Raw genomic sequence first — 115343 nt, forward strand, 5'->3', positions numbered from 1 at the left:
GGCGGTGAGACGGGCGGACGCGCGCCCAACCCAGGTGCCTGCGTCCAGTCCGGTGCGGGAGGCGTTGCCCAGGCTGCCGAGGGCGGCCCACGAAGCGGGGGCGAGCTCGTCCGCCAGGGAATAATCGGAAGGAGCGAGCAAAATGGTACCCATGTCGGTGCCTTCGGCGGTATTGACGCCGAGGCCGGTTGAGGCGTCCCCGTGGGGGTCGAGGTCGATGATGAGGGTGCGGAGTCCGCTGGCCTGAGCGGCAGAGGCCAGCCCCAGCACGACCGATGTTTTGCCTACGCCGCCCTTTAGGCTGCTAATACTTACCACGCTGCTCATTGCCACGAAAGCCTCTCGAATTCGGCGGATACACACTGACCTTCTATGCTACCCAACAGGGCAGGGGCCTACCGCTAGGTGCTAGGGAAAGTCAGGGAAGCTCACAGCTCACACCCTATCGCGTGTAGTCATGCTCACAATAAAATCTTTTCGTTACGTCCCGCATCACAAAAAATGAGACAAAACCAGGTGCTTTAGGAAGTCTAAAGATATATTTGAGGTGTTCACACACGAACTGTGGCTTAGCCTCACCGCACCCTGCTGTGCTGGGTGGGGCGGAACGGAAGAAAATGTTTTCAAAGATTCTGGTCGCTAACCGCGGCGAAATCGCAATCCGCGCTTACCGCGCGGCCTACGAGCTCGGCGCTAAGACCGTCGGCGTCTTCCCCTACGAAGACCGCCACTCCATTCACCGTCAGCAGGCTGATGAGGCCTACCCGATTGGTGAAGAGGGCCATCCCGTCCGTGCCTACCTCGATGTTGAGGAGATTATTCGCGTCGCCAAAGAAGCCGGCGCTGATGCTATCTACCCGGGTTACGGCTTCCTCTCGGAGAATCCTGATCTAGCACGCGCTGCCGCGGACGCCGGTATCACCTTCATCGGCCCCCCGCCGGAGGTTCTGGAACTGGCCGGTAACAAGGTTGAGGCGCTGAAGGCAGCTAAGCGGGCCGGTATTCCGGTACTCAAGTCCACCGAGCCCAGCTCCGACGTTGAGAAGCTGCTGGCAGAGGCCGAAGAAATCGGTTTCCCCATCTTCGTCAAGGCAGTTGCCGGTGGTGGCGGCCGCGGTATGCGCCGCGTTGAGAAGCGTGAAGACCTGCGCCCCGCTATGGAAGCGGCTATGCGCGAGGCCGACACCGCCTTCGGTGACCCCACTGTCTTCCTTGAGCAGGCAGTGCTGCGCCCCCGCCACATTGAGGTGCAGATCCTGGCCGACGGTGAGGGCAACATCGTTCACCTCTTTGAGCGTGACTGCTCCCTGCAGCGCCGCCACCAGAAGGTCGTTGAGATTGCCCCCGCCCCCAATCTTGATGAAGAAATCCGTCAGGCCCTCTTCCGCGACGCGGTCAAGTTCGCTAAGGAACTGGGCTACGTGAATGCCGGTACCGTGGAGTTCCTGGTCGATACCGCCGGTGAGCGCGCTGGCCAGCACGTCTTTATCGAGATGAACCCCCGTATCCAGGTTGAGCACACCGTGACCGAAGAGGTCACCGACGTTGACCTGGTACAGTCCCAGATGCGCATTGCTGCCGGTGAGACCCTGGAAGACCTGGGCATCCGCCAGGAAGACCTGCGCGTGCGCGGCTTTGCCCTGCAGTCCCGCATCACTACCGAAGACCCGGCGAACGGCTTCCGCCCCGACGTTGGTAAGGTTACCTACTACCGCTCAGCCGGTGGCTCTGGCATCCGCCTGGACGGCGGTACCGTCTACACCGGTGCCCAGATTTCACCCCACTTTGACTCCATGCTGGTCAAGCTCACCTGCCGTGGCCGCACCTTCGAGGACGCCGTCCGCCGCGCTTCTCGCGCCCTGGCCGAGTTCCGTATTCGCGGCGTCGCCACCAACATCCCCTTCATCAAGGCGGTACTCGAAGACCCCACCTTCCGTGCTGGTGATGTCTCCACCCCCTTCATCGATGAGCACCCCGAGCTGCTGACCAAGAAGCCTTCAGCCGACCGCGGCACCAAGGCCCTGCAGTACCTGGCAAATGTCACCGTCAATAAGCCCCACGGTGAGCGTATCGAGGGTCTTGACCCCCGCTTGAAGCTACCTGCTTTCCCCGGTGATAAGACCGAAGAGCCCTACCGCTCACCCTTCGACGCTTCTACCCACGAGCCCCCGGCAGGCTGGCGTCAGCGCCTGCTCGAACTGGGCCCCGAAGGGTTCGCCAAGGCTGTACGCGACACCAAGGAAGTGCTGATCACCGACACCACCTTCCGTGACGCCCACCAGTCCCTGCTGGCCACCCGCGTCCGCACCCGCGACCTGCTAGCCGCCGCGCCCGCAGTAGCCCACGTAACCCCCGAGCTCTTCTCCGTAGAAGCCTGGGGCGGTGCAACCTACGACGTCGCCCTGCGCTTCCTCTCCGAGGACCCCTGGGAGCGTCTGGCCCACCTGCGTGCGGCCATGCCCAACCTGCCCATCCAGATGCTGCTGCGCGGCCGCAACACCGTGGGCTACACCCCGTACCCCACCGAGGTCACCGACGCATTCGTCAAGGAAGCCGCCGAGACCGGCGTTGATATCTTCCGTATCTTTGACTCCCTCAACGACGTCTCCCAGATGACCCCGGCTATCAAGGCCGTGCGTGCCACCGGTACCGCAGTTGCCGAGGTCGCTATCTGCTACACCGGCGACATGCTGGACCCTGCAGAGCAGACCTACACCCTGGACTACTACCTGAACCTGGCTGACCAGGTGGTAGAAGCCGGCGCCCACATCCTTGCCATCAAGGACATGGCCGGCCTGCTGCGTCCGGAAGCTGCCCGCCGCCTGGTCACCGCCCTGCGCGAGCGCTTCGACCTGCCCGTGCACCTGCACACCCACGACACCGCAGGTGGTCAGGTCGGCACCCTGCTTGCCGCTGTTGAGGCTGGCGTGGATGTTGTTGACGTGGCTTCAGCCTCCATGGCGGGTACCACCTCCCAGCCGTCCTTCTCAGCCCTGGTTGGAGCCCTCCAGTACACCGACCGCGCTCCCTCCATCACCCTGGAAGCTGCCTGCGCGCTGGAACCCTACTGGGAGGCCGTCCGCACCATCTACAAGCCCTTCGAGATGGGTCTGTCATCGCCTACCGGTCGTGTTTACACCCACGAAATCCCCGGTGGCCAGCTCTCCAACCTGCGCGCTCAGGCAACCGCCCTGGGGCTGGGGGAGCGCTTCGAGGATATCGAAGACATGTACGCAGCTGCTGACCGCATGCTGGGCCATATCGTCAAGGTAACCCCCTCATCGAAGGTGGTTGGCGACCTCGCCCTGCAGCTGGTTGGCATGGGCGTCTCACCCGAGGACTTCGAGAAGGACCCGCAGAAGTTCGATATCCCCGACTCGGTGATTGGCTTCCTCAACGGCGAGCTGGGCACCCCGCCCGCTGGCTGGCCCGAGCCTTTCCGCACCCGGGCCCTGGAAGGCCGTAAGCTCTCCAAGCCCTCGGTCAACGACCTGTCAGCCGAAGACCTGGAAGCCCTGAACGGGGACTCAGCCACCCGCCGCGCCACCCTCAACCGCCTCCTCTTTGCCGGGCCCACCCGAGACTTTGAGAAGGCCCGTGAGGAATTCGGTGACCTGTCGATTCTGCACACCCGCGACTTCCTCTACGGCATGATGTTCAAGCGTGAACACGTGATTTCGCTGGGTAAGGGCGTGCGCCTGATTGCAACCCTGCAGGCTATCTCAGAACCCGACGAAAAGGGCATGCGCGAGGTGATCTGCACCCTGAACGGCCAGCAGCGCACCGTCAACGTCCGCGACACCTCCGTGGAGTCCAACGTGAAGGAAGCTGAGAAGGCCGACGCTTCTAACCCCGGCCACATTGCAGCGCCCTTCGCAGGTGGCGTGTCTATCTCGGTCAAGCCCGGCGACGAAATCTCAGCCGGCGACCAGGTAGCCACCATCGAGGCCATGAAGATGGAAGCCTCCATCACCTCAGCGGTCTCAGGCACCGTCGAGCGCGTTGTCTACAACGAGGTCTCCCAGGTAGCTGGTGGTGACCTGCTGATCGTGGTCAACGTCAAGTAACCCCGTATCAGAAATACCTAAGGGGCGGACGCCCGCACCCGGCTTGCGTAAGCTGGGGCGGGCGTCCGCTCTTTTGCTCCCAGTAGGGACCAGAAAAGTGCCGATTGTATGTGCTGTGCAGAAGGATTTAGGGAGGAAACTGGTCCCTACCTGTAGGCTAGGAAGCATGAACGTAACTCACCTGATGATTATTGGTTTTGGCGCGATTCTGCTGCTAGTCGGGGTGCTTGCTCCGCAGGGCAGCTGGAATATCTATGTGATGATTCTGGGCTTCCTGCACATCGTGGTCGGTAACGTGCTGGTTTTCCGCCAGGTGCAGAAGAACTTCCGCGATAATGCAGAAGCTGCAGCACAGGCACGCAGTGGAGCTGACAGCCGGGAATGAAACCTTAGCCTATCCCGTTGAAAACCACAGACGTACCCCGCACGAAAGGTAGCCCCATGAGCTCACCCCGCCACTACGACCTCATCATTATCGGATCTGGCTCCGGTAACTCCCTGCCCAACGAGGACTACGAGGGCAAGAAGATTGCCATCATCGACGGCGGCCGCTTCGGCGGTACCTGCCTCAACGTGGGCTGTATTCCCACCAAGATGTATGTCTACCCGGCCTCTACCGTTGCCCGTGCCAAGGAGGCTGCCCGTCTGGGCGTAGAGCTAGAGCACAAGCACACGGCCTGGCGGCAGATTCGCGACCGAATTTTCGGCCGCATCGACGCTATTAGTGAGGGTGGTCTGGCCTGGCGGAAGTCCCTTGAGAACGTGGACGTCTACGAGGAATACGCTCAGCTGACCGGCCCCCGGAGCGTGGTTACGGCGTCCGGCCTTGAGCTGACCGCTGACCAGCTGGTGCTGGCTACCGGATCCCGTGTTACCCTGCCCCAGGTCCCCGGTATCGACCTGCCCCAGGTGCACACCTCAGATACCGTCATGCGTATTGATGAGCTACCCGAGCGCGTGGTGGTCATCGGCGGCGGCTTCATCGCAGCCGAGTTTGCTCACGTCTTCTCGGGTCTGGGCGCTCAGGTGACCCAGGCTGTGCGCTCAGACCGTCTGCTCCGCAGCCACGACGATACGATTGCCGAGATCTTTACCCGTGAGGCCGCCCGCCAGTGGGACCTGCGCACCAACCACGCCCTGAAGGCTATCGAACCTGCCGACGACGGGTCTGTGACGGTGGTATTTGAGGACGCCGGTGAGCGGGTTACCGTGCCCGCTGACCTGGTGCTGGTGGCAACGGGCCGCACCCCGAACTCCGATACTCTCGATGCTGCCACCTACTTTGATGTGGATGAGCGGGGCCTGGTGCAGGTGGATGAGTACCAGCGGGTGCTCTCCGGCGGCCAGCCGGTCAAGGGCGTCTGGGCCCTGGGCGATGTGAGCTCACCCTTCCAGCTCAAGCACGTGGCTAACGCCGAGATGCGTACCGTGCAGTGGAATATGGTGCACCCAGACCAGCTGCGGGTCACCGACCACCGCTACGTGCCCGCTGCTGTGTTCACGCACCCGCCCATTGCCGCTGTGGGCCTGACCGAAAGCCAGGCACGGGAGCAGGCTGCTGCTGAAGGGTTTGAGATTACCGTCAAGGAACAGAAGTTCGGCGACGTAGCCTACGGCTGGGCTATGGACGATAGCGAAGGTATCTGCAAGCTCATTGCCCGCAAGGATACCGGCGAGCTACTGGGAGCCCACCTGATTGGTGAAGATTCACCCACCCTGATTCAGCCCCTGATCCAGGCCATGAGCTTTGGCCTGAGTGCCCGCGATATGGCCCGCGGCCAGTACTGGATCCACCCGGCCCTCACCGAGGTCGTGGAAAACGCCCTGCTGGGACTAGAGCTCGACTAGGCTTTCCAATAGAAATAAAAAATCCCCGAGCTGAAATTGGCTCGGGGATTCTTCTCTATGCGGGCAGATAAAGGCGCTACTGCTTATTCATAATGGGAGGTGTAGCAGGCTCACAGCGAAGCTGCTGGCTCGGCGGCTGGCGTGAATCGCCCTTGTGAGCGAAGCGAACCAGGCGAGAGGGTCGGCAGCGAGCGTGAGCCTGCGAAACCGCTTATGAATAAGCTTTATTGAGCCTGCTCTTCGTTGTTCTGATCCTTCGCCCCGGGCAGGGGTGCGACCTGCTGGATCTTATCTGCCAGCTCGTGCAGCTTCTGCCCCTGGGTCTCGGTGAACTCCTGAATCTTCTCAGCCTGCACAGCCTTGAACTGGTCCCATTTCTCGGTCTGCTCGGCACGCAGCTCCTGAACACGCTCAGCGGTGTGAGCGGCGGTCTCGGTCACGGTGGACTTGGTGCGGTTGTACATATCTTCAACATAGGAGTTGAAGTCAGCCAGAACCTGCTTGCGGCGAACCTTCATAGAGGGGGTCAGGTGCCCCTCGGCCTCGGTGAAGTCCTTATCAAGAATACGGAACTCGCGGATAGACTCGGCCTTCGACACAAAGGCGTTGGCGTCATCGATGAACTTCTGGATAGCCTCACGGACGCGGGGATTGGTGGAGGCTTCCTTGAGGGAGAGGGTGCGGGGCAGTCCGATGCGCTCGAGCTCATCGGGCAGGACGTCGGGGTCCAGGGTAATGAGCGCCGAGATGAAGGGCTTCTCGTCGCCCACCAGCATGGCCTGGGAGACGAAGGGGGACTGGCGCAGGCGGTCTTCGGCGGGTACCGGCATGACGTTCTTACCTCCGGCGGTCACAATGATTTCCTTCTTGCGGCCGGTAATAAAGATTTTGCCGTCATCGTCGATACGGGCCAGGTCGCCGGTGCGGAACCAGCCGTCCTCGGTGAAGGCCGCAGCGTTCTCTTCGGGGCTGTCGAGGTAGCCAGAGATCAGGCCGATGCCCTTGAACTCGAGCTCGCCGTCCTCAGCAATGCGGGCAGAGCCACCGGGAATCAGGGTACCCACGTTGCCGATATCAAAGTTACGGATGCGGCCAACGGCCAGGGGCGCGGTGGTCTCGGTCAGGCCGTAGCCCTCAACGACCTCGATGCCCACAGCGTGGTAGAAGTGGCCGTAGTGGGGGGCCAGACGTCCGCCGCCGGATACCGCGAAGCGTACCTTGCCGCCCATGGCGTTGCGCAGCTTGGAGTAGACCAGTTTGTCGTAGAACCTGTGCTGCAGGGTGAGGGTGCGGGTCATCTTGCCCGCAATCTTGGCCTGGGACCACTTGATAGCCACGTCCACTGAGCGCTGGAAGAGCTTGGCGTTGACCTTACCGCCCTTTTCCGCCTTCTTGATAGCTCCCTCGTAGACCTTTTCAAAGACGCGGGGCACAACCAGCAGCATGGTGGGCTGGAAGGACGCCAGGTCGGTGGAGAGGTTCTTGATGTTGGGGGCGTGGCCTACCGTCAGGCCCGCATCGAAGGCCAGCAACTGAATCAGGCGACCCAGCACGTGGGCCAGGGGCAGGAAGAGCAGAGTTGAGTTGGTCTCGTTGGCAATCTCAGGGATGGTGAGCTTGGTATTGGCAGAGAGACGGACGAAGTTACCGTGGGTAATCGGGCAGGCCTTGGGGCGGCCGGTGGTGCCGGAGGTATAGACGATGGTGGCCACGGTATCCAGGTTGGCGGTGGCGCGGCGTTCCTCTACTTCTTCATCCGTAATAGCTGATCCGCCAGCGACCAGGGAGGGAAGTGCAGCCTCCTCTAGCACCCAGACGTCCTTCAGAGCACCCAGGGAGAGTTCTTCATCGGTAAGCTCACGGGCCTGGCTAATGACGTCTGCCAGTTTGCTGTTCTCAACGAAGACAGCCTTGGCACCGGAGTGAGACAGAGCCCAGGCAGCCTGGGCAGGAGATGAGGTCTCATAGACGGGTACAGATACAGCGCCCGCGTACCAGATAGCGAAGTCAATCAGGGTCCACTCGTAGCGGGTGCGGCTAATAATGCCAACGACGTCGCCTGCCCCAATACCTGCGGCCATAAGGCCCTTAGCCAGGTCAATGACCTGACGGCGGAAGTCCTTTGCGGTGACGGGAACCCAGTTGCCGGTTGATTTCTGCACCCGGTAGACCAGAGGATTACGGCTGTCCTGAGCGCGGCGTTCCACCATGTCGGTGATGTTGACTGCCGGATCAACAGTAACAATCTGGGGGGAGTGAATTTCTTTCACGGTGTTACCTTGTCTCTAACGGGCCCCGGCGGCGGGGGAGGGCTAAGGTGCGCAGGCAACGATGCCGGGCACGCGGTTCTTCCTGGTCATTTTACAGCCCGCCCCCGGCTAAAACCCCACTTTTTGCGGGTGTGACGCTCTGAGGGGAATAGCTTCACCTCGTTGGGGAGGGCTTTGTAACTCCTGTTTCTGAGCTGGTCGCCCTCGGGCATACAATATGTAGTGGAAAGCCGCTCGCTGACTGCTCTAGCTACGAGCCCCGTAGATAAGTCCTGCATCAAGGAGAGACACCATGTATATGCAACTGCGCACCGTGCTCAAGCCCTTCTTGCAGCGGGCCTATCACCATGAGGTTGTGGGGGCTGAAAATATCCCGGCAGCAAGCGGCGCTATTCTGGCAAGTAACCACGTGTCTTTTATTGACTCTATTTTCTTGCCCCTTGCGGCACCGCGTCAGGTGTTCTTCTTGGCTAAATCAGATTATTTCACTACGCCAGGTGTTAAGGGGCGTGTGATGAAGTGGTTTTTCACCTCGGTGGGCCAGCTACCTATTGACCGCTCCGGTGGCGCTAAATCAGCTGAATCTCTGGCTGCTGCCGTTGCCGCCCTACGAGAGGGAAAGCTGGTGGGGATCTACCCCGAGGGGACCCGTAGCCCCGATGGACGTCTGTACCGCGCCAAAATTGGTGTGGCCCGCCTAGCTCTAGAGGCCGGCGTCCCCATTATCCCCGTCGCCCAGTTCGGTAACGAGGACGTGCAGGTGCCCGGCTCCAACCGCCTGCGCCTGCGGAAGGACGGCAAACCGATCCGGGTGAAGACCGTCATCGGTGAACCCATCGACGTGACCCCCTATCTGGGGCGGGACGATGAATGGGCCGCCCAGCGGGAACTGGCAGACCTGGTGATTGAGCGGATTAGCCAGATGACCGGACGCCCCATCACCCCGGTCTATGCGGCCGATGTTAAGAAGCTCATGACGGCTGAAAATATCAGCGCGGACGAGGCTACTGCGCGGCTTCTTGAAGCCCGCTCCTAGTGGGGCGCACCTGCCCGGGCACGGGCGCCCGCTCAGACCTATGGCGGGGTCTTGCCCCAGCTAGGAGCTGTATGTCACATCGTGGACATAGCTTTTGAACCCTCCCTACGAACCCCAATACTTTTGAATATAGAGACAGAGCCCTACCTCAAGATAGGCTCTAGCGACCACATACAAAGGAGTCACCCCGTGACCAACTCCGGTGCCGTACCCACCCCGAACGACTTCCCTGAACTCGAAGAGTGGCGCTCCCTGCACATCGATCAGCACCCCCAGTGGGCTGAGCACCCCGACTTCACCGCCGTCATCAACGAACTGAACAGCGTTCCTCCGCTGGTTTTCGCCGGTGAAGTTGACCAGATGCGTGCCGACCTAGCACGCGTTGCAGAAGGTGAAGCCTTCCTGCTCCAGGGCGGCGACTGCGCAGAAACCTTCGCAGGCGCTACCGCCGATAAGATTTCAGGCCGCGTGCGCACCCTGCTGCAGATGGCGGTTGTGCTGACCTACGGTGCGTCTATGCCCGTGGTCAAGATGGGCCGTATGGCAGGTCAGTTCTCCAAGCCCCGCTCATCGAACGATGAGACTCGTGACGGCGTCACCCTGCCCTCCTTCCGCGGTGAAATGGTTAACGGTTTTGACTTCACCGAAGAGTCCCGCGTGCACGACCCCAATCGCATGCTCCAGGGTTACCACACCAGTGCAAGCACCCTTAACCTGATTCGTGCCTTCACCAAGGGCGGTTTTGCTGACCTGCGTTCGGTCCACTCCTGGAACAAGGGCTTTACCTCGAACCCCGCCCATGCCCGCTACGAGTCCATCGCCGGTGAAATCGACCGCGCTATTAAGTTCATGGAAGCCTGCGGCACCGACTTCGGCCCCCTGAAGACCACCGATGTCTACACCGGCCACGAGGCCCTGCTGCTGGACTTCGAACGCGCTATGACCCGCGTTGACTCCCGCACCCACCTGCCCTACGACACCTCCGCCCACTTCCTCTGGATCGGTGAGCGTACCCGCGGCCTGGATGATGCCCACGTCAACTTCCTTTCCAAGGTCCGCAACCCCATCGGCGTCAAGCTCGGCCCCACCACCACTGCTGACGATGCCATGGCCCTGATCGACAAGCTGGACCCCAACCGCGAGCCCGGCCGCCTGACCTTCATCACCCGCATGGGCGCCGGCAAGATCCGCGAAAACCTGCCCGCCATCGTTGAGGGCGTGCAGAAGGAAGGCGCCAAGGTCGTATGGGTCACCGACCCCATGCACGGCAACACCATCTCCGTACCGTCCGGTTACAAGACCCGCCGCTTCGACGACGTCATGAACGAGGTTCAGGGCTTCTTCGAGGTGCACGAGGCTCTCGGTACCTTCCCCGGCGGTATCCACGTAGAGATGACCGGCGACGACGTCGCTGAATGCCTGGGCGGTTCTGACCCCATCGAAGAAGCAGCTTTCGCTGACCGTTACGAGACCCTCTGTGACCCCCGACTGAACCACCAGCAGTCCCTGGAAATCGCTTTCCAGGTTGCTGAGTACCTGGCCCGCCGCTAAGGCTAAGGCCTTTAAGGCACAGAGCAAGCCGCCGTCGCCTTCTCTTGAACACAGGTTTCAAGAATAGGGCCACGGCGGCTTTTCTATGCCCGGGTGTTCCCCTCGGGTTCTGTACTGGCGTGAGGGCCGCCTGCGCTAGAGAATAAGGCTTGCCAGCCACCAGCCCACAAGACCTGCTGCGACAAAGCCCAACAGAACCAGAGCAAGAATCAGGACTATAGAAACCGGGGAGAGGGGCGGGCGCCACCTCTCAGCCGGGGTCCGGCGCTGGGCTTCGGTCCACTGGGCGGGGTCGGCGGGGCGCACCGGCGCCGGTTTCGGTGCGGACGCCGGTGCTGCGTCCGCGCGTACACTGCGGTGGGCGGTAGCCCGCTGCCGGTTATACTCTGCAGAAATTGATAGCTGTTCTACTACCGCCGGGTCTTGGGCGGCGTTGTGCTCAGACAGCTGGGCATCGAGGACGGCCTGGGTTTCGGTCTTGGGCCCAACCCCGGCAAAGTCGGTGGGAGCGTAGACCTCTACGGGGGCGTCCGCTGCTGAGCGCACGGCCTGCTCATGCGCACTGAGGGGGCCTGATGTGCCCGCATCGAGGAGGTCCTCGGCGGCACCGAAGCCGGTGATAGCAGCCTGCCCGCGGTGGATCCGTCCTGATCGTTCTGCGATGTCGGCGACGTCCTCCCAGAGGGCGGTAGTGGGCTGGTCTACCTGATCTAGGCGGTAGCCCTTTTCCTGCTCGCTGGCGCGGGCCTCAATATCGCGCAGGGCCCGGTAGAGTTCGGTGGCGTCCTGGGGGCGGTCGCGGGGGTTGCGGCGGGTGCACCAGCTCACCACACCCGCGATGTCAGAGGAGATGCCCTCAGCCAGGTGGGTGAGCGAGGGAATGTCGGTGTTCATGTTGTGGTAGAGCACCTGCTGGTCGTTATCGGCCCCGGCGAAAGGCATACGGCCGGTGAGCATGCGGTACATCATCACGCCCAGGGCAAAAATATCTGCAGGAGGCCCGACGGGTGAGGCAACGTCGAGAATCTCGGGAGCCACAAAGGAAGGGGTGCCCATGAGCTGGCCGGTGGCGCTCTGGTCAGCCCTGCGCGTCAGACCAAAGTCGGAGAGCTTAACGCCCTCTGTATCGGCCTCTAAGAGAATGTTTGCGGGCTTGATATCGCGGTGGATCAGGTGGTGGGCGTGCACCTCAGACAGGCCCTCAACCGCAGGGATCATGACATCGAGCATCTCGCCCACCGACAGCACCGGGCGCAGCTGCATGAGTTGGGCCAGGGTGCAGCCGTGCACGTATTCCAGCACCAGGAACATGACCTGCTGGCCGTGTACCAGCTCGGTGCCCTCGTCGATGACGCCCACCACGTTCTCGTGCTGAATCTTCTTGAGCGCCGAACCCTCCCTAAAAAACTTCTGTTGCTGGGCAGGGTCGGTAGAGAGGTGGGGGAGTAGCACCTTGAGAGCCACCGGGTTATCTGACCACAGGTCAACCGCATGGTACACCTCGGCCATGCCACCGCGCGCAATCAGGTGGCCCACCTCAAAATGGCCCTTGAATATCACCCCGGTCAGCCAGGGGGCAGCAGAGAAGTCATCAGTCATCCTCACCATTGTACGGGCGGCCCCTGGGAAGAGGCCGAAAACCCGCCTTAGGAGCTCCCGGGCGGGCTTGCCTACCGATTCCCCGGTTTCTGGGGCACAATGGATAGGTGACTGATGAAAAAACTACACCCGAAGTAATTGCTCTGGTTGGCGACTGGCTGACCATCCCCGATATCGCAGAAGCCCTTGATCTCAAGGTCACCCGTGTCCATAACCTGCTGGCTGACGGAACCCTGCTGGCCGTGCGCGACCCCGAAACCGGCGTCCGCAAGGTCCCCGCCCTCTTCATGCGCGAAGACCGCGTGCTTGAGCCCCTCAAAGGCACCCTGAGCGTGCTGGCCGATGCCGGTTTCACTGCAGAAGAAGCTATCGTTTGGCTCTACACTGCTGACGACACCCTGCCCGGCCGTCCTATCGACGCCCTGATTGACGGTCGCAAGACCGAAATCCGCCGCCGCGCCTCGGCCCTGGCCTGGTAAGGCTTTTAAAGATTTAGATAGAGAACAGCAGGCTCACACTCCGGTGTGAGCCTGCTGTTCTATTACCTGATAAATACTGGCGCTGCCCTAGAAGGAGCGGTGCAGAGCCTTGGCCGCTATGGCCCGTAGGGCCTGCTGTACGGACGCTTCGAGATCGAGGGCTTCAAGGGCAGCTAGGGCCTCGTCCCCCTTGGCCTGAATCATCTCTTCGACGGCCTGGAGGGCTCCGGAGTCTCGCATGAGGCGCTGAAGCTCTTCGATGGTTTCTGCCCCCAGGGTAGGGGAACCCAGCGAGCCTTCGAGGAAGGCCCGCTGGTCGGCCTTACTCTTCATGGCCGTAAAGGCCGTGAGGACGGTGCGCTTGCCCTCGCGCAGGTCATCGCCAGCAGGCTTGCCGGTGGTTTCGGGCTCGCCAAAGACCCCCAGTACGTCATCGCGCAGCTGGAAACCCTCGCCCAGGGGTAGGGCAAAGGCTCGGTAGCCGGTGACCAGCTCGGAGGTTTCCCCGTGCTTCAGGCCAAGACCCAGGGCGCCACCCAGGGCAATGGGGTGTTCGCAGGAGTATTTAGCGGACTTGTAGCGAATCACGTTCTTGGCCCGTTCAAGGGCAATTTCTGGCTCTTCTTCGGGCACGACTTCGCCCACAATATCGAGGTACTGGCCGGCCATGACCTCGGTGCGCATCAGGTCAAAGATAAAGCGGGCCTCACTGGCGGCGGTGAGCTCAGGAATGGATGAGAACACCATTTCTGACCACGACAGGCATAAATCGCCGGCCAAGATAGCGCTTGAGACCCCGAAGGATGAGGGGCTGGTCTTATAGCCCAGTTCCCGGTGCATGGCCTCAAAGCGGCGGTGCACACTCGGGGCGCCCCGTCGGGTATCGGAGGCATCTATAATGTCATCGTGAATCAGGGCAGCGGTCTGGAAGAGCTCAATCGCCACACCCGCCCGAACGATGGACTCGGTCACTCCCGCTCCACCTGCCCCGCGGTAGCCCCAGTAGGCTAGCAGCGCCCGAAGGCGCTTACCGCCGGTAGAAAGGGCGCGGACGGACTCCAACAGGGGCAGGGTCTCAACCGAGACGGTCGCCATAAGTTCCTGCTGGGTATCAAAAAAGCGGCCCATTTCGGCTTCGAGAGCCTCAAGGTAGGCTGCGGACTCGTCGGGGCCGGTAGCGGGGGCTGGCTGGGGGGTCATGACGTCCTTGGGTCTGGGGATAGCTCTGCACACCAGTCTAGTAGATAGGGGCCTGCGCCTGGTCAAAACGTACCTGACTGGCTAGGATAAATTAGAACATAGTTTCGATAGATGGGGGCGGGGTTCATGGGCCAGCAGTCTACTCAGGGTGTGCGTGCGGACGCCCCTGCCCGCATCATCATGCACCTCGATATGGACGCCTTCTTTGTCAACGTTGAACTTCTTTCCCAGCCTGCCCTGCGCGGGCGTCCGCTCATCGTTGCCCGCAACTCGCCGCGCTCGGTCGTCCTCTCCGCCTCCTACGAAGCCCGCCGCTACGGGGTGCGCTCAGCCATGCCCCTGGCCCGCGCCCGCCAGCTCTGCCCAGCTGCCCTGCTGCTGGAGCCGTCCGCCCACTACCGCAGCTACTCGGCCCAGGTCATGACTATCTTGGGAGCTATCACCGACCGCCTAGAGCAGGTCAGTGTGGATGAAGCCTTCCTTGACCTCACCGGCGCCGTCCGAGCCCAAGGGAGCCCTATCGATATCGCGCAACAGGCCCGCGACCGCATTAAAACCGAGCTGGGCCTACCGAGCTCCGTAGGGATTTCATCGAGTAAATTCGTTGCCAAGATGGCCTCAGCTGGTTCCAAACCCAACGGTCTCTGGGTGGTCCCACCCCAGCGGGTGCAAGAATTCCTGGACCCCCTGCCGGTGGGCAAGCTCTGGGGCGTCGGAGCTAAAAGCGCCGCCTACCTTGAGGGGCTGGGCATTCATACCGTTGCCCAGCTGCGGGAATACGACCTGCCCTGGCTCCAGGGCCGCTGCGGGCAAGCGGCAGGCCTGCACCTCTATGAACTTGCCCGCGGCATAGACCGCCGCGAGGTCACCCCCGAGCGCATCGAAAAATCAATCGGAGCCGAACATACCTTTACCACTGACCAGACCGATGCCGAAGTGATCGCTGCCGAGCTCTACACCCTCTGCCTGACCGTAGCCCGCAGGCTGCGGGCCGCCGGGCGGCAAACCAGAACCCTCAGCCTCAAAATCCGCTACTCGGACTTCGAAACCCTCACCCGCTCCTGCCCCCTACCCCTTGCAACCGTATCTGGCCGCGTCATGTTCGACGCCGTCATTGCCCACCTCAAACAGTTAGAAGTATTGCAGCCCGATGGCTCATCACACCGGCCGATACGGCTGCTCGGCGTGCGCGCAGAAAAACTTGAAGGGCGGGACGCCGGTGTGCAGATGCAACTCTTCACTCCAGGCTCACCCGGAGCGGCTCACCAGGCTGCCCTGCCGACCCAGGATGCCCTTGCCGAAGAATGGGAAGAGGCCGAAAACGCCATGGACACCATCAACGCCCGCTTCGGTGCCAAGGGTCTCCTGCCCGCTAGCCTGCTCACTCCTGGCAGTCGAAAAGAGCGATGAAATGAGAGGTCATTTTCAGGGAGCGTCTAGGCTGCACCCAAGAGCTACCGGTAAGATGAGTAGACAACCTAACGCGCGCTCGCGTACGGGCTGCTCGCCCCACCTGCGCGTTCAGGCTCACCGCACAAGCTAAGGAGACACCATGGCGCTTTCAGAACGGGAACAGGAACTTCTTGCCCAGCTCGAAAAGCAGCTCAACGAAGACCCCGCCTTCGCGTCAACCATGACCGGCCCCCAGCCCCTGGTGGCTCCCGCTGTTACCTCTTCTCCCCGCAACTTGGTCATTGGTGCCCTCGTTGCCGTTGTTGGCCTGGGCGTTATTATTGCCGGGGTATCCACCAAGATCATTCTTCTCGGCGTTCTTGGCTTCGTGCTAGCCGCCGCCGGAGTCTACTTTGCCACCACCGCCCCCAAGGGCGCGAAAGCTACCGGTGGTGGAGCGTCCGCCCGCCCAGCCACCTCAAAAGCTAAGGGCAATTCCCGCTTCATGCAGAACCTCGAAAATAAGTGGGACGAACGCCAAGGCGGCTCCCGTTTCTAGTCTCCTTCCCACCCCTATAAATCAACCGCCCGGTTTGTGCCGGGCGGTTTTTTTGTATGCCTTCAAAGTTATATACAGAGCGGCGGGCTGACCTCGGGGAAAGAGTTCGAGATGGGCCTCCTGTAGCAGAATCGGTCGCAACCGTCACATTCCGTGTGAAAACACTCAAAAACCCGGTAAAAATTCCGTATTTGGTACATTCGGTGGGGCGTAGTGGAGTAAAGTGGAGGAGATAGAACAACACTGGTGTAGTTTCCCTCTTGCAGGGGGAAGCACAGACGACAGGTAGGGGCGGTGGTGCCATGTTCCTCGGAACCCACACCCCGCGTCTGGACGCCAAGGGGCGCCTGATTCTTCCCGCGAAATTTCGCGAGCAACTAGAAGCAGGTCTAGTGCTCACGCGCGGGCAGGAGCGCTGCCTCTACGTCTTTACCATGACCGAGTTTGAGCGCATCCACGAACAGCTGCGCACAGCTCCACTGTCGTCAAAGCAGGCGCGAGACTACATCCGAGTTTTTCTATCGGGTGCCTCCGACGAGGTACCCGATAAGCAGGGGCGAATCACCATACCTCAAAACCTCAGAGACTACGCTGGGCTAGAAAAAGACCTCACGGTCATCGGCGCAGGCTCACGAGCAGAAATATGGAGCACCGAAGCCTGGGAAGCCTACCTGAAAGAACAGGAAGAAGCCTTCTCCGGCACCGACGATGAGATCCTGCCAGGGCTCATGCTCTAACCCCAAAAGACAGCGGACCACAAAACCACCAACGCGAGGAGCACCCCTTGACTCAGGTAGAGAACCTCTCACCCGGCAAGGACGCCAAAGACAGGCACGTGCCGGTCATGCTTGACCGCTGCCTCGACCTCCTCGCGCCCGCAATTTCCCGCCCCGGCGCCGTCGTCATCGACGGAACCCTGGGCATGGGCGGCCATTCTGAAGCCATGCTTGAGCGCTTCGAAGACCTCACCCTCATCGGTATTGACCGGGACCTCATGGCTCACAAGCTCGCCGGTGAGCGCCTGGCCCGCTTTGGCAACCGCTTCATCCCCGTACACGCCGTGTACGACGAGATTCCCCGCGCTATGGCAGAAGCCGGCGTCACCCAGGTCGACGGCGTGCTCTTTGACCTGGGCGTATCGTCCATGCAGCTCGATGAGCGTGAACGCGGTTTCGCCTACTCCTACGACGCCCCGCTCGATATGCGTATGGACAACACCGAGGAGCTCACCGCCGCTATCGTGGTCAACACCTACGAAGAAGCAGAGCTTCGCCGCATCATCCGCCAGTGGGGTGAAGAAAAATTCGCAGCCCGCATTGCCGCTCGTATCGTAGCGGCCCGCTCCGAGCGTCCTTTTGAAACGACCGGCCAACTGGTCAAAGTAATTCAGCAGGCCGTACCCGTAGCCGCCCAGCGCAAGGGCGGGCACCCCGCCAAGCGCACTTTCCAGGCCCTGCGCATCGAGGTCAACCATGAACTCGATGCCCTAGAACGTGCCATACCCGCGGCACTCGACGCCCTCAACCTGGGCGGACGCTGCGTGGCCATGAGCTACCACAGTCTCGAAGACAAAATTGTTAAACGAGCTTTCACCGCCCGGGCAACTTCTAGCGCCCCCAAGGGTTTTCCCGTTGAGCTTGAAGAACACAAGCCCGAGCTCAAAATCATCACCCGAGGTGCTGAACCCCCCACCGAGCAAGAGATTGAAGAGAACTCGCGGGCGGCGTCCGCAAAACTGAGGGCAGCAGAAAAAATCAAGACACCAAAGGCAACACGATGAGCGCGGAACCCCGTTTCCCCACCTCAACCGACGAGGGCGGGCAGCTGAACAAGCCCCGCCTGTCTGTGGTGCGCGATGAACCCCAAGAAGCAGCCCCCGCCCGCCGTCCTCTCTCACGCTCCCGGGCCCTGCGCGCTACCTCCAACCGCTGGCGCGTCTTCGTGGCCCTGGGTGCCATGCTCGTTGCCCTGCTCACCGTGCTGGTGCTGAGCATCGTCATGGCCTCCCGCCAGTACGACCTGGTTGAGCTACGAGCTCAAGAGCAGGCCCTCATCCAGCAGAATGAGGCCCTGGCCCAGGAAATCGAATTCCACCAGGCCCCCCAGGACCTGGCTATCCGCGCAAGCCAGCTAGGGCTGGTAGCTGCCTCTAGCCAGGCCACCCTTGACCTGCAAACCGGTGAAATTACCGGCACCCCCCTGGCTGCGGTTGAAGGCGAAGCCGCAACAAAGAACCTGATTGCACCCCCTGCCCTGGCCGACACCCAGGCCTACGAAGAGGCCAGCGCCCGGGCTGAGGAGCAGCGTAAGAAGGAAGAAGCCGAAGCCAAGGCCTCAGCAGAAGCATCAGCCAGCGCTGCTGCTTCAGCAAGTGCCCAGGCCTCAGCTCCTGCCAGCGCCTCACCCGCGGCCCAGACCTCAGCCCAGCCGTCCGCTGCGGCGAGCGCAGGCGGTCAATAGTAAGCGCATGATACGGTGCCTGCCCTGGTGGTGGGCACCTGTTCGCCTTATGGGGTAGCGGGGCTAGCGCGCGGCGCGCGGGCCACAGTAAAGAGTGAACCACAGCGGAAGAGAAATAGGGGACGATGAGCGGCACTGAGCAGAACGAACCCGTACAGGGCATCAAACGCACCGTTGGGCGGCGTGGCTTTATCGCGGGTACCCTGGGTATTGCTGGCCTGGGCGTCGTGGGCCTGCGCCTTGCCTGGTTGCAGGGTCTTGATTCGAACGGTCTAGCCGATGCTGCGAAAGCCCAGCGTACCCGTAAGCAGACCATTCCGGCCCTGCGTGGAGAGATTCTCGATATTAACGGCAACGTGCTAGCGCGTAGCGTGCAGCGCTACAATATCACCGTTGATCAGTCTGCCGTGGCTAACTTTAAGCGCTACACCGAGGAAAGCCGTGACCCGGTCGAAGTGACTCCCACCGAGCTAGTGTATGAGCTGGCCGATATTCTTGAAATGAGTGACGCCGATGTGAAGGCGGCGCTCGATGGCGACCTCAAATACAAGATTGTGAAGGAGAACGTTACTCCTGCGATCTATAACAAGGTAGATGCCCTGGGCGCTCCCTATATTTACGGTGAGATTCTCTCTGACCGCAAGTACCCCAACGGCCAGGTAGGTGGCTCGGTGGTGGGCCGCTTTAGCATTATTGAAGAAGCCGTGGACGGTACCAGCGGCGAGACCCGCCAGGTGAATAACTCGGTGGGTATCGAACGCACCATGGGGGAGTACCTGGCCGGTATTGATGGCGAACGCATCTACGAAATTTCAGCCGACGGCATCCGCATCCCTATCGGGGATGAACAAAACACCCCCGCCCAGGACGGCAAGAGTGTGCGCCTGACCATTAACCAGGATGTACAGTACTTTGCCCAGCAGGTGGTCAAGGCCCGCGCTGAGGAGCTGAAAGCCGAGTGGGGAACGGCTATTGTGATGGACGTGCGCGACGGCTCTATCCTGGCCCTAGCGGATTCTTCGACGATGGACCCCGGCGCTGAGCGCTTTGAGCTAGCCGATATGAACCCCCGCGCTATCACCCAGGTTTTTGAGCCGGGCTCTACCGAGAAAATCCTGACCACTGCTGCCGTTTTTGAAGAGGGTATCGCTGAACCTGAGACTGTCTACGATGTGCCTGCTGAACTCGAAATCGATCAGCAGATCATTACTGACTCCTTCGACCACCCTGCCCAGAAGCGCACCGTTGCCGGTATCATCGCTGACTCGATGAATACCGGTACCGTCATGATGGGGAGCAAGCTCACCAAGGAACAGCGCTATAACTGGCTCAAGAAGTTTGGCATGGGAGAATTCACCGGTATTGAGCTAACCGGCGAATCCCAGGGCCTGCTCAGTGACTGGCGGGACTGGGATATCCGCCAGCAGTACACGGTTCTCTTTGGCCAGGGCGTTGCCCAGTCAGCCTTGCAGACCTCTATGATTTTCCAGGCTATAGCCAATAAGGGGGTTATGCTTAAGCCCCGCATTATTGATGCCGTGATCGATACGGACGGTACCGAAGAAGTCCGCGAGGTCGCTGAAGGTACCCGCATGGTGAGTGAAGAAACCGCCCGGAAGACCCTCCAGGTCATGGAAGCTGTCGTGTACCAGGGTCGTGGTGCGAAAGGTGCCCAGATTAACGGCTACAGGGTTGCCGGTAAGACCGGTACCGCACAAAACGTGGGCGAGGGTTCTAGTACCTATGACGGCTGGGCCACCTCGTTTGTGGGGGTCGCCCCCACAGAGAATCCCCGTTTCCTGGTTTCGGTGACCACGCACCGCCCCACAACCACAGCCGAAGCTGTTGGCCTGGCTAACACCACTGCCCAGTTCGCGGAGATTATGGAGAAGACCCTGCACATCTACAACGTGCCGCGTTCCACCACTGAGCCGCAAGAGACCCCTAAGTTCGCTGAGGGCCACGACGAAAACGGCTAAAGTAGACCCTACTAGCACCCGCGCCCGAGGGCGCACCTCAACGATTGACCGCCTATTGGAGGGAAAGCCTGTGACAGAAAACCGAGCACTTGAGGGTAGCGCCCAGACCCTGCGCCCCCGCCAGGTTACCGAGCGCACCTGCGCTGAGGTTGCCGACTGGCTGGCCGAGGTGGGCCTAGAGGCCCAGCTGGTGCAGGCGTCCGCCCGCCCCATCACGGGTATCACCATGGACTCTCGCGAGGTGCAGCCCGGCGACCTCTACGTTGCCCTGGGTGGAGCCAAGGCCCACGGTGCGTCCTTTCTTCCTGCTGCAATCGAGTTGGGGGCGTCCGCCCTGCTGACCGACGAAGCGGGCCTTGAGATTGTGCGCGAGCTGGGTATTCCCGATGACCTGGGTGTAGTCACCACCGACCAGGTGCGAGCTGCTGTCGGCCCGCTCTCTGCTCGCATTTACGCTTCTCAGCCCAGCAGCGGGGGAGCACCCCGCCTTTTTGCGGTGACCGGTACCAACGGCAAGACCACCACCACCTACATGACCAACTCGATCATGCAGGCCCTGGGCCACACCACCGGCCTGATTGGAACCATTGAGATTCTTGCCGGTGGCCAGGCTATTCCCTCTAAGCTCACCACTCCCGAGTCCCCCCACGTGCACTCCCTTATCGCTCTGATGCGTGAGCAGGGTATTACCAGCGCAGCGATGGAGGTGTCATCCCATGCCCTGGATTACCGCCGTGTCGATGGCATCCGATACGACATTGCGGGCTTTACCAACCTCACCCAGGACCACCTAGACCTGCACGGCACCATGGAGAGCTATTTTGACTCCAAGGCCGAGCTCTTCACCCCGGCCCGCACCCGCCGCGCCGTCATTACCGCCGACGACCGCTGGGGCCTTGCTATGGCAGAGCGTGCGGTTCAGGCCCTGGGGGCCCGCGCTGTGGTCCGCCTCTTTACCAACTTCGGTGCCGGCTATGAGCCGGGGGCGGACGCGCTCACCTCCCTTGCTGCCCAGGACTGGGCTCTGGTGCAGGTAGAGCGCTCCGGCATCGGCCACTCCTTCACTCTGCGCCGGGGCGACGGTTTTGAACTGCCCAGTGCCACCTTACTCCCGGCAGACTTCAACGTCTCGAACGCCGCATTAGCCGCCGTGATGGTCTTTGAGAGCGCCCGCGATGGTCTAGAACGTGACCGCATCGTGGAGGCGCTATCGCGCACCGAGACCCTGACACCCGTTGTGCCCGGCCGTATGCAGCTGATTTCCACCGAACCTACCGCCCTGGTGGATTTCGCCCACAACCCCGATGCTCTAAAACGTGCCCTCGAGGCAATTGAGCCTGCTGACGAGGACGGCAAGGTTATTATCGTTTTCGGTGCAACCGGTGAACGCGACCAGACCAAGCGCCCCCTGATGGGCGAAATTGCGGCCACCTACGCCGATATCGTGGTGGTGACCGACGATGACCCCCACGGTGAAGACCCTGCTCCCATTCGTGAGGCCGTTGAGGCCGGTGCCAGCGCGGCCTGTGAAGCCGGTGCCCGAGCCCACCGGGTGCTCAACATTGAGCCCCGTGCGGCAGCAATCGACGAGGCTATCGCCCTGGCTGGCCCCAAGGACTCAATACTGGTGGCGGGTCGCGGGCATGAGGTAGCCCAGGACGTTGCCGGTACCGATATCGAGCTTGACGACCGTGTAGAAACTGCCCGCGCCCTGCAAGCTGCTGGTTTCAGCGTGCTCCCGGCCTACCAGAACCACCAGAAGTAACCTAAGGGTAAACCTATGATTGAACTTTCAGCGCTTGAGATTGAAGAAGCTGTAGCGGGCACCCTCCTGGGGGTAGACCCTGCCGCTGCTCCTGTTCTGACCTGTACTTCTGCCACGACAGATTCCCGCGAGGTCGGTCCCGGCTGCCTTTTTATCGCCAAGCCTGGCGAGGTGACGGACGGCCATCACTTCCTGCCTGCCGCCTTTGAGCAGGGTGCCTCTCTAGCTCTTGTTGAACGTGAGGTTCAGGACGCCGCTGGTCAGGTCTACCCCTCCATTCTGGTGGACGATGTCGTGCTGGCTATGGGCCGTCTGGCCGCCTACATCGTGACCCGCCTGCGCGAGCGTGGGGAGGTCACGGTCGTGGGTATTACCGGCTCAGCGGGTAAGACCACCACCAAGGACCTGCTGGCAGCCATCTTTGGCGCTGAGGGCAAGACTGTAGCCCCCATCGGGTCCTTCAACGGTGAAGTTGGTGTACCGCTGACCGTCTTTAGGGCAGAGGAAGACACCCGTTACCTGGTCATTGAGATGGGCGCTGACCGGGTGGGCAACATCAAGTACCTGACCGATATGATTTCCCCTGACTACGGCATTGTGCTCAAGGTCGGTACCGCCCACGCCGGGGAATTCGGTGGCATCGATAATATCGAAGCAACCAAGGGCGAGATGGCCGAAGGCGTCCGCCTGGGCCTGGGCCTGAACATTGATGACTACCGTGTGCGCCGCATGATCAACCGGGCCTCTACTCCCGTCACCTACTTTGGTGTGGAGGGCCGCGAAGCCGAGCTGACCCACACCAGCAACCCCGGGGTAGCAGAATACCGGATGACGGCGTCCGGCCTCACCACCACCGATGAAGGCAAGCCGGCTTTTACCCTGACCTTCCCCGATGGGCAGAGCTTTGACATTAGCTCCCAGCTCATTGGCGAGCACCACGTCTATAACCTGCTGGCGGCAGCCACCGTGGCCTATCAGGCCGGTATTGCCCCCCAGCGCATTGCAGAGCAACTCAACACTGCCGGGGCTGCCTCCAAGTGGCGTATGCAGCGCACCGACCGTCCCGATGGCGTCACCGTTATCAACGACGCCTACAACGCCAACCCCGAATCCATGACCGCTGCCCTGCAGACCCTAGCCCAGCTGGGCCGTCTGCCCTCAACCAACCGCACCTGGGCCGTCCTCGGTGCCATGCTGGAACTGGGGGACCAGACCCTCACTGAACACGACCGTATCGGTCAGCTAGCCGTACGTCTCAACATCTCCAAACTCATTGCTGTTGGGGATATTGCCAAGCCCATCTACAACACCGCCCACCTTGAAGGTTCCTGGGGCAATGAGGCAACCTGGGTTGCCAGCACCGACGAAGCCTTCGAGCTCCTGCGTGGCGCTCTTGAGCCGGGTGACATTGTCCTTTTCAAGTCCTCCAACGGGGCTGGCCTGGGCCTTCTCGGGCAAAAAGTTGCCGACTATGAGGGCAACCTCACCCATACCGAGCGTGATAGTGGGCAATCACAGCCCTGGTTAAGCGCCGGTGACTTTGTTCAGGCACTAAACTCAGACAGTGGCGCCCAGCCCGATGCTGCCGCCAAGACTACAGATAACTCATAACCGGGAAGGCACAGACACCGCATGATTTCTATCCTGTTGGCTGCCGCTTTCGGCCTGATCATCTCGATCGCCGGAACCCCGCTCTACACCAAATGGTTGGTGAAGCAGCAGTTCGGCCAGTTTATTCGCGAAGACGGCCCCACCTCACACCAGACCAAACGGGGCACCCCCACCATGGGCGGTGTCATGATGATGGCAGCAACCGTCCTCGGTTTCTTCCTGGCCCTGGGCCTCTCAGCCCTGCTCACCGGGACTAGCCTGGCTCCGTCAGCCTCGGTTCTTTTGGCTATGTTCCTCATGCTGGGTATGGCTGGCGTTGGCTTCATCGACGACTTCCAGAAGATTTGGAAGAAGCAGAGTGAGGGCCTGACTCCCAAGGGCAAAATCGTGCTCCAGGGGCTCATCGGTACCCTCTTTGCGGTTGGTGCGCTGCTGATTAAGGACGAGCGGGGCTGGTCACCTGCCTCCTTCAACCTCTCCTTCACCCGTGATATCTCCTGGCTGGATTTGGCCTTTGCCGGGCCTGTGGTGGGTATTATCCTCTTCATTATCTGGGCCAACCTGATTGCCACCGCCACCACTAACGCCGTGAACCTGACCGATGGCCTGGACGGTCTGGCAACCGGTGCAGCCATTATGGTCTTTAGCGGCTACCTACTGATTTCTATGTGGCAGCAGCAGCACCTGTGTGCTCCCGGTTCCCTCGATAATGTCTGCTATGAGGTTCCTGACTCAGGCCAGATGGCTATGCTGGCAGCTTCTCTGATTGGCGCCCTGATTGGCTTCCTCTGGTGGAACACCTCACCGGCTACTATCTTCATGGGCGATACCGGTTCCTTAGGTTTGGGCGGTGCCCTGGCGGCCTTCGCCATCATCACCCGCACCCAGATGCTTCTGCCGATTATCGCAGGCCTCTTCGTGATGATTGCCCTTTCCGTCATTATTCAGGTGGGCTACTTCAAGATGAGCGGGGGCAAGCGCGTCTTCCGCATGGCCCCCCTGCAACATCACTTTGAGCTCAAGGGCTGGACCGAAGTGAACGTAGTAATCCGCTTCTGGATTCTCGCTGGCCTGTTTGTGGCTATCGCATTGGGCATCTTCTACGGTGACTGGCTCCTGAGCAACGGAGGTGTTTTCTAATGCAGGCAACTAATGCCAACCCCGTTTACGGGTATGAACGCCTGGAAGCGCTGACCAGCTGGGAGTCTGACTGGGCCGGTCTGCGCGTGGTCGTAGCCGGTTTGGGAATCTCTGGTTTCTCAGCCGCTGACACCCTGATTGAGCTGGGTGCCCGCGTGGTCGTGGTGGACGGTAACGATAACGAAGTTACTCGTGGTAAGGCCGATACTCTCAAGATTGTGGGTGCGGTCGGTTCGGTGCTGGGCGCCGGAGCCATGGACGCCCTGCCTCTGGTCGAGGGGCAGCCCGCTGACCTTGTGGTCACCTCACCTGGCCTAGCCCCCACCATCGGAATTTTGGCCGATGCTGTAGCCCAGAAGATTCAAATCTGGGGTGACGTTGAGCTGGCCTGGCGTCTGCGTCAGCGCGAAGGACGCAAGGTTGCCCCCTGGCTGGCCATTACCGGAACCAACGGCAAGACCACCACCGTGGGCATGACCGAATCTATCCTGCAGACTGCAGGCTACAAGGCTATCGCCGTGGGCAACGTCGGCACCCCCATCTTGGACGCCCTACGCGACCCCGTTGACTACGACTTCTTCGCCGTTGAGCTCTCAAGCTTCCAGCTGCACTGGACCTACTCCATGTCACCCCTGGCGTCCGTTGTGCTCAACGTGGCAGAAGACCACGTTGACTGGCACGCCGGCTACGATAACTACCTGGCCGATAAGGCCCGTATCTACGAAAACACTCAGTTCGCCTGCATCTTCAACGCTAACTACCCAGAAATTGTGCAGATGGTAGAAGAGGCGGACGTCGTTGAGGGCGCTCGCGCCATCGGCTTTTGGGCAGACACGCCCGGTCTTTCCATGCTGGGGGTCATCGATGGCCTCCTGATCGACCGGGCCTTCCTCGATGATCGCCGCAACCAGGCCCTGGAAGTAGCTGAGGTAGCAGACACCGGCCAGCTTCCGACCAAGCACACCGTCGAGAACGCCCTGGTTGCAGCAGCTCTCACTCGCGCCGCCGGTATTGAACCGGAACAGGTCAAGGCCGGTTTGCAGAACTACGAGCCCGGTGCCCACCGTATCCAGCTGGTAGCCAATACCCACGGGGTGCTCTGGGTCAACGACTCTAAGGCCACCAACCCCCACGCAGCCAACGCTTCTTTGGCCTCCTTCAACCCCGTCATCTGGGTAGCAGGCGGCCTCTCCAAGGGCGTTACCTACGACGAGCTAGTGGCCGAACACAAGGACCGCCTCAAGGCCGTGGTCATGATTGGCACCGACACTGCAGCCCTGGTAACCGCTCTAGCCGAGCAGGCACCTGATGTGCCGGTCTACAAGATCAGTGAAAGCTCTCTACTAGCTGATGCCAGTGACGGCCGGGCGGTGATGAAACTGGCAGTTGCCAAGGCCCACGAGATTTCGGAACAGAACGATACCGTGCTCATGGCCCCTGCCGCAGCCTCAATGGACCAGTTCACCTCCTACGCTGACCGCGGTAATGCCTTTATCGATGCGGTAGCTGACCTGGTCAACCAGATTAATTCCTAAAACCAAAGAAGTGGAGGGCTGGGTAATCAGTAGCTACTGGTTCCCACCCTCCCTCACCTTTAAGCGCACCTACGGCGGGCGTCCGAACACGAGAGAAGAGAAGCGAAAAGACTATGAGCCTGGCAGCAGAACCCCGGTCACCGCAGCGTCCTGGCTTGATTCGGCGTCTGTGGGAGAGATCCCGGAACACCTGGGAGAACGCCCAGGTACGTTTGGGCTCCATGGTGCTGACCGATGTGCCCATCGTGCTGGTAGTGACCGCCACCGTGCTCACCCTCTTTGGCGTGATGATGGTGCTCTCTGCCTCAAGCGTGGAACAGATTTCATCGGGCGCAGGTGCCTTCAGCCAGGCCCGCTCCCAGGGCATGTTCGCGATACTGGGTCTCGTTGCTATGCTGATCGTGGGCTACCTGGTACCGGTCATCTGGTACCGGCGGCCCTGGGTAGTGCACACCCTGCTGGGCCTGGCCGCCCTGTTGCTGATTGCGGTTATTTTTGTGGGAACCACCGTCAACGGCAACCGCAACTGGATCAACATCGCCGGTTTCTCGATTCAGCCCTCGGAGTTTGCTAAGCCCATCATGATTCTCTGGCTGGCCTCGGTCTACTCCCGCCAGGGGCGCATCGACAGGGGAACCCTAGCCCAGACTGCCTATAAGGGCCTGGTACCAGCTCTCTTAGGGTTTGGCCTGATAGTCACCCTGATTCTGGCCGGCCATGACGTGGGTACCGTGCTCATCTATGCTCTCTTCTTCAGCGCGATTTTCATGGCTGCCCGCCCCTCCCGCGGGCTAGTGATGATTAGCGCGGGCCTGGGCACCTTGGCCGCCATCATGATGGTAGCCATCAGCCCCAACCGCATCGAGCGTCTCTTCAACACCTTTGCCTTCTGGCGCGACTGCGTTGAGGCCACCTGCGACCAGGCCAACTCTGGCCTGGCAGCACTCGCTACCGGCGGCTTCTGGGGCGTGGGCCTGGGCCAGTCCCGCCAGAAGTACAACTACCTGCCTGAAGCCCACAACGACTACATTTTCGCGGTGGTCGGTGAAGAACTGGGTCTGATTGGTGCTATCGCTGTGCTGCTGCTCTACGCAGCCCTAATCTACTGCGCTATGCGTATCCTGCTGCGCTCCTCTGACCTCTTTATTCGCTACGCCACCATTGGCATCATCACCTGGATCGCCGGCCAGGCCCTGCTCAACATCGCTATGGTGGTAGGGCTTATGCCCGTCATCGGTGTGCCCCTGCCCTTTATTTCTGCCGGTGGTTCCGCCCTGGTCTCGTCACTGACCGGTATCGGAATTCTTATCGCCTTTGCCCGGCAGACCCCCCTCAACCCGATTGTGGGGGAGCGTACCGGCATCGCCAACAGCAAGATGCAAAAGGACGCCGCCCGCCGCCTTGCTCTGGCCCATATCGCTGAGCGGGAGCAGGCCGTCATCGCCGCAGACCCCGACGGCACAGGCTGGACTCTCGATAAGCTCACCACCCGCCTGGGCGCCCTCGTCGACGGGCGCACCCCGGCCCGCCCGGCGGCGTCCGCCCCTCAACGCGCCCAGGGGAGTGCGCGCACCGTGAGGCCCTCGGCAGCTACGGCGCGTCCGTCCGCCCAGACCGTCCGCCGGTCAAGCCCCCTGTCAGCTGAAGCCAGTGCCGAGGCCGCTATGGCCCGACGCTCTAGCTCGGCCAGCGGCGCCCGCCCCTCTGCCAGCGTGCAACAGGCTCACACCCGCACCACTGCGGCTCAGCCCCAGCACCCTGCCCGCCCGGCTGCGCCCAGCACTGCAGCCAAGCCGCAGACCACCGAGCCACAAGCCCCCACCCCCAAGGAGCAAAAACTGCCCGCTGGCCTGCGCACTATCCGCAAAGCCCGCAAGCTGCCAGAGGAGCACTCAGAGGGGTAAGCTGGCTCACTGCCCCCGCCCTCAAGATGTACCTGTGGCCCAATCCGCGTAAACTAAGGGTCGAAACAGAACACTAAGGGAGTGAAACCTGATGACCCACGCACCCACTGTCGTGCTGGCAGGCGGAGGCACAGCCGGGCATATCAACCCCATGCTGGCTATCGCCCGAGCCCTCCAGGAGCGCGAGCCTGACGTCACTATCATGACCGTCGGCACCGAAAATAGCATGGAGGCCCGGCTTGTACCGGCAGCGGGCTACGACATCAGCTTCATCCCGAAAGTTCCCTTCCCCCGCCGCCCCAACCTTGACGCCATCAAGTTCCCCGGCCGGTTCCGGGCCTCGCTCAAGCAGGCCGAGAAGATTCTGACCGATACCGGGGCGGACGTCCTGGTGGGCGTGGGTGGTTACGTGTGCACCCCCATGTACCTGGCAGCCCGCAAGCTGGGTGTGCCCGTAGTGATTCACGAGGCCAACGCCAAGCCCGGCCTCGCCAACAAGGTGGGCGCGAAGAAGGCTGCCCTGGTAGCTACCGCCTTCCCCGATACCCCCATCGCCGGTGCACGCACCGTGGGTATGCCCATGCGCCAGAACATCGCCGACCTCGACCGCACCTCCGAACAGGGGGCTGCCCGGGAGCGTCTGGGTCTTGACCCGGCGCTGCCCACTCTGGTGGTCACCGGTGGGTCCCTGGGAGCCTTGAGCCTCAACCGGGCAATCGCCGAAATCATCGACGAGATTGGCCCGGCAGGCTACCAGCTACTGCACATCACCGGCCGTGACAAGGCGGTTAAGGACGAGTCCGGCCAGCTCCGCACAGCCCCCGGCTACCAGCAGGTTGAGTTCATTACCTCCATGGAAGATGTCTACGCAGCTGCTGACCTTATGATTGTGCGCTCTGGTGCGGCAACCGTCAGCGAGGTCGCTGCCGTGGGCCTACCGGCTATCTTTGTTCCCCTACCCATCGGCAACGGCGAGCAGGCACTCAATGCCCGCTCCCTGGTGGCTGCCGGGGCAGCCCTGCTGGTTGACGACTCAGATTTCACCGCTAGCTGGTTCCGCCAGAATGTACCGGCCCTGCTAGCAGACACCGATAAACTTACCGACATGGCAGAAAAGTCCTACCGGCACGGCATCCGCGATGCTGCGCAGGTTATGGCAGACGAAGTACTGAAGGCGGCCCGCGCATGAGCACCTCACTAATGGATCTTTCAATCGACCTTCCCGCACCCCTCAACCCTCCCTTCCCCGAGCGTCCGACCCTGGCCGACCTGGGACGGGTGCATTTTGTGGGTATTGGCGGGGCCGGCATGTCGGCTATCGCCCGGCTGATGCTGCGCGCTGGCATGACCGTCAGCGGGTCTGACCAGGCTGAAAGCGCCGCTGTAGATAGCCTGCGAGAGCTGGGTGCCCGGGTATCGGTGCCCCAGGCTGCCGAGAATATCGAGGGCATCGATACCGTGGTGATTTCAACCGCGATTCGCGAAGATAACCCCGAACTCGCTGCTGCCCGGGCCCGCGGCCTGCGCGTGCTGCACCGCTCTGAAGCTCTGGCCGCGACCATGCGCGACTCCAAGGTGATTGCGGTCGCCGGTACCCACGGCAAGACCACCACCTCATCCATGATTTCGGTGATGTTGGACGGCCTGGGACTGGACCCCTCTTTTGCGGTCGGCTCTACCATCGCCGGCTATAACACCAACGCCCACCTGGGGGCGTCCGGGCCGGAGTCCTGGTTCGTGGCTGAAGCCGATGAATCCGACGGCTCTTTTGTGCGCTACCGCCCCGAGATCGCGGTTATTACTAATGCCGAGCCCGACCACCTGGACTTCTACGGCACCAATGAGCGGGTCTTCGAGGCCTTCAACCGCTTTATCGCTTCTATGGCGCCCGGTGGTGTCTTCGTGACCTGCGCTGACGACGCCGGTGCAGCTACCCTTGTGGCTCAGGCTGCGGACGCCGGTGTGCAGGTTGTCACCTATGGTGAGGGGGAGGGTGCTATGGTTCGCCTGACCGGTATCACCTCTGAAGGAACCGACTGCTCTTCAAACCTGGTCTGGGACTTCACCGTAGGCGGCCAGCAGTTCGCGGGGCAGATTACCCTGACCCTGCCGGTACCCGGCATTCATAACCAGCTCAACGCTACGGCGTCCTTTGTCTGTGCCCTGCTGGCAGGTGCCAGCCCCGAAGATGCGGTAAAAGCCCTTGCCCATTTCTCCGGTACCGACCGCCGCTTTACCCTGCGCGGTGAAGCTGCCGGGGTTAAGGTCTTCGATGACTACGCCCATCATCCCACCGAGGTACACCGTGCCCTGGAAACCGGCCGTACGGTCGCTGCCGGGCATAACCTCTACGTGATTTTCCAGCCCCACCTCTTCTCCCGCACCAAGGAGTTCGCTACCGAGTTCGCTGAGTCGCTGTCTCAGGCTGACCGCAGCTATGTACTCGATATCTACCCCGCCCGCGAGAAGCCCATGGAGGGCGTAACCAGCCATCTCATCACCGAGGCCGGTTTCTCCGAGGCGCACTACGCTGAGAGTACCGACCAGGCGATTGACGCTGTTGTAGCCGCCGCCCTGCCCGGCGATATCATCATGACGGTTGGTGCCGGTGACGTGACTGCCCTGGGGCGGGTGCTGGTAGAGAAGCTTTCTGCCCGTGAAGGTGCTGCACTCTAGTGGCCGATGAAAAGAAGCCCCGTATTCGCCTGAATTCCGCTAAGGTGAGCCAGCTACCAGAGGCTGGCGATAACCTGGTGGATATCTCTGAAAACAGTCGTTTCGCCCAGTGGCGCCAGGCCCAGGAAGAGGAGCGTCAGAGCGGCCAGAGCGAGCCTCAGAGTCTGCCTTCTGCTCCCGTGCAGCTGCGCCCCAAGCGTCGGGCAGCCGGTAGCTGGAAGAAGTGGGCCTACGGGGCGGGCGCTCTGGTGCTCGCTACCCTGATTTTTGTGGGGGTTGTTTTCTTCTCGCCCCTGCTGGCTACCCGGACGATTACGGTAGAAGGCGCTTCTTTGCTGGATGAGGCTACTGTGCAGCAACAGCTGAGCCAGCTCCAGGGGGTGCCCATGACCCGCATTAGTGAGTCTGAGGTTGCCTCTCTGATTGGCAACGAGAATGTGCTCTACGGGGTGACCCTGCAGGCGAACCCTCCCCACGAGCTGGTGGTGCAGTTGCATGAGCGGGTGCCCGTGGCTGTGGTGGAGAACGAGGACAGCTTCGTGCTGGTCGACAATGAGGGCATGCAACTGGGCACCGCAGCGTCGGTTGAGGACGCCGGTGTTCCGCTGGTTGCCGGAGGTCTGGATATTCTGGGGTCGGCTGCTTTTAGTACCGTAACCGGTGTGCTGGCGGCTCTGCCGACCTCGATTTTGTCGCAGGTGTCTGAGGCTAAGGCTGATTCGGCATCAACCATTACTTTAGAGATGATTGATGGTACGCAGGTCGTCTGGGGTACTCCGGAAGACAGCGACCTTAAAGCTAAAGTTTTAGTTCAGCTTATGGACTCGGTGGGTAGCCAGCAGGCCGTAGAAACCTACGATGTCTCAAGCCCCCTCGTCCCCACTGTAAAATAGTTTCAACTTCTACCTGAAGTTCCCTCTTGTCCTTGATATTTTCTGAGAAAAATAAGGTCATGGGTGAAACGAGGGCGACATTGCAAGGTGAAGTTGATACTCTTTCATTGATTGAAACAATAGGTTTACTCCAATCTCAACTTTCACTCTAAGGTTGAGTTGGTTTGAAACAAGGCACAAATTAGTAGGGAATCCATGGATACAGCAACTCCCCAGAACTACCTGGCAGTCATTAAGGTCGTCGGTATCGGCGGCGGTGGCGTCAACGCTGTCAACCGCATGATTGAGGTTGGTCTGCGTGGCGTTGAATTCATCGCGATCAACACCGATGCTCAGGCTCTGCTCATGTCTGATGCAGACGTCAAGCTCGACGTGGGTCGCGAACTGACCCGCGGCCTGGGTGCAGGCGCTAACCCCGACGTTGGACGCCAGGCAGCAGAAGACCACGAACAGGAAATCGAAGAGGTACTTAAGGGTGCCGACATGGTCTTCGTGACCGCAGGCGAAGGCGGCGGCACCGGTACCGGTGGCGCTCCCGTTGTTGCCCGCATCGCCCGCTCCCTGGGCGCACTGACCATCGGTGTTGTGACCCGTCCCTTCACCTTCGAAGGCCGTCGCCGCTCCAACCAGGCAGAGACCGGCATCGCCGCCCTGCGCGACGAGGTCGACACCCTGATCGTTATTCCCAACGATCGACTGCTCTCCATCTCAGACCGCAACGTCTCCATGCTCGACGCCTTCAAGTCAGCAGACCAGGTTCTGCTCTCCGGTGTCCAGGGCATCACCGACCTGATCACCACCCCCGGCCTGATCAACCTCGACTTCGCAGACGTCAAGTCCGTCATGCAGGGTGCAGGTTCAGCTCTCATGGGTATCGGCTCAGCCTCCGGTGAAGACCGCGCCGTCAAGGCAGCCGAACTGGCTATCGCCTCACCCCTGCTGGAAGCATCCATCGACGGTGCTCACGGCGTCCTGCTCTCCATCCAGGGTGGTTCAGACCTGGGCCTCTTCGAAATCAACGAAGCTGCCCGCCTGGTGCAGGAAGTTGCCCACCCCGACGCCAACATCATCTTCGGTGCCGTCATCGACGACGCTCTGGGTGACGAGGCTCGCGTGACCGTTATTGCCGCAGGCTTTGACTCGGTCAACCCCGAAACCAACTCCAACAACACCAACCCCGCCGCTAACCAGGCTGCTCGTACCCAGCAGAACTTCGGTGGCGCTTCAGCAGCTCCCGCCGCAGGCGCTGGCTTCGGTTCAGCACCCGCAGCAGGTAACAGCTGGAATAAGGGCGGCAACGACGTTCCCACCAACGCTGGCTTCGATGTTGACCTGCCCCCCGTTGTTGAGGACTCCCAGTCAGCACGTCGTGACACCCTCGATGTGCCCGACTTCCTGAAGTAAAGACTTCAGACCCACACCCTAGACGGAAACAAGCCGTCTAAAGGCCGAGAGGGGGTGAAAGCTAGACTTAGCTTTCACCCCCTTCAGTATTTCCCGCTCTTTTTCGAAAGGTAGGCGAGGCCCATGGTCGACGCTCTTTTCTCGCACCGGCTAGTAACCCTGGCGAATGGTGCCCGGGTCAATGTAGCCTTCACATCGGATGCAGCTGGTAACCTGGGTCTGCACGTGGGCGATGACCTTGACCAGACCCTGGCCCACCGGCAGACCCTTGAAGACGCGCTGCTGGGGGAAGGAGCGTCCTGCGGCTTTACCTACCTCAACCAGGTACACGGCACCGTGGTCTTTGATGCGGACGCCTCAGACCGGCTTAGCGTCGAGACTGAGAAGGGTCTTAGCCCTCAAGAGATTCGTGATACTGCACCGGTCGCCGATGCTGCCGTCTCTTGTGAGGGGCGGCCCCTGGCCATTATGGTGGCTGACTGTATCCCCCTGGTCTTTGTGGGGGAGCACGCCCAAACGGGCCAGCCAGTCTTGGGCGTGGCCCATGCTGGACGGCGGGGCCTGCTCGACGGTGTAATTCAACACCAGGTTGAAGCTATGGCGCAGAACGGTGCCGAGAACATTCAGGCCTGGATTGGCCCCTCGATCTGCGGACGCTGCTACGAGGTTCCCGAGGCGATGCGGCAGGAATCTGCTGTGCTGATTCCGCAGGTGTATTCCAGCACCTCCTGGGGCACTCCCGGCCTTGACCTACCTGCCGGGGCCCGCACCGTCCTCGCCTCCCTGCCGCAGGTAACCCGCGTGCATAGCGACCTTGCGGCCTGTACCTTTGAACATGAGCACCTCTTCTCGCACCGCGGCCATACCCAGAAGCAGGAGCCTGCCGGGCGTATCGCTGGTCTGGTCTGGGTAGAAGCTGGCCCTCTGGCCGCTGAGGTGCCCAGCCCCTCCCACCTGTAACCCAGATGCCCGCTCTAAGGAATGGAAATATGACCCTGACCTACAGCCCCGAACGCCGTGCAGAACTCAGTGACCGTCTAGCTCAGGTGCAGGCCCGCATTCAGGACGCCGCGGAAGATATGAGCGGTGCCCGATCTGCCTCGTCCCCCCTGCCCGAGCTGATTGTGGTCACTAAGTTTTTCCCGGCCTCAGATGCAGCTGCCCTGTACGACGCCGGTGTGCGCGCTGTGGGTGAGAACCGCGACCAAGAGGCCGCTGGCAAGGCCCGTGAGCTGGCCGCCTACACGGGCAGCGATGACCCGCTGCGCTGGTCCTTTATTGGCCAGCTGCAGACCAACAAGGCTAAGTCTGTGGTGCAGTATGCGCACGAGGTGCAGTCGGTTGACCGCCCTCAACTGGCCGATGCCCTCTCTAAGGCCTACAGTAACCGTCTGGCCCGCTATGAGAACGGTGAGGTTGAGGCTCCGGCAGCACTGGCACACGGTGGTCTGCGCTGCCTTATCCAGGTAGGGCTCGATACCACCGTTGAAGCCACCGCCGGGCAGGCTGCCCTGGGTGCGCGCGGGGGAGCAGACCCCACCGAGATTTTGGCCCTTGCCGACCATATTAGCTCCCTGCCGGGCCTTACCCTGGGTGGGCTCATGGCGGTTGCCCCGCTGGGCCAGGACGCTGCAGCCGCCTTTGAGAGGCTGCACGGCTACTCCCAGCAGCTGATGGAACACTACCCTGAGGCAACCACTATCTCGGCGGGTATGAGCCACGACCTGGTTGAGGCAATTCGCTGGGGAGCTACTTCTGTGCGGGTTGGCTCCTCAATCATGGGAGCCCGTCCGGCCCACTAAGGGCAGAGGCCCATAATTCACCGGGAATACTGAGGTTTTCCTTGGGCTTGTCTGCGAGAAAGACAGGCGACTTTTTGGTACCGTAAAAGGTTGATAGCAACAGAGGTTTTAAGCCCCGTCAACCGGCGGAAAGGCTACTCAAAGGGAGGGTAAGAATGGCTCGCACACTACACCAGGCAATGGCCTACCTGGGCCTGGGCCAGGTAGAAGACGAAGCGCAGCGCACAGAGCGGCCCCAGCGCCACCCTGAAACGATCTATGAAGAGACCGTTTTTGAGGCTGATGACCAGTACGATGCCTACCCCGATGAGCTAGCTCCCGCTGAAGGGCGTGCCCATATCTCGTCCACTGCCGACCGTGACGTCCTTCTGGGTATTTCACCCGAGGCCATCCGCAGCCGTCCGGCTCCCGAAGCAACTGCCGGTAGCGTTTCTGTAGCCGAGGCCGACGATCAGCTTCTTGAACAGGTCGAAAGCCCCGGCACCGACTGGGACTTCCCCGGTACCCACCAGCAGGCAACCAACTACACCTCAACCGCCCTGACCCCCTCCTTCACCGAAGAAAGCAGCGAAGAATTGCGCCGTATCACCACCATCCACCCCCGCTCCTACAACGACGCCAAGATTATCGGTGAGTCCTTCCGCGAGAATATCCCCGTGATTATGAACGTCACCGACATGGGCGATACCGACGCCAAGCGTCTCATCGACTTTTCTGCCGGCCTGGCTTTTGCCCTGAACGGTCACATCGAGCGCGTGACCGACAAGGTATTCCTGCTGACCCCCGCTAACCTTGAGGTTCTCGGTGCTGAGGGCACCGAGGTTCCGGTAGCTCTGGACAGCGACGACGTCACCCCCTTCAACCAGGCCTAAACAGCACAGTGGGTTATCTTTTTGCTCTCTTGGCTATCGTCGCCTACCTGCTGATTGTCGTTTTTATGATCCGCCTGGTACTCGACTGGGTGCAGATGTTTGCCCGCTACTGGCGGCCCCGAGGGGTCGTACTGGTGGTTGCTTCATTTGTCTACGCGGTCACCGACCCGCCCATGAATGCTGCCCGCCGCCTGATTAAGCCCATTAACCTGGGTGGTATTTCCTTGGATGTGGGCTTCATGATTCTGTTGATGGCTCTCTGGTTCGCTTATTCCCTGCTAACTAACCTGGCCTACAACCTCTCCGTTTAGAACCTGGTAGGTAAACACCTGCTGCACGTAGGGTGTGCAAGGTGGCTGATGAATCCTGTCAGTCAGCAGGCTGGGGGTTGTCCCCTCAAGTGGTGACGTGACCAGTGGCTCACACTTAACTGGGGTCATAGTGTTGCGCGGTGCCCCTTTGCCAGGTAATTTTGTGTTGTAGTAAATAGGGGACTACCCGAACTTTTAGCGCGCTGAAAGTTCGAGCTTCATGCGCCTGACTCCAGCACATACTGCGCACCGGGAACACTACGGGCCAAAGCATAAAGATTTTTAGAAAATAGAGGTGAATAATCGTGGCACTCACGCCTGAGGAAGTAATCAATAAGCGCTTCCAGCCGACTAAGTTCAAGGAAGGCTACAACCCTGAAGAGGTTGACGATTTCCTTGACGAGATTGTCATTGAACTGCGTCGTCTGAACGCCGAGAATGCTAGCCTCAAGCGCCAGCTTGAAGAGGCAGAGGCGAAGATTTCACTGGCTCCTGCCCAGCAGGGCGGTGCCCTGGCCGAGGCTGAAATTGTGGTTGATTCTCAGCCCGCTGCGGCAACTCCTGCTCCGGCAGCAGCACCTGCCGCCGCTGAGCCCACTCTGTCACCCTCTAGCGCCACCGGCCTGCTGGCTATGGCCCAGAAGGTTCACGATGACTACGTCTTCGAGGGCAAGCGCGAGCGTGAACGCCTGATTACCGAAGGTCGTGACGAAGCCGCCAAGCTTGTTTCTGAAGCTGAGCAGAAGTCGAACCAGGTGCTTGGCGATCTGGAAAAGACCAAGAGCGACCTCGAGGTTTCTGTTGCCAAGCTGCGTTCCTTCGAGAACCAGTACCGCACTTCCCTGCGCGATTACCTGAACAAGCAGCTGACCACCCTCGAAGAGACCCCCGCTCTTGAACCCAAGGCTGAGGGTGCTCCCGCAGCAGCGGCAGCACAGTCCCAGGGCTTCGGCGCGTTTGGCCAGCGTAACGGGGTTTTCAGCAACAACTCCTAGGCTTTCCTAGTGTTTAGGCGGTAGCCTCCATATGCTCAGGCGGCTCCTCGGTAAGAGGGGCCGCCTGAGATGTTTAAGATATCGACCTGTGGTACCGGCTAGGTTCCGAACGCGATAAGCTGGTGTGTGCAGTTTTTGACGTTTGAAGGCAGGGAGTACGGTGGCTAAAACCCAGCAGGAGGGCACTGTTTTGGTGCCGGTTCGTACGATTTCTGGGGTGGCTAAGGCCCTGTTGGCCCTGGCACTGTTTGCCCTGGTATACGGGGCTGACCAGTGGGTCAAGCATCTGGTAGAGATAACCATGACCGTGGGGCAGACCATCACCGTGATCGACGGCTTGCTCTGGTGGCGTTACTACCTGAACCCGGGTGCCGCTTTCTCTATGGGCGAGGGGTCTACCTGGCTGTTCACCCTGATTTCAACGGTGGGTGCCCTGGTGACGCTGACCCTGGTGGTGCGGGCTAAGACCCTGCCCTGGGTTATTCTGCTGGCGACCCTGGCAGGGGGCATTGTGGGCAACCTGCACGACCGCCTCTTCCGTGAGCCTGGATTCGGCATCGGGCACGTGGTCGATTATATTTCTGTACCTAATTTTGCGATTTTTAATATTGCCGATGCAGCAATCTGTGTATCAATGGCGGCGATTGTTGTGCTGACTTTTCTGGGCTACCGCATGGACGGCCAGCGTGAAGTACGAGCCGATAAGGCAAAGAAGAACGAGGTGGGGGTCTAGTGTCTCAGAAGATTGAACTGACATTTGTGGTAGGAGCCGACCAGGCCGGTACCCGGCTTGATGCCCTGCTCGCTGAGCTGAGCGGCCAGTCGCGCACAACGGTGAGTAGCTGGGTTAAGGACGGCGAGGTTCAGCTTCTCGATGCCAAGGGCAGGGGAGTGAAGGCTAAGGCCTCGTCCAAACTGCTTGAGGGAATGACCGTGCAGGCTGCGGGCACTCCGCCGCGTGATCTAACGCAGATTGAGGCTGAGCAGGTTGACGGTTTTTCGATTGTCTACCAGGATGACGACATCGTGGTGGTCGATAAGCCCACCGGTGTTGCCGCCCACCCGTCGATGGGCTGGCACGGCCCTACGGTTGTTGGGGCCCTGAAGCACGCCGGGATTGATATTGCCACCAGCGGTGCTGCTGAGCGTCAGGGGATTGTGCACCGCCTGGACGTCGGAACCTCGGGGCTGATGGTTGTGACCAAGAACGAGCGAGCCTACTCGGTCATGAAGAAGGCCTTCAAGGACCGTACCGTCACCAAGGTCTACCACACCCTAGTGCAGGGGCTACCCGACCCGCTCAAGGGTACTATCGATGCCCCTATTGGCCGCCACCCCGGCAGCGAATGGAAGTTTGCGGTCAACGAGGACGGCAAGCCGGCTATCACCCACTATGAGGTGCTCGAAGCCTTTGGGCCAGCGTCCTTGGTTGAGGTGCACCTTGAAACCGGCCGCACCCACCAGATTCGTGTGCATTTCTCTGCCCTGCGCCACCCCTGCGCGGGCGACCTGACCTACGGGGCCGACCCCACCATGAGCGCGCATCTGGGCCTCACCCGCCAGTGGCTGCATGCCCACCGGCTGGGCTTCACCCACCCCACCAGCGGTGAGCAGGTGGAGTTCGAAAGTCCCTACACCCCTGACCTTCAGTACGCTCTCGATACCCTGCGTGAGGGCAACTTCTAGAGCCCGACGCTAAGGACGCAACCCGCATGGCTAACACCGACTTCACCCACCTGCACGTGCACACCGAGTACTCCATGCTCGATGGTGCTGCCCGTCTAACCGACCTCTTTGAGCACTCGAAGCAGCTGGGCATGAATGCCCTGGCAACCACCGACCACGGCTTCCTCTTTGGTGCCTTCGACTTCTGGAACAAGGCCAATAACGCCGGGGTTAAACCCATTATCGGTGTGGAGGCCTACCTGACCCCGGGTACCGCCCGTCAGGATCGCACCCGCGTGAAATTTGGTGAGGGCGGGCGCGATGACGTCTCCGGTGGTGGTGCTTATACCCATATGACCATGTGGGCAGAGAACACCCAGGGCATGCATAACCTGTTCCGGGCGTCCTCTCTGGCCTCGCTTGAAGGCCACTTCTATAAGCCGCGTATGGACCGGGAGCTACTCCAGACCTACGGTAAGGGTCTGATCGCCACCACCGGCTGCCCCTCGGGTGAGGTGCAGACCCGTCTGCGCCTGGGCCAGTACAAGGAGGCCATGCAGGCAGCCAGCGACTTCCGCGATATCTTCGGCAAGGAAAACTTCTACTGCGAGCTCATGGACCACGGGCTTGATATCGAGAAGAACGTCATGGCCGACCTGCTCAAGCTGGCCAAAGAACTGAACCTCCCCCTGGTTGCCACCAACGACCTGCACTACACCCATGCAGAGGACGCCAAGGCCCACGCCGCGCTGCTGTGCGTGCAGTCAGGCTCCACCCTGCAGGACCCCAAACGCTTCAAGTTCGACGCCGATAACTTCTACCTCAAGTCGCCGGCTGAGATGCACGAGCTCTTCCGCGACTACCCCGAGGCCTGTAACAACACCATGGAAATCGCCGAGCGATGCTCCGTGGAGTTCAATACCAAGGCCAACTACATGCCCAACTTCCCCGTGCCCGAGGGCGAAAACGAGGAATCCTGGTTCGTCAAAGAGGTTGAGCGCGGCCTGCACTATCGCTTCCCCAAGGGCGTGCCCGACGAGGTGCGCAAACAGGCTGAGTACGAGGTGGGTATCATCTCGCAGATGGGCTTCCCCGGCTACTTCTTGGTGGTTGCTGACTTTATCAACTGGGCCAAGGAGAACGGCATCCGCGTGGGCCCGGGCCGTGGCTCGGGTGCAGGTTCCATGGTCGCCTACGCCATGCGTATTACCGACCTGAACCCGCTGGAACACGACCTGATTTTCGAACGCTTCCTCAACCCCGACCGCGTCTCCATGCCCGACTTCGACGTGGACTTCGATGATCGCCGCCGTTCTGAAGTGATTCACTATGTGACCGAGAAGTACGGCGAAGACAAGGTGGCAATGATCGTCACCTACGGCACCATCAAAGCTAAGCAGGCCCTCAAGGACTCCTCCCGTGTGCTGGGCTACCCCTTCTCCACGGGCGAGCGCCTGACCAAGGCCATGCCCGAGGACGTCATGGGCAAGAATATTGCCCTGGCCAACGTCTACAACCCCGAGGACAAGCGCTATAACGACGCCCAGGAGCTGCGAGACCTCATCGAGTCTGATGCCGATGCTTCGAAGGTCTTTGAGACCGCGAAGGGTATCGAGGGTCTGAAGCGCCAGTGGGGCGTGCACGCGGCGGGCGTCATCATGTCGAGCCACGACCTGATTGACGTTATCCCCATCATGCGCCGTGAACAGGACGGGCAGGTTATCACCCAGTTCGATTACCCCACCTGTGAAGGGCTGGGGCTGATCAAGATGGACTTCTTGGGCCTGCGTAACCTGACCATCATCTCGGACGCGATTGAGAACATTAAGCTCAACCGCGGCGAAGACCTGGACCTTGAAACCCTGGAACTGGATGACGCCGAGTCCTATAAGCTCCTGGCGCGCGGCGACACCCTGGGTGTCTTCCAGCTCGATGGTGGGCCCATGCGCCAGCTACTCAAGCTCATGCAGCCTGACCACTTTGAGCACATTTCGGCGGTCTTGGCGCTCTACCGCCCCGGCCCCATGGGCGCGAACTCCCACACCAACTACGCCCTGCGTAAGAACGGTCTGCAGGAGGTCACCCCCATCCACCCGGAGCTCGAAGAGCCCCTGGCGGAGATTCTCGATACCACCTACGGCCTGATCGTGTATCAGGAGCAGGTTATGGCGATTGCCCAGAAGGTCGCTAACTATTCCCTGGGTGAGGCAGATATTTTGCGCCGCGCTATGGGTAAGAAGAAGAAGGAGGAGCTGGATAAGCAGTATGCCACCTTTCACCAGGGCATGCTCGATAACGGCTACTCCGAAGGGGCGGTAAAGGCCCTCTGGGATATTCTGCTGCCCTTCTCTGACTACGCCTTTAACAAGGCCCACACAGCGGCCTACGGTCTGGTCTCCTACTGGACGGCCTACCTGAAGGCCCACTACCCCCAGGAGTACATGGCGGCGCTGCTGACCTCGGTGGGCGATGACAAGGATAAGCTCGCCCTCTACCTGAACGAGTGCCGCCACATGAAGATTACGGTGCTGCCGCCCGATGTGAACGAGTCTGCCCTGAACTTCACCCCTGTGGGTGACGATATCCGCTTCGGCATGGGCGCTATCCGTAACGTGGGCGCCAACGTGGTCTCTGCTATGGTCGATGCTCGCGAAGAAAAGGGCCGCTACGAGAACTTCAACGACTTCCTGGCCAAGGTTCCGATTGTCGTCTGTAACAAGCGCACCGTGGACTCCCTCATCAAGGCCGGTGCCTTTGACTCGCTGGGCCACGACCGGCGTCCGCTCTCCATGATCCACGAAGAGGCCATCGACGCGACCGTCTCGGTCAAGCGTCAGGAGGCCGCCGGTCAGTTCGACCTCTTCGGCGGTCTGGGGATGGACGACGATAACCCGGTGAACGAGCTGGCGGTACAGATTCCGGACGTCCCCGAGTGGGAGAAGCGCGATAAGCTCAACTTTGAGCGCGAGATGCTGGGCCTCTACGTCTCTGACCACCCCCTGCGCGGTCTCGAAGATGCCCTTGATGCGCTGTCAGATTCCACGATTCAGGGGCTGGTCTCTGAGGATTCGGTCAAACCTGATGGGGCGATCGTAACTATCGCGGGCATGATTACCAGCGTCTCCCGCCGTATCGCGAAGAACTCGGGTAACCCCTACGCCCGTATCGAGATGGAAGACCGCACCGGTTCTATCGAGGTCATGTTCTTTGGCCGCGCCTATGAGCCGATTGCCGGTGTGCTGGCCGAAGACCTGATTTGTACCATCAAGGGCCGCCTGCAGCGCCGTGATGACGGGTCAGTGACCCTGAGCGCCCAGGAGCTGAATATCCCCGAGATTTCAGCGGACGGCACCGGCGGCCCGGTCACTATCGCCATCCCCGAGTACAAGGCGACCGAGGAGACCCTGGGCCAGCTACGCGATATTTTGCGGAATCATAAGGGCGAATCCGAGGTGCGCATCGCGATGACCACCCGCACCAAGCGCCTGCTGATCCGGCTAGGCGCTGACCTGCGGGTCAACCCCAACCCAGCCCTCTTTGGTGACCTCAAGGTGCTGCTGGGCCCGGCCTGCCTGGATTTCTAGGAGGCTAAGAAGCACCGGATGTGCCGCCTGATGTCGAGCGGGGGAGTAAGACTCCTGCACTCGGAACCGGGCGGCACATTCTTTGTTAAAGGGTGTTTGTTAGAGAGCCTGGGCGGCGTCGTAGCGCTCGCGGTTAGCCTGCACCTCTTCCAGGTGGGTTTCTGCCCAGAGGCGGACGGCGGTGAGCGGCTCAACGGTGGTCAGCCCCAGGTCGGTGAGCTGGTAGTCCACGCGCGGGGGAACGCTGGCGGTGATGTGGCGGGTCAGCAGTCCGTCACGTTCCATCGAGCGCAGGGTTTCGGTCAGCACTTTGGGGGAGACCCCCTGGATGGTGCTTTTGAGATCCTTGAAGCGTACCGGTTCACCGTCTGCTAACACGGTGACAATCAGGGGAGTCCACCGGTCGGTGAGATGGCGCAACACGGTGCGTGAGGGGCAGTTCTGGTCGAGGACGTTGGCGGGCAGCTGCTCTGCTGCCGGCTGGGAGGTGGGGCGGACGTCCGCGCTGACCTGGGGCGATGATGTCACGGTGGGCCTTTCTGAAAGTTTTTTAAAAACCCCTAATAGTTACCTTGAGGTAATTGGTTTCTAAAACATACTATAGAACTGTTCGATACAGAAAACCAACTCTTCAAGGAGAAAACCCCATGAACATCTCAGTGATCGGCGCAGCAGGTATGGTCGGCTCAGCAATCGTTGCAGAAGCCCAGAATCGCGGCCACCAGGTAACCAGCTACACCCGCAGCGGCTCAGCAGGCACCCTGCCCCTCGACCTGGCCACCACCGAGGCCCTGGTAGAGATCATCAACTCATCCGAGGTAACCGTCATCTCCGTTGCTAGCCGCGACGACTACTCCGCAGCTATCGCCGCCCACCGCGCCCTCATAGCGGCAGCCCCCACCGGCCGCTTCCTCATCGTCGGCGGCGCCGGTTCCCTCAACGCTAGCGAGGGTCTGCTGCTGGAGAGTCCCGACTTCCCCGAAGAATACCTGACCGAAGCCAAGACCTTTGCTGAGATTCTGGGCGACTACCGGGCAGCTACCGACCTCAAGTGGACCGTCCTGGCCCCCTCACCCATGATCGCCCCCGGCGCCCGCACCGGTGACTACCGCACCGAGCTGGACGTACCCGCCGGCATGTTCGTCTCAACCCAGGACTTTGCGGCCGCCGCCATCGACGAAATCGAAAACCCGGCCCACGTTGGCACCCGTTTCACCGTCGCCTCCGCCGACGAAGCTGCTGCCCAGGGCAAGTAGGCCAGCAGGCGCGAGAAGGGAGAGGAACGGTATGCGCGAACTCGTTTATGTGCTCGATACCTACTGCGGCTGGTGCTACGGCTTTGGCCCGACCGTGCGGGAGCTGGCGGCTGACCCCGAGGTGAGCCTGACTGTGCGTCACGGTGCTCTTTTCACCGGTGACCGCAGCGCCCCCATCGGTCAGTATGGCCATATCCCCGCAGCGAATGCGCGTATTCCGGCCCTGACCGGGGTGGAATTTGGGCAGGGCTACGAGGCTATGCTGGCGGAAGGGTCAACTATCATGGACTCGAACGACGCTGCCCGCGGGCTCATGGCCCTGCGCCAGGTAGCGGGTGAAGACCGCGCCCTGGACGCTGTTTTGGCTCTGCAGGCCGCTTTCTACCGGGAGGGGCTGAGCCTCTCGAGCGAGGCCGCCTATGATTTCGCGGCTGAGCGCCTGGGTGTGGATGCTGAGGCTGTCCGGGTGGCCCTGAAGGACGCGAACGTCGCTGCCCGCGCTGCTGCCGAGCAGCAGCAGGTGCTGGGGATGGGCGTGGACCATTACCCCACCCTACTGGCGGTAACCGATCGCGGCCTGGTCGAGGTAGGCTCCCTGACGGCGAGCGCAGCTGAAATCAAGGCAGCCCTGTAAGGTCGCTGCCATCGGAAAAGTGCATGTGCCGTTGCTTTTTGCAGCGGCACTTGCACTTTAACGGGGGTACTAAACTGGGGGCCATGCCCCTTTCCACCTCCCGTGCCCTCTACGAGGCGGCGTCCGCGTCCGCCCTGGCCCTGCCCGCAGCCGAGCTCTACCGCTTCACCTCCCGCAGCGACGCCGAAGCCGCCCGCGTGGGTGGCAGATGGTTCATGGTGTTAGCTGAGAAGGACGGCACCCAGCTGGTCAACCTCAAAGCCCACCCGGCCGACGTTGCAGCTATCATCGAAACCCACCCGGCGGCGTGCCCTGCCTGGCACATGAACAAAACCCACTGGTACAGTCTCGTGCCCCACCCAGATGTGACTGGCGAGCTGCTAGCCGAGCTTATCGCCGAGTCCTACCTCACCGTGGTCGAGTCCCTGCCTGCTCGTAAGCGTCCGCCCGGCTGGCAGGCCGTGGCAGAAAAACTCAAGGCGGCAGAATCTCACCAGCCGGAAAACCCACCGGCCTAACCCGCTGCGGCTTGACGGCCGCGTTAAAATCAAAGAGTGAGCACAACAGACAATACCCAGAACTCCACTGCACCTGCAGACTTCACCCTGCGCACTATCGACCTGCGCGGCAGCAACCACTCCTACGCAGAGTTGCGCCGTATCGTCCCGCGCCAGACCACAGAGTTCGTGGGCAATGCGCTCACTACCGTGCACGAAATCCTCGAGAACGTCCAGGACCGCGGCGCTGACTACCTGCGAGAACTCTCCGCCCGTTTCGACGGAGTAGAGCAGGGCGCCCTGCGCGTACCGCAGAGCGCTATCGACCGGGCGGTCGAGAACCTCGACCCGGGCGTCCGCAAGGGCCTAGAAATCGCCATCGAGCGCACCCGTGCTTTTGCAGCCGCCCAGCGCCCCGCCGACCAGACCATCGAAGTTGCCCCCGGGGCCGTCCTCACCAACCGCTGGACTCCCGTGCGCCGCGCCGGCGTGTACGTGCCCGGCGGCCTGGCCGTCTACCCCTCATCGGTCATCATGAACACTGTACCCGCCCAGGCGGCGGGCGTCGGCTCCATCGTGCTCTGCACCCCGCCCCAAAAAGAATTCGACGGCCTGCCCCACCCCACCATCCTGGGCGCAGCCGGACTGCTGGGCATCACCGAAGTCTGGGCCATCGGCGGCGCCGGTGCCCTGGGTGCTATGGCCTACGGGCTGGACGACGCCGGTGAGGTTCTTGAACCCGTCGACACCATCACCGGCCCCGGCAACATCTTTGTCGCCATGGCCAAGCGAGCCCTGCAGGGCGTTGTGGGTGTGGACGGCGAAGCTGGAACCACCGAAATCGCCGTCATTGCCGACGACACCGCCAACCCCGACTACGTTGCCGCTGACCTGATTTCCCAGGCCGAACACGACCCCAACGCCGGGTCCGTCCTCATTACCCACAGCCCAACCCTCGCCGCCGCCGTGCAGGACGCCATCAATCAACGAGCCGCTGCGACGAAGCACAGCGAGCGCGTGGCCACTGCCCTGACCGGCCCCCAGTCCGGCGTGGTGCTCACCGACAGCCTCGAAGCCTCAATCGCGGTAGCCGACGCCTACGCCGCAGAGCACCTCGAAATCCATACCGAGAAGGCAGAAGAAGTGGCAGGGCGGGTGCGCAACGCCGGTGCTATCTTCATCGGCCCCTACTCGCCGGTGCCCCTGGGGGATTACGCGGCAGGGTCCAACCACGTCCTGCCCACCGGCGGTTCAGCTGCCTACGCATCGGGGCTTAACACCACCGTCTTTATGAAGGCTGTGCAGCTGATCAACTACAGCGAAGGTGCCCTGGCTGAAATTGGAGATGCCATCGTTGCTGTTGCCCAGGACGAAGACCTGCCCGCCCACGGTGAGGCCATCACCGCTCGTACCGGTTCACCGGCACCCCGGGCCAACTAGAAGCACGCTAGGAGGAACCACATGAACTGCCCCTTCTGCCGTAATTCCACCTCAAAGGTGGTTGATTCACGCACCACCGAAGACAACTCTGCAATTCGCCGCCGCCGTCAGTGCAGCAACTGCGGCAAGCGGTTCACTACCGTTGAAACCACCGCTGTTTCGGTGATTAAGCGAAGCGGCGTGACCGAGCCCTTCGACAGGTCCAAGATCGTCTCGGGTGTGCGTAAGGCATGCCAGGGCCGCCCGGTGGGGGAGGACGACCTGGCTAAGCTAGCCCAGGAGGTTGAAGAGGCGATTCGGGCTAAGGGCATTGCCGAGATCGATGCTCATGAAGTCGGTCTTTCGATTCTTGAGCCCCTCTCAAAGCTCGACACCGTGGCTTACCTGCGTTTCGCTAGCGTCTACCAGGCATTTGAATCGCTTGATGATTTTGAGCGCGCTATTGCCGACCTGAGAGCGGCGGGGGCGGACGCGGGGGAGCAGCCCACCCTGCTCTAGGGGAGCCTTAGGGGCTTGGGAATTTGCCTGGAGTTTCCAGACCGATAATTGGGTAAAAGTGCCGTCTGTCTATTATTAACAGTCGACCTACCCCTGCTACATGTGTTGCCCAACATAGATACGTCTCACACCTAGAGATGCTCGCAGAAGTTTCGGCGTTTCGTGTTGCGCAGCACAAAATTGTCAAAAACTGAACACTAAAATGGGGTGTATGGCAGAACACAATCGCCCCGAACCATCAGTAGCAAGCTTCCGCTCCTCGCTCCTGCAGCACCTGCAGTTCACCACCGGTAAGGACCCGAAGCATGCCACCGCCTACGACTGGCGGATTGCCCTCTCGCACACCCTGCGAGATCTTGCCGTTGAACCCTGGTTCAACTCCACACGCCGCACATGGGAAGAAGATCGCAAGCGCGTTTACTACCTTTCCATGGAGTTCCTCATTGGCAGGCTTATGGAGGATTTGGCTATCAACCTCGGCGTGCGCGACATCGCCGTTGAGGCTCTGGCCGAATTCGATATCGACTTCAACGCGGTTGCCGATGAAGAGCCGGACGCCGCGCTCGGCAACGGCGGCTTGGGCCGCCTTGCTGCCTGCTACCTTGAGTCCATGGCTACGGTGGGTTGCCCCGCCTACGGCTACGGCCTGCGCTATGAGCACGGCCTCTTTGAGCAGTCATTTGAGAATGGCCGTCAGCAGGAAAACCCCGAGAACTGGCTTGCCCACGGTAACCCCTGGGACTTCGACCGCCCCGAATCTGTCTACGGAGTAGGCTTTGGTGGCGAAATCTATGAAGAAAACGGTGTGCTGCGCTGGAATCCCGGTACTCACGTACAGGCCCAGGCCTTTGACACCCCCGTGGTAGGCTACGGAGCCACCTGGGCCAACACCCTGCGTCTGTGGGCAGCAACTCCCAACGCAGATCTCTTTGACCTCGGTCGCTTCAACGCCGGTGACTTTGCCGCCGCTGCTGAGCCCGAAGCCCTGGCCCGCAGTCTCAGCCGCGTGCTCTACCCCAACGACACCACCGACGGCGGTAAGCAGCTGCGCCTATCTCAGGAGTACTTCCTGACTTCAGCGTCCGTTCAAGATATCGTTCGCCGCCACCTGGTGGGGCATGACTCCCTCGAGAACCTTGACCGCCACGTTGCTATCCAGATGAACGATACCCACCCGGCAATTGCTGGGCCGGAGCTCATCCGTATCCTGGTCGATGAGCACGGCTTCGACTTTGACCGTGCCGCTGACCTGGCTACCCGGGTACTCGGCTACACCAACCACACCCTGCTCCCCGAAGCGCTGGAGCGCTGGACCGTAGGGCTCATGCGCCATGTGCTGCCCCGCCACCTGCAAATTATCGAACGCCTTGACCAGAAGTTCGTGGAGCTTCAGGCAGGCTCACCCCACCCTGCCCGCCTGATTTCAGGCGACCAGGTCAATATGGGTGACCTGGCCTTTACCACCAGCCACCGCGTCAACGGCGTGTCGGCCCTGCACACCGACCTGGTGCGTACCGAGCTGTTCCCCGTGCACGATGCCCTGCACCCTGATCGCATCGTCAACATCACGAATGGCATCACCCCTCGTCGCTGGCTCAAACTGGCTAACCCTGCCCTGGCGCAGCTCATCACCGAGACCATCGGTGAGGGCTGGGAGACCGACCTTGAGCGCCTGAAGGAGCTGGAACCCTACGCCGATGATCCTGCCTTCCTCAAGGCCTTTGGTGAAAGCAAGAAGGCAGCCAAGCAGCGCTTTGTGGACTGGATGCAGGAAGAACACGGCATTGAGCTGCCGGTGGACTCCCTTTTTGATTCGCAGGTCAAGCGCATGCACGAGTACAAGCGCCAGCTGCTGAACATACTGTGGACTATTGCCCACTACCAGCGCATCAAGCGTGACCCCAATGCCGGTTGGGTACCCCGCGTCAAAATCTTTGGTGGTAAGGCAGCTCCCAGCTACCACACCGCCAAGGACATCATTAAGCTCATCAACGATGTGGCTGAGGTCGTCAACAATGACCCCGAGACCAACCACCTGCTGCGCATCGTCTTCCCTCCCAACTACAACGTTTCGATGGCGGAGCGTCTGATTCCTGCCTCCGACCTGTCGGAGCAGATTTCGACCGCGGGTATGGAGGCATCCGGTACCGGCAACATGAAGTTCGCCCTCAACGGTGCCCTCACCATCGGTACCCTCGATGGTGCGAACGTTGAGATTCGTGAGCACGTGGGTGCAGAAAACTTCTTCCTCTTTGGCCTGACCACCGAGGAAGTTGCCCAGCGTCGTGCCCAGCCCGGCCACTCACGGGCCGCTATCGAAGCGAGCCAGGCTCTGCGCGACATCCTGCAGGCGGTAGCTGAGGGTACCTTTAGCCCCGATGAGCCCTACCGTTTCGGCCATATCGTTGACAACATGTGGAACGGCGACTGGTTCCTAGTCGCCTCTGACTTTGACGACTATGACCGTGCCCAGCAGGAGGTTGAGGAGGCCTACCGCGATACCGAGCGCTGGCAGCGCATGGCGGTTCTGAATGTTGCCCGTATGGGTTACTTCAGCTCTGACCGTTCAGTGCGTGAATACATGACCGAAGTGTGGGGCATTGACTCAGCCTTGTAGCTAGAGGCCAATCTTCACTGGAGCCAAGGGAATCGTATGAGTATCACAGAAACAGAAGCCCGCTCAATAGCTGCGGGAAAGCACCGGGATCCTTTTCGGGCTCTTGGCCCCAGTGACGATGGGAGCCGGGTTGTTGCCCACATACCCGGTGCCCAGCGAGTCTGGGCTGTCAACGACACTGACCAGAGCGAACTCGTTCGGGTAGTTGCTGATCTGCCGGTCTTTGAGGGTGAGCTCGTTCCCTACTACCGGCTGCGTATTGAATGGCCCAGCGGCAAGCAGGTCGAGCGTGAGGACCCCTACCGCTTTGGCCCGGTGCTGGGTGAGATGGACGAGTACCTGATCGCTGAAGGGCGCCACGAACAGCTGTGGCGCGCCCTTGGCGCCCACCTCATGGAGCATGAGAAGGTTTCGGGCGTGCACTTTGCCGTCTGGGCACCGAATGCCTCCCGTGTATCTGTGGTGGGCTCCTTCAACGACTGGAACGGTACCGCCCACCCCATGCGGTCACGCGGCTCAACCGGCGTCTGGGAAATTTTTATTCCCGGCCTGGGCGAGGGCACAGTTTACAAGTACGAGATTGTAGATGCTCACGGCACCGTACTCCCTCTCAAAGCTGACCCCGTTGGGTTCGGTGCTGAGCTGCCACCGGCTACGGCTTCGGTAGTACGCGATATTGACGCCCACGACTGGCAGGACGCCGACTGGTTGGCTACCCGAGACCAGGCGGGTGCACCGGATGCCCCCGTGAGCGTCTACGAGGTCCATCTAGGGTCTTGGAAAGCTGAGGGCTGGCACGATCTCATCGACTACGTTGAGGACCTTGGGTTTACCCACATCGAGGTTCTGCCCATTACCGAGCACCCCTTCGACGGCTCCTGGGGCTACCAGCCTGTGGGGATGTACGCCCCCACGGTGCGGTACGGCCTGCCCCGCGATTTCCAGTCCTTTGTGGACGCCGCCCACCAGCGCGGCATCGGCGTCATCGCCGACTGGGTTCCCGGGCATTTCCCGGCGGACGCCCACGGCCTGGCTCGGTTCGACGGTACCGCCCTGTACGAACACCAGAACCCTCAAGAGGGGTACCACCCCGACTGGAACACCCTGATTTATAACTACGGCCGACCGGAAGTGGCTGGCCATCTGCGGTCTAATGCCCTGTACTGGCTGCAGGATTATCACCTCGACGGGCTGCGCGTGGACGCCGTAGCATCGATGATTCACCGCAACTACTCCCGTAAGGACGGCGAGTGGGTACCGAATAAGGACGGCGGCGTAGAGAACTATGAGGCTATTGACTTCCTGAAAACCACCAATGACGCCGTCAACCGTCACTGCGACGGGGCCGTCATGATCGCTGAAGAATCGACGACCTTCCCCGGGGTCACCCGCAGTACCGAACACAACGGGCTGGGCTTTGACTACAAGTGGAGCCTGGGCTGGATGAACGACTCACTCAAATATTTCGGTCTAGACCCGGTCTACCGTAAGTATCACTCCGACCTGCTGACCTTCGGGCTCACCTATATCTTCAGCGAACGGTTCATGCTGCCCATCAGCCACGATGAGGTCGTTCACGGTAAAGGTTCCCTCTACGGGCGTATGCCCGGCAGCCACGCTGAAAAACTGGGTAATCTCAAAGCCTTCTTGGCCTACATGTGGGCCTACCCCGGTAAAAAGCTCCTCTTCATGGGTCAAGAATTTGGCCAGCCCTCTGAGTGGGCCTACCAGGGGGAGCTGGACTGGGGCGTGCTCGATGACCCCGGGCACGCGGGCGTCCTGAACCTGGTTCGAGATCTCAACTCCCTCTACCGCTCCCAGCCCGCCCTGCACCGGCGGGACTGCGACGGGCGCGGATTCCAGTGGCTGCTCGTCGACGCAGTTGACGAGCAGGTCTACGCATGGCTTCGCAGGGGAGAGGACGGCGACCCCCACGTGGTGGTAGTCCTGAACCTAACCCCGGTAGAACGCGACGGCTACCGAGTTCCTTTCCCCCTGCCAGGGCGCTGGCTTGAAGCGCTCAACACAGACTCCGCTCATTACCACGGCGGCGACCGCGGGCACGCAGGTGCTATCGAAACAGAACCCGTCCCCATGGGTACCGAAGCACAATCTGCGCTCCTGAAACTTCCTCCCCTTTCAGTTATCTATTTTGTAGAGGACACCACCCATGAGTCAGCCTGATACCGCACAGGGCACGACACTACCCCCGCACCGCCTAGCCAGCCAGGCTATGGCCTTCGTTCTAGCCGGTGGCCGAGGATCCCGACTAGAGGAACTCACTGACCGCCGGTCTAAACCCGCGGTTCACTTCGGCGGTAAAGCCCGTATCATCGACTTCCCACTCTCGAATGCCTACAACTCGGGCATTCGCAAAATGGCGGTTGCAACCCAGTACAAGGCGCACTCGCTGATCCGCCACATGCAGCGCGGCTGGAGCTTCTTTAGAGCAGAGCGCAACGAATACCTCGATATTCTGCCTGCCAGCCAGCGAGTCTCAGAGAGCCAGTGGTACCTGGGTACCGCTGACGCTATCTACCAGAACATCGACATCGTTGATGACTACGGCGTGGAATACATCGTGGTGCTGGCCGGTGACCATATCTACAAGATGGACTACTCGATCATGCTTGAGCAGCACGTTCGAACCAATGCTGATGTCACCATCGCCTGCCTGACCGTGCCCCGTGAAGAAGCCAGTGCTTTTGGCGTTATGGCGGTTGATGAAAACAGCCAGATCGTTGACTTCCTTGAGAAACCTGCCGACCCTCCCTCAACTCCCGAGGATCCCGACGAGTCGCTGGTTTCAATGGGCATCTACATCTTTGACTGGGCTTTCTTGCGCGAGAAACTGATTGAGGACGCCGCCAACGAAACCTCATCCCACGACTTTGGGCACGACATCATCCCCCAGATCGTTGAGAACGGTAAGGCAGTTGCCCACCGCTTCTGCGATTCTTGCATCACCAGCGGCCTAGAAAAGCGCCCCTACTGGCGAGATGTGGGCACCATCGATTCTTTCTGGCAGGCAAATATCGACCTTACTGACTTTGAGCCGCCGCTTGACTTCTACGACCGAAACTGGCCGATTTGGACCTACGCTGAGATTACCCCTCCCGCTAAGTTCATTCACAATGAAAGAGGTAGGCGCGGTACCGCGGTGCAATCACTGATTTCGGGTGACTGCGTGATTTCGGGAGCAAGCGTGGAGAAGTCCCTGGTCTTTACCGGCGCCCGTATCCACTCTTTTGCTTCTGTCACTGAATCTGTAATTCTGCCCCACGTCGATATTGGCCGTAACGCTCATCTGACCAAGTGCGTGGTCGATAGTGATGTTACTATTCCTGAGGACCTGGTCGTGGGCGAGAACCCCGAAGAAGATGCGAAGTGGTTTACCGTTTCACCGGGCGGGGTAACTCTGATTACCCAAAAAATGCTGAACCAGCGTGAAGAAGCTCTAAGAAAGTAGAAGAGATATGGCACGACGTGTAAAACGCGTTCTTTCGGTTGCCTCAGAATGTGCCCCACTGATTAAAACGGGGGGTCTTGCCGATGTGGTGGGTGCTCTGCCTGCCGCCCTGGAGCCCTTTGGGTGGAAGAGCAAGGTGCTGCTTCCTGCCTACCCCGGTCTCTTAGAGAGGCTAGGACGCGGCACCCGAGTTTGGCGTGACGAGGACCTTTTCGGCGGGCCCGCTGCCGTCATTCGTGGGACTATCGACGGTCTCAACGTGCTTCTGCTCGATGCGCCCCACCTCTTTAATAGGGACGGAGGCCCGTACTCTGCCGACGGAAGAGACTACCCGGATAACCACGTCCGCTTCGCTGCTCTTTCGTGGGTTGCCTCTCAGATTGCCCAGCACGGTACTAGCGACCGCTGGAAGCCCGATCTGGTGCATGCCCACGACTGGCAGGCAGGGCTAACCCCCTCGTATCTCAAGTATGCCGGTGCGCAGGTACCCACCGTGATGACCGTGCATAACATCGCCTTCCAGGGGGTTGTAGGGGCCGATCAGCTGGACTATCTGCGCCTTCCCACCTGGGATTTCACCCCGGATTCCCTGGAATACCACGGCCTGCTCTCAACCCTGAAGGCGGGCATGGTGCACGCGTCGCGCCTGACGACGGTGAGCCCCAGCTACGCGCAGGAGCTCACATCACCCGACTTCGGCTTCGGCCTTGAGGGAGTTGTGGCAGCGCGTCGCGATCGAGGTGAGCTAGAGGGAATTATCAACGGGGTAGATACCGAGGTGTGGGACCCCGCAACTGACCCGGCTATCGTGCCCTACTCTGCGGCAAACCCTGCAGATAAGAGCGTCAACCGCCAGCGCCTGCTCGAAGAGTTTGAGCTTGAAGCTCCCGCCGGACCACTAGCGGTTGTGGTAACGCGCCTGACCTATCAGAAGGGCATTGATCTGCTCATCGACGCCCTGCCCGGCTTCCTCGATCGGGGAGGGGCGGTAGCTATTCTCGGGTCGGGCGATGCCCACTACGAGTACGAGCTCACCCAACTAGCTGCCCGCTATCCGGGTGCTGTGGGCGTCCGCCTGGGCTACGATGAGGGGCTGAGCCACCGCATGTACGCCGGTGGCGACGTGGTACTTGTACCGTCCCGTTTTGAGCCCAGCGGGCTGACCCAGATGTACGGCATGCGTTACGGAGCTGTTCCGGTCGTGGCTGCCACAGGTGGGCTTCGCGATACGGTCACTGATGCCACCCCAGAAAACCTTGAGAGCGGCTCTGCCACCGGCTTTACCTTTGGTGATACCCGCCTGGGCGGAGTCATCGATGCCGGCGCGCTCAGCTTTGCCCTGGGGCGCGCCCTTGACCTCTATCAGGACGAGGACGCCTGGCGAAAGCTTTGTCACACAGCGATGAGCACCACGGTCAGCTGGGAGAAATCAGCGGCCGAGTACGCAAGGATGTTTGATACTCTCATTGAATGAGAATTGAAGTATGGGCACCCGGAGCAAACCGGGTCTGGCTCTGTCTTTTCGATAACCAGAATCACGAAACCCGCCACGAGCTCACCAGCAAAGATGGCGAACACTGGGTAGGCGATATCGCCGGTGTGCAACCGGGAGACCGCTACGGTTTCCGCGCCACCGGCGATTCGCCTGCTTTTGTAGAAGAGAAACTACTCATTAACCCCGCAGCGCGGCTGCTCGAGTCACCGCTGCGCTGGGACCCCCTCATGAGCGCGGCCACCCCAGGTGATAGCGCACCGGTCGTCCCCAAGGGCATCGTGCTTGATGATAACCCGCAGGGCCCGGATCCTGCGACTAACCGACCGGCCGTCCCCTGGGATGAGACCGTCATCTACGAGGCCCACGTTAAGGGTCTTACCCAGCTGCACCCCGATATTGACCCAGATGTGCGCGGCAGCTATGCCGCTCTTGCAGACCCGGCCATCATTCAGCACCTGCGCTTACTGGGAGTTACCACTCTTGAACTGCTGCCGGTGCAGGCCTTTATCGATGACCAGCACCTGGTTCAGCGAGATCTCACCAACTACTGGGGCTATCAGCCCATCGGTTTTTCTGCCCTTGAGCCGCGGTACGCTTCCAAACGACAGGCTCCCGGGCAAAGCGACGGTGAACGAGCCGACGCCGAATTCCGAGCAGCCGTGCACGCTCTGCACGAGCAGGGCATCGAAGTAATTCTCGATGTGGTCTTCAACCACAGCGGTGAAGGCGGTGACGAGGGCCCGGCACTGTCTATGAGGGGTCTCAACGACGCTGGCTACTATCTGCGCAACACCGACGGCGGCTACACCAACGATACGGGGACCGGCAACACCCTGGCCGTCCGCAACCCCAACGTCCTGCGTCTGGTGCTTGACTCCCTCCGTCATTTCGCTACCCGCTACGGTGTCGATGGCTTCCGTTTTGACCTCGCAGCCACCCTGGGTCGCACTGAGGCAGGGTTCAGCGCGCAAGCAGCCTTCTTTCAGGCCATCAGCCAGGACCCGGTGCTGCGGTCGCTAAAGATGATTGCCGAGCCCTGGGATATTGGTCCCGGTGGCTACCAGCTGGGTCACTTCCCCCACCCCTGGCGCGAGTGGAACGATGCCTTCCGTGACGGCGTACGCCGCGCCTGGCGCAACGATACCGATACCATCGGTTCGCTGGCGTCAGCGCTCTTAGGTACCGCCAGCCGCTTTGACCACAGTGGTCGCCCGGCAACCGCCTCCATCAATTTCCTCACCGCCCACGATGGGTTTACTCTGCGCGATCTCGTAAGCTTTGCCCACAAGCATAACGAGGCGAATGGGGAAGATAACCGGGACGGGCACAACGATAACCACAGCGACAACCTGGGTGTAGAGGGGGCAACCGATGACCCCGCTATCCTCGGTCGTCGCGACCGGCGTGTGAGGGCTATGCTGGCAACCCTGATGCTGTCTCAGGGTGTACCGATGATGCTGGCAGGCGACGAGCTGGGCAACAGCCAGCAGGGTAATAATAACGCCTACTGCCAGGACAACGAGATTGCCTGGTTGGACTGGCAGCAGGCAGATACTGACCTCACCTCCTATGTCTCCTCCCTGGTTGAGCTGCGCCGCAGGTTCAGCCAGCTACGCCAGAACGCTTTCTTGCACGATGATCGGGTGAGCTGGTGGCGTGCTGACGGTAGCCCCGTAGAGGGAACTGACTGGCACAGCGAGGGGTTCAACTGCCTCCAGATGATGGTGGGAGATGACGACTCAGGTTATCTGCTGATGGTTTTCAACCTTGGAGACCAGAGCGACCTTGTGCTGCCTGAACACCCTCAGGGCCAGGAATGGCACCTAGAACTCACGTCAGATCCTGAAAGTGAGCTGCCTCTGGGTGCCCAGACAGTTAAGGTCTTCTCAGCTAAGACCGAGGGGTAGCACTACCGACCCAAGCCTGCGTAGTCCCAGCCCGCTGCCAGCCAGGCGTCCTTATCCAGGGCGTTACGGCCGTCAATAATGCGGGGGCGCTCAACCAGCGACGCTACGTGGGCAGGGTCGAGCTCTACAAAGGTTTGCCATTCGGTCAGAAGCAGTACCAGCTGGGCACCTGCTAGAGCCTGTTCTGGATCCTGTACACAGGTGAGCTGGGGGTAACGGGCGGCAACGCCGGGCAGGGCCTCGGGGTCGCTGATGGTCACAGCGGCACCGGCATCTGCCAGGCGTAGGGCGACCTCCAGGGCCGGGGAGTCGCGGATATCGTCGCTGTTGGGCTTGAAAGCAGCACCTAGAACGGTGATGCGGGCTCCCTCAATCTCTCCACCGAAGGCCTTAAGAGACTCGGTGACGACCCTGTCGCGGCGGCGCTGGTTGATGGCATCGATATCTCTGAGGAAGCTCACTGCATCTTCAACTCCCAACTCTTCGGCCCGGGCCATGAAAGCCCGGATATCCTTGGGCAGGCAGCCGCCGCCAAAGCCCACACCGGCGCGCAGGAACTTGTTGCCAATGCGCTCGTCGTAGCCAATTGCGTGGGCTAGCTCGGTCACATCGCCGCCGGTAGCTTCGCAGAGCTCGGCCATGGCGTTGATGAAGGAAATCTTGGTGGCAAGGAAGGAGTTAGCCGCTACTTTGACCAGTTCAGCGGTGGGGTAGTTGGTTTTGATCTGGGGGATTCCCTCGGCCAGTAGCGGTGCGTAGACAGCATCGAGCGCCTTTGCCCCGGCCTGGGCTGCCCGGGGTTCTGCGGGCAGGCCGTAGACCAGGCGGTCGGGGTGCAGGGTATCTTGTACTGCAAAGCCCTCGCGCAAGAATTCGGGGTTCCAGAGCAGTACGGCTCCTGCCTGCTCGGCGCGCTCAGCTAGGCGGCTGGCGGTGCCCACAGGAACGGTAGATTTGCCGACGATGACGGTGGCAGGACGCCCGGGCGTAGCCGCAGCTTTCTTCCCGGCGGGGATTGCCTCCAGGATCATGTCGAGGGCTGATTCAACGTAGGTGAGGTTAGCTGCCTTACCTGAATCGGACTGGGGAGTGCCCACAGCGATAAAGTGAACATCAACATCGGCAAGGGTATCACTGGCTGGCGCAAGCTGGAAGCTGAGTTTGCCAGCGTCGAGGGAGGAACGCAGAAGCTGGGGGAATCCCGGCTCGAAGAAGGGAGCCTGACCCGCTGAGAGGGTTTCGATTTTGTGGGGGTCAACATCGATGCCGATGGTCTGGTGACCCAGGTGGGCCATTGCTGCTGCGTGCACGGCGCCGAGGTAGCCGCAGCCGATGACAGAAATTTTCATGGTGTGTTTCCTTTGAGTCTTTAGAGGTGGTTGAGCGAGTGGTCGATCCAGGTTTCTAACCAGCGGTGGGCGGAGGGCCTAAAGCTGTAGACGCAGGCGATGCGGGTGCGGGCAGCCTGTCTGTAGAGATCGAGGCGTTGGGGGCTGATCCCGCTATCGGTGCCTAGAGTTTCGAGGAGTTGAATGACAATCTGGGAGAAGTCCTGCGGGTAGATACCCTGAACTGCCCGCAGCTCCAGGTGGGCCAGGAGGTTTCCCATGTCGAGGGCTGCTTCACCGTAGGCAGCCGTATCGAGATCAATCAGTGCCAGTGAGGTGCCATCCCACAGCAGCTGCTTGTCGTGAAGGTCGCGGTGCAGAAGAACGTAGTCGTCCTCAGCCCCTGAGGCTAGGTCTGCGATGAGACGGTCGATGTATTCGAGCAGGAGCTGCCCCGAGGCGAGGGAAGCAAAAGCCCCAAAGCTATCTACCTGCTCCTTCCACTGGGCTAGTACCTGCGCTTCTTGACCACTGCCGTGCACGGCCGGGCTGAAGCTGCCGGAGCTAGCCGGGAGCATCTGGCTACCCCGATAAGCTTGCGCCCCCAACGCCAAGAATTCTGGCCAGATCTCGGTAAACCTGACCCAGGCGTCCTGCCCTTGATCTGCCCAGTCGAACAGAGACTTGCCCGGCAGGAGGGAAAAATCTAGGCGACCGGTGCTGGTAGCAGCTACCCGAGCCACAGAAAAACCGCTGGAAGCTGCCAACCTGCCGACCGCTTCAGTGGCCGTTGCAACGTGGGAAACCTTTGAGGGCTTGAGGTGTTTGGTGACCTTCTGCGGGTGCCGCACCACTGCCCGTTTACCTGCCCGGTGAACCAGTAGCTTGGCGTCAGGAGCCGAGCTATCTGCGGCAAGCTCTGGCAGCTTCGGGTCGGTGCCGGCGGGGGAGAGCAGAGTGAGCTTACCGGTAGCGTCGATTGTTCCGGCTCTGAGCTCACCGGTACGGGTATCGGTGATTTCAAGCGTTAAACTGCCCGCCTTACCCGGCCAGGCTCGCCTGATGGTCTGCTCCGGCGGCAGTAGATCGCCCGCTGCCGCGGAGAACATCCGTGAAAATGCCGGGGAATGTTTCATAGCAGGTTCTCGATTCGTGCCAGGTTACGGGCTATCTCTTTACGCCAGGTGGGGCTAGCCCGCCTCAGCGGTTCAACCACTTTCAGGGCAAGCGCATGGGCGCTTCCCAGGAGCAAATCTTCGGGCAAGATCCTTGCCCCACCGGCTGCCCGGTAACCCTCTAAAAAGGCGGCGGCAGCCTGCGGGGAACTGGTAGAGCAGTAGGAGCCCACGTCCAGGGCCGCGGGCCCCATATGAGACCGGTCAAAATCTGTCAGCCACAGCTGATTCCCCTCGTCAGTAATGACCTGGTCGGGTGAGGCATCCCCGTGCAGCAAAACCAACGGACCAGCAACCGGCGGAAGAGCCCTAGCTAGGCGCCGACACCTGCCCGCAAGCTCCGCATCAAGAGACTCTAAGACCGCAGCATGTACCGACAGCTGCCGAGACCCGCTGCTGCCAGCGTCAGCTGAAGGGGCTTTCTCCTCCAGCGCTCGCATGAGGGTAGCGGGCAGAGTAAGGACGCTGGCGTGGAGCTTGGCAAAGAGTTCACCAGCAGCCGCTGCCTGCTGCTCGGTCTGTGCCTCTGAGAGGTCACGAGTACCCACAAACTCAAGGGCAGGTAGGCCGGTATCGGTAGCCGGTTCCAACAGGGGAGGCACCGGCAGGTGCTTTCCCACAAACCGGTGAATCGCGGTATCGGGGGCCCCACCACCGGCTAGCACCCGCTCCACCCGGCGTCCGCGCAGCACAACCAGGCGGCGGGCAGGGTTATAGCGCAGGACGCTCGGGCTCGGCTGGTCAGTACCGGTGAGAGGCTTGAGGGCACCGGTTGACTGGAGAACATCCATGAGCTTGGGGTCAGAGAGAACCGAACCGAACTGCACTACCGAACCGGCTTCAAAGCCACGGGCCTGGGCTGTACCCGCTTCGTGAGCTGATACCGGGTAATACCCCGGAGCCAGTTGCGGCAGGGCCGGGCTCACCGGCGCGTCAAGCCCCAGCGCCCGTGCCTTGAGCTCATGGCGGGCAGCCTTCTTGGCACCTGCTGGCCACATCACCCGTAACCATCCCGGGGCGTCCTCACCGTTAGTGCCAGTGCCCTGAAAGCCCACCAGCAGGGAGGTACCCGGCTTAATGCGCACAGACCTGGCCTCAACCGGGCGACCCACCCGGTCACTGAGCCAACCGGGCTCAAGAACCGCGTTAAGAGCAGCAGACGTCGTTGAAACAACCATTAGGCACCTCCCAGCCGAATCTCGTTATGGTCCTTTTCTCCAGCCGAGACCCAGGTGCGGAAGACCTTGCTGGTCTTGAGCAACTCAGCCGGCGAGCCATCGAGCTGCACCTTGCCGTTCTCAAGCCAGACCACGCGGTCAGCACGCAGGGCAACCTCGGTATCGTGGGTGACCGCCAGGGTGGTCTTGCCGTCCACGAGCTGCTCAATAGCGTCCATCACCAGCCCCGCAGACTCGGGGTCAAGGCCGGTGGTTGCCTCATCGAGCACCACAATCGGTGTATCGCGCAGCAAAGCCCGCGCAATGGCGATACGCTGCCGCTGACCGCCCGACAGGGTACCGCCGCGCTCGCCGACCATGGTGTCGTAACCATCGGGTAGCTTCTCGATAAAGGGAGCGGCGTGGGCAGCGCGGGCAGCTGCCTCAATTTCCTCGTCGGTAGCATCGAACCGGCCGTAGCGGATGTTGTCACGGATACTGGCGGTAAAGAGCACAGCCTCCTGATGGAGCAGGGAAATATTGGCGCGAAGCTCCTCAATATCGGTGGTGGCAACAGTCGTCTGATCGATGCTGACGGTACCCCAGACCGGGTCCTGGGACCGGCCCAGCAGGGACACCAGGGTGGACTTGCCGGCACCCGAAGGCCCAATCACAGCCACAAATTCACCCGGCTCCACCGTCAGATTCAGGCCGCGCAGCACGGGGTTGCCCTCGTACTCGGTGTATACGTCGTGAAAGACCAGGCGACCTGTTACCTCGCCCAGAGGCTCAGGTGTCTCAAGCTGGGCGAGGTCGTTTTCCACGTCCATAAGGTCAGCGACGCGCTCGCCGCTTGCCGTAGCGCGGGCGATTCGGCCGGTGTATTTTGCCATATCGCGCAGGGGCTTCATGGTGGTTTTGAGGTAGGTGGTAAAGAGCACCAGATCCCCGATGGTCATGTGGTTTTCCATGACGCGCCAGGCGCCGCCCACCATCACGGCAGCGGTTGCAATCCCCACGATCACGTCGGTTCCGCGCTCCAGTCGCGCAGCCAGGCGGCGGGAGCGGACCCCGTCCTTCAAAGACTTCTTATTGGCCACCACGAAGCGCTGGCCGATGTGCTCCTGCAGACTGTAGGCCTGGACCACCTTAATGGAGGAAAGTGACTCCTGGGCGGTATTTGCTAGCTGGCCTTCTGCCTTGCGGGTGCGGCGGGAGGCTTGAGTGATCTTGCGGGCGGTGCCGCGGGAGATCAGCGGGAAGACGATGAGGGCTACGACCACGACCAGGGAGAGCACCGGGTCAATGACCATCATGACGATGAGCATGACGACCAAGGTGAGCATGTTAGCCATCAGAGGCAGACCTGCGGTGACCGCTACTTCTTGCAGCTTGGCTACGTCACCCACGATGCGCTGGACGGTATCTGCCGAGCGGTTGCGGGCGTGGAAGCCCTGGTGCAGGTCTTGTACGTGGTTGAAAACCCGGGCCCGCAACAGGGTCGAGGCACGGGAACCGACCAGGGTGAAGGCTACCGTAGCAAGGTAGTTGGTAAAGGCACGGAGCGCCACGATGAGGATCAGGACGAGGCCGCACCATAGGATGAGGGACCAGGACGCGGCGGGCCCGCTTTGCTGGGCACCCAGGCTCACCGACAGGGCGTCAACCACAAATTTGAGCGGCCAGGGTTCAAGCACACGAAAGGCAACCTCAAGAAGCAGGGCTAAAGTGCCACCTGCTGCCAGGGTTTTCTGCGGCTTTATATCGGGGCCGATCAGTTCAAGGGTGCGGCGCAGGGCCTTTTTCTGTATGCGTTTAGCCATCCTAGTACCCCGCCAGGCTCATGATGCGGGTGACGGCCTGCTCCCAGGAGTGCTTCTGAACAGCCAGTTCGCGGGCCCGTTTGCCGTAGCTGGCGCGGAGCTGATGATCGGCTGCCAGCTCATCGATAGCGCGGGCCAGGGCTTGCGGGTCAGAGCCGGGAACCAAGGTGCCTGCCCCCTCAATGGTTTCAGGGATCTGGCCGATACCCGTTGCTACCACGGGCAGACCGGCAGCCAGGTACTCATAGACTTTTAGAGGTGAAAAGTAGTGCTCGCTATTGTCTGAGGGAGCAGGGTAGGGGGCAACGCCGATCGCTGAGCCTGCAATGGCTGCGGGCATCTCTTCGGGGGCAATGGCACCGGCGAAATCTACCTCTAAGCCAAGCTGGGCTGCCTGGTTTTCAAGAGCTTCACGCTCGGGCCCGTCACCGAGGATGCGCAGTCTCCAGGGTTCCTTGGCCAGGGTAGCAGCCGCAATCAGGTCTGAGACGCCGTGCCAGGGCTTGAGGGTGCCCACGAAGGTGACAATCACGCCCCGGTCGCTTTCGGGAGCGGGGGTAATACGGCTGATGCTTACGCCGTTGGGCACAGTGGTTACCTGCGCTCCGGGCACCTTCTGCTCTGCCCATGAGCGCACCTGATCCGAGACAGCGATCACAGCTGAGGCTGCTCTTACCTGACGCGCTAGTGCATCGTGGGCCTGGTCTTCGTGGACGAGCACGCGGTGGGTCTTTTGCTCTTCGATCAGGGGAGCATTGACCTCCAGTACACCGGGCAGGCCGCTGTCGGCCAGGACCGTGGAGAAGAGGGAATAACGCTCGTAGACAAAGTCGGCACCCCACTCCTGGAGATCTGCCACCATGTGCGCTGCTACCTGCTGCTGGGCAATTTCGCGCTCACCGGCGTCCTTACTCTCAATGCGGTAGAGCTCAAGGGGCACACCAGCCAAATCCACGGGAACCTGCTTGCCGCTACGGGTAGCAAAAATTTTGACCTCGTGGCCACGGCCCAGTAGCTCGCGCACAACTTCCTGAATATGGACTGAAGCCCCCTTGCTACCAAAAACGGGAATGCCCGGGTCAACACAAACATAGGCAATACGCATGATTATTTCTTTCCTTCTCGATTAGAGGGCTGGTTCAAAGCAGCCAGGGCCCGGGCCTGGGAGCGGCTATCGAAAGACTGCTCGATGAGTGCGCGGGCGGCACGGGACAGCGCCAGGGTATCGACCTGACCGGTTGCTACCGCCTCGAGAGCATCAGCCAGGCCGGTAATATCTTTGGGTTCCAGTAGCAGACCGGTTTCGCGGTCGTGAACGACCTCAGGCAGACCGGTCACGCTGGTGGCAATGACCGGCGCACCGCTTGCCATGGCTTCAAGGACGACGGTGGGCAACCCGTCCATGTTGCCGTCGGCTGCCGGGATGCAGGGGGCCGCGAAGACATGGGCGTCGGCCAGCAGTGCGCAAACCTCCTGCTGGGTGAGGGGACCGGGGAAGGTAACCCTATCGCCCAGCTCTAGCTCAGCCACCTGCTGCTTGAGGGCAGGGGTCAGCTCGCCTGACCCACCCAGGGTGAGGCGGACGTCCACACCCCGCTCAACGGTGAGTTTGAGGGCGTCTAGCAGCTCGGCAAACCCCTTTTTCGTAACGTGCCTGCCGACCGCAACCACCTGCAGAGGCTGGCCGGGCTGGGGCTGAGGGGGAGTGGAGTAGGGAAAGCGGTCAAGTTCTAGAGCGTTGTACTGCAGCACGACGTTAGCGCCGGTACCTTCTAGCACCCGGTTGAGGTACCGCTGGTTGTAGCGGGAGATAGCGATCGTGTGCTGGGCATCGCCACAAATCCGGCGAAGCCAGCCCATATCAACCGACTCATGGAAAATATCTTTAGCGTGGGTTGTTACCGTGTAGGGAATACCGGTGAGCTGGTGGGCAACCCAGGCCATGCGCCCGGCCAAAGACGCAAAGTGGGCATGAAGGTGGGTAATGCCGTCCTGCTGGATGCGCTGGGCCAGCGTCACGCCCTGTAGCACGTCTGAGGCAGAAAGTTCTAGCAGCTGGGGGAGAATACGGCCAAAGCGCTCACGCATTGCTGCGGTGGGAAGGGAATGGGCGATTTGCTCCCAGAACCTAGCTGACTGGCTAGCACGCGGAATCCAGGCAACAGGTGCTTGAACCCGGGCCAGTTCGGGGTGAAAACGGGTGTCGGTGGTGGGGCGAAGAGCGTAAATATTCAGGTCTTCACCGGCAGCTTCACGCGCTAGAATTTCGGTCACCACAAAGGTCTCAGAAAACCTGGGGTAGACCTTGAGCACATAACCTATGCGGGGCATGAGTCCTCCTGAACCGGGGTAGGGCGGTGGCTACCCACCACAATTTCTGCAACAAGGGTGGCGGTGCGCCACAGGCCATCACGTTCAATATGGGTACGATCTACCCGGCGGTGAACCGCCTGCTCCAGCCAATCTTCGGCGGTAGTGACGGTTAGGTCTTGAGCGCGGCAGTAATCAACCACGCCGTGAGCGTACATAGCCTGAGCCCTAATTAGCTGCTCAGTGCGCGGGGTTTCTCGAGGAACAATCAGTGCCGGGGTGCTCGAAGCAAGCACTTCATTGGTGGTGTTATACCCGCCCATGCAGACCACAGCAGCTGCCTGCTCGATATAGTGACTCAGCCCGGGCAGAGAATGCAGAACCCTGGTTCCTGGAGCCGCTAACTGCACCAGGTGATCAAAAGTCTCGGTAGCTAGCTGAGGGCCGGTTATAACCAGATGCTCGAACCCTTCGGGAACGCTTGCCCGCACGAGAGTCTCGAGCAGAGCTGCGCCGTCCTCCCCTCCACCGGCAGTGGTCAGGATAAAAGGCATTGCATGTTCAAGGGGCTGGGTGGGCTCTGCCTCACCCCTACCAAGAGCCAGGTAACCGGTGAATTTAGCCTTATCTGCGAGTTCTTCCGGTATCTCTCCAGCTTCAACCGGGTTATGCACCGAGGGGTCCCCATAAATCCAGAGGGAGTCGATCACCGACCGAAGATCAGCAGGGTCACCGTTTTTATACCACTCAGCATGGGCTACCTGCGGGGCATCAAGCACCTCACGAAGACCTAGCACCACGTGTGCAAAGGGGTTACGCTCGCGCAGCGCCGCCAGCGGCTGCTGCAACTCACGCATCACCCCAAAAATATGCCGGTCAATGATCACTACATCGGGGTTGAAGCTCAAGAGCGAGGCATGTAGCAGCTGGGAACGCAGCTCGACCAGCAGGGAGGTAGGAGCGCCAAGAGAACGAGAAGCATACTCGCCCTGAGCCTTGCGAATACTGGGAATAAAGACCCAATCAAAACCGGCAGGAAGCGGAAATACACTGGCCTGGGGTAGACCTGATACCAGTAGACCAGCTACCGGCCGGCCGGTGAGCTCAGGGACGGTCCGGGCAATATGGTGGGCAATCGCTAGGTTGCGGCGCACATGCCCCAGCCCCTGTGAATCGTGGCTGTAGAGCACAACGCGCACCGGTTCGTTGGTGTGGGTGTGGTGCATGACCTGTGTTTCTTACGAAAGCCGAGCCCGCAAAAGCCCGGTTGATGAATGATTATCTAAGAAACTTTACGGAGCTTTCATTAAGAGAATATGAAAAAACGTTCACACCAACAAAAAAGGGGACACAAGGACGCCGCCTACCCACTTTCTCTGCCCTCGGGCAAGGAAGGTGAGCAGGCGGCGTCCTGCTAACTGAATGCTGGGGCTTTAGCCCTGAGCGGCGGCGCGGCGCTCGTGTTCGCTGGGGTGGCCAGCTGCCCACAGGGCAGCGCCCACAATGCCAGCGTTGTTCCGCAGCTGGGCCATGACCATGGGGGTGCGGATTTCATCCTCAAAGTAGGGCATGAACTTCTCGGGGTTCTTCGAGATGCCACCGCCGATGATGAACAGGTCGGGGGAGAAGAGGAACTCCACGTGGGAGAAGTAGCGCTGCAGACGCTTACCGTACTTCTTCCAGGACAGCTCGTGAATTTCACGGGCACGGGCTGATGCACGAGATTCGGCGTTGTGGCCGTCAATCTCAAGGTGACCCAGCTCGGTGTTCGGAATCAGCTGGCCGTTGATGATGAGGGCTGAACCGATACCGGTGCCCAGGGTAATCACGGCAATCAGGCCGTCCTTATCCTTACCCTGGCCGTAGGTAGCCTCGGCCAGGCCGGCAGCGTCCGCGTCGTTCAGGGCGTAGACGGTACGGCCGCCCAGGGCCTTGCTCATGATGCCCTCAAGGTCAGCGCCAATCCAGGACTCGTGCACATTCGCAGCAGAAAGGGTAACACCGTTCTTCACGATGGCGGGGAAGTCGATACCGATAGCCGCATCGGGCAGGGGAGCAAGCTCACGGCCCTGCAGCTCATCAACGATTTCACGGACCACAGATGCGCAGGCCTCGGGGGTGGCAGGCTGCGGGGTGGGGATGCGGAAGCGCTCGCCCACCAGCTGGCCGGTGCGGATATCAACGATACCGCCCTTCATGCCGGTGCCTCCGATATCGATACCGATAACCAGGTCAGCTGCGGTAGGTGCCGGGACCTCGGGGGTGACTGCGTCAGTCATGAGCGCTCCTTTGAGAGTGATGGTGTTTAGGGCAGGGTAAGGATGTCCACGCCGTCGGCGGTGACAACCATGGTGTGTTCAAACTGGGCGGTACGCTTGCGATCGCGGGTGACGACGGTCCAGTCGTCCTCCCACATATCCCATTCGATGGTGCCCAGGGTGAGCATGGGTTCGATGGTGAAAATCATGCCCTCTTCGATGACGGTGTTGTAGGCAGGGGCCGCATCGTAGTGGGGGATAATCAGGCCGGAGTGGAATTCACGGCCCACACCGTGACCGGTAAAGTCACGCACCACGCCGTAGCCAAAGCGGGCGGCGTACTTTTCGATGACGCGCCCGATGACGTTGATTTCGCGGCCGGGGCGTACCGCCTTCATGGCGCGGTTTAGGGCCTCTTCGGTGCGCTCAACCAGCAGGCGGGACTCTTCATCCACATCCCCAACGAGCAGGGTGCGGTTGGTGTCACCGTGCATATCGTGCAGGTAGGCGGTTACGTCGAGGTTGAGAATATCGCCGTCTTCAAGCACGGTGGAGTCGGGGATACCGTGGCAGATGACCTCGTTCAGCGAGGTGCACACGCTCTTGGTGAAGCCGCGGTAGTCAACGGTTGAGGGGTAGGCCCCGTGGTCGCAGATGTATTCGTGCACCAAGACGTCGATGTCGTTGGTGGTGGTGCCGGGAACAGCGATCTTTTCAGCTTCAACAATGGCTCCGGCGGCAATTTTGCCGGCCGCCCGCACCTTTTCTACTTCTTCGGGGGTGTAGAAGTTTGAGCCCTGACCCTCATTGGCTTCGGGCTTGCCCACGTATTCGGGGCGGACGATGTGCGCCGGTACCGGGCGCATGGGGGCTACAACGCCGGGTGTCAGGTTACCCACGGGGGCTTTACCCGGCTCAGCGGGGAGGTTGTGGCTGTTAGATGATGTCGACATGCCTTCTAGCTTATCCGCTACGCACCGGCTGGCCCGCCTAGGAGCGTTGCCAAAAGCTGTATCTTTTGCCTAACCGGGCGTAGAGTGGTGTGTGCAACATCAATCAACTACAAAGGAGACCCTGTGTCACTGAACGACTACACCCCCGGCCCCCACGACACCCAGTACTGGTACAACCTGAGCACCGGCCAGGTCGAAGAGGGCCAGCAGTCCAAAATCACCGAGCTCTGGGGCCCCTTCAGTACCCGTGAAGAAGCAGAGCATGCCATGGAGAAGGCGAAAAAGCGCAACGAAGAATGGGACGAGGGCAAGGACGCCTGGTAGAGCTCAGTAACGCTGACTCCGGTTCGCGCTCGCTGCCGACCCTCTCACGGGTTCGCTGGCGCTCACACGTGATTCACGCCAGCCCCGAGCCAGCAGCTTCGCTGCGAACCCGAGCCAACTCTACTTACTTCACCATTGCTGGTTACTGATCAAACCGATGCTCCGCCGCCGGGTAGGCTCCTGAGCGCACGTCTGCCCGGTAGGCGCTTGCTCCCTCAAAGAGGGTGTCGTAGAGGTTGGCGTACTGCTTGACGAAGCGGGCCATCTTGCCCTGACGTAGGCCGAAGGCGTCCTGCCAGACCAGTACCTGCCCGCTGACGTCCGCGCCCGCCCCGATACCGATGATGGGGATGCGCACTGAGGCGTCGATGTCGGCGGAAACATCGGAGCGGGTCATTTCCATGAGCAGGCAGAAGGCACCGGCTTCTTCGAGGGCCAGGGCTGTGTCTTTGAGGGCCTGACCGCCGTCGCGGCCCTGCACCCGGTAGCCGCCGAGGGCATGTTCAGACTGGGGCGTGAAGCCGATGTGAGCCATCACGGGTATGCCCGCTGCAACCATGGCGCGCACGTGGTCTACGTGGTGGGCGGTGGCTTCCATCTTGACAGCGTGCGCTCCGCCTTCTTTCATGAAGCGCACAGCGGTTGCCACGGCCTGGGCGGGGGATTGCTCGTAGGAGCCAAAGGGCAGGTCAGCGACGACCATAGCCCGCTTGGCTGCGGTAGAAACAGCTTTAACCAGTGGAATCATCTCATCAACGGTAATGGTGAGGGTTGATTCGTGCCCCAGCACATTGTTGCCCGCAGAGTCACCAATGAGCAGCAGTTCGATACCGGCCCGGTCGAAGATGGTGGCGGTCAGGGCATCGTAGCTGGTGAGCATGGCGAACTTTTCACCGGCGTCCTTGGCCTGCTGCAGGTGCACGGTGCGCACCTTTTTAACGGCGAGGACGCTTGCCTCAGCGTCCTGAGGGGTGTTGGCGGGGGTGGGGGTTGAGGACCCGTAGGGTGCTGTTTCTTCGTTGAGCATGCTTTAACTCTAGTAGCCTGCAGGCGCACCGCAACCGGAGCGGGCCCGCTTTATCTCAGTCGGTGAAAGAAATGTTTAAAACACGTTACTGTTACCGGGGTCAGAGCGTGCCAGGTGGGCACGCAAGGCGGTTACGTTCTAGAGTTGATGCTAAGGATTCGTTTGCCCGCCCACCGGGGTGCGGGCACCACCTTTAGACATGAACGGATAGGTTACATGGATCGTCAGCAAGAATTCGTTTTGCGCACCATCGAAGAGCGCAACGTGCGTTTCGTCCGCCTCTGGTTTACCGATGTGGTGGGCCAGCTTAAGTCTGTTGCTATTGCACCGGCTGAAGTTGAGAGCGCCTTTGACGAGGGCATCGGTTTTGACGGTTCATCGATTGAAGGTCTGTCCCGCGTCTACGAGTCAGATATGCTGCTGCAGCCTGATCCCTCCACCTTCCAGGTGCTGCCCTGGCGCGGGGATGAAGAGCCGACCTCCCGCATGTTCTGCGATATTCTCACCCCCGACGGGGAGCCCAGCGCCTCAGATACCCGCGGCGTGCTCAAGAACGTTCTCTCTAAGGCAGCGGGTATGGGCTTTACCTGCTACACCTCACCCGAAATTGAGTTTTACCTGCTCAAGTCAAAGGAACTGGGCCCCAGCGGCTTCCCCGAACCGGTCGACTCCGAAAGCTACTTTGACCACACTCCCGGCGGCGTGGTGCAGGACTTCCGCCGCAAGGCAGTGACCACCCTGGAAGAAATCGGCATCTCGGTGGAGTTCTCCCACCACGAGACCGGCCCCGGCCAGAACGAAATCGACCTGCGTCACGCCGATGCCCTGCAGACCGCCGATAACATCATGAGCTTCCGCACCGTGATCAAGGAAGTCGCCCTCTCCCAGGGTATCTACGCCACCTTCATGCCCAAGCCCTTCACCGAGCACGCAGGCTCCGGTATGCACACCCACTTCTCCCTCTTCGAGGGCGACACCAACGCCTTCTTTGAGGCAGGGGCTGAGTACCAGCTCTCCCGCACCGCCAAGCACTTTATTGCCGGCGTCCTGCGCCACGCTCCCGAGTTCACCTCGGTCACCAACCAGTTCGTCAACTCCTACAAGCGCCTGTGGGGCGGCGGCGAGGCCCCCTCCTACGTCTCCTGGGGTCACAACAACCGCTCCGCCCTGGTGCGGGTTCCCCTCTACAAGCCCAACAAGATGCAGTCAGCCCGCATGGAGTACCGCGGCATCGACTCAGCTGCCAACCCCTACCTGGCCTACGCCGTCATCCTGGCAGCTGGCCTCAAGGGCATCGAAAACGAGTACGAGCTGCCCAGCGCCGCCGTCACCGAAGACATCTCGGCGATGACCAGTGCAGAACGCCGCGCCATGGGCTACCACGCCCTGCCGTCCTCTCTCCACGACGCCATCCACCGTACCGAAGAATCAGAGTTCATGGCCGAAACCCTCGGCGAGCAGGTCTTTGAGCAGTTCCTGCGCAACAAGCGCCGCGACTGGAACGCCTTCCGCGCCGAAGTAACCCCCTACGAACTCAAGAACAATCTCGGTATCCTCTAGTGCCCGTATGCAGGCGCAACACCACAGGCGGTGTTGCGCCTGCTGTAATTAATACCCAAGGAGACAGCGGTGACCCAGACCCCGCAGAACGAAACCCCCGAAGAAGCCGCCCGCCGCGCCGAAGAAGAACGCAAGGCCCAGGTGCGTCTGCTGAGCGAGATGGCATCGCTGGGGTTCTACGATGCGGCTAAAAGCGCCCGCTGGCTCAACTCCCGGGAGCTAGAAGGCCTAGACCGCGCCAAACTGTTTGAGGGCCTGCGTCTAGCCCCTTCTCCCGATATCGCGCTTCCTGCCCTGGTTAGACTCATTGAACGTGCCCCCAAGGTGGCGCAGCTAGCTGCGCGGGGAGCGGACGCCGAGGCCCTCTACCGCTTACTGGGCGGCTCCGAGGCGCTGGGGGAGTTCTTGGTTCGCCACCCCGAGCACGCAGACCTGCTAGAGATTGACCCTAGGGCTTTTGACGGCCAAGATTTTCCCGTCTCGCTGCTGCCCGAGACCGACGAAGAATACCTCGCCCCTATCGCTCCGCTCGATACCGTCTACCGCCGCGACCTGCTAACGGCTGTGGGAGCCGACCCGGCTGCGTCCGCCCCGGTCGCCCAGCTCACCGGCAAAGAAGCCTACACCGCCCTACGCGTTGCATACCGCCGTCACCTGACCGAACTCGCGATCTACGACCTCACCAGCTTCGCACCGGTACAGTTCATGCCCACCGTTGGCCGTCTTCTGGCAGACCTGGCCGCAGCCGCCCTCGAAGGGGCCCTGGCAATTGCCCGCGCCGAAGTAGCCCAGAACCGCAGTGAACAGACCGTAGCCGCTGTAGAACTTGCCATTATCGGCATGGGTAAATGCGGCGCCCGCGAACTCAACTACATTTCAGACGTCGATGTGGTCTACGCTGTCGCCCATAAGCCCCTGGCCGACCTGCCCGAAGATTTTGCCCCCCTCGATGAAAATACCCTGACCCAGATCGGTACCGAGCTGGTCATGGCCCTCTCCAAGGCCATCATGGCCCCGGCCCCCGAACCCGCCCTTTGGGAGGTCGACGCCAACCTGCGCCCCGAAGGTAAGGACGGCGCCCTGGTACGCACCGTAGAGTCCTACACCACCTACTACAAGCGGTGGGCCGAAAACTGGGAATTCCAGGCCCTGCTCAAAGCCCGCCCCATCGCAGGTACCCCCGAACTGGGCGTCCGCTGGGCCCGAGCCATGCGCCCCTTCATCTGGGAATCTGCCGCCCGCGATTCCTTTGTAGAGTCAGTGCAGGCCATGCGTCAACGCGTCACCGACAACATCCCTGCCGCCGACATCGACCGACAAATCAAACTCGGCCCCGGAGGCCTACGCGACGTAGAATTCACCGTTCAGCTTCTGCAGCTCGTGCACGGCCGCACCGATGAGAGCGTCCGCACCCAGAGCACCACCGACTCCATCGCGGCCCTCGCAAAAGCCAGCTACATCGGCCGCAAGGACGCCCACGACTTCGCAGATAACTACGCGACCCTGCGTGTGATGGAGCACCGCATCCAGCTGCTCTACATGCGCCGTACCCACCTGATGCCGGTCAAAGAAAACGACCGGCGCTCGCTAGCGCGCGCCATGAATTCCCCCCTGGCCCCCACCCAGCTGACCGAGCCAGAGATGCTCAAACAGTGGGCCGGTATCAAACGCGCCGTGAAATCCCTGCACGAGCGCCTCTTCTTCCGTCCGCTGCTAGCCGCCGTTGCCCACCTCTCCAAGGACGAAGTGGCCCTCACCCCGCAGGCAGCGCAAGACCGCCTGGCAGCCCTGGGCTACAAGGACCCCCGCCGCGCCATGGGCCACATCGAAGCCCTCACCAAGGGCCTCCGCCGTTCAGCCGAAATCCAGCGCACCCTCATGCCCGTGCTTCTCGGCTGGTTCGCCAAGGGCGTGGACCCGGACGCCGGCCTGCTCGGCTTCCGCCGCATCAGCGAGTCCCTGGGCGGCACCCCCTGGTACCTGCGAATGCTCCGCGACTCACCGGCCGCAGCAGAGCGCCTCTGCACCCTGCTGGCGTCCTCCCGCTTCATCACCGACCTGCTCGAAGACACCCCCGAACCTATCGCCTGGCTCGACCGCACCGAAGACCTCAAACCCCGCGCCACCGACGTCATCATCGGCGAACTACGCTCCCAGCTCACCCGCCACACCGACTCACCCGAAGCAATCCGTGCCGTCCGCATGGTGCGCCGCCGCGAAATTCTCCGCCTCGCCATGGGCGAAGCGCTCGGCATCAACAGCAACGCAGAAGTAGCCCACGGCCTATCCGACATCGACCGAGGCGCCATCCAGTCGGCTCTTGCCATCGCCGAACGAGAAACCTACATCGATGGCCGTACCCCACTCACCGACGTAGCGGTCATCGCCATGGGCCGCCAGGGCGGGGCCGAAATCGGCTACGGCTCAGACTCCGACCTCATGTACGTGCACATACCGCGCGACGGGGCCGACGAAAAAGCCGCCCAAACCGAAGCCACCGACCTGATCAACCGCATGGTCGCCCTGCTCAAACAACCCACCACCCCGCCGATCCGCGCCGAAAAAGTGCTCGAAATCGACGCTGACCTGCGCCCCGAAGGCAAGGCAGGCGCCATGGTGCGCTCGCTGGAATCCTTCCGCGAATACTACGAGCGCTGGGCCGATACCTGGGAGTTCCAGGCCCTGCTGCGGGCCCGCCCCTTCGCGGGCTCCGAATACGTAGGGGCAGCTTTTATTGAGCTCATCGACCCCTACCGGTACCCCACCACCTTCCCCGCCGAGAAGGTCACCGAAATCCGCCGTATGAAAGCTCGGGTCGAAACCGAACGCATGCCCCGCGGGGCCGATAAGACCCGCCAGCTCAAACTGGGCAGAGGCGGGCTGACGGACGTCGAGTGGCTGGTCCAGCTCCTACAGCTGCAGCACGCCCACCGGGTCGAGGGCATGCGCACCACCTCCACCCTCAAGGCCCTGGACGCCGCCGTGCAGGCAGAGCTGGTCGATGAAAGGGACGCCACCCTGCTCTCATCAGCCTGGAAACTGGCCTCCAAGATACGCGGCCTGAACGTGCTCCGTACCGGCCGCGCCTCGGATACCCTGACGACCACCCGCTCAGACCTTGAAGCTATCGCCCGCTGGTGCGGGTATGCCCCCCACTCAGCGCGCGTCCTCGAAGATGACTACCTGCGCATCACCCGCCAGGCCCGGGCTGTCTACGAAAAGCTGTTCTACCCGGGGTAAAGATTAGCCGTTTACCTAGTGCTTCTCAGCCTTGGAAATCTGGTCTGCCAGGTCTTCGGGTGATAGGTCTGCGTTCGAGAATGCTTCGTTGAGGGGCAGGCGTAGGCGCAGGCCGGTGCCGGGGCAGATTTCCACGTGGGCGCTGCGCAGTTTGAAGTCGACCACGTGCCCGCCGCGGGTGCGCTCGTCGTCGATGAAGTGGGCGTGGCAGCCGGGAACACCGATACCCTGCTCGTAGATGGGGGTGCGGAAGCCCACGATGGTGCCGGGCACATTGTCGAACTGGACAATGTCTTCACCCTCTACTGCGTCCACCATCTTGGGGTAGGGCTTCTCCTGCTTCTTGACCGTGCGGGTGCGTACCCACTCGAAGTCGCCCACGATCTTGATGGCGTACATGTAGTTATCTGACAGGGTGAAGTTATCCAGCACCTGGCTGGCTGAGGTGCGCAGCAAGTTGGTGGGGAGTTCGCGCTTGATGGCGGGCACGAAGTTGGTGATGACGGCGAAGGGGGTCTTCTGGTCGAGCGAGGCGAGCGAGATGGAACCGTCGTAGCGCATCTGGTAGCAGGTGCCGTCGAGCACGATCATTTCCCCGTCGAGGCCGTCGAAGGTGCCCACGCCGAAGTTTCCGTGACCCAGGAGTTCGCCGATGGTCATATCACCGTCATAAATCCCGTCCAGTAGCTGGCTCATGAGCCCAGTCTGAAAAACTTCGTTGCGGTAGATGGTGCTGCGGCCTTCGAGAATGGAGCTTTGGGGGCTCATGGGTCTCTCCTTGAGTAAGCGGGGGTGGTGCGCAAAAGCCGCGCTGCGGCGTCCTTTCTGAGGCGGACGCCTAAGCGCGGCTTTGTGCTCGTAATTTCAGTTTACTAGGGCTTAGACGCCGTAGTACATCTGGTATTCGAGGGGGTGGGGGACCAGCAGCAGGGGAGCGAGCTCGTTGCTGCGCTTGTAGTCGATCCAGGCTGAGATGAGGTCTTCGGTGAAGACGTCGCCTGCCAGCAGGAAGTCGTGGTCCTTTTCGAGGGCGTCAAGGGCTTCTTCAAGGTTGGCGGGTGCCTTCTTGATGTCTGCTGCTTCTTCGGCGGGCAGCTCGTAGAGGTCCTTGTCGATGGGTGCAGGGGGTTCGATGCGGTTGCGGATGCCGTCCAGACCTGCCATGAGCTGGGCTGCGAAAGCCAGGTAGGGGTTGGAGGAGGGGTCGGGTGCGCGGAACTCGAGGCGCTTTGCCTTGGGGTTGGTGCCGGTAATGGGGATGCGGATACCTGCAGAGCGGTTGCCCTGGGAGTAGACCATGTTGATGGGGGCTTCGTAACCGGGAACCAGGCGCTTGTAGGAGTTGACGGTGGGGTTGGTGAAGGCCAGAACTGATGAGGAGTGCTCAATCAGACCGCCGATGTACCAGCGGGCGACGTCTGAGAGGCCTGCGTAGCCGCGCTCGTCGTAGAAGAGGGGCTCGCCGTCCTGCCAGAGTGACTGGTGGCAGTGCATGCCTGAGCCGTTGTCGCCGAAGACGGGCTTGGGCATGAAGGTGACGGTCTTGCCCCACTGGTCAGCGGTGTTCTTGATGACGTACTTGAACTTGAGCAGGTCGTCTGCTGCCTGGGTGAGGGTGGAGAACTTGTAGTTGATCTCAGCCTGGCCGGGGGCGCCTACTTCGTGGTGGGAGCGCTCTACTTCGAGGCCTACCTCGTCGAGGGCTACGCACATGGCGTCACGCAGGTCAGCCTGCTTGTCGACGGGGGAGACGGGGAAGTAGCCGCCCTTGGTGAGGGTCTTGTTACCGAGGTTGCCGCCCTCTTCCTTGCGGCCGGAGTTCCAGGGAGCTTCGTCGGAGTCGATCTTGAAGAAGACTGACTGGGGGGAGACTTCGTGCTGGACGTTTTCGAAGACGAAGAATTCTGCTTCGGATGCGAAGAAGGCGGTGTCGGCGATGCCGGTTGACTTCAGGTACTCTTCGGCACGTTCTGCTACGCCGCGGGGGTCGCGGTGGTAGGACTCGCCGGTGCGGGGGTTGACGATGGAGCCGGTAACAACCAGGGTCTTCTCAAGGCGGAAGGGGTCTACGTAGCAGCTGGTGACATCGGGAATCAGCTGCATATCTGATTCGGCGATGCCCTGGAAGCCGCGGATAGAGGAACCGTCAAACATCTGACCGTTGATGAAGAAGTCTTCGTCGATAGCCTTAGCGGGCAGGTTGAAGTGCTGCTGTACGCCGGGCAGGTCACAGAAGCGGATATCAACGAACTTGACGTCTTCGTTCTTGATGAAGTCGAGGACTTCCTGTGCGGTAGTGAACATGGTCGTTTGTTCTCCTTGAGTTGTTTTCGACCCATGGGTGCCCGGTTGGGTGGGCTCCCTCGCTGTTGTTTCTAGCCTAGGGTGTATTTTTTGCCCTAAAGTATCGCTTTTGTTTCGCGTGTGTAACGTACCGGCGCTTGAGTTGCGTTGGTGTTACGTGGGTTTGGGTGGCTAGGTTCCCCTTTTCTAGTGTAGGTGGTTTGGGGCCGGGTTTCTCAGAGGGTAGGACGCCTGCGCCCGGTTTTCTTGGGCGGAAAGGGGGTAATAGCCGGTAAGGTTAGTTGGGTGGTTACGAGAAGAGATTTAGGTTCTTGGATAGAGGGGGCTCCTACCGACCAGGAGTACCCCGGGCAGAATATGGGCAGGCCGCGGTCGGGGCGGGGTGCTATTGCTCGCCCGGTGCGCCGTTTGCTGGCCTTTTGGATTGACTGGCTGCTCATTGAGGGCATGTTTTTTGTGCTGGGGCAGACGGTTTTTCCGGGCGTGAATACCGCTGTGCTTGATGTTGCCCAGCTGGTTATTTTCTGGCTCTATATGGTTGCTGCCGTCGGTTTTATGGGGCATACGGTGGGGCATTTTGCTCTCGGTATGCAGGTACAGCGACTTGATGGTAAGCCCGCTGGCTGGCTGACCGCTCTGATTCGCCAGTCTATGGTCATGCTGGTGCTACCTGTTGTCATTATGGATGCCGACCAGCGCGGCCTGCACGACCGGGCTCGCCACACTATTTTGGTGATGATTCGATAAATGAAAGACGATATGACGAACCCTACCGGCGAAGAGCCGCCGAAAGAGAACGACCCGGCGCTGCCGTCCTTTCTGATCCAGCCCAGGCCAATCGACAAGATCTTGCTGAGCCTGCTCGCCTTCATGACCATTTTTTCGATGGTCATGATTCCCCTGCGACCTAATCTGCTGGTCAACGCGCCCTGGCTGGTTTCTTTGCTGACCGGTTCGGGGCTGGGGCTGCTGATTACCGCTGCCCAGAATCAGGGAGCTGCCCTCATGCTGGCAGCCCTGACCGCAGCTGCTGCCGCCAGCCACATCAAGTTCATGGCGGTCTACTTCTTTATGGGGAAGCACTGGGGGCAGGACTTCATCACCTGGCTGTTCGCTAACCACACCCCCCTGTGGTGGCGCAAACTTGAGGGTTTTGTTGAGAAGCACCTCTTTCTGAGTCTGCTGCTGGGTTTTATCCCTTTCTCACCGATTCCGGCGACGATTCTGGTGGCTATCGCCGGTATCCGTAAACTCAAGGGCTGGGTTATCGGTCTCTACATCTACCTGCTAGCAATCGGCAATAAGCTCTTTTACCTCTACCTGGGGCTGCGTTTCGGCGAGGGCATCCAGCCCACCCTCGAGACCATCGACCGCTACATGATGCAGATAACCCTGGCACTGATCGCCTACGTTTTCATCATGAACTGGTGGCGCGGTTCAAAGAAGAAGCCCGTGCAGTAAAAGCCTGTACGCATCAAGAAGGGGCCCGCTCAACATCTGTTGAGCGGGCCCCTTCTTGATGGGAAACCTGCGGCTTAGCGCATGCCTCGACGGTCGGGGCGCATACGCATGGGGTCAATACCCTTAGGAATAGCGTTCAGCATGTTGTTGTGCTTCGAGAGTGAATCAATGCGGTTAGCTACCTGGTGCATTTCCTGCTGGGTGAGCTTCTTGGGCAGCTTGTTCATGGTCTTGGTGAGCTGCTTGAGTTCAACCTGGCCGTCAGCGTGCCCGGTGTTGATGACGGTTACGGGAACGGTCGGTACGATCTTGGAGTACTTGAGCTTTTCCTTCTGGACCAGACCGTTGACGCGGCCGGTAGGGCCTTCGGTGACCAGGACGATGCCGGGGCGGCCGATGGCGCGGAAGACGACGTCCTGGGACTTGTTAGCGGCAACGGGCTGCTGCTCGAAAATCCAACCGCGGCGCAGGGTTGAAAGAGCTGCACCGGAGCGACCGGGCTGGCCTTCCAGCTGGGCGAAAGCTGCCTTTTCTGCCCGGCGGGAGAGCACCATGACAGAGAAAAGAATGCCCAGGGGGATACCGATGAGAAGGAAGGTAATCCAGTTGTTGAGCAGCAGGCCGATCAGCAGGAAGACCAGGACGGTGCCAAAGAAGACCAGAGCAAGAATCCAGGGGATGTTGGGGTCCTGCTCGCGGGTCATAGCATAGACCTGCTTCATCTGAGCAAACATGCCGGGGCCGCGCTTGGCGCGGCGCTCTTCGCGAGCCTTCTTCTTTTCTTCGCGGGTCTGTGTGCGGGTGCTGCCACGGGATTCAGCCACTGTGTTTCCTTCGTGAGTCGATTCTGGGCGGGCGGGTGCGATACGCGCCCTAACTTACCCATTCTATACGGCAAGCGCCCACCGATGAAACCGGTGGGCGCTTGAAACCCTAGGGGGTAGCGTCCTTAGGCCCCTGCTGCTACCAGGGAGCTAGCCTCCTGCATAGCAAAGCCTGAATCGTCGATATGCGACAGGTGCTCAGGGATTTCGCGCCCCTGCTTCTTCATGGCACGGGCCCAGAGCTTACCTGCACGGTAGGACGAGCGCACCATGGGACCTGCCATTACACCGGCAAAGCCAATCTCTTCGGCCATCTTTGAGAGCTCAACGAACTCGGCGGGCTTGACCCAACGCTCGATGGGATGGAAGAGGGGGCCCGGGCGCAGGTACTGGGTGAGGGTAATCAGGTCGCAGCCGGCATCGTGCAGATCGCAGAGGGCCTCGTAGACCTCTTCGTTGGTTTCACCCATGCCCAGGATCAGGTTGGACTTGGTAATCAGACCGGCTTCCTTGCCCTGGGTGATGACGTCCAGGGAGCGCTCGTAGCGGAAGGCGGGGCGAATCTGACGGAAGATACGCGGGACGGTCTCAAGGTTGTGGGCGAAGACCTCGGGGGCTGCATCGATGACCTGCTGCACGTCCTCTTCCTTACCCTTGAAGTCGGGGATCAGGATTTCGACGCCGGTGTTGGGGGAAACGCGGTGAATCTGGCGGATGGTTTCGGCATAAAGCCAGGCGCCGCCGTCCTCAAGATCGTCACGGGCTACACCGGTGACGGTGGCGTAGCGCAGGCCCATCTTCTTGACGTTGAGGGCCACCTTAAGGGGCTCGGTGCGGTCAATAGCAACGGGCTTACCGGTGTCGATCATGCAGAAGTCGCAGCGACGGGTGCACTCTGAACCGCCAATCAGGTAGGTTGCTTCGCGGTCTTCCCAGCACTCGTAGATGTTGGGGCAGCCGGCCTCTTCACACACGGTGTGAAGGCCAGAGCCTCGGGCTAGATCAACCATTTCTTTGTATTCGGGGCCAACCTTGGCCTTGGTTTTGATCCATGAGGGCTTCTTCTCGATGGGGACCTCTGCATTGCGGGCTTCAACGCGAAGTAGCTTGCGGCCTTCTGGCTGGGCGCTCATGAGGTGGGGTTCTCCTTTGGTGGTAAACCTGTGGTGGGTGTGCTGGCGGCTTCTGCCGGGGAGCGGTTTATGCGCTGGGGGCCGGTGTGAAGTCGGCGGCGAGCTGGTCGGCGTAACGGGCCAGCTCTTCTTCTACCCGGTCAACAATATCGGCGGGGGTTATATTCCGGCCGAGTTGTTCGCTAATGGTGGTGACGCCCGCATCGGTGATGCCGCAGGGGATAAAGGCGCCGAAGGGGTCGGTGGGGTTGTTGCAGTTGATAGAGAAACCGTGCATGGTGGTGTTCTTAGCAACGCGGATGCCGATGGCTGCAATTTTTTTATCCTGTACTAGAGCACCGTCACCGAGTACCCAAACGCCGGAGCGCCCCTCAACTCGCTGGCAGGTAATGCCCAGGTCGGTCAGGACGTTGATGAGCACCTCTTCGAGTACCCGCACGTAGCGGACGACGTCGATGGGCTCGGGCAGCTGCACGATAGGGTAGCCAACCAGCTGGCCGGGGCCGTGCCAGGTGAGCTTACCACCGCGGTCAATTTTGATGACGGGCACGCGGTTATCGGTCGGGTATTCGTGGTCTTCGGTGCGCTTACCGGCGGTAATGACTTCTTCGTGTTCTAGCAGTAGGACGGTATTTTGCCGGACGCCGGTGGCGACTTCTTCGTGGACGGTGCGCTGGTAGTCCAGCGCGGAGGTGTATTCCACATAGTCGGGGGCAAGCCCGACCCGTTCAAACAAAAGTGCCATACCTTCTAGGGTAGCCCTTTTGGCGGTGGGGCGAAAATATTCAGGGAGACTCTGGTCGTCTGAACCCGGGGTGTGGTGCTGTGACGCTAGATGACGTTTTTATCCACAGGGTACCTTCATGCGGTTGACTAGCGTAAATGCTGGCCCTGTGGATACTCCCGGCGGTGGTGCTGCCAGGTGGTGTATAGCTAAAGCATGAGTACCCCCACAGATCTACCCCAGCCGACCCCGGCGTCCGTACCGCCTGAACCAGAAAACGACCAGGCCCTGCCGATACCCGGTAACCTGCCCGACGTAACCCCGCGCTACCGCCTTGAAAGCGGAGCCCACCACAGTACCTGGATTGTGGACTGCGGTTACCAAAGTGCCGCCCACCTCGAGCTGCAGGCGGGCCCCTACACCCTGACTCAGATCACCGGCGGTGCAGAAGCCAGTGCGAAATCCGCAGAACGGCTGTGTTCCCTCACCCCGCACCCCGCAGTGCTGAGGGTCGATGCTGTGACCTCATCGCAGGACTCCTACCATATCTGGTATGAATCTGCCGAGGCTGGCACCCTCGCCGACTATTGCCGAGCCAAGGGAAAACTGCCCCTGGGCCAGGTAACCACCGTTGCCAGAGCCCTCACCCAGGCGCTGGGTTACCTCCACGAACAGGGCTTTGCCTATTCTGAGCTAGCGTCCCGCCACTGTGTTTTCACCGTGCGGGGCGAGCTGAAACTCCTTGCCCCCGATATCGATACTCGCCCACTGGCGTCCGCGGTACAGAAGAGCCGGCAGGCAGATGACATCGCAGCCTGTGCTGCCCTGCTGTGGCTCTGCCTCACCGGGGAAGAGCCTAAGGCCATGCGTCTGAGGGCTCCCCTGAACCTGGCTGTTCCCCAGGCCAGCGACGCCCTGGCCCAGACCCTTGAGGACGCTATCGACTCTCGTGCCCAGCAGCCCCAGCTTGCTGACCTACTAGCCCTTATTGAACTGGCAGCAGACCCTGAGCCCCTCGAACTTCACCTCAGCGCCCACCAGAGCGTGCGTCCCCGCCTTCCTGCCTACAGGCAGCCTGCGCCAGTAGAGCCCCGCCGGACGGTGAAACAACGTCGTCAGATGTACGGGAAACTGCCCGATGTATCGCGGGGGAATAAGACGCCTCACCGGAGGAAGCCCCGCCTTAAGCGGCGGGCCGTGGGAACCGGGCAGATGCAGCTGGGACAGTATTTGCGGGAGCGCTGGGCCCTGAGCGGCGCTGTCCTGATAGGGGCTCTAGCCCTTGGCGGGGCCGGGTACCAGCTGCTCGCATCAGAGCCCCAGCACGATTCAGCTACCCCGGCAGCGGTTGAGGCAGCAGGATCTCTCCCTGCACTTGCACCGTCAGAGACAGACCAACAGCGTGCTAGCGAGAAGCCGCAGACAGAGGTCGAGCAAGACCGGGTAGTAACCCTAGAACCCAGCGACAGCGATGTAGCTCTTCTCGCAGCAGAGCTCGTAGCCGCCCGGAGCCGGGTACTTGCCTCTGGGGAAACTACGGAAATAGGTGATTACGCGGTTTTAGGCTCACCCCTGGCTGAAGCCGATAGCCAGCTACTGGCACATGAAGGTGCAGCCTCTTTAGCCGATATGAGCACAGAACTGGTCGATATCAGCGAGATCACGGCAACCGAGAATGGCTACAGGCTCTTGGCTACGGTGCAAGCGACCGGCTACAGTCCCGCAGGTAGTGATCGGGAACTGGCTGTGCAGGGTATAAGCCGACACGATGGTAGGGTGCTTCAACGCGTGGAGCTGATTCTCCAAGCCGAGGGCGGAACCTACCTGCTGGCCGAGGCACGGCCCCTGCCCCTAGACCCGTCCGCCCTCTAACACCTACAGTCCTGCCGCTATATATAGACCAGGGGCGGTGCACCATACCGGTACACCGCCCCTGGGAGTAAGAACCTAGGTGTTCTCGCCTTGATTAGATCTGGGGGTACTGCATGAAAACAGCGATAGCGATATTGATCAGAGCCAGGCCACCAACAGTATGGGCCAGGGCTACGTTCTTACCGTTTTCAGGGGTGCCCAGGGCACGGGCAGCCTTGTACTTCTTCTGACCCATAAAGGCCGCTACAGTGATGACCAGGGCAATCACCATCTTGATGCCAATCATCATGTGGTTCAGAGTCATGTTCTGTGACATCTGGATGAAGTAGAGAGCAAAACCGGTGACAACCTGCAGCAGGGCTGCGTGGAACTGGCCGGGCAGAACGATGCCCTGCTTAAAGGTGCCTAGCCACAGGCCGAAAACCATTGCGGCACCAACGATGTGCAAGAAAAGAAGAATTGAAAATGCGATAGCCATAATGACAAGTCTACGTAATACCTGTTTGTTTAGCGACAGTTCGCCACTAAAACCGGTGTGGGGGTGACCACGCGAGCCCCTAGTAGATAGAAAAGTGCCCCGCTAACTGCTGCTAGCGGGGCACCTGAGAGCCTAGTTCAGAGAACTAAGACCTGTGGTTTAGAGACCAACCTCAGCTTCGAAAGCTGCTTCTTCAAGGCGCTGCTTGAGGAAGGCCAGGAAGCGGCCAGCATCTGCACCGTCTACAACGCGGTGGTCGTAGGTCAGTGAGAAGTAAGCCAGTGAGCGGATAGCAATCACATCGTTGCCCTCGGCATCCTGGATAACAGCAGGACGCTTATTGGTGGAGCCGATGCCCAGGATCGCTACGTTGGGCTGGTTGATGATCGGGGTGAAGAAGACACCGCCGGTCTGGCCGGTGGAGGAGATAGTGAAGGTTGAACCTGACAGCTCCTCGGGGCCGACCTGGCCGTCACGAGCGCGCTTGGCAACGTCGTTGATCTTCTTTGCGATACCTGCGATGTTGAGGTCGCCGGCGTCCTTGACAACGGGAACGAGCAGACCCTTGGGGGTGTCAACTGCCAGGCCGATGTTCTCGGAACCGTGGTAGGTGATTTCCTTGAAGTCATCGCTCATGGATGAGTTGAACTGGGGGAACTGCTGCAGAGCTTCGGTGACTGCCTTGGTGAAGAAGGGCAGGAAGGTGAGCTTGGTGCCCTCGCGAGCCTCGAAGCCGGCCTTAGCCTTGTTGCGCAGGGCAACCAGACGGGTCAGGTCGATTTCCTGGACGGTGGTCAGCTGAGCTGAAACAGCCAGTGACTCAACCATGCGCTTAGCAACGGTCTGGCGGATGCGGGGAGCCTTTTCGGTGGTGCCGCGCTTTGAAGACGCTGCAGCCTTGGGGGCTTCCTTCTTGGCAGGTGCGGTAGCGGGAGCTTCAGCAGCGGGGGCTGATGCTACGGGAGCAGCGCCCTTCTTAGCTTCAGCAGCAGCCAGGACGTCCTGCTTACGGATGCGGCCGCCAACACCGGTGCCCTTGATGGTGGACAGGTCGATGCCTTCCTGCTTGGCCAGCTTGCGGACCAGGGGAGTGACGTATGCTTCGCCGTTTTCGCCGGAGGGCAGTTCAACAGCGGGGGCCTCTGCAGCTTCGTCGGTGGAGGAAACAGCGGGTGCTTCTTCCTTCTTTTCCTCAGCTGCGGGTGCTTCTTCCTTCTTCTCTTCTGCGGGAGCAGAAGCGGCTGAAGCGTCACCGATGATAGCCAGAACCTGGCCGACTTCGGCGTCCTCGTCTTCCTGGATGCGGATTTCGAGCAGGGTACCGGCTACGGGTGAGGGAACCTCGGTGTCGACCTTGTCGGTGGAAACCTCTACGAGGGGCTCGTCAACGGCAACTTCTTCGCCAACTTCCTTGAGCCAGCGGGTGATGGTGCCTTCGGTGACGGACTCGCCCAGAGCGGGCAGGGTAACCTCGGTGCCAGAAGCTGAGCCTGAGGACGCGGGTGCGGCAGCGGGTGCCTCTTCCTTCTTTTCCTCAGCTGCGGGAGCTTCTTCCTTTTCTTCAGCCTTGGGGGCTTCTGCAGCGGGGGCATCGTCAGATGAGCCTGCGCCGGAGCCGTCGCCAATAACGATGAGGGGAGCGCCGACCTCGACGTCCTCGTCCTCTTCAACGAGAATCTTCTCAACAACACCGGCTACGGGTGAGGGAACTTCGGTGTCGACCTTGTCGGTGGAAACCTCAACAATGGGCTGGTCAACCTCAACGGTTTCGCCAACCTCAACAAGCCAGCGGGTAACGGTACCCTCGGTTACGGATTCGCCCAGTGCGGGCAGTTCTACGGTGGTGGACATAGTCCTTCGTGCTCTCCTTGTGAGTGATAAAAATCTGTAGGGGGTAGGCGCTGACCCTATAACCAGGGTTAGGGCTAGCGCCTACCGCAGGGGCTTGTCTTAGCCGTGCAGGGGTGCGCCAGCCAGAGCCATTGCAGCCTCGCCCAGGGATTCGTTCTGGGTGGGGTGGGCGTGGATGAACTGGGCGACGTCCTCGGGGAAGGCTTCCCAGACAACCCACATCTGGGCTTCACCAATCTGCTCGCCCATGCGCTTACCAACAGCGTGAACGCCGATGATGGGGCCGTTCTTCTCGCGGACGACCTTGACCAGGCCGCCGGTGCCCAGGATGGAGGACTTGCCGTTGCCAGCCAGGTTGTACTCTGCAACCTCAACGTTTTCCTTGCCGAACTTCTCTTCAGCCTTGGGCTGGGAGTAGCCGATGGAGGCGATCTCAGGCTCGCAGAAGGTGACCTTGGGGATGTTGATGTCTTCAACAATCTGGGGGTTGAGGCCTGCGATTTCTTCGGCAACGAAGCGGCCCTGCTGGTAGCCGCGGTGGGCCAGCTGAACACCGGGGACGATGTCGCCGATAGCGTAGATGTTGCCAACGCCGGTGTGCAGGCGCTCGTTGGTGATGACGAAGCCACGGTCCATGGTCAGGCCCTGCTCGTCGTAGCCAAAGCCCTCGGTGTTGGGGCCACGGCCGACAGCAACAAGAACGATGTCTGCCTCGAAGACGGTGCCATCTTCAAGGGTGACCTTGGCGCCGTTGGCGTCCTGTTCAACGGTCTTGAAGAACTTGCCCAGTGAGGACTTGATGCCGCGCTTCTTGAATTCGCGCTCAACGACCTTGATGATAGAGGGGTCTTCGTTGGGGACCAGGTGGGGCAGGCCCTCGATGATGGTGACCTCTACGCCCATGGAGTTCCACATGGAGGCGAACTCGGAGCCGATGACGCCGCCGCCCAGAACGATAGCGCTCTTGGGTAGGTAGTCCATCTGCAAGGCTTCGGTGGAGGTGAGCACGCGGTCACGAATCTCGATGCCGAAAGTCTTGGAGACAGAACCGGATGCCAGGATGATGTGCTTGCCCTTGTACTCGGTGCCAGCGACGGTGATGGTGTCCTTGCCGGTGAGCTTGCCTTCGCCCTCGATGACGGTGACCTTCTTCATCTTGAGAAGGCCGGTCAGGCCCTTGAACTTGCCGGCGACGATGCCGTCCTTGTAGTCACGAACCTTAGCCATGTCGATGGACTCGAGGGTGGTGTTTACACCGTACTTTGAAGCGTGCTGAGCCTCGGATGCGAGTTCTGCAGCGTGCAGGTAAGCCTTGGTGGGGATGCAACCGGTGTGCAGGCAGGTGCCGCCCAGGTTGCTCTTTTCGATCAGACCTACGGTGAAGCCCAGCTGTACCGCGCGCAGAGCTGCGGAGTAACCGGCGCTACCGCCACCGAGGATGAGGATATCGAATTCTGTTGTTGCCGAATCGGCCACGTTGACGCTCCCTTGCATGGGTCGCGGAGGCCTAAGCCCCCTTATGTACTGTCGTTTTCTAGCTTATCCCTTGAACGCGTCCGCCTGCCACTATTGGCAGGTGTTTTATTGCTCGGGTGGGCATGATTACACCCCGTTACCTGCTAGAACGCGGGCAACGGGGTGCAAATGTAAAAGTTCCCTGGAAAGTAAGGTTTAGGCGTAGGCCTCGATGAACTTAATCAGGGTGGCGATGGAGTGGCCGGTGCCTTCCTTAGGAGTAAAGCCGTAGGGGCCTTCCTCGTTGAAGGAGGGGCCTGCGAAGTCCAGGTGGGCCCAGGGAATCTTTGCGCCGTCCTTTTCGCCCACGAATTCTTCGAGGAACTGGCCTGCTACCAGCATGCCACCGTAGCGGGAGCCGATGTTCTGCAGGTCGGCGACGGGGGACTTGAGGCTCTTGCGCAGGTGCTCGGGCATGGGCATGGGCCAGTAGTCTTCGCCGGCTTCGGTAGCTGCTTCAACAACCTGTTGGCGGACGGTATCGTCACCCATGACCGCTGCGGTGCGCACGCCCAGGGCGATGAGCTGGGCACCGGTCAGGGTTGCGATGTCGAGAAGGACGTCGGGCTCGTCCTCGGATGCCAGGGCCAGGCCGTCTGCCATGACCAGGCGGCCTTCGGCGTCGGTATTCATGACTTCAACGGTGTGACCGCTGCGCATGGTCAGCACATCTTCGGGGCGGATGGAGTTGCCGCCAGGCATGTTCTCAGCCAGGCAGAGGTAGCCGTGTACGGCAACCGGCAGGTTGAGCTCAGAAGCTGCTGCAACGACGTTGAGGACGGTTGCGGCACCTGCCATGTCGGACTTCATGGTGGTCATGGATCCGGCGGGCTTGAGCGAAATGCCACCGGTGTCGAAGGTGATGCCCTTGCCCACAATGGCGACGGTCTTTTCGGCCTTTTCGGGGGTGTACTTGACCTCTACCAGGCGGGGCTTGCGCTCTGAGCCCTGGCCGACACCCGCGATGCCGCCGAAGCCTTCGGCAACGAGTTCTTCGTAGTCCCAGACCTTGGTTTCAACATTTTCAAGGCCCTCTACGCGGGCAAGGGCACGCTCTGCGAAGGTTTCGGGGTAGAGATGGGAGGGTGGAGTGTTGACCAGGCGGCGGGTGTGGTCAACGGCCTCACCCAGAATGAGAGCCCGAGTCAGGGCACCTTCTGCCTCAGCGGGGGCTACATCGGTGACAATGAGAACCTCGGCGACGGGAGCCTTGACTGAATCGGCAGTCTTGGCCCGCAGCTGGGTATCGGCAAAAGCGCCGTAGGCGGCGCCTTCTGCGATAGCTGCTACTTCCTCAACGGATTCTGCGCCCAGGGCGAGGGCTACGGTTTCTACACCGGCAAGCTGGCGGACGGCTGAGCCCGCTGCGTAGCGCAGGGCAACACGGTGGGCAGCGGCATCCTCCTTCTGAGAGCCTAGGCCGATGAGGGCAACGACGTCGGCGCCCGCCTCGTCGAAGCCGGGAAGCCGAACGAGCTCGTCCTGCCCACCGCTGACTCCCAAATCCTCCAAAATAGCCTCAAGGCCCTCGGCTGTTTCGGTGTCGAGGGGGTTGCTGGCCAGCGAGGGGCCTTCCTTGCCGGAATAAACGCCGAGTACCAGCACGTCGGCTTCGAGGGCCTCAAGGTCGGGGGCCGTTACAGAGAATGACAGGTCGTGAGAATCGCTCACAGGTTTCTCCCTTCACAACAGAAATAAGAGGGGCGGGCATAGATAGATGACCGCGCTATCGTGTATAAGCGTAGGCCAAAACTGTGTCCAAATGTAACCTGCACAACGTTGTGGAGCCTAAATAACCCCAGAGCGAACAGCAAAAGATGCCGGGGCTAGAGTTTAAGCCCCACTGGGAATAGCTCTGCATATTCCCAGCGTTATACCCGCGACATTAGGCTACACTGTGCCCATACCCTGGAGTACTATAGAGACTCACAGAAGACGGGAAGAAAGAAGGGGGCTAGGAAGATGACACACGAAGATCGGCTGTATATAGCTCACGCCGGGGCGTTTGAAAACGACCGATTGAGAGGTCTGCCCCTCGTCATTGCTCTCTCGCACCCCCAGGACGCCGGTGGCACCGCGGGGCACCTGGGTGAAGTGCTTCTGCATGAACTTGATAATGTGCCGGTCATCGAGTTTGATGCTGACCGCCTGCACGACTACCGGTCACGCAAGCCCCGCATTACCTTCAAAAAAGACCACTACACTAACCCGGTACTTCCCGAACTCAAGCTGTACGCGGTAGAAGACCGTCTGGGTAAGCCTTTCTTGTTGCTGACCGGTGCTGAGCCCGATTTGCTGTGGCAGCGGTTTACAGCTGATGTGGTGGATATTGCCCAGCGTCTTGAAGTGTCGGTGGCCCTGTCTGTGACCGGTTTCCCCATGCCGGTGCCGCATACCCGCCCTATCCCTGTAACGGCGCACGGGTCCCGTAAGGACCTGACGGTCGGCATTTCCTCCTTCCAGCCCGAGGCTTTGGTGCCTGGGTCGGTATCGAGCCTGCTGGAGGTGCGCCTGACCGAGGCCGGCATTGGAACGGCCGGTTTCGCAGTGAACGTGCCGCAGTACCTGTCGGAGTCGGAGCTGCCCCAGACCGCTCTTGTCGCTATGGAGCACCTGTCGCTGGCAGCCAAGCTAAGCCTGCCCTCGGATCGCCTGCGTGAGCTGTCCGAGAATGTTCAGCTGCAGATTGACGAGCAGGCTAGCGCTAGCCCTGAAATTCAGATGATGATTCAGCGCCTCGAAGAGTCCTACGACGCGAACGCCGCCCAGGGGTTCGGTAGCCTCCCCCTCTCTGAGCGTGCCGCTGGTCGGGTACCTAGCCGGGATGAAATCGGTGATGAGGTAGAGGCCTTCTTGGCTCAGCTCGACCATAACACTCGGGATGCGGACGGCGACGGCCCCCGCGGCCTGGGCCCCTCCGGTTCCTAAACCGGCCCGGGCCGGGCCTGGCCCCGCGGTGAAACTGCCTGTGGAAACCCGCTTTAGGGGCGTCATAGATGCGTCACGGGTTCACCGATTTATGGGAAGCGTGCGCCCCGTGAGGGCTTGATTATTTGCTTTGACAGGGGCGGACGTCGGACGCCCAGCGGGTGGGGAATATCCACAGGCATGCTTGGGCTCGTCTTAGGTACTCTTCTCTATCAGCCTGATAGGTATGACAGAGAATCACCACACCCCAGAAGAACCTATCGTTACCTACCTCAGCTCGGAGCGCGACGTCCTCGCCCTTGCCCTGCATCTTTTAGGGTACTGGCCTGAAAAGTCCATCATGCTCTTGGCTCTGAGCGATGGGGGAATAGGGCCCCTGCTGCGTGTTGATATGCCCGATGTTTCTGAGGTAGCGCCGGATGACTTCCTGACCTATATCTTCGAGGCCTTCCCCACCCATAGCCCTACCGGGGACCCCATCACCAGTGTATTCTTGCTGCTCTTCGCCGATGGCGCAGCATCCGGAGAAGTGGACGTTTCGGTAGAAAAAACCTTCCTAGAAGCAGCCCAATGCTATGCGGAGCTCGCACCAGCCCACGCAACCCTTCATGGGCTGAATGTACTCGATGTACTTGCGGTGGGGCAGCAGGCCTACTGGGCTGTGAATCCGGCTGAAGGGCAGCTGGCTCCTGCTGGTTTTCTAGACGAGGTCTTGACCAGCCCGCTGTATAGCGAACTGGTAGCCCACGGGTCGCTTGTTGCCAGTGATTTACATGAAGCCCAGGAACTTAAGAATCGCACAGCACTGGGAACTGAGGACCCAGAGGAACAAGAACGGTGGCAGGTCAATACAGAAGCCTATAGCGCTTTCTACCTGGAAGAGAAACAAGAGCAAAACCCCCAAGAAGCCTGCCAAATTGCTGCTGAACTAGAGCTGTGGGAGCAGGCTATAGGTGCCGTTGCGTCCCTGCTTGATGGGCCGCGGGGTAGCAAGGGGCTCTACGCTGGGACCTTAGCCGATGCTATACGCGCCAAGGTGATTCCCGATGCAGCTGGTTTTCTGATCGCTTCTTTCGATAGCTTTGCCACCCTCCAGCTCGTGATTCTTCAGGCCTGCCGTACCCTCAAAGACTCGTTAGCAGCTCTGAGAGCTCTAGAACAGGGCAGCCAAGAACTGGGGCTGAACAGGCAAACTACGGGGGATAGGGTTCTGCCCCTGCCGTCAACCCTGCACCGGTACCAGCTCGATCGTCTCAGCCAGCCTGAACAGGGTGCGCACGATCAGATAGATAGCACCGAAGACAGTCTGAAGGAAATGGCTGAAACTCTCTTTGGTGTAGATCCCACCCCGCCAGACTGGAAGCGCCTGGAAGCCTTGTGGCATTTGGCAGCCGTGCTGGAAAGCTCCGCTAGGGGGAAAGCCGAAGCTTCCCTCCTTGCTGCACAGGCGTGGGTAAGCTGGATGCGGGGCAACTCTACGGAAGCTTTCCACCTGCTGGAGGCTATCGACAGCACCTACCGCGATGGGGGCTCTCTACCCCTGCATTACCTTTTGAGCGTCAGTGCTTTCCCTACCTGGCTTACTCTGCCCGGCGGAGCCCCAGAGACCTACGTGACCAAGAACCGCAGATAAGCGGCCGTGCCTTCTTCGCCAGAAAACCTAAAACATGTCATACTTGACTATTGACCCCGCTCAAAGTGTCTCTCAAAAATACAGCTTCCTATCGGGAATAGAAGCCCCTACTCGGGCGTTATACCCACCGATAGATACCCTGGAAACTGTATTGTGCGAATCGATCACTTGACAGGGTCTTAGGTGTTTTGACCGCGAACACCGCATCACACTCGCTACGGTCAACTAGCTCAGAAAGGTTTTCTGTGTCACCAGCCGCACGCAAGAAAGCAGCCAGCGAAACCGCTGCAACCAAAGCCACCGCTAAAAAAACCTCAACTCGCGCCAAAGCAAAAAAGGCTGACGAGGCAGCAGACGCCGTAGAAGCAGACGACGAAGAAAGCGCCGCACCTCAGCGAGCCCCCAAGAAGACCGCAGCTAAGAAGGCTGCCCCCAAGAAGAGCCGCAAGGCTAAGGACGAGGACGACGATTTCGCCGACGACGATATCGATCTGGACGACGAAGACCTCGATACCGACGACATCGAAGATGTCGATGAAGACGATGACGAAGACGAGGCAGACTCTGTCACCAAGGAAGAGAAGAAAGAAGCTGAAGCTGTAGCAGCTAAGGGTTCTGGCTTCGTCCTGACCAACAACGATGAAGACGATGCCCCTGCCGTCCGCGTTGTTACCCCCGGTGCTACCGCAGACCCCGTCAAGGACTACCTCAAGCAGATCGGCAAGGTTGCCCTGCTGAATGCTGAGCAGGAAGTCGACCTGGCTATGCGTATTGAGGCCGGCCTCTACGCCGAGCACAAGCTCAAAGAGAACCCCGATATGGACCCGCAGCTCAAGAAGGAACTGCGCTGGGTAATTCACGATGGCCGTCGCGCCAAGAACCACCTGCTGGAAGCCAACCTGCGTCTGGTGGTCTCCCTGGCCAAGCGCTACACCGGCCGCGGTATGCTCTTCCTCGACCTGATTCAGGAAGGTAACCTGGGCCTGATTCGAGCCGTTGAGAAGTTCGACTACTCAAAGGGCTTCAAGTTCTCAACCTACGCAACCTGGTGGATCCGTCAGGCTATCACCCGTGCAATGGCTGACCAGGCCCGCACCATCCGCATCCCCGTGCACATGGTTGAAGTTATCAACAAGCTGGCCCGCGTCCAGCGTCAGATGCTGCAGGATCTGGGCCGCGAACCCACCCCTGAAGAGCTCGCTAAGGAACTCGATATGACCCCCGAAAAGGTCATCGAGGTTCAGAAGTACGGCCGTGAGCCGATCTCCCTGCACACCCCTCTGGGCGAGGACGGCGACTCTGAGTTTGGCGACCTGATTGAGGACTCCGAAGCAGTAGTACCTGCCGATGCTGTCTCATTCACCCTGCTCCAGGAGCAGCTGCACTCGGTGCTTGATACCCTCTCTGAGCGCGAAGCAGGTGTTGTTGCTATGCGCTTTGGTATGACCGACGGCCAGCCCAAGACCCTTGACGAAATCGGCAAGGTCTACGGCGTTACCCGCGAACGTATCCGCCAGATTGAATCAAAGACTATGTCTAAGCTCCGTCACCCCAGCCGTTCCCAGGTTCTGCGTGACTACCTAGACTAAAAACCGAACTGCTGTAGTTGCGGTACAGGCGGGTGCCCTTGAGCCTTCTAGCTCGAGGGGCACCCGCCTTTTTGATGGGGTGGGTTGGCATAAGAGAAGGTGGGAGTTGCTAAATATCTGGGAGTTATGCGATGGCGAGGGTGGCGATTTTCCAGTTGCCCCGTTTGCGTTCTGCCCGTAGAGCTACGGCCCGGGTGCGGACGTCGTCGGTCACCAGCAAACTCATTTCATAGGCAGTCTCAGCAACTTTCTGGACGATGATACGTCGCGGGCGGATTACAGCAGGCGGCTTGCTGGGGTAAGGGGCCTGGGGGTAATGACGCTGTCGGTAGTGAATGGCGGCTTTTGCCTGTTCAAGCTGCTTTTCTAGGGTGCGGTAGCAGCCGGCTGTCATCCAGGGAGCTAGATGGTGCTGAGGCCTGCGCCCCATGAAAACTTCGATGGCAGCGGTACCAATGCGAACCCCCAGTTGCTCAAGGGCCTGCTCTTCTTGATCGATAAAGGAGAGGCTGACAGCGGGTTCTGCTGGCTGACCCTTTTCAAAGTAGGGTGCATATTTTTCGGCGTATTCGGTAGCTTCGACGATGATGTATTTGCGGTCATCACGTTCTGGGAAAGCGGTTTTCATGGTGTGCTCCTTTGCAAAACCTAGTGGGGTAGGGTAATCGTCTGACCTGGGAAAATCAGGGTGTCCAGGGTGGGAATGGTCTTTTGGTTGAGTTGCCAGATAGTGTGCACGAGCGCTAGCACTTCAGCGCCTGAAGCATCGGGGGCCAGGTGGTCTTCTGCGATACTCCATAGCGAGTCGCCCGGGGCTACGGTATAGGTGGTAGCTGCTACGTCTTCTGAAAAGTCCGGCTGCACGCGGGTGCCACCCCCGAAGAGGGGTGAAATGGGCTGGTAGCTCTTTGTCGTAACGGGAAGAACCTTCACTGTTGCTCGTTCCTGGGTTTGTTCTGGGGAAAAGAGGGGCGAAGTAGCAGAGGCTAGGGTGGAGTCAGCTGATAATGTCTCGACGTCGTGGTTAATTTGAGAAGCCTGAGGGAATAGGGGTGAGTTTGTCTCGCTGTTGTGAACTCTAGCTGTTACCGAGATAGCTTGCTCAGAGGGTAGGGCATAGGCCTGGGCGGGAGCCAAAGCTCCCAGACCTAAAGAAGCTCCCGCAAGTGTTTTGAGGAGTCCCGGGGCCCATACCGGAAGTTGTATGTGCAGGGGAGAACGTCGGGCGCGAGCTAGGGCGCTGTAGTAGAAGACTAAACCAGCTAGCCACCAGAGGGCGATGCAGAGACAAAGCAGGCCAGCGATAGCGCAGACTAGCAGGCTCATCCAGGTGCCCGGGCTACGAGAAGTGATTCCTAGGTCTTGATTCCCTTCGCTCAGAAGTGAGTGAAGTAGCATGCCTGAGGCGCCAGCTCCGCCCAGTGCTAGGAGGGGAATTAGATTGGCTGTACATAGGGCAAAAAATCGCGATGCCACTTCTTTCACCTCAAATCATGTCATTTGATGTAGTTTGATGATTTATGCATCATATTACTTCCCTTTGAGATGGATTCAAGAGGCTTGTAGCAAATTTTTCAATAAATTTTCCTTGGCGGGGTATCCTCAGTGCATGGCACACCTAGATTTGCTCTTCCGCGATTACGAAATCCAGATGGAAGCACAAAAACACCGAGATTACGAGGCAGATGCTCGCGAGCTCCGCCAGATAGAGCTTTCTCGCGTCACCGTGGCCGACCGTTTGGCAGCCCAGCTTGGGCAGCTGCTGACTATTCACGGGTCTACTGGAGATATTTGGCGGGGGAGACTGGAGACTTTGGGGCTGGGGTGGCTTCAGCTAGAAACGGACGCCGGCGGCCTCATTCTTCCGCTTGCGCACCTTCTTTACTGGGAAGGTGGAAACCACCAGGCCGTGGGCGAAGCTCATGAAGTGTCTCGCAAACTCACGCTGGGATCTGCCCTACGGGCCCTCAGCGCTGCCCAACGTGACATCCATATTTATCATGCAGGAGGAACCGGTCTCACCAGTGCAGGTAAAGTGTGGGCAGTTGGTGCTGACTACTGTGAAATCGTGGGGCAGCAGGCACACAAAGAGGACGCCCGCGGAACTCGGGGAGCTCCACGCTGCGTCCTCTTCACCTCAATTGCCGCTATCAGGGTAGCGGGATAAACAGTCTGTTTTAGGAGATATCGGCTCGTTCGGCCTGCTCGGCCCGAATGGCTTCTTCGGTCATCGCATAGCGCTCGCTGATATATGCTTCGAGCATGCTCTTTTCAACCCGCCACTGGTTTCTGCCGCCAATCTGGATGGCCTTCAGCTCCCCTGAGCGCACCAGGGCGCGAGTTTGGCTGGGGGATATATTGAGAATTTCACCGACGTCGGTCAGGGTGAGAAAGCGCTGTTCAACCATATCTGGTTCCTTCTGAAACGGGGGAGTAGGTGGGGGATCCTTTGCTTTAGTTTAGTGCATTTTGAACTACCTTGATAGAAGAAGCAAGGCCTGTGGATAACTTGCTTGATTTTGCGTAACCTTGGTCAAAAATACGTGCAATCTTTGAAATTGATGTTCTGATTAGGGAAACTGCTGTCAACGAGGAAAACTTCCTGACTCAAAGAGGTGTCATGATGGCTCAAGAAAATCTTGCTCCCCGTTTCAGAAAGCCGGGGTTCCGCGACCCTAAGCTGCTGGCGGGCGTCCTAATTATTCTTCTCTCGGTTCTGGGCGTCGTCGGCCTTATCCGAGCTACCAACCAGACTCAGCCCTACTATGTTGCCAGTAAAGATATCGGTATCGGCGAAAAAATTACCACCGATAACGTGACAACTGCCCAGGTCAAGCTAGGTGAATCAGCAGGTCTCTACCTTTCGGCGGAGCAAGTAATCGCTGACGGGTCGGTAGCTACCCGTCCGCTAGCTGCGGGGGAGCTTCTCTCACCCCGGTCGCTGTCCACCGAGGTAAGCGACGGGCGCAGGCTCGTTACCCTGCTACTTGATCAGTACGCGGTAGCCGAATATGCTCCTGGCAATCGGGTAGATATCTGGGTTGCCTACAAAACAGAGGGGGCCAACTCGTACGGTGATCCCGTGGTCATCGCAGAATCAGCCGAGGTGCATTCTGTAACGGCCCAAGAATCTGTGATTGGAGGAACCGGCCGTTCGGCTGTTGAATTGTGGGTAAACCAGGACGTCCTGCCCACAGTCCTCGGTGCCACCAGCAAGGGAGCGGTCATCAGCCTGGTTCCGTCGGCCTACGCACCGGGAGGGAACTAATGCAGGTTCCTATCGTTATTGTTGGTGATGAGGGCGGACGTTTCGTTTCAGCCATTGAGTCTCAACGTGGCCAGGTGAGCGTGGTCAGGCACGTGCACGATATCGGTGAAATGCTGGGACTTGCCCAAAGCGGCCTTGCCCGCGCTGTGCTGATCGTGACCGGGGGAGAAGAACTCACCCTTTCCATGGTTAAATCTCTGCACCACCTTGAGGTGGCAGTGTGTCTTGTCAATGACCAGGGAACCCAGCCACCTATAGAAGGCATCCACCCGATTGATTCTCTAGCCGATACCGCAGAGATCGTTAGCGAGATCGAAAAGGCCGTCGATACCCTGCTGAATTCAGAGCAGACCGGTGAGCAGGCCAACCAGGCTCAGAACGAGGAGCCTGCCCTCTCCGCCCCGGCTCAAAGTCACCCCATAAGGGGTGACGAAAAGCAGGACGCTCCTGCCCCCTCACCTGCGGAAGGGAAGATAGTAGCGGTGTGGGGCCCCTACGGTTCACCGGGACGCACCACCCTGGCCATCAACCTGGCAGCAGCCTACGCAGAAACAGGGTACTCGGTTTGCTTGGTGGACGCAGATACCTACGGGGCGTCCGTGGGAGCTGCTCTAGGCCTTACTGATGACTACTCAAGCCTCGCCCAACTCTGCCACCACGCAGACCGTGGAGGCATAACCCAGCAACAGCTCAAAGAACTTACCCACACCGTCTCGCACCGCTCCCACTACTTCGACATCATCACCGGCATCAACCGACCAGATCGCTGGGTAGAGGTACGCTCAAACGCTCTCGACCTCGTACTCGATACACTGGTTTCAACATACGACCTGGTAGTTATCGATACCTCTTTCTGCCTTGAAGAAGACCCAGCCCTAAGCTTTGACGGTTTGACTCCCCAACGAAACGACGCAACCCTGACCAGCCTGGCGCGAGCTGACCACCTGATAGCTCTTGGCCTAGCAGACCTTGTAGGCGTACCGCGTCTTATCAAAGCCTACGACACCCTTAGCCAGGTACTTGGGCCAGCCTTTGATCAAAGAATCAGCATTGTCTTCAACCGCGTCCGCACCGAGGCCCTAGGCCCATCTGCCCAGGCCGCCCTCGAACACTCCTGGGAGCGATTCGGGCCCAGCCTGCCCATAGCAGCCCAGCTACCAGAAGACAGCCCAAGCGCTGATAAAGCCCGCCTAGCAGGAACAACAATTCTTGAAGCAGCCCCACAAACAGAACTGGCCCGCCAGCTACAGGCGCTCGCCGACACCAGCCGAAATACCCTAGGGATCGGAAAACCTGCCCCATCACTAACGCCCCCTCCGAGCCCGAGCATGGTAGAAAAGAAGAAGCCCTGGGTGCGATTTACCCGCCGCCCCCGCTCCTAACCCACCCCGCCCAGACCACCAGGAGGCCCCCTTGTCACTCACTGAAATCCTTATGCGCACCGGCGCTTACGGGCCGGGCGATATCGAGTGGCTCCACCTGCTCACTAACGAGTGGCAAATCATTGCAGATACCGGCTACTGCGACCTCATGCTCTGGGCGCCTCAAGTCGACACCATCGAGGGCTACTTCTCCCTGTCCCAGCCGCTGCCGGCGTCTGCTGGGTTCATCAACCTCGCCCAGATTCGCCCCTCCACCACCCACACGGTTTTTCACACCGACTGGGTCGGCAAAGAGCTCGACCCAGCCCTCTGCGAGCGGGCGGTTGCAAGCTGGAACAGCCAAACCCCCAAGACCCTCAATGACGAGCACAACCTCACCGATATCGTCCTTGACACCGAGTTCATTCCGCTAATACGCAATGACAGACCCGTAGCCCTCTTGTCGGTCCACCGCGAGAGCCTGGGTACCCGAAAGCGCCAGAAAGCGGAGAGGGTCTACCGCGATGTCTCCCACCATCTTCTACAGATGGTCTCGCGCGGTGCCTGGCCCGAGTTCTCCGCCCCTGTTGGAACGGCCCACGGCAACCCCCGTGTGAGCGACGGCTTGGTCATGCTTGATACGGACGGACGGGTTACCTACGCTTCACCTAATGCTCTGTCTATCTACAAGCGTCTCAACTACGCAGGTGACATGCTCGGTGCGAGCCTACTCGATATCACCCGGGCCCTGCTACCTGCCGGTGAGAAGGCGGACGAAACCCTACCCCTGGTCCTTACCGGGCGCATGCCCTGGCGCGCAGAAATCAAAGCCAACCGCAAAAACGTCACCTTCCGTGCCATCCCCCTGCGCCATTTTTCACGTCTGGGTGAAGAACGCTACGGGGCCCTGCTGCTCTGCCGCGACGTCACCGAGCTGCGTCGCCGAGAGCAAGAAATGATGTCGAAAGACGCTACTATCCGCGAAATCCACCACCGGGTTAAAAATAATCTCCAAACAGTCTCAGCCCTGCTTCGTCTGCAATCGAGACGCATGACCACCCCCGAAGCGAAGGAAGGCCTGGAACAGGCGATGCGCCGTGTCTCCACTATCGCGCTGGTGCACGATGCCCTCTCCCAGGGGCTAACTCAGGATGTAGACTTCGATGACCTCATTAGCCGACAGTTTAGGCTTGCTGCAGAGCTTGCCTCGCCAGGGCAGCACGTTGCCACCCGGATCGAGGGATCTTTCGGGAAGCTACCCAGCCAAATTGCCACCCCTCTTGCCCTCGTTATTAATGAGGTTGTGGCTAACGCGGTAGAACACGGTTTAGCTGGAGAAACCGGTACCGTAACCCTTGGTTGCCAGCATCGCTACTCAGAAGGGCAAGAGCACAGCATTATCGTGACGGTTCAAGATAGCGGCCCCGGAATCAGCGCCGAAAAAATTAGAGAGCTAGAGGGAACTGGCAGCGGAACCGGTCTAGGGACTCAAATTGTTAAAACCCTGGTAGCCAGCGAGCTCAACGGTACTATTCACTGGAGTCTTGCTCCTGAAGGCGGAACACTGGTGACAATTGAAGCTGCCATCGTGTAGCTAAAGGAAAGCCGCATAAAAAGGAGGGGCGAACCGGTACACCGGTTCGCCCCTCCTAAAGAACACTTACATGAAGTTGCTACTATGAGGCCCTGCGGGCTCGGGCAGCACGTCGCTTCATAGCGCGACGCTCGTCTTCACTCATACCGCCCCACACACCAGAATCCTGGCCTGTTTCGATAGCCCACTGCAGGCAGGTATCCATCACAGTGCAGCTGCGGCAGACATTCTTAGCTTCTTCAATCTGAAGAAGGGCGGGCCCGGTGTTTCCTACGGGGAAAAAGAGTTCAGGGTCTTTCTCAAGACAAGCAGCACGGCTACGCCAATCCATTAGCATGCTCTCCTATAGGGTTTACCGGATTAAAGCTGAGGCAAAAGCAGCTCAGCAACTAACAAAAAAATCTGGCCCCTTTCCTAGAAGGAGCCAAACTTGAACCTCAATAACTTTCCCACGATATGGGGCGTCATACAAGGGGGTTGTGAATGAAAATCTGCTTGCAGCCCTGAGGTAAATGTCACAGGCGGGCGCATAAAGGGGTGCCGGGGTGAGAGGTGACACTCCCGGGTGCCTATTCTAGATAGGAGACCCTTTCTTAGTACATAGAGAAATGAGATAAACGTGGCTTCTTCTAGCGTTTCAGCCCTTCCAATTCCCGTGAAAATCTTGGTCGGGCTGAGCCTCCTTCAGGCCCTGTATCTAGTGGTTACTGCTCTCATCGGGACTTTCGCTTCTGCCGATATTGGGGGAGCGTCAGTTATTGCCTCCTTTTATTTCATTATTGCCCTGGCTCTCGCCGTGGGCGCTGTTGCCGTGTGGAAGGCGCAGCGGTTTGGGCAACCTCTCGTGCTTGTTTGGCAACTCTTCGCGGTCATCATCGGCGTTCAAACTACTCTGGGTGGAGATTACCTGGTAGGGCTAGCAACGGTAGGCATAAGCGGAGCTGTCATCCTGCTACTTTTTACCCGCTCTACTCTTGAGCATCTGGCTCCTTCCTCCCGGTAACCTGTTCATCGGGTAAGGCTGCCTGAAAAGCCGTGACAGTTGCGTGATCAATCATGACTCCCCGCCCTGCCGGGAGCTGGCCGTAAGTTTTAAGGTCAAGGGGGAGAGGTACGCCCGGGTAGAAGGACATGTCTGCGGAGCTATGAGGGGTAAGCACGATACCCGTAGAGGTACCGCTGAGGGCAGCAAGAATCGGTGAGCTACTCCACCGCGGCCAGGGAGTATAGGTCACGACAACAGACCCAAACTTTTCTTTCTGGGCCAGTATTGTCTGCTGTATATCGTGGCTGAGCTTATCAAGGTCGTCGATGAGCAGAATGGGGCGGAGTCCCAGGCTCTCGCTCCGTGCAAGAGCTTGACTGATATCTTCTGCTGTGGTGCCGGTATCCGACGAGATAACAATGAAGAAATGCTCAGGATTAGCTTGGACGAGGGTCTTAAGTAGGCTCGTTTTTCCGGATCCCCTCGGGCCGCTGACGCTGATAAATCCACCTCGCAAAGGCGGGGTAAAAGCTACCGAGCCGTCCCTGAGTACTCCGCAGGCGAGCGCGCCGGCGTGGGGCTTGGCTGCTGACGGGAGGGCGCTGACCGGGGAGTGCAAGGGGAGCGGACGCCAGGAAAGCCAGTATCGGTGGGAGCCCCTTAATAGGTGGTTAGGGCCTTGCCGAGCACCGGTCTTTGGGCCAGCTAGCGGAGTGCTGAGCTCTGTCCAAGCAAGTGTGCCTGCCTGTACTTTTCCTTCTGAGGAGTCGTAGATAACCTTTCCTTCTATCGCAAACTGCCCGCTGCCCGGCAGGGTGTAATCCCTAGTGTGGGTACGAAGAGGGTCATTCTCAACAGCTGCTCGAGTCATGAAGGTGTGCTCAAAGATATGCTGGTACTTACCTCGTACACCTGTTACTGAAGTGCAGAAAACCTGAACTGTTGGGTGATCACCCAAGTCGAGAATCTGTTGCAGGTGAGCTTCTGCAGCCGGGTACCGTTGGAGCGTATCTAGCAGTGTTTCTAGCGTATCTATGATGAGGAGCTGGCCCGGTCCTGGGGCTTCTGTGCAGCAGGCTAGAAGGTGCTGAAGATAGTTGGAATCCTGGTAGGTAAAGACGTCAAACTGTTCTGCGTATTCCTTGCCCCAGCTGCGTATCTCTCGTGCGCGCTGTTCTGACGGCGTAAGACATAATACGGCGTACCCTTGAGTGAGAGCTTGAAGGAGGGTTACCCGAAGCGCAGGTATCCACTCGTTGCTGCCTCCCTGTACTAAAATTGGGCCATCTTCCGCCGACCAGATAAAGGGGGCTTGAAACCCTAGTTCTGCTATCTCGTACTGGCCGAGCAATAAGGTAAAGGGGCCAGCAGACTCCGGCAAATCTGTATGGCAAGGAGCTGAGAGTGATGCCGGAATTGGCTGATAGGTCGGTAGCTGATGTGCATTCTGGTAGGCCTGGTAGATAGCCGTATTGGTGGTATCGAGTTCTGCATCGCTCAGAGCCTGGCAATCGGTGGGCTCCTGAGAACCAGGCAAATCGAGCACAAAACGTGCTCGGCATCGTCCTTGGTGCTCTTGCCTGTAAAGTCCCGTGATTAAAGGAGCTTGAAACTCAACCATCTCATTATCTGCACTCCGTAGAAGGCCCCGCCCCGGGAAGCTAGCAGAGATATGAGAAGCTTCTTCCGAGCCTAGAACATTGAAAGATTCCTGGGCAGAACTTACTCTAAGGCACATCACTGTTGAGATATTTGCCCTGATATCGGGAGAAATTGCTCCCTGCGGGCGCTGGGTAGCTAGGACGAGGTGGTAACCCAGCGACCTGCCAATCGTAGCTATCTTCATCATTTCGCTCATAATGTCTGGGTAATCATCGACAAGCATGCGAAACTCATCGATGCAGATAATTAGCTCCGGAAAATCAGGCGCTGTGCGGGCGTTTCTGCAGAGGTCGATATAATCGTCATAGGAACTGACGCCCAACTGCTTCCAGACCTGTTTGCGGTGGGTAAGGTCTGCCCGCAAGAACTTCATAGTGCGCATTAGCTGAGACGCGTCAAGGTCAGAGATGAGCGAAACACAATGGGGTAGAGACGCTAGAGGGCCTAAACCAGCACCACCTTTGAAATCTATGAGGACGAAGGAAAGACGCTGAGGCGGGTAGCTGAGGGCTGCAGACCATAGCAGGGAACGAAGAAGCTGGGACTTACCTGAACCTGTAGTCCCTGCACAGAGAAAATGCGGGCCATGATGCACAAGGCCGAGTTTTAGGTCATCGTTACTTTCACAGGCTAGCCCCGCATACAGAAAGATCTCTTCTGCCCATAGATTCCCCGGCTGGTTACCCTCCGGCAGCTCAGGGAGAGCATAAGCAGGTAGTTGAGAAGTATTCGTTGCTGCAACGCTAACTCTCTGGAGAAGAGAGGATGTAGTGACTCTTCCCCAACTCGCCAGGAGAGCACAGTAACGCTCTTCGCTGATTCCGTCTAAAACGACGTCATGCCAGCTCGTTGACTGAGAAAAGAGCTCTGCAGGCTCTTTATGAAGCCCTTTGTTGGCTAAGGGAAAGGGGAGAAGCTGTGGAGGTAAGGACGGCGGCAGATAGGAGCACACCAAAAAACCTGTTTCTAAACTACTGAGCTCTGCAAGAGACACCGTGCACACGTTTGCTGCTGCAAGAAGCGGGTCAATGAGACGCAAAAACCAAGTAGCCTCCTGCTCCTGAACAAGAAGGTAGACCGGCTGATTCTGAGCCAAGAGCTGGCAGAGGGCTAAACGCTGGGTCGAAAGAGGAAGCCCAGAGACTAGGGGCGCAAGTTCTTCTACGCTTATGACATAAGGGGCTCCCTGGACTTCAGGGAGGCTCCCTAGCTCACGTTGCTTGCCTCTAATTCGTACTGGCCGGGTGCCGCGTCCTATCACGATGCCTGTATCAGCATCAACCTGGTCAGCCCCGCGGTAGCGGGCTATAGCGTCCTCTTCCTCCCGAGCAAGCTGCGTTATCTGACGGCGCACAGAGGATCTTTCGCGCCCCTGAGAAAAAGCGTGAAGTCCCATTAAGAGTGAGGACCCACAGGCCATGAGAAGAACAAGCCACAGCTGGGTCAACCAGGCAATCAGAAGGCCCACAATGAGAGGTAGAACCATCGTTGCTACCAGTAGCAGCTTGGACTTAGGGGCGGGAGCATCAATGTCTTGAACTACCGGGTCACGAAAGAGGGGAGCGCGGTACTCATACTGGTCAAGCACAAGGACGCTCCCACCCAGAATAAATTTTTCCCCTACCTCAAGTTTGCGGTGGGAGCCCTCATCCGAGAAATACACACCGCTAGCCGTCACCTCTAGGAAGCCCTCAATCGGTGCAAGCGCTGGGTCGTCGATTGTGAGCAGGGAGGCCTGCCTACCAATTTCCCAGCTACCTCGAGACAGCGGAAACTGAGAATGAGAATCTGGCCCGTGCACCACACGTAAGGTAAACAGGGCCTTCTCATCTGGGAACGGGAGAACGGTTGCATGGGGTGCAAGGGGCAGCACCGTGAGCTGGGCACCACTAGTCCAGGGCGGCTGGCCGGGAGTAAGCTCCCTGATATCTTGCCCCTGAACACCCCAACTGAAATTATCGCTACCCCACACATTAGAGAGTTCTCGGTGGATATCTACCCCAGTTGTGCCGGGTGAATAATCAAACTCCACTGTCCGGTAAGATCCCGCCGGTGGCTGCTGGACGCGCACTAAAAGCTTCATAAAGCTACCTAAGTTCTGGAGACCTGCCATTGCAAGGGCACAAAACGGAAAAACAAACTCTCACCATTGTTTTTCTGTCTTTCCGCGAAAAAAGTTGAGGTTCCTCTGCACACAGCACTAGCACAGGGGAAGACCGGGGAATAATCACACGATCTTTACAGCCTGTTAGCGGGTAGTAGCCGACTATATCCGGTACTTTTGTTATTAACTGTGTTTACCTTGCGCGCAAGGAACACGCCGAAGTTAAGCTTCTACGCTGTAGTAGCAGAGCACGGTTGCCAGACTCCCCACGATAGCTGTGCAACCCCTAACAAGGAGTAAGTTAAGTGAACGCTGATCTCGTAGTCGTAGGCTCTGGCCTCTTTGGCCTCACCATTGCAGAGCAAGCTGCTACCCAGCTTGGCCTCAAGGTAGCCCTGCTCGACCGCCGTCATCACATCGGCGGTAACGCATACAGCGAAAACGAAGAGAAGACAGGAATCGAAGTTCACCGCTACGGCGCCCACCTCTTCCACACCTCTAACGAACGCGTCTGGGAATACGTCAACCGCTTCACCGGCTTCACCAACTACACCCACCGCGTTTACACCAACCACAACGGTATCGTGTACCCCATGCCCATCAACCTGGGCACTATCAACCAGTTCTTCAACGCCGCCTACTCACCGGCAGAAGCCAAGGCCCTGATCCAGGAGCAGGCCGGTGAACTCGCAGGAACCGACCCCAAGAACCTGAACGATAAGGGGATCTCTCTCATCGGGCGTCCGCTCTACGAAGCCTTCATCAAGCACTACACCGCAAAGCAGTGGCAGACCGACCCCGCTGACCTGCCCGCGTCCATCATTTCCCGCCTGCCCGTGCGCTACAACTACGACAACCGCTACTTCAACGACAAGTACGAAGGCCTGCCCGTCGACGGCTACACTGCCTGGCTTGAGCGCATGGCAGCCCACCCCAACATCGAAGTTCACCTCAACACCGACTTCTTCGAAGAAGGCCACGAGTACTCACGTTCCAAGGTTCTCGGCCAGGTCCCCGTTGTCTACACCGGCCCCGTAGACCGCTACTTCGACTACGCCGAAGGTGACCTCTCCTGGCGTACCATCGACCTCGAAGAAGAAGTCCTTGACATCGAAGACTTCCAGGGTTGCTCCGTCATGAACTACCCCGACGCAACCCACCCCTTCACCCGCATCCACGAGTTCCGCCACTTCCACCCCGAGCGTGACTACACCAAGGACGCTACCGTCATTCACCGCGAATACTCACGCTTCGCAGAAAAGGGCGACGAACCTTACTACCCCATCAACACTAGCGCTGACCGCGAAATGCTCCTCAAGTACCGCGAACTCGCTGGCGGAGAGCAGAACGTGCTCTTCGGCGGACGCCTGGGCACCTACAAGTACCTTGACATGCACATGGCTATCGGTGCTGCACTCTCCATGTTCGACAACAAGCTCCGCCCCCACTTCGAAAAGGGCGAAAAGCTGGTATCTGGCGGAATCGAGGCCTAAAGAATGAGCGTGAAAAATATGACTGATATGAAAACACTTCAGCGGGTAATCCTCCCCGAAGCAGTCCAAACCGACGTCATACCTCTGTACATCGACAGCGGTAGCGCAACCGGCGTGCAACTTCCCACTCGTCTGGATGGAGACGCGGCCAAAACCATCGAGAAGGCGGCCGCCCAGCAGGAGCTAAAAAACGAAAACGCAGCAGGACCTGTAGCTACCACTTCTGATGTTCTAGGTCGTCGTTCAACCCACCTAGCAGCAGGTAAAACTGTTTCATTTGGAACCTACTTCAATGCTTTCCCCGCTTCGTACTGGAGACGGTGGACTGATTTGAAATCAGTGACCCTGAGAATCACCACTGAAGGTGCGGGCATGGTCGTGGTTTATAAATCGAATGCCCGTGGCGTAATTCAACGTGTTGATGCCAAAGTACTTGAAGGCGCAGAAACAGTAACTTTCGACCTGACGCTAGCTCCTTTTGGAGATGGCGGCTGGTACTGGTTTGACCTTACTGCTACCAAGAGCGACCTCACCCTGGTTGAAGCGGACTGGCTTGGTGATATTCAGCCACGCCTGGGAGAGGCTGGCGGTAAAGCTACTGTACAGATTACAACTATGAATAAGGTACAGTACTGCATCGACAACATTCGTTCTCTGGGCAATAACCTTGATGCTCTCGAGACTGTTAAAGAGATTCTGATTGTTGACCAAGGTACCGAGAAGGTGCAGGACCACCCGGACTTTGAAGAAGTAGTTGCTCCTCTTGCGGGTAAGTTCCGCATCATTAATCAGGCAAACTTGGGCGGTTCTGGTGGCTTCGCTCGCGGCATGTTTGAGTCAGTAAACAATGGTTCAGATTACGTCATGCTGCTGGACGACGACGTCGTCGTTGAACCCGAGTCGATTCTGCGTCTCATCACTTTTGCTGATTACTGTAAGAACCCCACTATCGTCGGTGGTCATATGTTTGATATGTACGACCGTTCGGTTCTGCACGCCTTCGGCGAAGTTGTAAACCCCTGGCGTACCTTTTACGATAAACCGCACGAAGACATGTCGCTTGGTCACGACCTCGGTAGAAATAACCTGCGTAGCACCCACTGGATGCACCGTCGAGTAGACGTTGACTATAACGGCTGGTGGATGTGCCTTATCCCGACCGAAGTTATCAATAAGATTGGGCTATCCCTTCCCCTGTTCCTGAAGTGGGATGACGCTGAGTACGGTCTTCGCGCTAAGGAAGCAGGAATCGCGACTGTATCGTTCCCAGGCGCAGCTTTGTGGCACGTATCGTGGCAGGATAAGGACGACTCCGTCGGCTGGCAGGCTTACTTCCACGAACGTAATCGACTCATCACGGCTTTAATTCATTCTCCCTTTGAAAAGGGCGGATCAGTTTTACGCGAGTCGCTCTTCTTAGATGTTAAGCATGCTCTCTCCATGCAGTACTACACCGAAGAAGGCCGTCTCATGGCTATCGAGGACCTGCTGTCTGGCCCTACGCACCTGCACCCTTCGCTCAGTGAGCGCTTACCCATAATCCGCGGTAAGGTGAAGGATTTCAAGGACGCCCAGCTCAAGTCGAACCTCGATGACTACCCGCAGCCTAAGACAACTAAACCTCCGTTCAAGGGGCGCCGTAACTTTAGTTCGCCTGGCTACCAGAAACTGATTCCTTGGACTATTTCTACCGTGGGACGTCAGCTCTTTAAGCCTGTTGATGATCTGGCAAAAACAAATCCTCAGATTCAGCTGAACTACTCAGAAAATCGTTGGTGGACTGTTTCCAAGTTCGATTCGCTTCTTGTCACTAACGCAGAAGGCACCGGTGTCTTCTGGTATCAGCGTGATCCCAAAAAGCTGCGCGAAAATTTGGCTCGTGCTTCAAAACTGCATGCACAGCTCTTTAAAAACTGGGCTGATTTGCGAAACCAGTACCGCTCTGCTGCTGCTGAAGTAGCATCCTATGATGCCTGGGCTAAAACCTTCCAGAAGCATACGGAGTCTGAGCTGACCCGATGAATAAACAAGTAACTCACCCTCTTTCCCCTCCTGGTCGCGGTAGGGGGCTCCGTGATGTCTTTCAAAATCGTTACCTTCTAAGGCTACTTGTCGATAAAGAAATTCAGGTTCGCTACCGCGGATCTGTCTTGGGTATCCTCTGGTCGTACATCAAGCCGGGGGTACAGTTTGGCGTCTTCTATATTGCGATGGGATTATTCCTAGGCCTTGAAAGAGGCATGCAGAACTACGCTATCTATCTGTTCTCTGGAATGATCGTTATTAACTTCTTCTCTGAAGGGTTCAGTAACGGTGCCAAGGCAATGGTCGTGAATGGGGCACTTATTAAGAAGATTTATCTTCCGAGAGAACTCTTTTCAGTCTCTACGATCTGGGTAGCTTTAATTCACTTTGTGCCCCAGATTGTGGTGCTGCTGATAGCTTGTTTTTTTGCTGGGTGGAGTCCTGATCTGAAGCAATTAGGTGCTGCGGTTGTTGCCATGATGATCATTATGGTTTTCTCAGCAGGACTAGGCCTCATTTTCGGCGTAGCCAATGTGTTCTTCCGGGACTCGGAAAACATTGTGGATATGCTCTTGATGGTTGCCACATGGTTCTCACCCGTGCTGTATTCGTGGACTATGGTGCGAGATACTCTGTACTCGTGGGTTATCACTGTTTATCTGATGAACCCTCTTACCGTTGCTGTTGAGCTCTTCCACTATGCTTTCTGGATGCCTACCCTGTCTGAAGAGGCTTTGGCTCTACCTACCTCGCAGATTCCTCCGCATCTTCTTACCCTGTGGGTACCTGTTGCCCTGGGTGTTTCTCTCGTGACCCTGTTCCTCGGTGACTTACTCTTCCGTAAGCTAGAGGGCAATTTCGCCCAGGAGCTCTGATTTACGTGGATATCAAGAAGTTTGATTTACCACCCGTGGCAGATAATGCTCCTGTGGTTATCAAGGTTGAGTCTCTAGTGAAGCGCTTTGTGCTGCGCCATACTCGGTCGATGAAGGAGGCCTTTGTCTGGCTGATGAAGGGCCGTAAGGGAGATCTGAACGAGAAGTTCAATGCTCTTAACGGGGTTTCCCTGGACATCCGCGAAGGCGAGCGCGTTGCCCTGCTGGGGTATAACGGCTCAGGCAAGTCCACCCTGCTGAAGCTGATTTCGGGTGTGATGCACCCGGATGAAGGTAAGGTGCTGACCGGCGGACGCATCGCGGGGCTCATTGAGGTTGGAGCAGGCTTTCACCCCGATTTGACCGGGCGTGACAATGTGTACCTGAACGCTGCCATCCTTGGGATGAGTAAGGAACAGATTGAAGCAAAGTTTGATGAAATTGTTGAATTCTCCGAAATCGGCAACTTTATCGATACCGAGGTTAAGTTCTATTCGTCGGGTATGTACCTACGACTGGCTTTTGCCGTGGCTGTGCACACCGACCCGGAGATCTTCTTGGTGGATGAAATTCTGGCTGTGGGTGATGAGCCCTTCCAGAAGAAATGCATTGCTAAGATTCGAGATCTGAGCGCTGAAGGGAAAACCCTGGTTGTGGTTAGCCATGACCTTGATTTAGTGGCGAAGATTTGTGAACGCGGAGTGGTCCTGGACCATGGTTCTAAGCAGTTCGATGGTCCTATCGACGAAGCGATTGAATTCATGAGGGCAAAATCCCACTAGGGGAGCCTTCCCCAAAAATACCCACAAGCTAGATAGCTTGTGGGTATTTTTGTGCGTTGTTACTAGTCAGTAACTAGTTGTGTGTCAAAACATTACGATTTTGAGGGGGTGAACTGAAGGTCTGTGGATAAAAAGTTGACCTCGGGGTATAAGACCTTGTCAGGCAGGGGTTTGTGTGAAAGAGATGGGTGGGGTGACGGTGATTGTGCCTGGGTTATCCACAGGATGCGTTGAGTATGGTTGATTGTTTTGCCTAATCATCTGTATCTTGTTTGGTAATTCAACGACCAGTCGCAACGGAGCGTAAGGGGGACAGATGCCTGAGATGCAAGCGGAGGCTTTAATTGAGGCGGACGTTCGTGATTTGATTCGCCGAAGCAGTATTGACCCGCTCGTACAGCAGGGGGAAGCCAAAGAACTGATTCAGCAGGCAATCGCGGACTATGAACGTCAGATGCTGCGTGGAGCCGTTCCACGGCTTGAGAATGCTGATGCCCTGATCAGCTCTCTATTCGATAAGGTGTGCGGTTTCGGTGAGATTCAGCAGTATCTGGATGATAGCTCTGTTGAAGAAATCTGGATCAATGCGCCGGACGAGATTTTTGTGGCTCGCGCTGGGGAATCTGAACTAACCGGGTTGACCCTCAGCGAAGAACAAATTCGTGCTCTGGTAGAGCGTATGCTCAAGACTTCGGGGCGGCGCCTTGATTTGAGTACGCCTTTTGTCGATAGTTCCTTGCCTGATGGTTCTAGGCTTCACGTCGCTATACCGGATGTTACCCGCCGTCACTGGGCTATCAATATCCGCAAGTTTATCGCTAGAGCTACTAGGCTCAGTGACCTGGTGAAGCTAGGTTCCCTGAGTGCGGATGCTGCAAAGTTTTTAGATGCAGCCGTGGCCAGCGGGTTAAATTGCCTGGTCTCTGGTGCTACTCAGGCTGGCAAAACAACTATGTTGAACTGTCTATCGGCATCGATCGGGATGAGAGAACGCGTTATCACCTGCGAGGAGATCTTTGAGTTGAAAATTCCGCTTCGTGATGTAGTGAATTTGCAGTGTCGTCAGCCGAACCTAGAGGGCCACGGCGAGATTCCCCTTCGACGTTTGGTGAAAGAAGCCTTACGAATGCGCCCGGACCGTTTAATCATCGGTGAGGTACGTGAGGCTGAATCCCTCGATATGCTCATTGCGCTCAATTCCGGGCTCCCGGGGCTCTGCACTATCCACGCTAACTCTGCCCGCGATGCAGTTACTAAGATGTGTACCCTTCCCCTCTTGGCGGGCGATAACATTTCAAGTTCGTTTGTTGTTCCCACGGTAGCTTCTTGCTTTGACCTGGTAGTTCACTGTGATCGTAATCTGCGCGGTAAACGGCAGGTGCGAGAAATCCTCGCTGTCGGCAACCGAGTCGAAAACGGGGTGATTGAAACCAGTACCCTATTTAGGCGAGAGGGAGACCAACTAGTATGTGTGGCCTCAGAAGTGCCATCACCCGAGAAATTCATTCGCGCTGGCTTCGCCCCCGAGACCCTTCTCAACTGTGATGGGGCGCTGGCATGAGTGCTTTATTCGGGCTGATGTTCGGTATTGGTGCCCTCTTAATCTATATATCCTTTTGGGAGCTCCCCGCCAGGGAGAAAAAAGAACGAAAGGTTCCGGCGATACAACAGTTGCTGCGCCAGGCAGACCTAGAAAAGTTCACGGTATCTATGTTTTATATGGTTTCCGCTGTAGCTGCTCTTGTTGCAATGGTGCTGACCTTCGCGTTGACCTCACTCGTTCCTCTGGCTGTACTCGCTGCGGGTGTTGGGTTCTTTGGCCCCCGCCTGGTGGTCAAACACCGGGCTACTCAGCGGCAGGCTCAGCTGCGGGATTTATGGCCCGATGCGGTGGACCACCTGCGGTCAGCAATCCGTGCAGGGTTGTCGCTTCCGGACGCCCTCATGCAGCTTCAGTACCGGGGGCCTGAGCCCCTGCGTCCGGCTTTTTCTAGCTTTGCTTCAGATTACCGTGCTAGCGGTGAGTTCCTTCCAGCCCTCAACCGTCTCAAGGACCGTTTGAGCGACCCCACCGCTGACAACATCATTGAAGCTCTCAAAGTCACTCGTGAGGTAGGCGGAACTGATTTAGGTCGCCTGTTGGGCACATTAAGTACTTTCTTGCGTGAAAACAGCAGAACGCGATCTGAACTTGAGGCTAGACAGTCATGGACGGTCAATGCCGCCCGTCTTGCCTGTGTTGCCCCCTGGGTGGTCTTGGGCCTTATGGCTACCCAGCCGAGCACTATCAGAATTTACAACAGCTTTGCAGGTTTTGTGGTGCTCGCAAGCGGCCTAGCTCTGACCGTTATTGCATACAGGCTGATGATGCGTATCGGGGTCCTACCAGAAGAGAAGAGGGTACTGGCATGAACTTTTCCCTTCTCCTCGGCCTTTTCCTAGCGGCAGGAATCTGGCTGGTGCTTTCGAGTATCTGGACCCAGCGCCGCGAGAGCTTTGCTGACCGTATAGCGCCCCAGCTTCGTGCCGCGGAGCTGAAGAAGAACCGCCCAGATACGCCGTATAGCACGCTGCCTGAGGGGGTGTACGGCGCAAGTGCGGCCCTTCTCGCCCCCTGGGTCGAAAAAGTTTACCGTGGGTTGGGTAGGTCTAGCTTTGATACGGTATCACTTGAAAAACGCCTTACCCAGTTAGGCGGGCATCTGACGGTTGTTGAGTATCGGGTACAACAGGTTTTGTGGAGTCTCGTGGCTACAGCGTCCTGTATCTGTCTGGTAGCTGTGGGACTTGCCCAGGGAAAAGTAAACCTTGTGCCCGGAATCCTCCTGATTGTATTAGGCGCCTGTGCCGGGTTCCTTGCTCGTGACTATTGGCTGTCTCAGCAGATTGCAAAACGAGAGAAAGCCATGCTGGCTGAATTTCCTGCCCTGGCAGAGCTCATGGCCCTGTCCGTTACTGCGGGCGAATCAGCCATCGGTTCGCTTGAACGAGTAGTGCGTAGCTCGCAGGGCGAGCTTTCTCGTGAATTTCAGACCATCCTTGCGATGACGCGCTCCGGCGAATCGCTGGTCTTTGCGTTGCAAAGCTTCTCACAACGGACGTCGGTGGCAGCCCTATCTCGTTTTGTAGACGGTCTGGTTGTAGCTATCGAGCGCGGCACACCTCTGGCAGATGTTCTGCGAGCCCAGGCACAAGATGTGCGTGACAACGCCAAACGAGAACTGATGGAGACGGCCGGAAAGAAAGAAATCGGAATGATGGCCCCCGTCGTCTTTCTGATTCTTCCCCTTACCGTACTTTTTGCGATGTTCCCAGGTCTTTCTCTTCTAAACCTCAATTTTTAATCCCGCCCGCTTGCGGGCAGTCCATACCCACCCACCCTATTCAAAGGAGAATCCTATGAAGAAGCTCATCACCGACACCTACCTCAAGGTCCTACTCGGTATTTTTGCTCCGCTGGCGAGCCAGGACGACCCTGAACGCGGGGACGTGCCTGGCTGGGTGATGATCACGATGATGTCGGCTATACTCGTGGCCGCTATCTTGGTGGTTGCCCAGGACGCTCTCGTCAATATGTTCAATAACGCAATGTCAATGATTAACCGCTAGGAGAATCTCGTGAGAGCAGCGCCCCCTGATGAGGAGAGAGGTAATGCAACGGCGGAGTTCGTGATGGTATCTGCCTTAGTTGTCTTACTTTTTCTAGGCGTTTTGCAGGTTGCCTTTGCCCTATTTACCCGTAACGTGCTGCAGGACGCGGCTTCTCAGGGGGCACGTTACGGAGCCATGCTTGACCGGGAACCTGCCGATGGGGAGGAACGGACGCGTGATTTGCTGTACTCAGTTCTTCCTGACCGGTATTCAACGACGATTAGTAGCTCCATCACCCAATGGCAGGGAGTAGAAGCTGTGCAGATTACCGTGACCGCCCCGGTTCCCCTGCTCGGGCCTTTTGGGGCAGCAGCCCAGTGGGAGGTGAGCGGGCATGCTGTGGTACAGCGATAAGTTCAGAGATGAAACTGTAGAAACGCGAAAAGCAGACCACCCTGAACAGGGCAGTGCCCTGGTTGAATTTATTGGTCTGGGTGCCCTACTGATGGTTCCAACAGTCTATTTTCTACTGTCAGTTTTTGCTATGCAATCGGCTGCTTTTGCGGCATCTAATGCCAGCTCTCATGCTTTACAGGTGATTCAGTTTCTGCCACCGGAGCAACGTAACCAATCTGCTGTTCAAACAGTTGCGGCGCTAACAGCTGGCGACTTTGGTCTAGACGCTAACACCGTTACCGCCACGTTGAGTTGCGAGGACGTCTGCGCTGCGGGGGAGCGGATGTCGGTGGACGTTACCGTCGAGGTCGGGTTGCCTCTGGTGCCCTGGCCAGGGGCACCGACTCTTGCCACTATGACCTCACAGGCTGTGAGTTGGGGAGGAGACTACTCATGACACAGATTAGACAGCCGCAGCTTCAGCGGAGACCGTGCCCTGATGCAACCGTGAGCGAGGCCGAGCGGGGCAGCGTCCTTCCACTCATCGTGGGGCTGTGCCTGGTGCTTCTGCTGGTTGCTTCCACCGTCGTTGGAGTAAGTTCCGTCTACCTAGAAAGACAGCGTCTCCAGGCTCTAGCCGACCAAGCAGCGACGTCTGCCGCTCAGCGCATTGAGGGCATCACAGCGGTAGGGGAGGCCCAGGCCCAGGTGACTCTCACTAGCGCCGGGGTGCAGGCGTCCGCTCACACCTTTCTGCAAGAAAGCGGCGCCGGTGCCGACTTTTCCCACCTCACCTTAAACCCCGCAACCGGGGCGTCGGGGAACAACACCGCGGTAATCACTCTCTCAGCTAGGGCCCACCCGCCCTTACTTTCCGTTGTGCTACCTGACGGCATCGATATCACCGTTACCGGCCGGGCGCGCGTCATCACCACCCAAGACTAGAACAGAAGTGCTCTGCCCCGTCAGCGCAAAACAGGGGCAAAACCGGGCGCTTACCATCGTTTTCAGCTAGGGTTAATAGTCATGGCTACTTTAGATTTTTCTGCCCAGATCAAAACCCTGCGCTCAACCTACGCCTCCATCGAAGAGGTCAGCGACGTTGAGCAGCTGCGCGCTACCATCGCAGAACTCTCTGAAGCAGCCGGCGCCCCCGATCTCTGGGACGACCCCGACGCCGCCCAAAAGGTCACCTCGCAGCTCTCCCACAAACAGGCCGAACTCGATAAGCTCGTTAAACTGAGTCAGGCTATCGACGACCTTGAGGTCATGGTAGAACTCGCCGACGAAGAGGGTGACGCCGACACCCTTGCCGAAGCAGAAACCGAACTGCACGCTATCGAAAAGCGCCTAGCAGAACTCGAAGTAATCACCCTGCTCTCGGGTGAGTACGATCAGCGCGACGCCGTCGTCACCATCCGAGCGGGAGCCGGTGGCGTGGATGCCGCCGACTTTGCCGAGATGCTTCTGCGCATGTACCTGCGCTGGGCCGAGAAAAACGGATTCGACACCACGGTGATGGATACCTCCTACGCCGAAGAAGCCGGTCTCAAATCAGCAACCTTTGAGGTCAAAGCCCCCTACGCTTTCGGGCGCCTGTCGATTGAAGCGGGAACCCATCGTCTGGTGCGCATCTCTCCCTTCAACAGCCAGGGCAAACGCATGACGTCCTTCGCCGCGGTGGAAGTCATCCCCCTCATCGAGCAGACCGACCACATCGAAATCCCCGAGTCTGAACTCAAGATCGATGTCTTCCGCTCATCTGGGCCCGGCGGTCAGTCCGTGAACACCACAGACTCCGCCGTCCGTATGACCCACATTCCCACCGGCATCGTGGTCTCCATGCAGAACGAAAAGTCCCAGCTACAAAACCGAGCCGCAGCACTGCGCGTCCTGCAATCCCGCCTCCTCCTGCTCCGCAAAGAGCAAGAGGACGCCAAAAAGAAGGAACTTGCCGGTGACGTCAAAGCCTCCTGGGGCGACCAGATGCGATCCTATGTGCTCAACCCCTACCAGATGGTCAAAGACCTACGAACCAACTATGAAGAGGGAAACCCCAGCGCCGTATTCGACGGTGCACTCGACGGTTTCATCGACGCCGGCGTGCGGTGGCGCGCGGCAGAACGACAGAAAAGAAAGAACGAAGAATAATCGTGGCTAAGAAAAAAGTAACGAAAGAAGACCCGAATAACCACACCATAGCGTCCAACCGCCGCGCTCGCCATAACTACAACATCGTAGAAACCTGGGAGGCAGGGCTGGTGCTTATGGGCACCGAGGTTAAATCCCTGCGCGATGGGGGAGCCTCAATTACTGACGGCTTCTGCCAGATGTACGGCAATGAGCTGTGGCTAGAGGGTATCCATATCGCTGAATATGGGCGCGGCTCCTGGACTAATCACGCTGCCCGTCGCCGCCGTAAACTGCTCATGCACCGCAGCGAAATTAACAAAATCGCTCAGAAGCTCAAGGAAAGCGGCTACACCGTCGTGCCTCTCAAGCTCTATTTCAGCAAGGGGCGAGCCAAGGTAGAAATTGCCCTGGCCACCGGTAAACGCGACTACGACAAGCGCCAGGCCCTGCGTGAGCGCCAGGACAACCTCGAAGCCCAGCGCGCTATGCGCTATAAGAACCTGGGATAAGAAACTACTCGAAGGAGAGAAATGACCACCGGAAACAACAAGGAAAACCCCTACGGCGATTACGTGCCCGGGCAGTACAGCTCAGGTGCTACAGAGCAGGGAAACGGGGACTATAGCCAGCAGGCTAACAGTGCTTCCTCACAGCCTAACTACACACAGCCCAACTACTCACAGCCTACCTACGGCCAAGCAGATTACAGCCAGCAGCCTGCCAGCTACCCGTCCTACGGGTATGACGCTTACGGCCAGCAGGTAGCCTCAGCACCTAAGGGCCTAGCCATTACGTCGCTGATTCTAGGTATCCTATCTTTCCTGGGCGGCTGGGTCATTCTAGGCGGTATTTTGGGTATCGTTGGCCTGGTGCTGGGCATTGTTGCCCTGCGCAAGACCAAGACCGGTGGCGGCGGCAAGGGTCTGGCTATCACCGGCATCGTATTTAGCTCCCTGGGCATTCTTATTTCCCTGGCAATGCTGGTGTTCTTCGGCTGGATTTTCTCAGCCTTCGGTGAGTGCATGGCCTACTCTCAGGACGAGGTTCTCATGGAACAGTGCATTAACCAGCAGCTGGGCCTTGACGTCACAGATTCAAGCAGCAACGTCTAATCAACCTGCCAGCTGGCTCTTTACAGCATGGAGAGCCAGCTGGTAGACTGGTACATCCGAGCTAATTGGGCCGGTGTCTTTCACC

The 115343-nt window shown here is 59.5% G+C and carries 96 protein-coding genes (1 of these 96 only partly in view); 67 read left to right on the forward strand and 29 right to left on the reverse strand.

The genetic code is table 11. From position 1 onward, the window contains the following. A protein-coding gene (locus L6963_RS05620) for a ParA family protein (RefSeq protein ID WP_237207252.1) crosses the window boundary here: on the reverse strand, positions 1 to 327 show its start. The gene continues 489 nt to the left of window position 1, outside the view; the window shows 327 of its 816 coding nt (coding positions 1–327); it begins with the start codon at positions 325 to 327; the stop codon falls past the left edge of the window. Between the two features lie 290 nt (positions 328 to 617). On the opposite strand from L6963_RS05620, the gene L6963_RS05625 reads away from it, so the two are divergent. The 3 genes from L6963_RS05625 to L6963_RS05635 all read left to right on the forward strand — a co-directional run bounded on the left by L6963_RS05625 (position 618) and on the right by L6963_RS05635 (position 5915). Next, on the forward strand, positions 618 to 4067 hold the full coding sequence (locus L6963_RS05625) for a pyruvate carboxylase (protein WP_237207205.1): 3450 nt from the start codon (positions 618 to 620) through the stop codon (positions 4065 to 4067). Between the two features lie 166 nt (positions 4068 to 4233). Next, positions 4234 to 4452 (forward strand): hypothetical protein, encoded by a 219-nt coding sequence (locus tag L6963_RS05630; RefSeq protein WP_237207204.1) that lies wholly within the window; start codon positions 4234 to 4236, stop codon positions 4450 to 4452. Between the two features lie 56 nt (positions 4453 to 4508). Further along, complete coding sequence (locus L6963_RS05635; protein ID WP_237207203.1) at positions 4509 to 5915, forward strand: mycothione reductase; 1407 nt, start codon at positions 4509 to 4511, stop codon at positions 5913 to 5915. Positions 5916 to 6139: 224 nt separating this feature from the next. Here the strand turns inward: L6963_RS05635 and L6963_RS05640 are convergent, their stop codons facing one another. Further along, complete coding sequence (locus L6963_RS05640; protein WP_237207202.1) at positions 6140 to 8185, reverse strand: AMP-dependent synthetase/ligase; 2046 nt, start codon at positions 8183 to 8185, stop codon at positions 6140 to 6142. A gap of 292 nt (positions 8186 to 8477) precedes the next feature. Here L6963_RS05640 and L6963_RS05645 point away from each other — a divergent pair, with 292 nt between their 5' ends. Further along, positions 8478 to 9221: a lysophospholipid acyltransferase family protein gene (locus L6963_RS05645; RefSeq protein WP_237207201.1), complete on the forward strand. Its 744-nt coding sequence runs from the start codon at positions 8478 to 8480 to the stop codon at positions 9219 to 9221. Positions 9222 to 9410: 189 nt separating this feature from the next. Next, positions 9411 to 10772 carry a class II 3-deoxy-7-phosphoheptulonate synthase gene (locus L6963_RS05650; RefSeq protein WP_185173171.1) on the forward strand — a complete coding sequence of 454 codons (1362 nt, stop codon included), beginning with the start codon at positions 9411 to 9413 and terminating at the stop codon, positions 10770 to 10772. Between the two features lie 135 nt (positions 10773 to 10907). On the opposite strand, the gene L6963_RS05655 is transcribed toward L6963_RS05650, so the two are convergent. After that, on the reverse strand, positions 10908 to 12371 hold the full coding sequence (locus L6963_RS05655; protein WP_237207200.1) for a serine/threonine protein kinase: 1464 nt from the start codon (positions 12369 to 12371) through the stop codon (positions 10908 to 10910). A gap of 107 nt (positions 12372 to 12478) precedes the next feature. Here L6963_RS05655 and L6963_RS05660 point away from each other — a divergent pair, with 107 nt between their 5' ends. Further along, the gene (locus tag L6963_RS05660; RefSeq protein WP_185173169.1) at positions 12479 to 12850 is read left to right on the forward strand and encodes an Rv2175c family DNA-binding protein; all 372 of its coding nucleotides are present in this window, start codon (positions 12479 to 12481) and stop codon (positions 12848 to 12850) included. 87 nt (positions 12851 to 12937) lie between these two features. On the opposite strand, the gene L6963_RS05665 is transcribed toward L6963_RS05660, so the two are convergent. Next, positions 12938 to 14050 (reverse strand): polyprenyl synthetase family protein, encoded by a 1113-nt coding sequence (locus L6963_RS05665; RefSeq protein WP_237207199.1) that lies wholly within the window; start codon positions 14048 to 14050, stop codon positions 12938 to 12940. A gap of 126 nt (positions 14051 to 14176) precedes the next feature. Between L6963_RS05665 and dinB the strand changes: the two genes are divergently transcribed. The 23 genes from dinB to dnaE all read left to right on the forward strand — a co-directional run bounded on the left by dinB (position 14177) and on the right by dnaE (position 42597). Then, the gene (gene dinB, locus L6963_RS05670) at positions 14177 to 15460 is read left to right on the forward strand and encodes a DNA polymerase IV (RefSeq protein ID WP_237207198.1); all 1284 of its coding nucleotides are present in this window, start codon (positions 14177 to 14179) and stop codon (positions 15458 to 15460) included. A 142-nt stretch (positions 15461 to 15602) separates the two neighbouring features. Continuing rightward, entirely contained in the window at positions 15603 to 16001 is a 399-nt protein-coding gene (locus L6963_RS05675) for a DUF3040 domain-containing protein (protein WP_237185443.1), read from the forward strand. A 302-nt stretch (positions 16002 to 16303) separates the two neighbouring features. Beyond that, on the forward strand, positions 16304 to 16738 hold the full coding sequence (gene mraZ / locus L6963_RS05680) for a division/cell wall cluster transcriptional repressor MraZ (protein WP_135011380.1): 435 nt from the start codon (positions 16304 to 16306) through the stop codon (positions 16736 to 16738). 47 nt (positions 16739 to 16785) lie between these two features. Then, positions 16786 to 17781, forward strand: coding sequence for a 16S rRNA (cytosine(1402)-N(4))-methyltransferase RsmH (gene rsmH, locus L6963_RS05685; RefSeq protein ID WP_272878939.1), 996 nt, complete (start codon positions 16786 to 16788; stop codon positions 17779 to 17781). Next, positions 17778 to 18461 carry a hypothetical protein gene (locus L6963_RS05690; RefSeq protein ID WP_237207197.1) on the forward strand — a complete coding sequence of 228 codons (684 nt, stop codon included), beginning with the start codon at positions 17778 to 17780 and terminating at the stop codon, positions 18459 to 18461. The genes rsmH and L6963_RS05690 overlap by 4 nt, the downstream gene beginning before the upstream one ends. A 125-nt stretch (positions 18462 to 18586) precedes the next feature. Next, complete coding sequence (locus L6963_RS05695) at positions 18587 to 20440, forward strand: peptidoglycan D,D-transpeptidase FtsI family protein (protein WP_237207196.1); 1854 nt, start codon at positions 18587 to 18589, stop codon at positions 20438 to 20440. 70 nt (positions 20441 to 20510) lie between these two features. After that, on the forward strand, positions 20511 to 22205 hold the full coding sequence (locus L6963_RS05700) for a UDP-N-acetylmuramoyl-L-alanyl-D-glutamate--2,6-diaminopimelate ligase (RefSeq protein ID WP_237207195.1): 1695 nt from the start codon (positions 20511 to 20513) through the stop codon (positions 22203 to 22205). A gap of 15 nt (positions 22206 to 22220) precedes the next feature. Further along, positions 22221 to 23816, forward strand: a complete 1596-nt coding sequence (locus tag L6963_RS05705) for a UDP-N-acetylmuramoyl-tripeptide--D-alanyl-D-alanine ligase (protein WP_237207194.1) — start codon at positions 22221 to 22223, stop codon at positions 23814 to 23816. Positions 23817 to 23837: 21 nt separating this feature from the next. Continuing rightward, a complete protein-coding gene (gene mraY, locus L6963_RS05710; protein ID WP_237185438.1) occupies positions 23838 to 24956 on the forward strand; it encodes a phospho-N-acetylmuramoyl-pentapeptide-transferase in 1119 nt (372 codons plus the stop codon). Beyond that, positions 24956 to 26491 (forward strand): UDP-N-acetylmuramoyl-L-alanine--D-glutamate ligase, encoded by a 1536-nt coding sequence (gene murD, locus L6963_RS05715; RefSeq protein ID WP_237207193.1) that lies wholly within the window; start codon positions 24956 to 24958, stop codon positions 26489 to 26491. Before mraY ends, murD begins: the two co-directional genes overlap by 1 nt. Before the next feature lie 113 nt (positions 26492 to 26604). Further along, complete coding sequence (locus L6963_RS05720; protein ID WP_237207192.1) at positions 26605 to 28395, forward strand: FtsW/RodA/SpoVE family cell cycle protein; 1791 nt, start codon at positions 26605 to 26607, stop codon at positions 28393 to 28395. Positions 28396 to 28486: 91 nt separating this feature from the next. Further along, positions 28487 to 29584 carry an undecaprenyldiphospho-muramoylpentapeptide beta-N-acetylglucosaminyltransferase gene (gene murG / locus L6963_RS05725; protein WP_237195313.1) on the forward strand — a complete coding sequence of 366 codons (1098 nt, stop codon included), beginning with the start codon at positions 28487 to 28489 and terminating at the stop codon, positions 29582 to 29584. Continuing rightward, the gene (murC, locus tag L6963_RS05730) at positions 29581 to 31071 is read left to right on the forward strand and encodes a UDP-N-acetylmuramate--L-alanine ligase (RefSeq protein ID WP_237207191.1); all 1491 of its coding nucleotides are present in this window, start codon (positions 29581 to 29583) and stop codon (positions 31069 to 31071) included. Before murG ends, murC begins: the two co-directional genes overlap by 4 nt. Beyond that, entirely contained in the window at positions 31071 to 31964 is an 894-nt protein-coding gene (locus L6963_RS05735; RefSeq protein WP_237207190.1) for a cell division protein FtsQ/DivIB, read from the forward strand. Before murC ends, L6963_RS05735 begins: the two co-directional genes overlap by 1 nt. Before the next feature lie 195 nt (positions 31965 to 32159). Beyond that, entirely contained in the window at positions 32160 to 33368 is a 1209-nt protein-coding gene (gene ftsZ, locus L6963_RS05740; protein ID WP_237185432.1) for a cell division protein FtsZ, read from the forward strand. Between the two features lie 123 nt (positions 33369 to 33491). Further along, a complete protein-coding gene (locus L6963_RS05745) occupies positions 33492 to 34328 on the forward strand; it encodes a polyphenol oxidase family protein (protein ID WP_237195316.1) in 837 nt (278 codons plus the stop codon). A 29-nt stretch (positions 34329 to 34357) separates the two neighbouring features. Next, the gene (locus tag L6963_RS05750; RefSeq protein WP_237195324.1) at positions 34358 to 35170 is read left to right on the forward strand and encodes a YggS family pyridoxal phosphate-dependent enzyme; all 813 of its coding nucleotides are present in this window, start codon (positions 34358 to 34360) and stop codon (positions 35168 to 35170) included. Between the two features lie 155 nt (positions 35171 to 35325). After that, positions 35326 to 36042 (forward strand): cell division protein SepF, encoded by a 717-nt coding sequence (locus tag L6963_RS05755; RefSeq protein WP_336603537.1) that lies wholly within the window; start codon positions 35326 to 35328, stop codon positions 36040 to 36042. A gap of 8 nt (positions 36043 to 36050) precedes the next feature. Further along, the gene (locus tag L6963_RS05760; RefSeq protein ID WP_237195326.1) at positions 36051 to 36353 is read left to right on the forward strand and encodes a YggT family protein; all 303 of its coding nucleotides are present in this window, start codon (positions 36051 to 36053) and stop codon (positions 36351 to 36353) included. A gap of 305 nt (positions 36354 to 36658) precedes the next feature. Beyond that, on the forward strand, positions 36659 to 37348 hold the full coding sequence (locus tag L6963_RS05765; protein WP_237207189.1) for a DivIVA domain-containing protein: 690 nt from the start codon (positions 36659 to 36661) through the stop codon (positions 37346 to 37348). A gap of 160 nt (positions 37349 to 37508) precedes the next feature. Continuing rightward, positions 37509 to 38081 carry a signal peptidase II gene (gene lspA / locus L6963_RS05770; protein WP_237207188.1) on the forward strand — a complete coding sequence of 191 codons (573 nt, stop codon included), beginning with the start codon at positions 37509 to 37511 and terminating at the stop codon, positions 38079 to 38081. Beyond that, positions 38081 to 39034 (forward strand): RluA family pseudouridine synthase, encoded by a 954-nt coding sequence (locus L6963_RS05775; protein WP_237185426.1) that lies wholly within the window; start codon positions 38081 to 38083, stop codon positions 39032 to 39034. The genes lspA and L6963_RS05775 overlap by 1 nt, the downstream gene beginning before the upstream one ends. A gap of 26 nt (positions 39035 to 39060) precedes the next feature. Continuing rightward, positions 39061 to 42597 (forward strand): DNA polymerase III subunit alpha, encoded by a 3537-nt coding sequence (gene dnaE, locus L6963_RS05780; protein WP_237207187.1) that lies wholly within the window; start codon positions 39061 to 39063, stop codon positions 42595 to 42597. Between the two features lie 99 nt (positions 42598 to 42696). On the opposite strand, the gene L6963_RS05785 is transcribed toward dnaE, so the two are convergent. Next, positions 42697 to 43125: a winged helix-turn-helix transcriptional regulator gene (locus tag L6963_RS05785; protein ID WP_237207186.1), complete on the reverse strand. Its 429-nt coding sequence runs from the start codon at positions 43123 to 43125 to the stop codon at positions 42697 to 42699. A gap of 119 nt (positions 43126 to 43244) precedes the next feature. On the opposite strand from L6963_RS05785, the gene L6963_RS05790 reads away from it, so the two are divergent. The 10 genes from L6963_RS05790 to glgX all read left to right on the forward strand — a co-directional run bounded on the left by L6963_RS05790 (position 43245) and on the right by glgX (position 56410). After that, entirely contained in the window at positions 43245 to 43853 is a 609-nt protein-coding gene (locus L6963_RS05790) for an NAD(P)-dependent oxidoreductase (protein WP_237207185.1), read from the forward strand. A 31-nt stretch (positions 43854 to 43884) separates the two neighbouring features. Beyond that, the gene (locus L6963_RS05795; protein ID WP_237195337.1) at positions 43885 to 44487 is read left to right on the forward strand and encodes a DsbA family protein; all 603 of its coding nucleotides are present in this window, start codon (positions 43885 to 43887) and stop codon (positions 44485 to 44487) included. An 83-nt stretch (positions 44488 to 44570) separates the two neighbouring features. After that, the gene (locus tag L6963_RS05800) at positions 44571 to 45005 is read left to right on the forward strand and encodes an MmcQ/YjbR family DNA-binding protein (RefSeq protein ID WP_237195338.1); all 435 of its coding nucleotides are present in this window, start codon (positions 44571 to 44573) and stop codon (positions 45003 to 45005) included. 36 nt (positions 45006 to 45041) lie between these two features. Beyond that, a complete protein-coding gene (gene hisD / locus L6963_RS05805) occupies positions 45042 to 46424 on the forward strand; it encodes a histidinol dehydrogenase (RefSeq protein ID WP_237195340.1) in 1383 nt (460 codons plus the stop codon). Between the two features lie 21 nt (positions 46425 to 46445). Next, on the forward strand, positions 46446 to 46922 hold the full coding sequence (nrdR, locus tag L6963_RS05810) for a transcriptional regulator NrdR (RefSeq protein WP_237195341.1): 477 nt from the start codon (positions 46446 to 46448) through the stop codon (positions 46920 to 46922). Positions 46923 to 47133: 211 nt separating this feature from the next. Beyond that, positions 47134 to 49539 carry a glycogen/starch/alpha-glucan phosphorylase gene (locus L6963_RS05815; RefSeq protein WP_237195342.1) on the forward strand — a complete coding sequence of 802 codons (2406 nt, stop codon included), beginning with the start codon at positions 47134 to 47136 and terminating at the stop codon, positions 49537 to 49539. 36 nt (positions 49540 to 49575) lie between these two features. Beyond that, a complete protein-coding gene (glgB, locus tag L6963_RS05820; protein WP_237195346.1) occupies positions 49576 to 51723 on the forward strand; it encodes a 1,4-alpha-glucan branching protein GlgB in 2148 nt (715 codons plus the stop codon). Further along, a complete protein-coding gene (gene glgC, locus L6963_RS05825; RefSeq protein WP_237195348.1) occupies positions 51710 to 53008 on the forward strand; it encodes a glucose-1-phosphate adenylyltransferase in 1299 nt (432 codons plus the stop codon). Before glgB ends, glgC begins: the two co-directional genes overlap by 14 nt. A gap of 7 nt (positions 53009 to 53015) precedes the next feature. After that, a complete protein-coding gene (gene glgA / locus L6963_RS05830; protein ID WP_237207184.1) occupies positions 53016 to 54482 on the forward strand; it encodes a glycogen synthase GlgA in 1467 nt (488 codons plus the stop codon). Beyond that, a complete protein-coding gene (gene glgX, locus L6963_RS05835; RefSeq protein ID WP_237207183.1) occupies positions 54479 to 56410 on the forward strand; it encodes a glycogen debranching protein GlgX in 1932 nt (643 codons plus the stop codon). The genes glgA and glgX overlap by 4 nt, the downstream gene beginning before the upstream one ends. A gap of 2 nt (positions 56411 to 56412) precedes the next feature. Here the strand turns inward: glgX and L6963_RS05840 are convergent, their stop codons facing one another. From L6963_RS05840 to map, 9 genes are all read right to left on the reverse strand, one after another. After that, positions 56413 to 57759, reverse strand: coding sequence for a UDP-glucose dehydrogenase family protein (locus L6963_RS05840; RefSeq protein ID WP_237207182.1), 1347 nt, complete (start codon positions 57757 to 57759; stop codon positions 56413 to 56415). Positions 57760 to 57779: 20 nt separating this feature from the next. After that, on the reverse strand, positions 57780 to 58874 hold the full coding sequence (locus tag L6963_RS05845) for a phosphotransferase family protein (RefSeq protein WP_237207181.1): 1095 nt from the start codon (positions 58872 to 58874) through the stop codon (positions 57780 to 57782). Further along, a complete protein-coding gene (locus tag L6963_RS05850) occupies positions 58871 to 60091 on the reverse strand; it encodes a phosphotransferase family protein (protein WP_237207180.1) in 1221 nt (406 codons plus the stop codon). Before L6963_RS05850 ends, L6963_RS05845 begins: the two co-directional genes overlap by 4 nt. Next, positions 60091 to 61893, reverse strand: coding sequence for an ABC transporter ATP-binding protein (locus tag L6963_RS05855; protein WP_237195358.1), 1803 nt, complete (start codon positions 61891 to 61893; stop codon positions 60091 to 60093). The genes L6963_RS05850 and L6963_RS05855 overlap by 1 nt, the downstream gene beginning before the upstream one ends. A gap of 1 nt (position 61894) precedes the next feature. After that, complete coding sequence (locus tag L6963_RS05860) at positions 61895 to 62998, reverse strand: glycosyltransferase family 4 protein (protein ID WP_237205040.1); 1104 nt, start codon at positions 62996 to 62998, stop codon at positions 61895 to 61897. A 2-nt stretch (positions 62999 to 63000) separates the two neighbouring features. Next, positions 63001 to 64224 carry a glycosyltransferase gene (locus L6963_RS05865; RefSeq protein WP_237205041.1) on the reverse strand — a complete coding sequence of 408 codons (1224 nt, stop codon included), beginning with the start codon at positions 64222 to 64224 and terminating at the stop codon, positions 63001 to 63003. Continuing rightward, positions 64212 to 65429 (reverse strand): glycosyltransferase family protein, encoded by a 1218-nt coding sequence (locus L6963_RS05870; protein ID WP_237207179.1) that lies wholly within the window; start codon positions 65427 to 65429, stop codon positions 64212 to 64214. Before L6963_RS05870 ends, L6963_RS05865 begins: the two co-directional genes overlap by 13 nt. A 207-nt stretch (positions 65430 to 65636) precedes the next feature. Then, positions 65637 to 66482 carry a polyphosphate--glucose phosphotransferase gene (ppgK, locus tag L6963_RS05875; RefSeq protein ID WP_237207178.1) on the reverse strand — a complete coding sequence of 282 codons (846 nt, stop codon included), beginning with the start codon at positions 66480 to 66482 and terminating at the stop codon, positions 65637 to 65639. A 26-nt stretch (positions 66483 to 66508) separates the two neighbouring features. Beyond that, positions 66509 to 67414, reverse strand: a complete 906-nt coding sequence (map, locus tag L6963_RS05880; protein WP_237195367.1) for a type I methionyl aminopeptidase — start codon at positions 67412 to 67414, stop codon at positions 66509 to 66511. Between the two features lie 123 nt (positions 67415 to 67537). Between map and L6963_RS05885 the strand changes: the two genes are divergently transcribed. Next, positions 67538 to 67738, forward strand: a complete 201-nt coding sequence (locus L6963_RS05885) for an SPOR domain-containing protein (RefSeq protein WP_237205042.1) — start codon at positions 67538 to 67540, stop codon at positions 67736 to 67738. 142 nt (positions 67739 to 67880) lie between these two features. On the opposite strand, the gene panB is transcribed toward L6963_RS05885, so the two are convergent. Beyond that, positions 67881 to 68765 carry a 3-methyl-2-oxobutanoate hydroxymethyltransferase gene (panB, locus tag L6963_RS05890; protein WP_237207177.1) on the reverse strand — a complete coding sequence of 295 codons (885 nt, stop codon included), beginning with the start codon at positions 68763 to 68765 and terminating at the stop codon, positions 67881 to 67883. A 216-nt stretch (positions 68766 to 68981) separates the two neighbouring features. Here panB and glnA (L6963_RS05895) point away from each other — a divergent pair, with 216 nt between their 5' ends. Together glnA (L6963_RS05895) and L6963_RS05900 are read left to right on the forward strand one after the other, a co-directional pair. Next, positions 68982 to 70325 (forward strand): type I glutamate--ammonia ligase, encoded by a 1344-nt coding sequence (glnA, locus tag L6963_RS05895; protein ID WP_237185416.1) that lies wholly within the window; start codon positions 68982 to 68984, stop codon positions 70323 to 70325. 69 nt (positions 70326 to 70394) lie between these two features. Then, entirely contained in the window at positions 70395 to 73565 is a 3171-nt protein-coding gene (locus tag L6963_RS05900; protein WP_272878938.1) for a bifunctional [glutamine synthetase] adenylyltransferase/[glutamine synthetase]-adenylyl-L-tyrosine phosphorylase, read from the forward strand. 15 nt (positions 73566 to 73580) lie between these two features. Here the strand turns inward: L6963_RS05900 and budA are convergent, their stop codons facing one another. Next, on the reverse strand, positions 73581 to 74333 hold the full coding sequence (gene budA, locus L6963_RS05905; protein ID WP_237207176.1) for an acetolactate decarboxylase: 753 nt from the start codon (positions 74331 to 74333) through the stop codon (positions 73581 to 73583). 111 nt (positions 74334 to 74444) lie between these two features. Beyond that, complete coding sequence (glnA, locus tag L6963_RS05910) at positions 74445 to 75869, reverse strand: type I glutamate--ammonia ligase (protein ID WP_237207175.1); 1425 nt, start codon at positions 75867 to 75869, stop codon at positions 74445 to 74447. A gap of 357 nt (positions 75870 to 76226) precedes the next feature. Here glnA (L6963_RS05910) and L6963_RS05915 point away from each other — a divergent pair, with 357 nt between their 5' ends. Next, the gene (locus L6963_RS05915; RefSeq protein ID WP_237185413.1) at positions 76227 to 76616 is read left to right on the forward strand and encodes an RDD family protein; all 390 of its coding nucleotides are present in this window, start codon (positions 76227 to 76229) and stop codon (positions 76614 to 76616) included. Between the two features lie 12 nt (positions 76617 to 76628). Next, positions 76629 to 77330, forward strand: coding sequence for a hypothetical protein (locus tag L6963_RS05920; RefSeq protein WP_237207174.1), 702 nt, complete (start codon positions 76629 to 76631; stop codon positions 77328 to 77330). 74 nt (positions 77331 to 77404) lie between these two features. On the opposite strand, the gene L6963_RS05925 is transcribed toward L6963_RS05920, so the two are convergent. The 3 genes from L6963_RS05925 to lipB form a co-directional block, all read right to left on the reverse strand. Beyond that, positions 77405 to 78154 (reverse strand): DUF4191 domain-containing protein, encoded by a 750-nt coding sequence (locus L6963_RS05925; RefSeq protein ID WP_237207173.1) that lies wholly within the window; start codon positions 78152 to 78154, stop codon positions 77405 to 77407. Between the two features lie 125 nt (positions 78155 to 78279). Continuing rightward, positions 78280 to 79287, reverse strand: a complete 1008-nt coding sequence (lipA, locus tag L6963_RS05930) for a lipoyl synthase (RefSeq protein ID WP_185173127.1) — start codon at positions 79285 to 79287, stop codon at positions 78280 to 78282. A 67-nt stretch (positions 79288 to 79354) separates the two neighbouring features. Further along, positions 79355 to 80032, reverse strand: coding sequence for a lipoyl(octanoyl) transferase LipB (lipB, locus tag L6963_RS05935; protein ID WP_135011347.1), 678 nt, complete (start codon positions 80030 to 80032; stop codon positions 79355 to 79357). A gap of 195 nt (positions 80033 to 80227) precedes the next feature. Here lipB and L6963_RS05940 point away from each other — a divergent pair, with 195 nt between their 5' ends. Then, positions 80228 to 81883 carry a protein kinase gene (locus tag L6963_RS05940; RefSeq protein ID WP_237207172.1) on the forward strand — a complete coding sequence of 552 codons (1656 nt, stop codon included), beginning with the start codon at positions 80228 to 80230 and terminating at the stop codon, positions 81881 to 81883. A gap of 94 nt (positions 81884 to 81977) precedes the next feature. Here L6963_RS05940 and L6963_RS05945 read toward each other — a convergent pair whose 3' ends face one another. The 4 genes from L6963_RS05945 to L6963_RS05960 all read right to left on the reverse strand — a co-directional run bounded on the left by L6963_RS05945 (position 81978) and on the right by L6963_RS05960 (position 87398). Further along, a complete protein-coding gene (locus L6963_RS05945; RefSeq protein WP_237195385.1) occupies positions 81978 to 82361 on the reverse strand; it encodes a hypothetical protein in 384 nt (127 codons plus the stop codon). A 159-nt stretch (positions 82362 to 82520) separates the two neighbouring features. Continuing rightward, the gene (sucB, locus tag L6963_RS05950; RefSeq protein WP_237207171.1) at positions 82521 to 84212 is read right to left on the reverse strand and encodes a 2-oxoglutarate dehydrogenase, E2 component, dihydrolipoamide succinyltransferase; all 1692 of its coding nucleotides are present in this window, start codon (positions 84210 to 84212) and stop codon (positions 82521 to 82523) included. Between the two features lie 99 nt (positions 84213 to 84311). Beyond that, positions 84312 to 85706 (reverse strand): dihydrolipoyl dehydrogenase, encoded by a 1395-nt coding sequence (gene lpdA / locus L6963_RS05955; RefSeq protein WP_237207170.1) that lies wholly within the window; start codon positions 85704 to 85706, stop codon positions 84312 to 84314. 177 nt (positions 85707 to 85883) lie between these two features. Continuing rightward, positions 85884 to 87398: a leucyl aminopeptidase gene (locus L6963_RS05960; RefSeq protein WP_237207169.1), complete on the reverse strand. Its 1515-nt coding sequence runs from the start codon at positions 87396 to 87398 to the stop codon at positions 85884 to 85886. 291 nt (positions 87399 to 87689) lie between these two features. Between L6963_RS05960 and L6963_RS05965 the strand changes: the two genes are divergently transcribed. From L6963_RS05965 to L6963_RS05975, 3 genes are all read left to right on the forward strand, one after another. Next, entirely contained in the window at positions 87690 to 88655 is a 966-nt protein-coding gene (locus L6963_RS05965) for a proteasome assembly chaperone family protein (RefSeq protein WP_237185406.1), read from the forward strand. A gap of 226 nt (positions 88656 to 88881) precedes the next feature. Then, positions 88882 to 90288: a DUF4192 family protein gene (locus tag L6963_RS05970; protein ID WP_237207168.1), complete on the forward strand. Its 1407-nt coding sequence runs from the start codon at positions 88882 to 88884 to the stop codon at positions 90286 to 90288. Positions 90289 to 90476: 188 nt separating this feature from the next. Further along, complete coding sequence (locus L6963_RS05975) at positions 90477 to 91877, forward strand: RNA polymerase sigma factor (RefSeq protein ID WP_272878678.1); 1401 nt, start codon at positions 90477 to 90479, stop codon at positions 91875 to 91877. A gap of 124 nt (positions 91878 to 92001) precedes the next feature. On the opposite strand, the gene L6963_RS05980 is transcribed toward L6963_RS05975, so the two are convergent. Together L6963_RS05980 and L6963_RS05985 are read right to left on the reverse strand one after the other, a co-directional pair. Continuing rightward, a complete protein-coding gene (locus L6963_RS05980; protein ID WP_237207167.1) occupies positions 92002 to 92505 on the reverse strand; it encodes an Rv3235 family protein in 504 nt (167 codons plus the stop codon). 20 nt (positions 92506 to 92525) lie between these two features. Then, a complete protein-coding gene (locus L6963_RS05985; RefSeq protein ID WP_237207166.1) occupies positions 92526 to 93275 on the reverse strand; it encodes a LysM peptidoglycan-binding domain-containing protein in 750 nt (249 codons plus the stop codon). Between the two features lie 211 nt (positions 93276 to 93486). Between L6963_RS05985 and L6963_RS05990 the strand changes: the two genes are divergently transcribed. Next, complete coding sequence (locus L6963_RS05990; protein ID WP_237207165.1) at positions 93487 to 94044, forward strand: hypothetical protein; 558 nt, start codon at positions 93487 to 93489, stop codon at positions 94042 to 94044. A gap of 10 nt (positions 94045 to 94054) precedes the next feature. On the opposite strand, the gene L6963_RS05995 is transcribed toward L6963_RS05990, so the two are convergent. Continuing rightward, the gene (locus L6963_RS05995) at positions 94055 to 94285 is read right to left on the reverse strand and encodes a helix-turn-helix domain-containing protein (protein ID WP_135011335.1); all 231 of its coding nucleotides are present in this window, start codon (positions 94283 to 94285) and stop codon (positions 94055 to 94057) included. Between the two features lie 212 nt (positions 94286 to 94497). Here L6963_RS05995 and L6963_RS06000 point away from each other — a divergent pair, with 212 nt between their 5' ends. From L6963_RS06000 to L6963_RS06010, 3 genes are read left to right on the forward strand one after another with little or no spacing between them, the layout of a single operon-like run. After that, positions 94498 to 95145: an SAF domain-containing protein gene (locus L6963_RS06000; RefSeq protein ID WP_237207164.1), complete on the forward strand. Its 648-nt coding sequence runs from the start codon at positions 94498 to 94500 to the stop codon at positions 95143 to 95145. Continuing rightward, on the forward strand, positions 95145 to 96527 hold the full coding sequence (locus L6963_RS06005) for an AAA family ATPase (protein ID WP_237207163.1): 1383 nt from the start codon (positions 95145 to 95147) through the stop codon (positions 96525 to 96527). The genes L6963_RS06000 and L6963_RS06005 overlap by 1 nt, the downstream gene beginning before the upstream one ends. Positions 96528 to 96558: 31 nt before the next feature. Next, the gene (locus tag L6963_RS06010; protein WP_272878952.1) at positions 96559 to 98100 is read left to right on the forward strand and encodes a sensor histidine kinase; all 1542 of its coding nucleotides are present in this window, start codon (positions 96559 to 96561) and stop codon (positions 98098 to 98100) included. Positions 98101 to 98182: 82 nt separating this feature from the next. Here L6963_RS06010 and L6963_RS06015 read toward each other — a convergent pair whose 3' ends face one another. Beyond that, positions 98183 to 98431 carry a WhiB family transcriptional regulator gene (locus tag L6963_RS06015; RefSeq protein WP_135013289.1) on the reverse strand — a complete coding sequence of 83 codons (249 nt, stop codon included), beginning with the start codon at positions 98429 to 98431 and terminating at the stop codon, positions 98183 to 98185. Positions 98432 to 98719: 288 nt separating this feature from the next. Between L6963_RS06015 and L6963_RS06020 the strand changes: the two genes are divergently transcribed. Beyond that, positions 98720 to 99103, forward strand: coding sequence for a hypothetical protein (locus L6963_RS06020; protein ID WP_237185398.1), 384 nt, complete (start codon positions 98720 to 98722; stop codon positions 99101 to 99103). On the opposite strand, the gene L6963_RS06025 is transcribed toward L6963_RS06020, so the two are convergent. Beyond that, positions 99069 to 102830, reverse strand: a complete 3762-nt coding sequence (locus tag L6963_RS06025) for an FtsK/SpoIIIE domain-containing protein (RefSeq protein WP_237207162.1) — start codon at positions 102828 to 102830, stop codon at positions 99069 to 99071. The genes L6963_RS06020 and L6963_RS06025 overlap by 35 nt on opposite strands. 326 nt (positions 102831 to 103156) lie before the next feature. Here L6963_RS06025 and glf point away from each other — a divergent pair, with 326 nt between their 5' ends. The 14 genes from glf to L6963_RS06095 all read left to right on the forward strand — a co-directional run bounded on the left by glf (position 103157) and on the right by L6963_RS06095 (position 115258). Then, on the forward strand, positions 103157 to 104344 hold the full coding sequence (gene glf, locus L6963_RS06030) for a UDP-galactopyranose mutase (RefSeq protein WP_237207161.1): 1188 nt from the start codon (positions 103157 to 103159) through the stop codon (positions 104342 to 104344). An 18-nt stretch (positions 104345 to 104362) separates the two neighbouring features. Continuing rightward, on the forward strand, positions 104363 to 106366 hold the full coding sequence (locus tag L6963_RS06035; protein WP_237207160.1) for a glycosyltransferase: 2004 nt from the start codon (positions 104363 to 104365) through the stop codon (positions 106364 to 106366). Continuing rightward, entirely contained in the window at positions 106363 to 107244 is an 882-nt protein-coding gene (locus L6963_RS06040) for an ABC transporter permease (protein ID WP_237207159.1), read from the forward strand. The genes L6963_RS06035 and L6963_RS06040 overlap by 4 nt, the downstream gene beginning before the upstream one ends. A gap of 5 nt (positions 107245 to 107249) precedes the next feature. Beyond that, on the forward strand, positions 107250 to 108026 hold the full coding sequence (locus L6963_RS06045) for an ABC transporter ATP-binding protein (protein WP_237207158.1): 777 nt from the start codon (positions 107250 to 107252) through the stop codon (positions 108024 to 108026). Positions 108027 to 108351: 325 nt separating this feature from the next. After that, a complete protein-coding gene (locus L6963_RS06050) occupies positions 108352 to 109587 on the forward strand; it encodes a CpaF family protein (RefSeq protein WP_237207248.1) in 1236 nt (411 codons plus the stop codon). Then, a complete protein-coding gene (locus L6963_RS06055; RefSeq protein ID WP_237207157.1) occupies positions 109584 to 110438 on the forward strand; it encodes a type II secretion system F family protein in 855 nt (284 codons plus the stop codon). The genes L6963_RS06050 and L6963_RS06055 overlap by 4 nt, the downstream gene beginning before the upstream one ends. Then, complete coding sequence (locus L6963_RS06060) at positions 110435 to 111370, forward strand: type II secretion system F family protein (RefSeq protein WP_237207156.1); 936 nt, start codon at positions 110435 to 110437, stop codon at positions 111368 to 111370. The genes L6963_RS06055 and L6963_RS06060 overlap by 4 nt, the downstream gene beginning before the upstream one ends. A 55-nt stretch (positions 111371 to 111425) precedes the next feature. Continuing rightward, on the forward strand, positions 111426 to 111635 hold the full coding sequence (locus L6963_RS06065; RefSeq protein WP_237207155.1) for a hypothetical protein: 210 nt from the start codon (positions 111426 to 111428) through the stop codon (positions 111633 to 111635). A gap of 9 nt (positions 111636 to 111644) precedes the next feature. Next, positions 111645 to 112031 (forward strand): TadE/TadG family type IV pilus assembly protein, encoded by a 387-nt coding sequence (locus tag L6963_RS06070; protein WP_237207154.1) that lies wholly within the window; start codon positions 111645 to 111647, stop codon positions 112029 to 112031. Continuing rightward, on the forward strand, positions 112012 to 112470 hold the full coding sequence (locus tag L6963_RS06075; RefSeq protein ID WP_237207153.1) for a hypothetical protein: 459 nt from the start codon (positions 112012 to 112014) through the stop codon (positions 112468 to 112470). The genes L6963_RS06070 and L6963_RS06075 overlap by 20 nt, the downstream gene beginning before the upstream one ends. 50 nt (positions 112471 to 112520) lie before the next feature. Continuing rightward, on the forward strand, positions 112521 to 112958 hold the full coding sequence (locus L6963_RS06080; protein ID WP_237207152.1) for a pilus assembly protein TadG-related protein: 438 nt from the start codon (positions 112521 to 112523) through the stop codon (positions 112956 to 112958). An 81-nt stretch (positions 112959 to 113039) separates the two neighbouring features. Then, complete coding sequence (prfB, locus tag L6963_RS06085) at positions 113040 to 114164, forward strand: peptide chain release factor 2 (protein WP_237205064.1); 1125 nt, start codon at positions 113040 to 113042, stop codon at positions 114162 to 114164. Continuing rightward, positions 114161 to 114655 (forward strand): SsrA-binding protein SmpB, encoded by a 495-nt coding sequence (gene smpB / locus L6963_RS06090; RefSeq protein WP_135012007.1) that lies wholly within the window; start codon positions 114161 to 114163, stop codon positions 114653 to 114655. Before prfB ends, smpB begins: the two co-directional genes overlap by 4 nt. Positions 114656 to 114676: 21 nt before the next feature. Further along, complete coding sequence (locus tag L6963_RS06095; RefSeq protein WP_237205065.1) at positions 114677 to 115258, forward strand: DUF4190 domain-containing protein; 582 nt, start codon at positions 114677 to 114679, stop codon at positions 115256 to 115258. Positions 115259 to 115343: the final 85 nt, after the last annotated feature.

This window comes from Rothia nasimurium (genome assembly GCF_928392795.1).
Taxonomy (GTDB): Bacteria; Actinomycetota; Actinomycetes; order Actinomycetales; family Micrococcaceae; genus Rothia; species Rothia nasimurium_F.

Excerpts from the sequence above, each read along its gene's own strand:
- L6963_RS05965 (WP_237185406.1), top strand. The coding sequence starts at position 87,690 with ATGACACACGAAGATCGGCTGTATATAGCTCACGCCGGGGCGTTTGAA.
- L6963_RS06040 (WP_237207159.1), top strand. The coding sequence starts at position 106,363 with ATGAATAAACAAGTAACTCACCCTCTTTCCCCTCCTGGTCGCGGTAGG.
- L6963_RS05920 (WP_237207174.1), top strand. The coding sequence starts at position 76,629 with ATGACGAACCCTACCGGCGAAGAGCCGCCGAAAGAGAACGACCCGGCG.
- dinB (WP_237207198.1), top strand. The coding sequence starts at position 14,177 with ATGGGCCAGCAGTCTACTCAGGGTGTGCGTGCGGACGCCCCTGCCCGC.
- L6963_RS05795 (WP_237195337.1), top strand. The coding sequence starts at position 43,885 with ATGCGCGAACTCGTTTATGTGCTCGATACCTACTGCGGCTGGTGCTAC.
- mraZ (WP_135011380.1), top strand. The coding sequence starts at position 16,304 with ATGTTCCTCGGAACCCACACCCCGCGTCTGGACGCCAAGGGGCGCCTG.
- L6963_RS05815 (WP_237195342.1), top strand. The coding sequence starts at position 47,134 with ATGGCAGAACACAATCGCCCCGAACCATCAGTAGCAAGCTTCCGCTCC.
- lipB (WP_135011347.1), bottom strand. The coding sequence starts at position 80,032 with ATGGCACTTTTGTTTGAACGGGTCGGGCTTGCCCCCGACTATGTGGAA.
- L6963_RS05995 (WP_135011335.1), bottom strand. The coding sequence starts at position 94,285 with ATGGTTGAACAGCGCTTTCTCACCCTGACCGACGTCGGTGAAATTCTC.
- mraY (WP_237185438.1), top strand. The coding sequence starts at position 23,838 with ATGATTTCTATCCTGTTGGCTGCCGCTTTCGGCCTGATCATCTCGATC.
- L6963_RS05750 (WP_237195324.1), top strand. The coding sequence starts at position 34,358 with ATGACCCTGACCTACAGCCCCGAACGCCGTGCAGAACTCAGTGACCGT.
- L6963_RS05645 (WP_237207201.1), top strand. The coding sequence starts at position 8,478 with ATGTATATGCAACTGCGCACCGTGCTCAAGCCCTTCTTGCAGCGGGCC.
- L6963_RS05630 (WP_237207204.1), top strand. The coding sequence starts at position 4,234 with ATGAACGTAACTCACCTGATGATTATTGGTTTTGGCGCGATTCTGCTG.
- L6963_RS05970 (WP_237207168.1), top strand. The coding sequence starts at position 88,882 with ATGACAGAGAATCACCACACCCCAGAAGAACCTATCGTTACCTACCTC.
- L6963_RS05945 (WP_237195385.1), bottom strand. The coding sequence starts at position 82,361 with ATGGCTATCGCATTTTCAATTCTTCTTTTCTTGCACATCGTTGGTGCC.
- L6963_RS05980 (WP_237207167.1), bottom strand. The coding sequence starts at position 92,505 with ATGAAAACCGCTTTCCCAGAACGTGATGACCGCAAATACATCATCGTC.
- L6963_RS05625 (WP_237207205.1), top strand. The coding sequence starts at position 618 with ATGTTTTCAAAGATTCTGGTCGCTAACCGCGGCGAAATCGCAATCCGC.
- L6963_RS06035 (WP_237207160.1), top strand. The coding sequence starts at position 104,363 with ATGACTGATATGAAAACACTTCAGCGGGTAATCCTCCCCGAAGCAGTC.
- L6963_RS05665 (WP_237207199.1), bottom strand. The coding sequence starts at position 14,050 with ATGACCCCCCAGCCAGCCCCCGCTACCGGCCCCGACGAGTCCGCAGCC.
- L6963_RS05915 (WP_237185413.1), top strand. The coding sequence starts at position 76,227 with ATGGGCAGGCCGCGGTCGGGGCGGGGTGCTATTGCTCGCCCGGTGCGC.
- glgX (WP_237207183.1), top strand. The coding sequence starts at position 54,479 with ATGAGAATTGAAGTATGGGCACCCGGAGCAAACCGGGTCTGGCTCTGT.
- L6963_RS05865 (WP_237205041.1), bottom strand. The coding sequence starts at position 64,224 with ATGCCCCGCATAGGTTATGTGCTCAAGGTCTACCCCAGGTTTTCTGAG.
- glnA (WP_237185416.1), top strand. The coding sequence starts at position 68,982 with ATGGATCGTCAGCAAGAATTCGTTTTGCGCACCATCGAAGAGCGCAAC.
- L6963_RS05635 (WP_237207203.1), top strand. The coding sequence starts at position 4,509 with ATGAGCTCACCCCGCCACTACGACCTCATCATTATCGGATCTGGCTCC.
- murG (WP_237195313.1), top strand. The coding sequence starts at position 28,487 with ATGACCCACGCACCCACTGTCGTGCTGGCAGGCGGAGGCACAGCCGGG.
- lpdA (WP_237207170.1), bottom strand. The coding sequence starts at position 85,706 with ATGCAAGGGAGCGTCAACGTGGCCGATTCGGCAACAACAGAATTCGAT.
- L6963_RS06050 (WP_237207248.1), top strand. The coding sequence starts at position 108,352 with ATGCAAGCGGAGGCTTTAATTGAGGCGGACGTTCGTGATTTGATTCGC.
- L6963_RS06055 (WP_237207157.1), top strand. The coding sequence starts at position 109,584 with ATGAGTGCTTTATTCGGGCTGATGTTCGGTATTGGTGCCCTCTTAATC.
- glnA (WP_237207175.1), bottom strand. The coding sequence starts at position 75,869 with ATGTTCACTACCGCACAGGAAGTCCTCGACTTCATCAAGAACGAAGAC.
- L6963_RS05745 (WP_237195316.1), top strand. The coding sequence starts at position 33,492 with ATGGTCGACGCTCTTTTCTCGCACCGGCTAGTAACCCTGGCGAATGGT.
- murC (WP_237207191.1), top strand. The coding sequence starts at position 29,581 with ATGAGCACCTCACTAATGGATCTTTCAATCGACCTTCCCGCACCCCTC.
- L6963_RS06005 (WP_237207163.1), top strand. The coding sequence starts at position 95,145 with ATGCAGGTTCCTATCGTTATTGTTGGTGATGAGGGCGGACGTTTCGTT.
- L6963_RS05705 (WP_237207194.1), top strand. The coding sequence starts at position 22,221 with ATGATTGAACTTTCAGCGCTTGAGATTGAAGAAGCTGTAGCGGGCACC.
- L6963_RS06000 (WP_237207164.1), top strand. The coding sequence starts at position 94,498 with ATGATGGCTCAAGAAAATCTTGCTCCCCGTTTCAGAAAGCCGGGGTTC.
- L6963_RS05695 (WP_237207196.1), top strand. The coding sequence starts at position 18,587 with ATGAGCGGCACTGAGCAGAACGAACCCGTACAGGGCATCAAACGCACC.
- L6963_RS05655 (WP_237207200.1), bottom strand. The coding sequence starts at position 12,371 with ATGACTGATGACTTCTCTGCTGCCCCCTGGCTGACCGGGGTGATATTC.
- L6963_RS06065 (WP_237207155.1), top strand. The coding sequence starts at position 111,426 with ATGAAGAAGCTCATCACCGACACCTACCTCAAGGTCCTACTCGGTATT.
- L6963_RS06015 (WP_135013289.1), bottom strand. The coding sequence starts at position 98,431 with ATGGATTGGCGTAGCCGTGCTGCTTGTCTTGAGAAAGACCCTGAACTC.
- L6963_RS05860 (WP_237205040.1), bottom strand. The coding sequence starts at position 62,998 with ATGCGTATTGCCTATGTTTGTGTTGACCCGGGCATTCCCGTTTTTGGT.
- glgC (WP_237195348.1), top strand. The coding sequence starts at position 51,710 with ATGAGTCAGCCTGATACCGCACAGGGCACGACACTACCCCCGCACCGC.
- nrdR (WP_237195341.1), top strand. The coding sequence starts at position 46,446 with ATGAACTGCCCCTTCTGCCGTAATTCCACCTCAAAGGTGGTTGATTCA.
- L6963_RS06095 (WP_237205065.1), top strand. The coding sequence starts at position 114,677 with ATGACCACCGGAAACAACAAGGAAAACCCCTACGGCGATTACGTGCCC.
- L6963_RS05690 (WP_237207197.1), top strand. The coding sequence starts at position 17,778 with ATGAGCGCGGAACCCCGTTTCCCCACCTCAACCGACGAGGGCGGGCAG.
- lipA (WP_185173127.1), bottom strand. The coding sequence starts at position 79,287 with ATGAGCGCCCAGCCAGAAGGCCGCAAGCTACTTCGCGTTGAAGCCCGC.
- sucB (WP_237207171.1), bottom strand. The coding sequence starts at position 84,212 with ATGTCCACCACCGTAGAACTGCCCGCACTGGGCGAATCCGTAACCGAG.
- glgA (WP_237207184.1), top strand. The coding sequence starts at position 53,016 with ATGGCACGACGTGTAAAACGCGTTCTTTCGGTTGCCTCAGAATGTGCC.
- prfB (WP_237205064.1), top strand. The coding sequence starts at position 113,040 with ATGGCTACTTTAGATTTTTCTGCCCAGATCAAAACCCTGCGCTCAACC.
- ppgK (WP_237207178.1), bottom strand. The coding sequence starts at position 66,482 with ATGACTGACGCAGTCACCCCCGAGGTCCCGGCACCTACCGCAGCTGAC.
- map (WP_237195367.1), bottom strand. The coding sequence starts at position 67,414 with ATGTCGACATCATCTAACAGCCACAACCTCCCCGCTGAGCCGGGTAAA.
- dnaE (WP_237207187.1), top strand. The coding sequence starts at position 39,061 with ATGGCTAACACCGACTTCACCCACCTGCACGTGCACACCGAGTACTCC.
- ftsZ (WP_237185432.1), top strand. The coding sequence starts at position 32,160 with ATGGATACAGCAACTCCCCAGAACTACCTGGCAGTCATTAAGGTCGTC.
- L6963_RS05720 (WP_237207192.1), top strand. The coding sequence starts at position 26,605 with ATGAGCCTGGCAGCAGAACCCCGGTCACCGCAGCGTCCTGGCTTGATT.
- L6963_RS05850 (WP_237207180.1), bottom strand. The coding sequence starts at position 60,091 with ATGGTTGTTTCAACGACGTCTGCTGCTCTTAACGCGGTTCTTGAGCCC.
- murD (WP_237207193.1), top strand. The coding sequence starts at position 24,956 with ATGCAGGCAACTAATGCCAACCCCGTTTACGGGTATGAACGCCTGGAA.
- L6963_RS06075 (WP_237207153.1), top strand. The coding sequence starts at position 112,012 with ATGCTGTGGTACAGCGATAAGTTCAGAGATGAAACTGTAGAAACGCGA.
- panB (WP_237207177.1), bottom strand. The coding sequence starts at position 68,765 with ATGCTCAACGAAGAAACAGCACCCTACGGGTCCTCAACCCCCACCCCC.
- L6963_RS06060 (WP_237207156.1), top strand. The coding sequence starts at position 110,435 with ATGAACTTTTCCCTTCTCCTCGGCCTTTTCCTAGCGGCAGGAATCTGG.
- L6963_RS05870 (WP_237207179.1), bottom strand. The coding sequence starts at position 65,429 with ATGCACCACACCCACACCAACGAACCGGTGCGCGTTGTGCTCTACAGC.
- L6963_RS05855 (WP_237195358.1), bottom strand. The coding sequence starts at position 61,893 with ATGGCTAAACGCATACAGAAAAAGGCCCTGCGCCGCACCCTTGAACTG.
- L6963_RS05800 (WP_237195338.1), top strand. The coding sequence starts at position 44,571 with ATGCCCCTTTCCACCTCCCGTGCCCTCTACGAGGCGGCGTCCGCGTCC.
- glgB (WP_237195346.1), top strand. The coding sequence starts at position 49,576 with ATGAGTATCACAGAAACAGAAGCCCGCTCAATAGCTGCGGGAAAGCAC.
- L6963_RS05940 (WP_237207172.1), top strand. The coding sequence starts at position 80,228 with ATGAGTACCCCCACAGATCTACCCCAGCCGACCCCGGCGTCCGTACCG.
- budA (WP_237207176.1), bottom strand. The coding sequence starts at position 74,333 with ATGAGCCCCCAAAGCTCCATTCTCGAAGGCCGCAGCACCATCTACCGC.
- L6963_RS05675 (WP_237185443.1), top strand. The coding sequence starts at position 15,603 with ATGGCGCTTTCAGAACGGGAACAGGAACTTCTTGCCCAGCTCGAAAAG.
- L6963_RS05755 (WP_336603537.1), top strand. The coding sequence starts at position 35,326 with ATGGCTCGCACACTACACCAGGCAATGGCCTACCTGGGCCTGGGCCAG.
- L6963_RS05990 (WP_237207165.1), top strand. The coding sequence starts at position 93,487 with ATGGCACACCTAGATTTGCTCTTCCGCGATTACGAAATCCAGATGGAA.
- L6963_RS05840 (WP_237207182.1), bottom strand. The coding sequence starts at position 57,759 with ATGAAAATTTCTGTCATCGGCTGCGGCTACCTCGGCGCCGTGCACGCA.
- L6963_RS05845 (WP_237207181.1), bottom strand. The coding sequence starts at position 58,874 with ATGAAACATTCCCCGGCATTTTCACGGATGTTCTCCGCGGCAGCGGGC.
- L6963_RS06025 (WP_237207162.1), bottom strand. The coding sequence starts at position 102,830 with ATGAAGCTTTTAGTGCGCGTCCAGCAGCCACCGGCGGGATCTTACCGG.
- L6963_RS05985 (WP_237207166.1), bottom strand. The coding sequence starts at position 93,275 with ATGCTACTTCACTCACTTCTGAGCGAAGGGAATCAAGACCTAGGAATC.
- L6963_RS05790 (WP_237207185.1), top strand. The coding sequence starts at position 43,245 with ATGAACATCTCAGTGATCGGCGCAGCAGGTATGGTCGGCTCAGCAATC.